This is a genomic window from Bradyrhizobium algeriense, assembly GCF_003062295.1.
GTDB classification, from domain to species: Bacteria; Pseudomonadota; Alphaproteobacteria; order Rhizobiales; family Xanthobacteraceae; genus Bradyrhizobium; species Bradyrhizobium algeriense.
This window is the reverse complement of the sequence record NZ_PYCN01000001.1, coordinates 20,001-133,760: the sequence shown is the minus strand read 5'-3', so window position 1 is coordinate 133,760 and position 113,760 is coordinate 20,001. Positions and strand designations below refer to the sequence as shown.

The following is a 113,760-nucleotide window of genomic DNA, read 5'->3' as shown; positions in this document are numbered from 1 at the left end:
ATTGCCTTTGCTCCGTCAGTCCTTCGTCACGAATCGCTGGAATGGCGTCATGTCCACGAACTTCGCGGCATACTCTCGTCCTACAGACTGCATCTCGCCGATGTATTTGATCTGATCCAGCGCCTGGACGTGATCCGGATCGATCTTCTTCAGCCCCAAAGCGTCGAGGCCGCTTCGGCTCACATCGGGGTTGTAGCGGGCATACAGGAATTGGCGGCCGCAATCTTCTTCGGGCGGAACGACGTCCCCCTTGAGCGGATCGCCCTGCCGCGGAATCATGTCGCCGACCTCGCGGTCGATCAGCTCGCCGAACACGCAGCGGCCGATAGCGCGGCAATTGATATCCTGGTCGATCGCAGCGCCGCCCATCAGCACGCCGGGAAGGTGCGCGACGTTGGCCGGGATCAATTGTCCGCGCGCGTTGAGGTCACGGCTGACCGCTGCCGCCGCTCCCGCGCCGACCGAAATCAGCATCATGCGGTCCTCCCCGGTAGGCCAGTTCAGCCGGTACTGCGGCAGCGTCGCCATCCGGAACAGCAGGAAGGCCGGGTTATTGTAAGGTGTGACGCCGCCATCGACGAAGAAGAAGGTTTTTGCCGGGTCATCTTTATCCCACTCGACTATTTCGGGCGGGAAATAGACGGGGGCGGCGGTGCTCGCCCGCACCAGCTGCCACAGCGGAATTTTCAGATTGCTGTCCGGGCGGTCGCGATCGTTGTACCGGGCGAGGGGATTGCTGGAGACGGGCCACGGCGAATCCGTCGTTGCATTTCGCGTGACGACCAACAGCAGCGAACGCAGGTCTTTGGCTCCAAGCGTGCGCTCCCCGAACACGTCGTTCAGTTTCTCGCGCAGCGGATCGGCCTGATAGAAGCTGCGCAGCCGGCCGATCAGGGATGTTTTTTCGAACATCAGCGGTCCCGCCTCGATGTAGAAATCGATCAGTTCCTGAACTGACTTTCCTATCGCGAGGCCGGCCGCGATGATGGCGCCGGTGCTGGTGCCGCCGATATAGTCGAAGAAATCTCCGAGACGGAATGACGCGCCTTTGTTGGTTGCCGTCGCCAGATCCTGCTCGATCTTGCGCAGGATTTCGAGAGACATCACGCCGCGGATTCCGCCGCCATCGAGCGCCAGCAGCCTGCGCGGTTTTGCGGTCGAAGATTCTGCTTGCCCGTTGAGATCAGCCATTTGTCGCCCCGATTTGCTGTCGTGTTTCGAACCTGTCAGGGCGGCAATAGCTCGCCGAGCGCGCTCAGTTGCTTGTTCAGCGAATCTTCCATCCATTTCACGGCGTTACCGTCGCGCCCGGCCTTTATCAGGCGCTGGCGTTCCTTCTCGATAGTCTCGATCTTGAGAGTTTGCGCCTCCTCTCTGCGGCCTAACCCGAACAAGGCCTCGACCTTTGACGCGTTAATCCAGAATGGTTCCTCGCTCCCTACTCCAGGATTAACGTTCAGAGGCTTAAGCTCATCCGTGCGCGTTCCTGCCTGCAGCAGCCGATCGCAAATAATCAGAACATCCGCCCGAACGCGCCGGGCGAGAAGCCGATCCACCAAAGCCTCATCGCCCTCGCTGCGGGACGCGCGAACGTCGAGCACGAATGCGTAGTTGATACCGTTATAATAATCGGTTCGGATGTAGTAGCCCCTGCCATAAGCCCGCACCGCTTCATCGAGATCTTCTGGATTTGCGATCTCATCCCACAGCCGTTTGTGGATGGCGCCCCACAGTCCCACCGTCTCGGCATCGCTCGACGTCTGTGGCGCAAGTGCGTTCAGAATATTCTTTGCATTGATCAGCGATGCCTTCCTATCCGGCTGCTGGAACTTGTAGGTCGCGAGCGCCAGTTGCTGGAGGATGTAGGGGTCGTCAGGCTGCATCGTCTTCAGGCGTTTCAAAAGGGCCAACGGCAGAGCCCAGTCTTCGGCCTCGGTAACCCCGTCCTTCGCGGCGCGAAAGCTTACGAGCAGTTCGGCGAAGCTCTTCTGCTCCCGGTCCACGGGTTCAGAGGAGGGCGCCGGCGGCCCCGCGGCTGCGATCGCCTTCGCCTTGGGAAGGCTGGCAGGCCGAAGCGAGGGGATGAACAGGAAGACCGGGCTGTCGGGCTCGGGACTGTCCATCAGCGTCGTGATCTTTTTTGTCAGTTCCTTCCTGACCCGCATCACCTCCTTGAACCCGATCTCCTTTCCGAGGTGTTCGTATTTCAGGATGCTGAGATGATTGAGGTCGAACGGGAAGCTGAAGTTCTTCTCCGCCAGCACGATCGTCCGTTGTGGGCGGAGCGCGTGACGAACGCCGAGCTCATACACCGCGTTGACATTGGCCGTGGACAGGTCCGCAATGACCAGATCCGCCGAAAGCAGATTGTCGTACATCGGCTTGTCGATGACGGTGGAATGGATGATCTCGTCCGCGCGAACGCAGGTGTGGCCGGCCTCTTCCACCACCGGCTTGATGATGTCTTCGTAGGTCCTGTTCAGGTTCAGAACACGCTGCGGGTTTGACTGAAAGTCGGTCTTCTCGCCAAAGCCCATAATGACAAAACAGCTACCCATAATATCCCCGGCCGGCTGGTAAGCGGCACCGCTGGAGTCGTCGGCAATCAATGGTTGCTTATGAAATGATGCACAAGTCTGAACCGGAACGAGTGTGATTGCAAGCTGGAAGCTGGAAGTTTCGCGGGTGGATGTGCTGCCGAAGTCAACGCGAACTTCGCGATGGTCGATTGTTCAGAAGAACTGCGTTCAGTTTCATGAATATTCGTTCAGCCGATCGTGGGCTTTATGTCGCACGCCGGAACGTCACGTGCGCCGGCCGGTTAGCCTTCACTCGTTCTACTGGAGTTCGACGATGAAGAAGCTAGCTATCGTGTTTGCCGTTGGTGCCGCCGCACTGATGGGAGGTTCCGCGGCCTACGCCGCCGACAATGCGGTGAAGTCGAGATCTTCGGCGGATGCCTCCCGGACTGCCACGCAGTCCTCGACCGACATCAGCGCGCAATATCGCTATCGCCACTGGCATGGCCATCACCATCACCACTGGCGCCACCGTCATTACCGGCCGTACTATGGGAGCTACAACTACTATGCCCCGCGCCGGTACGGCTATTACGGTCCCCGCTACTACGGCGGCGGCCCCGGCGTAACCTTCAGCTTCGGCACCGGCGGCTACCGCTGGTAGGAGAGGTTGCAAGAAACGAAAAGCCCGCGAGCGCCGCGGGCTTTTTGTATGCTCGATGGATGACGCCGCGCCATTGATCGATGGTGCCGGCGGCTGGATCGGTGTACGCATGAGATTGGCGCCATGGCGCCGATCCCCTCCGTTGAAAGCAACCAAAATGAGCGAGCGACTTGAAACGCTGAAGAAAGCCCGTGAGCGCATGATCGAGGACAGGGACATGCATGCGAAGGTGCTGGCCGCTCCCTTTGACCGCGACAAAGCCGAACGGGCCCGCAACAAGTTCATCGAGATTCAGGTGCTGATCGACGCCCTGGACCGCGCGATTGGCGGGGAGGGGCAGGCTCGTTAACATCAGGCTCGCCAACATAATGGCGGCGGTGACAGCGCACTTCATTCGCAGGCGAGCCCGCGAAGGCGTGACGTGTCAATTGTCAATTGAGTGCACGGCCATCGTAATTTCCATCAGCCGGCTGACGCCGCGTCACCTTGTCTCGGTTGGATTTGGCAAAAATCGACTTGGTCTGAAGGGATGGCCCGTATCCTGCTTTGACAGGTTCGCGCTGACCTGATCCATTTCCATCATCGAGAGTGACCAGGCATTTGCCACCAGTGAGAGAGCCGATCCCATGAAAGAGCGGGAACTTCGAGACCTGATTGCAGACGTCAAGACCGGCCGGTTGTCGCGGCGAGCCTTTGTCCAGCGAATGATTGCCGTGGGCCTTTCGGCGCCGATGGCCGGGATGATGCTGAGCCAGTCCGGAGTCGCGATGGCTGCGACCGCGCTTCCCTACAAGCCGACCAAGGCCGGCGGCGGCGGCGTGCTGAAACTGATGTACTGGCAGGCCATCACCCTGCTCAATCCCCATTTCGCCGTCGGCACCAAGGATCAGGAAGGCTGCCGGATATTTTACGAGCCGCTGGCGGGATGGGATGGCGACGGCAATCTGGTTCCGATCCTCGCCGCCGAGATCCCGAGCAAGGAGAATGACGGCTTGGCCGAGGACGGCCGCTCGGTGGTCTGGAAGCTGAAACGCGGCGTCAAATGGCATGACGGCATGCCGTTCACGGCCGACGATGTCGTCTTCAACTGGGAGTATGCCAAGACGCCGGAGACCGCGGCGGTCTCGATCGCCAGCTACAAGGACATCACGGTCGAGAAGGTCGACGACTTCACCGTCCGCCTCACTTTTTCCAGGCCGACGCCGTTCTGGGCCGATGCCTTTGTCGGCAACTACGGCGCGATCGTCCCAAAACATCTGTTCAAGGATTACGTCGGCGCCAAGTCGCGCGAGGCGCCGCACAATCTGAAGCCGGTCGGCACCGGCCCTTATCTGTTCGTTGATTTCAAGCCGGGCGACATGCTCCGCGCAAAAATCAATCCCACCTATCACGTCGCCAACCGGCCGCACTTCGATGAGGTGGAGGTCAAAGGCGGCGGCGACGCCGTGTCGGCGGCGCGCGCGGTGCTGCAGACCGGAGAGTACGACTATGCCTGGAACATGCTGGTCGAAGAGGAGATCCTGCAGAAGCTGGAAGCCGCCGGAAAGGGCAGGGTCAATATCACGACGTCAGGCAACGTCGAATTCATGTCGCTCAACTCGACCGATCCCTCAGTCGAGGTCGACGGCGAGCGCGCCAGCATAAAAACCAAACATCCGCTGTTCAGCGATCCGGCCGTGCGCCAGGCCATCAATCTCCTGATCGATCGCGCCTCGATCGAGAAGTTCATCTATGGCCGCACGGCGCGGGCCACTGCGAACTTCCTCAACAACCCGGAACGCTTCCGGTCGAAAAACACCAAGTTCGAATTCAACATCGAGAAGGCCAACCAGATCCTCGAGGCCGCCGGTTGGAAAAAGGGCGGCGACGGCATTCGCGCCAAGGACGGCAAGGCGCTGAAGTTCGTATTCCAGACCTCGATCAATGCGCCCAGGCAGAAGACCCAGGCCATCATCAAGCAGGCGTGCCAGAAGGCGGGCATCGACGTCGAGCTGAAGTCGGTGGTGGGATCGGTGTTCTTCTCCTCCGACACCGCCAATCCCGACACCTACCCGCATTTCTATTGCGACGCGCAGATGTACAACACGACAATGCCGCAGGCCGATCCGCAGCTCTTCATGAACCAGTATGTGTCGTGGCAGGTGGCGAACAAGGAAAACAAGTGGCAGGGGCGCAATGTCTCGCGCTGGCAAAGCAAGGAATACGACGAGATCTACAAGCAGGCCGAACAGGAGCTCGACGCCGTGAAGCGCGCGGCGCTGTTTATCAAGCTCAACGACCTCGTCGTGACAGACAACTACATCCAGCCCATCGTCTCGCGGACCCGGGTCGCGGCGCTCGGCAACAAGCTGACCGCGCATATCTCGGGTTGGGACAACGATCTGTGGCAGCTCGCGAGCTGGTACCGGGACGCGTGAGAGCGGGGTTTCCCGCGACAAGGAAGCCCGCGAGCGACGCGGGCTTCTTTCGTTTGGCGACGGATCGGTGGCAACGGTTACAATTCCCGCGCCCTCGATGACTTCGTGCGGCCGGCGGTGGAAGAAGCCGACGCGAGACGCACGGCGGCTTGTTTCCCGCGCTTGCGCGACGGTCCCTTTGCGGCCAGCAGGACAGCGCGCGCATTGGTCTTTCGGAAGGCCGAGACTGCATGCCGAGCCGCCGAAACCGCCGCAACGCGCAGTTTCCTGGTGGCCGCGTTCTTTTTGTCTTCGGCGTCGTCGGGCACCGCCTTGCGCAACAGCGCGCTGGCGGAAGGCGTCAGGTCGACATTCACGGCGGCGATCTGGTCCTGCCGCGACAGGCCGCCGACGCCCTCGCACGGCGCTTTCTGCGGCAGATCGGTCGGCATGTGGACGGTATTCTCTTCGTCGGTCCACGCTTCGGCCTTGTGGCCGGTGATGATCTTGACGTAAGCGCGCGTTTCCTTTGGGAGTGTGCTGCGGCGTGAGAGCCACTTCTCAATCCGGCCGCCGCCCGCATTGTAGGCAGCCGCCGCAAGCCCGAGATTTCCGAACTGGTTATGAAGCTTGCGAAGAAATCTTGCTGCCACAGGGATCGCCTGCAGCGGATCGAACGGGTCTCTCAATCCCATTTCGACGGCCGTTTGCGGCATGAATTGCGCAATGCCCCGCGCGCCTGCCGAGCTGACCTCCCCGGCGCGAAACCTGCTTTCCTGCCAGAGCAGGCGCGCGAAGAATCCGATCGGGATATCGTGTTCCTCCGCGGCGGCCTTGACCGCTTCGCAGATCGGATTCGGTGGCGCGGACTCGTCGTAGAACGATGCGGCTGCATGAGCGGCGGCATCCGCTGCTACAGCTTTCTCGTATGGCGCAGCGACGACGTTTGTTGAGTCCGACGCCTGCGAATACTCGACCGACGCGGCCGAAATTCCAGCGTGGGAATTCGGTGTCGTGGCCGGTTCCGATTGCGCTTCGGCGACGACGAAAGAGGGTTCCATCCAGACTGACCTGACGTCGGAACTTTCAAAATCCACTGCGATCACGAACACAGCAATCACGGCGGCGAAAAGATATCGCATCAAACTTCCATCCATGGGTGTGAAGGCCGGCCGGATAGAAGTCGGATGTGGACATTTCGCGGATGAACTGCGGCAGCGCTGTGTTTTCTGACCCGTAGTACTACCGAACAGGGTTCCCGCGTTCCGAGTTCAATGCAGAGTCAGTACGCGCGACAACGCGGCTTCGCGCTGCCGAATTTGAATTTGACGCTGACGGACGCGGTCAGGCGCCCAGTGTAAAAGCTTCGTGCACGGACGATTGCACTGAGCCGCCCGTCACGGCGCCTCCGCCCGCAACGTAGATCGCATCGCCAATGGTGGTGGCGCCCACCGCGTGCCTCGGCGTCGTCATCGGCGCATGAGACTGCCAGCTGTTCGTCTGGGGATCGTAACTCTCCATCTGCCCGAACACGGTGCCTTGCGAAATCTGACCTCTATCCTGCACGCCGTATTCGCCGCCCATTGCGAAGAAGCGGTCGCGGTAGACAACGAGGCCGTGGCCGGAACGCGCCGTGGGCAGCGGCGCGCGCTCTTTCCATGTGTCGAGCGAGGGCAGGTAAACATGGTGAAGATCGGTGTTGTATTCAAATGTGTTGAAGCGCCCGCCGATGATATGGATCATGCCGTTATGGGCGACGGCTCCGACATGGTCGCGCGCCGCAGGCAGCGCCTTTCGGATTTCCCACTTGTCGGTTTGCGGATCGTAGACCTCGTGCCAACCGACGCTGGCGCGCTCGTTGGTGGGAGCGCCGGCGCCGCCGATCAGATGTATCTTTCCGTCAAGCGCGACGGCTGCGGCGGCACCGCGCGAACGCGAGAGCGGCGCGATGGCCGTCCACTTGTCGGCAGCCACATCATAGGCAAACGCATTCGGATCCGGATTGCGATTCTGTTCGATGAAGCCGCCAAGCGCGTAGACCCGGCCGGCATCCGCCACGACAGCGACATGGTTGGCGCCGCGCGGCAATGGCGCGGCGTTGAACCATCGGTCGTCCCTCGGATCGTAGACATGATGATAGGCGCGGTCGACGCGTCCTTCGCCATAGCCGCCGACAATATGCATGCGTCCCGCCCAGGCGGTGGCCCAGGCCATTTCACTTCGCGGCAGCGGCAACGCCGCCTTGGGAGCCCAGTGTCCCTGCGGGCCCTTCGGCGCCGGGCTTTCGACTTTCCGCTGCGCCACCTGCTCGGTCGTGAGGTGATGCGGCGTGCCGCCCTGCAGCCGGGCGAACAGGTCGGACGCTGGCGTTGCTTCAGGCAGCGCTGCGCCCGGCTGCGTGCCATGGCCCGAATGCTGGGCTAGCGCCGGCGTGCAGCAGACGGCCGCGCCGGCAGCGGCGGCAACGAAGGCTCTCCTGTTCAGACGCGGCAGATTGGATGTTGGAGACATGAGAGCTCCCGGAGCTGGAGTGGCTGGATCATCAAAAGTCGTAACAAAGGTGAATGTGGTCAAGACGACAACGGGGAACTGCCGTGGCAATGCACTCAATTGCAGGTGATGGCAGTACGACCGTTAGCGGGGGAGGTGTATTCCATTTCGCCGAGCAGGTACGGCATGAATTCCCAATTTTGCCGCTAACCAGCGACAGTACTGTTGAGACGATTTTACACGAACGGGGCACGAAGATCGTGGAAGAACCAACCGCTTTGCGCGCGCGCCGCATGACGCGCGAAGAACTCCATCGTATCGTTTGGGAAAGGCCGATGAGTCGTCTTGCCGAGGAGTTTGGCATCAGTGGAAACGGTTTAGCTAAGGTATGCGACAGGCTAGATGTGCCTTATCCTCCTCGCGGTTACTGGGCCAAGAAGGAAGCTGGCAAACCCGTCGTTGCGTTTAAGCTTCCGCCTCGGAAAGTTGGAATTCCGGAGACGGCAGACATTCACCCTTCTTTGCCCAAGCTGGCGCCATTACCGAAGGCGGCACAAGCAGCCGCCGAAGCTGTACAGCAGGTCGCGGATATCGTCGTACCAAATGATCTCGGCGCGCTGCACCCACGCGTCCAGGCTTGGATTAATGATCATGCGAAGAAACAAAAGGAGCGAGATCAAGAAAACAAGCGCCGTCGCCACGACCGGTGGTGGACCCCTCCGGTAATCCGCGATTTGACGGAGCGTGATCTCTATCGTTTCAGAGTTACGAGCGCGATATTTTTTGGGGTTGAGCGGGCAGGCGGCAAGATTGAGAAGTCGCCTATTGTCGGCAAGATTACGTTTTCGATCGATGGGCACAACGTCGAGTGCTCTATCGTCGAGAAAATGGTTAAATCTCTGAAACAGCGAGACGAACAACGAAACTGGACTGCCTACCCAGACCATCACCAGTCGGGCCTCGAGTCTTCGGGCTGTTTGCGAGTAAGTATCACTACTTATTTGGCTGGACGGCAGCCACAATGGATCGAAACCGATAAGACCAAGATCGGTAAATTGCTGCCTGACATTGTAGGCGCGATTATCGCGGCCGGGCCCATTCTTGAGCAGGCTAAACGCGAGCGCGAAGAACAGCAGCAACGTTATCGCGAAGAAGAAGTGCGCCGTTACGAGGCGCGACGCCTCAGGGAAATCGAAGAAAAGCGGTGGAGTCGATTCCGCGAGTTTTCCTCGAACTGGGATGAGCGAGCAAAGCTTTTGCGGTTTCTCACCGAAATCGAAGCGCGCCTAGTTGCCGAAGGCGATGTTATTGTTGAAGGTCGTCTATTGAGTGATTGGGTCAGTTGGGCAACAGTTAGGGCGGAGGCGCTAGACCCTTTAAAGGCGGGAGCCGCATCTATGTTCGCGGCTATTTCTAAGGTCACTCAGTGGCCGTAAGCTATAAATCCGGTCACATGCGAATCCAACTGTTCGCGGATTTGGACCATTTGGTGCCCCTGGCCGGAATCGAACCAGCACTCCTTGCGGAACTCGATTTTGAGTCGAGCGCGTCTACCAGTTCCGCCACAGGGGCCTTCGGTCGCGGGCCGGAGGGCCGGTGCGGCGAAGCGGGCGGAATATAGCGGGCGGCCTGCGCGGGTCAACCCGCGCGGATGTGATTGTGGCGTCTCTCGACACCCGGGCGGCGAGGGGATACGACGCTGTTGCCTGTTTGAGCATGGATTGTGCTCCGGAGAACGTCCGTGACATCAGATGCAGCCGCCCATTCGTCGCCTGCGCGCCTGTCCGCCGATCCCGCGCTGGTCGCGGCGCTGGCGATTGCGTTCATTGCGGCGGATACGCTGGCGGGCGCGTGGTTCTTCCAACTGGTCCTGGACATCCGCCCCTGTCCGCTCTGCCTCGAACAGCGCTACGCCTATTATCTGGCGGTCCCGCTCGGCCTTGTGGTGGCGTTTGGGGCCTACCGGGGGGCGCCGAGGCCGGTGCTGCTGGCGGGCCTCGCCATTCTTGCGCTCGCCGCCCTCGCCAATGCCGGGCTCGGCGCCTACCACGCCGGCGTCGAGTGGCAATTCTGGCAGGGCCCGACCGATTGCTCCGGCCCCCTCGCCGATCTCGGCAGCGCCGGCACGCTGCTGCAGCGGCTGGACACCGTCAAAGTGATCCGCTGCGACGAGGTGCAGTGGCGCTTCCTCGGCCTCTCGCTCGCCGGCTACAACGTGCTGATCTCGCTGTTGATGGCGGCGATCGCCGCGTGGGGCATGGTGTCGGCGAAACGGGCAGGGTGGGCAAAGGCGCGTTAGCGCCGTGCCCACCATCCATCACCGATCGCGCCTCTTGATGGTGAGCACACTGTCGCTTTGCCCACCCTCTACGACTTCACTTGTCGGGCAAATCACCAAAAGTCTGTCCAGCCCTTCGCGTAAAAATATTCTGCTTTCGTTCTCGCGCAAATCAACGGCATAACTCCGCCCGTCTCACCCATAGAGGGGCGCTCGCGATCGTCACGGACGTGCGGTGAGATGCGATGGACGCAAAGCGCGCGCAGGCGAGCGGGCGCGAAGCGTACGGCGAAGTCGTGTGGTTCGGGCGCCGCGGTGCTGGCGTTAAGTCCGGGAGAGGCGACGCGTCTCTCGTGGCGACGGAGGCAAAAGAGCCGTTCTCCGGGAAGAGCACGAAGTAAGCCGTAAAGCCATTGCGCAGGGAAGGCCGGAGTGTTTCCGCTGCCCTGTATGCTCGTGTGCAGTTTTGTTTGCGCAAATCGCACGCGAGACCGCGGGTGCAGCAAGCATCCGGTCTTCCCTGCGCCCTCTGAACAAGAGGGCGGGAAGTTTTCCAGTAAACCTCGGGCGATCAGCGCCGCGAGAACGCGAAGTCGTATCCGTGTAGGATGGGTAGAGCGAAGCGAAACCCATCGCCTGTGAACGCCGGCATTGATGGGTTTCGCTTCGCTCTACCCATCCTACGAAATCCAATGATGGCTAGCTCAATCGTCCACATCCTCCTGCGGACGTCCGAACAGATGCACGATGCCGGGCGTCGTGATCGATACGAACACGAAGCGCGACAGATGATGGGCGCCGACGAAAATCGGATCGATATGCAGCGTGAGCGCCAGCGCCAGCATGGCGTCCATCGCGCCCGGCGCGAACGCCACCACGACGTCGGCGAAACGCACATGGGTGGAGAGCACGATCACCGTGACGAAGATCGCGGAGATGGCAATGGCGACCGCAAACGAGCCCAGCCCGGCATTGATGTGGCTGACGAGCGTCGACTTGCTGATCCGCGAAAACCGCGTGCCGATCACAGCGCCGATGCCGACCAGCGCCACGTTGCGCATCCATGGCGGCAGGCCGCCTTCGATCAAGTCAGTGCCGTGCAGCACGGCGGAGGCGATCATCGCGCCGAACATCCAGCTCGCCGGAAATTTGGCCAGCCGCAGCAGCAGCGCGACGGCTATGGCAGCGGCCGCCAGCACGGCGAGTTCGAGCGGCGAGGCGATCAGGCTGGCGACTTCCGCCGGCGCCGAGGCCGCAATCCCGGTAAACGCCAGCAGCAGCGGCAGCGCCGCGGTCAGGATGATCACGCGCATGGTCTGCACCACCGCGATCGCGGCGACATCGGCGCCCTTCTCGGCGGCGAGCATGGTGATCTGCGACAGCGCGCCGGGGCTTCCGGCCAGAAATGCCGAGGTCTGGTCCCAGCCGTGGATGCGCTGCAGATAGAAGCTCGAGCCGAAGGTCGAGCAGAATGTCGCCAGCGCCAGCAGGCCGATGGTCAAGGGATAGGCACTCATGTGCTGGATCAGTTGCCGCGACACCAGCGAGCCCAGCGTGATGCCGAGCAGCACCAGCACGGTCTGCGTCAGGATCGGCGGCATGGTAACCGGCCGCCCTGACAGCGCGGCGATGCCGACGGCGACCATCGCGCCGGAAATCAGCCCGCCCGGCAGGTTAAGCCACAGAAACAGCAGGCCGCCGCCGGCGCCGATGACGAGCGTTTCGAGCGTGCCGAGAATTTTGGCACGGTCGGCAACAGCGGAGGACATCGAGGCGGGGATCAGGCTCACGCCGCCTTATGGCAAATCCGCATGCGAGGGACAAATGCGCCACGCGATTGCAGCAATGCGCAGGCGGCGCCGGCGGTGGCCTGCCGGCGTCATAAAAATGCTGATGGTCCCGATACGGCCCTCGCGCAGGAGGGCGGGGCGGTTACTTCGCCTTTTCGGCGGCGGCCTTCTTGCACGCGGAGCGGAATTTCTTGCGTTCCTTGCCGTGAAGCCCCTTGGCGTCGGCTTCCTTCGAACATTCGAGCGAGGCGGCGGTGCGCGGTTTCTCGGCCTTCTTTTCCGCCGGCGCCTTGGTTTCGGTCTTGGTCGTTTCAGTCTTGGTGGTTTCAGTCTTGGCCGGCGCCGTGGTTTGCGCGAAGGCGGAGCCCATAAGCAGAAGGGACACGGCGGTTGCGGTGGCGAGGGAGGATATTTTCGTCATGGGGCACCTCGGATTGAAACAAGGACGCAACCGTTGCGTTGCCATGCTGAACCACAGGTGAATGGAGTTGAACTGGCTGACACAAAATTTTTTACCGGAGGGGCGCTCTGCGCGTTGTCGCAAGCTGTGGTTGCGCTAGGATGGCAGGCGCAGATGACTTCCCCAAGGAGACCAGGATGACTATTCAAGCAAAAATACTGGGCGCGATTGCGATGTCGGGTTTGGCTGCGTTTGCGATGACGTCGCAGGCGAACGCTCTGACCGCGCAGGAATGCAGCGCCAAATACCAGGCTGCCAAAACCGCCGGCACGCTCGGCGGCCAGAAGTGGAACGACTTCCGGAAAGCCCAATGCGGCGCCGACGCGGCGCCGGCTGCCGCCGCCGCTCCGGCGGCTGCACCCGCTGCGGCTCCGGCTGCCGCACCCAAGGAAGCCAAGAAGGAAGCCAAGGAGGCTGCGAAGGAAGCCGCGGCGCCTGCTGCTCCGTCAGGCCCCGCGGTCTATCCGAGCGCCGTCGATCCCAAATATTCCAAGGAGACCGCCGGCAAAGCCCGCATGCACACCTGCGTGGATCAGTACAACGCCAACAAGGCCACCAACGCCAATGGCGGTCTGAAGTGGATTCAGAAGGGCGGCGGCTACTACAGCGAATGCTCCAAGAAGCTGAAGGGCGCGGCCTAAGCAGCAACCCACAAGGGCGCGGCCGGATGTTTCGGCCGCGCCTACACCCCGCGGAGCAATGTTTCGGCCGACTTCGCCACCAGTTGCGCGCGCTTGCGCGGGCCCCGTTCGAGAAACAGCAGGCTCTGGCCGAACACGAAACAATAGAACAGGAACGCCTGCGCGTCGGCTTCCTCAGCCGCCAGGCCGGTGGCGCGATAGAGATACCCGACATTCTTCAGCCGCGCCGCATCGACGCTGGCCACCGCGTTGGCGGCAAGCTCGTCCGAGCGGGCCCATTGCCGGATCGCGAGCTCGACCGCCATGCCTTCGGTATTCATCCGCTCGGAGTAAAGCGCGATCAGCGCCTTCAGCCGCTCGCGTGCGGTGGCGCCGTCGAGGCTGGTCTGTTTTTCGATCGCGGCGATGCGGCCCTCGCGCCAGTTTTGCAGCATGGCCTCCAGCAGGGCGGCGCGGTCGCGGAAGCGGCGGTAGAAGCCGCCCTTGGTGACACCGAGGTGTTTTGCCAGCACCTCCACCCGCACCCCTCCGACGCCGGACCTGGCGATTTCCTCAAAGCCGGCCTCGACCCAGCTCTCGCTGCGCACCTCGCCGGTCCGCCCGTCTGCCTTGGGGTCGCTCTTGGTGTCGCTCATCGTCCGGCCTCACCGAGTATTGATACGGTGCCGTATTGCTAACCCGCCGACGCTATGATACGCTACCGTATCAGAATGAGAAAGGCGGGAGCGAACGATGGAGACGGACGCGACCTATCGCGGCACGGTCTATCCCTGGCAATGCGATCATGTCGGGCACATGAACATCATGTGGTATGTCGGCAAATTCGACGAGGCGAACTGGAATCTGTTCGCAAGGCTGGGGCTGACACCGTCATACTTGCGCGAATCCGGCCGCGGCATGGCCGCCGTCCAGCAAACCGTCACCTACAAGCGCGAGCTGCTGGCTGGCTATATCGTCGAGGACAGGAGCCGGTTGCTGGAAATCCGCGACAAGTCGGTTCGCTTCATGCACGAGATGCGCAACGCCGAAACCGGCGAGATCGCCGCGGTCTGCGAATTCGTCGGCGTCCACATGGACCGGCAGGCGCGGAAGTCGACGCCGTTCGCGCCCGCGATCCGCGACGCCGCGATGAGGCATCTCGAGCCGGCGATGGCGTGAACCGCATGTCGCGCTTCCAGCCGAAGAACCCGGATTATCGCGCAATCGCGATCCATACGTTCAACCAGCAGCGCGCGATGCAGACGCTCGGCATTTCGATCGCGCGGCTGGAGCCGGGCGAGGTCGACCTCGCGATGGACTATTCAGCCGACCTCACCCAGCAGCACGGCTTCGTCCACGCCGGGATCATCACCGCAGGTCTCGACAATGCCTGCGGCATCGCTGCCTTCACGCTGATGCCGGCGGCAACGGGAATTCTCACCGTGGAATTCAAGACCAACCTGCTGGCGCCCGCGCGCGGCGAACGCTTCGCCTTCCGTGCCACGGTGGTAAAACCCGGCCGCACGCTGACGGTGTGCGAGGCCCGCGCCTATGCAACGCATGAAGGGGTCGAGACCCTGATCGCGACCATGAGCGGCACGCTAATGGCGCTGGCGGCCCGCGAGGATGCCCCGCAGGAAAGGACGCACGCACCGGCCTGACCCTGCTGCAGTGCATACTTATGCTATCGGCATAGCAGGACGTGAAAAATCCTTCTATGGTCCGGCCGTGCAACTGAGTCTTTCAACTTGATCATCACTGCCGCGCAAGGCGTGCTGGGACTGGCGTCGGGGATGCTGGTCGGGTTCTCGCTCGGCCTGGTCGGCGGCGGCGGCTCGATCCTGGCGGTGCCGCTCATGGTCTATGTGGTCGGCGTGGCGGAGCCTCACGTCGCGATCGGCACCAGCGCGATCGCAGTGGCCGCGAACGCCGCGATCAACCTGTCCAACCATGCGCGCGGCGGCACCGTGATCTGGTCCTGCGCGCTGATCTTCGCCGCCGCAGGCATGGCCGGCGCCTTCGGCGGCTCGATCCTCGGCAAGATGGTCGACGGCCAGAAGCTGCTGGCGCTGTTTGCGCTGGTGATGATGGTGATCGCGCTGTTGATGCTGAAGACGCGTTCGCGGATCGGCCTGCCTGATGTCAAGGTCTCGATGTCGAACATGCCGGCCATCGTCGGTCTTGGTCTGGCGACCGGGACGATATCGGGATTCTTCGGTATCGGCGGCGGCTTCCTGATCGTGCCGGCCCTGATGCTGGCCACCGGCATGCCGATCATGAACGCGGTCTCCTCCTCGCTGGTCGCTGTCACTGCGTTCGGCCTGACCACGGCCGCCAGCTATGCCTGGTCGGGCCTGATTTCGTGGGCACTGGCGGGACTGTTCGTGGCGGGCGGCATCGCCGGTGGATTGGCCGGCACGCGTTCGGCACGGCACCTCGCCGAGCGCCGCGGCGCGCTCAATATCGTGTTCGCCGTGGTCATTATTGCGGTGGCGCTCTATATGCTGGCGCGTAACATATCCCCATCTCCGGCGTAGACAGGGGATGCAGCCCTTCGCGAGACTCACATGAAGCGATCGAACAATCCGGCCGGGACCAACCCGGGATGCACGCGGCGTAAGGCGCTCGGCCTGCTTGGCGGCGGCGCCGCGCTGCTCGGCGCCGGCGCGGCGTCGCGATCGGCGTTCGCGCAAGCCAGCGACGACGTCCTGACCGAGGCGCTGGTGCTGCGCGACCCTGATGTACCTTCCACCGGCAATCCCGACGGCGACATCAACATCGTCGAATGGTTCGACTACAACTGCCCGTATTGCCGCAAGATCGCGCCCGAGATCCAGCAGGTGATGCAGGACGACGGCAAGGTTCGCCTGGTGCTGAAAGACTGGCCGATCCTCGGCGAGGTCTCGAAATTCGGGGCGCGGATGGCGCTCGCGGCGAAGTATCAGGGCAAGTACATGGCCGCGCATGAGGCGATGATCGGCGTCAGCTCGAAACTGACCGAACCGCGCATCCGCGAATTGCTGGCCGGCGCCGGCGTCGACATGGATCGCCTCAACCAAGATGCGACGTCCAACGCCAAGGCGATCGACACCATCCTCGCCCGCAACCACGATCAGGCGGTGGCGTTCGGATTCAAGGGCACGCCATCTTTCATCGTCGGCAAGTTCCGCGTGCCGGGAATCCTGACCATGGCGCAATTCGAGATGGTGATCGCCGACGCGCGCAAGGCGAAGAAGAGCAACTAGAGCGCACCAAAACGCCGTCGTCTGAGACGACGGCGTTTGAATGTGGTGATGATCTCGCGGGAAATTATCGCGACGAGATCTTGACCCAATCCTCATGGGCACGCGCTTTCAGCGCCTTCCAGTCCTCTGCTGCGACATCCCAGTTGACGAGGGTGCGGTTGGCCTGCGCGACCTGGCCGCTGGCGACGCTCGATGTCCGCATGGAATCGTAGACATAGACGCCGAGAACCAGCAACAGCGCACCCAAAATCATCCCGACAAACGTCCGCATGGCAATTCCTCCGTTGCGGCTGATAACGCAGTGCCCGGAGGAAGGTTCCGCGGCCTACGGACCGTTCACCCATTGCAGGATTTCCGCGTTCATCTCGCGCGGATAGGCATGGCTGAGATCGTCGAGCTCGCGGTAGGTGACGTTGGCGCCGGCTGCCGACAGCGCCTGGCTGGTCTGCCGCGCCACCTGCACCGGAAACATCCAGTCGAGCCTGCCATGCACGATATGAATCGGCAGGCCGCGCAGCCTGTCGGCATCGGCCATTTCCGCCAGCTTCGGATGAAATGTCGCCGACACCGGCGCGAGGTGGGTGAAGGGCGAAGCACCGTCGAAGCCCGTCACATAGCAGAATGTGCCGCCGTCGCTCATGCCGGTCAGCAGCATCCTGCCCGGATCGACATTCCAGCGCGCGCGGACGGATTCCAGGATGCGCATGAGGTTCGGCGTATCGGTGTCGTCGCCCATCAATGCCCAGGTACTGCCGGTTGCGGTCGGTGCGACCAGGATCGCGCCGCGACTGCGGGCGTCGCGCAGCCAGCTCCACAGGAAGCCGCGGCCGTTGCCGCTGCCGCCGTGCAGCGCCATCACCAGCGGCCATGCGCGGTCGGGCGTGTAATATTCGGGCACGTAGAGCGAGAAGCCGCCGCGGCTGTCGGGCTCGTTATGATTGTGGAAGACGCCGGTGTTTGGGCTGGCCGGCGCCGCCAGCCGCGCTTCAAGCTCGGCGTCGTCGCGTAGCGCGGGATCGACAAAGAACTGGTTCACCGGCGGCAGTTTCGCCGACAGCGCATAGAGCGCCTCCTGCGCGCGCGGGGCGTAACGCAGCGCACGAAACAGGCTGACGAAATCGCCCTGGCCGTTTTGCACGACGCGCAAGGCCGCGAAAGCGGCCAGCGCCGCATCGCTGGCCGTCTCCAGCGGGGTCTTGATGTCTGCAAATTCCGCCGGCCATTGCGCGAGTCGCGGCCGAATGGCGCGCAGGGCTTCGTCCGGTTGCCCAACGCGCTCCATCACGCGGTCGAAATCCGGCGGATTGAGGTAGCGCGCGATGAACCCCAGGGCTTCAAGCGAGTGCAACAGCGGCGGCAGCACGGCCACGATGTCGTCCACCACGGCCTCACTCATCGGGCGTACTCTGCTTTCAATGGTGGCTTGGTTCTTGGTTCAATTCAATGAAGCCTTAGCCTAATGAAGCCTTAGCTTAATGCAGCCTTAGCTTAGTGAAGCCTTGGCGCCTTCAACAGCCTGGCGCGGTCGGTCGAGCTCAGCACCACGTCGAAGGTGACGCCCTCATGATAGACGGTGAGCGGCACGTCGACGCCGGCAGCGCCGAGCGACCAGAGCTTGCGGTAGAAGCCGGTCTGGCTGGTGATCTTGTCGCCGTTGACCGCGAGGATGACGTCGCCCGTCTTCAATTCGGCGCGCGCTGCCGGTCCCTTGCTGGCGATGCCGACCACCACGACGCGGTTGTCGATCTCTGTGGTGTACATGCCGAGCCACGGCCGCGACGGCTTGTTGACGCGGCCGAATTTCCTGATGTCGTCGAGCACGGGCTTCAAGAGGTCGATCGGGACGATCATGTTGACGTGCTCGGCCTTGCCCTCGCGCTCGCGTTCGAGCTGCAGCGAGCCGATGCCGATCAGTTCGCCGCGGTTCGAGATCAGCCCGGTGCCGCCCCAATTCGGATGCGCGGGATGGGTGAAGATCGCTTCATCCAGCAAATATTCCCAATAGCCGGCGAATTCCTGCTTGGCCGCGATCTGGCTTGCGACCGAGCGCGTGCGCCCGCCGGCACCGCCGACCACCACGCGGTCACCGACCTGGGTGGTGGCGGAAGAACCGAGCGGCAGCGGTTCGAGATCGAGGTCGCCGAGCGCCTGCACCAGGCCGAAGCCGGATTCGAAATCGAAGCCGAGCGCGTGGCCTTCCACGACGCGGCCGTCGCCGCGATGCAGCCACACTGCTTCAGCCTCGGTGATGAGATAGCCGATCGTCAGCACCAGCCCGTTATCGATCACGACGCCATTGCCGGCACGTTCGGTGCCGAGCGTCTCCGCGCTGTGGGCATCGGACGGGATGATCGAATGCAGCCCGACAACCGACGACAGGGCTTTGTCGAGGTCGAAAGCGTAGTCGCTCGCGCGCGGCTGGTTTGCGGGCGGCACTCTCCACTCGGTCAAAGTGGCCATGGGTGGTCTCCTGGCGAACCGGCGCGCTTTCGGCAGGACGAAAGCGCCGGGAATTCGTGACAATCTATGCTGCAAACGGCCGTCTTGAAAGTGTCCCCCAAAATGGGCCGCCATGCGACTCATAAGAGGCCATATTTATAAATGTTCCACGTCCATTGAAGGTTAGCCCGCCTTGGCCCGTTCGCGCGACGGGATGATCCGGAAATCGCGATTTTGCTTCAGCCAGCCCGCGCGTTCGTCGCGCAGCAGCGTCCGGCGAACCTTGCCGGAATCGTCGCGCAGGCCGACGGTAACGGCCTCAAAACTTTCCGGGTGCTTGTAGCGGCTGAGTCGGTCGGCCAGGAACGCGGCCATGCCGTCGGCAACCGCCTGCGCATCGGCGCTCGGGTCGAGTTCGAGGATGGCGTGCACGCGCTGCCCGAATTCCGGATCGGGGAGGCCTACAGCGACGCAGGAACGCACCTCGGGATGTTCCGTCACCGCGGCCTCGACTTCCGCCGGATAGATGTTCGCGCCGCCGCGCAAAATCATGTCGGCGAGGCGGTCGCCGAGATAGAGATAGCCTTCCGCATCCAGCCTTCCGATGTCGCCGAGCGATTCCCAGCCGTCGGCGCGGCGCTTCGGCTCGGCGCCGAGATAGTGATAGGTCGAGCCGGCGCCGTCATTGGGCAGGAAATAGATCTCGCCGGTTTCGCCGGTGGCGACCTCGTTGCCGTCTTCGCCGATGATGCGCAGGCGCGCGGTCTCGCCGATTTTGCCGACCGAGCCGCGGTGTTCGAGCCATTCGACACCCGATATGATCGTGGCGCCCTGTGCTTCGGTGCCGCCATAGAGTTCGTAGATGCGCTCGGGCCCCAACCACTCGATCCATTTTTCCTTCAGCCATGGCGGCATCGGCGCGGCCATGTGAAACACGATCTGCAGGCTGGACAAGTCGTAGCGGTTGCGCACCTCGTCGGGCAGTGCCCAGATCCGGTGCATCATGGTGGGCACGAAATTGACCCACTGTACCCGGCTGGCCTCGATCAGGCGCAAGCATTCCTCGGCGTCGAACTTGACGAGGCCGGTGACGCGTCCGCCGTTGAACAGCGCGGTGTGCGAAACGATGAAGGGGGCGTTGTGGTAGAGCGGGCCGGGGTTGAGCAGGGAAGCGCCGGGTGGCATGCCGAGCGCCGCCGGTCCGGCGGTTTCGACCACGGCGGGTTTGTGATCGAGGATCACTTTCGGCCGACCGGTCGAGCCGCCGCTGGTCATCGCCTTCCAGTAGCGCGCCACCGGATTGCTGATTGGCTCGTCGGAAAAGCCGTCCGGCACGAAATCGGCCGGCAGTGAATTGGGCGCGTTCCAGTCGGGCTGGCCGCCGACCACCAGCGATGGCTTGAGGATGTCGAGCACGGCTGCGGCCTCGCCGCGCGGCAATCGCCAAGTCAGCGACGTCGGCGTCGCGCCACATTTCCACACTGCAAAAGTGGTCTCGAAAAACACATTGCTGTTGGGCAACCCGATGGCGACGAAATCGCCGGGCTTGACACCTTTAGCGGCAAAAGCACGTGCGCGCCGGTTGGCGTTGCGCTCGAGCTGCTCCCAGGTGATGGCATCGTCAGCGTGGCTGACCGCGATGGTGTCCTTCGGTTTCCGTTCGGCATACCAGCGCGGCACGTCGGCGATGGGAATGAGCATGGGGGCGTTTCCGTTGGGGCGTTGTTGCCGCTCTTGTGGTTGTGACGAGGCGGGCGCCTCAAAAGTATCGTGACAGAATTAGGTGGCTGAGTGAAGGGAGACCGGAGCACGTGTGCCGGGTCGGAACGCATTTGCCCGGACACTGTTACCGGCTTGAATCAGCGCAGTGGCGCCATGTTCGACCGCAACGGATCGGCGCGCTGCGAGGCAGACCGCGAAAAAAAAAGGCCCCGCTTCGGCGGGGCCTTCCTACGCGGGCGTTGGGCGTCTACGCGTTCGGCTTACCAGTCGGAAACGACAATGTTGCCGTAGGGTGCGTAGTCGTAAGGTACCGGCGCGCCAAACGCGGGGGCCGGCACATAGGCCCGACGGCTCACCACGACGGTGCGTGGCCGCACAATCGGCGGTGCCGCGACAACCGGCCCCGGCGCGACGTAAACGCTGCCCGGAGCCACCGCCACGGGATACGGATCGGCTACGGGATAGGGGTCGGCATATGAATCGACATAGATTGCCTGTGCCGATGCACCGGTGACGCCGAAGGCCAACAAACCGGCGATCGCCAGGCCGGCCGTCGAGCAAATGCGCGATCTCGTTGTCATGTTCCGCAAACTCCTTCACTGCTTGTTACGGCTTGCAACCGAACTACCGAACCCGCACCGCGCGCGGTCGTTCCCGGCGCTCACGAGGTTTTTGACCGCAAGTTCCACCACCGCGGTAGCTCCGCAGTTTACGGACCGGCCAGGATATCGGTATCCAGCGGGCTGTCGCGAGAAGCAAACCATTCGGCGCGAAGCGCTGCATGGCGGCGAGCGCGATCGTTGATCGGCAGCTTCAACCCCTCGAGCAGGCCCTCAACCTCGCAGCACGCGGGGATGCGAGAGACCTCCCCATCGATGCCGGGCATCGTCTCGCATAGCGGGTCCAGCGCGGTGAGCCCCCGGGGAAAAAGGTCGCGATAAATCGGGCGGTCGTGAAGGCCGGGTACAATCCGGAAACCTGCGTTGAGGGCCAGCTCCTGCAAGCAACCGCAAAGAACCTGGGCGGTAGATGATCGTTGCGGCGAAATCCGGTTGCGCACGACCACCCAATCGATGAGGGCGCCATCGACCGGCCGGCGATGGCGACGCGTCTCGCGCACCAGGTCTCCGTAATGGCTGATCCCGGTGACCGTCAACGTCACCGGATCGAGCGTCGCCAGCACGTCGAGGTCGACAAAACTGTCGCTGAGCGGCGTCACCAGAGTGTCGGCGATCGAATGGGCGAGCCGCATCAGATAGCTGTCATGCGGAGGCGTATCGATCACGACGAAGTCATGGCGGTCCTGTGCTGCGGCGATGGCTCGCTGGAAATCGGAGCATTCGGCGGCCTCGTTTTCCGCCACGATGGCACCGTCAACGCGTGCGATGCAGAAATGCGTCGGCAACTCCAGATCGACGTGGTTCCGCCGCGCCCAGCCGTGCCGGCTCTCGACATAATGGGTGAGGGTCCGCTGCCGGCTGTCGAGGTCGACGGTTGCGACGCGCTGGCCGGCCTTCAGCAGCGCAACGGCGAGGTGCATCGCGATGGTGGTTTTGCCCGAGCCGCCCTTCTCATTACCGACCACGACGACATGCGGCGGAGGGCACAATTGATGTGCGGGCGCGGTAAGCACGGCTGCGCCATAACCGTCGGTTGTTCAAGCCTGCTCAGGAGGCACGCGATCCGCAAGGCGGCGGCAGTCCCTGCAGGCCAAGGGATTGAACAACTGCGCAAGCCGCCGGTTTGTTCCTGGAACGGCCAATCGCCCGAAGCTACCAGTCATTTTCCGCAAGCCCCTTGAAGCGCAACTCTGACCTACCTAGGTCGCATGCTGTAGGTTCCGATCGATCTTCAGGTGGACGATCGCGTGCTGTTCGGCAAATGGTCGGGCACCGAGGTCAAGATCGAGGGCACCGAATATTTGATCACAACGACATCATGGGCGTGCTGGGTGGGTCCCGGCGCTAGTCACAAGGCCGCTTGAAAGCACGCGCGATGTAAGAGCAACCGAGGAACAGTATCTTAGGAGCAAGACCATGGCTGCCAAGGAAGTCAAATTCTCGGTCGATGCCCGCGAGAAGATGCTGCGCGGCGTCGACATTCTCGCCAATACAGTGAAAGTCACGCTTGGTCCGAAAGGAAGAAACGTCGTTATCGAAAAGTCGTTCGGTGCGCCACGCATCACCAAGGATGGCGTGACCGTCGCGAAAGAGATCGAGCTCGACGACAAGTTCGAGAACATGGGCGCCCAGATGGTGCGCGAGGTGGCGTCGAAGACATCGGATCGAGTTGGCGACGGCACCACGACTGCCACCGTGCTTGCCCAGGCGATCGTGAAAGAGGGGGCGAAGGCGGTCGCCGCAGGCGTGAATCCGATGGACCTCAAGCGCGGTATCGACCGCGCTATCGATGCGTTGATCAGTGATATCGAGAAGAACTCCAAAAAGATCACCTCGAATGACGAGATTGCGCAGGTTGCAACCATTTCGGCTAACGGCGATGCCGAGATCGGCCGCTTCCTGGCCGATGCCATGAAGAAGGTCGGTAACGACGGCGTCATTACCGTGGAAGAGGCCAAGTCGCTGCAGACCGAGCTCGAAGTGGTCGAGGGAATGCAGTTCGACCGCGGCTATATCTCGCCCTACTTCGTTACCAACGCCGAGAAGATGCGGGTCGAGCTCGAGGATCCCTACATTCTGATTCACGAAAAGAAGCTGTCGGTACTGCAGCCGATGCTGCCGCTGCTTGAATCGATCGTTCAGTCAGGCAAGCCGCTGCTCGTCGTTGCTGAGGACGTGGAGGGCGAGGCGCTTGCCACCCTTGTCGTCAACAGGCTGAGGGGCGGGCTGAAAGTCGCGGCAGTGAAAGCGCCCGGCTTCGGTGATCGCCGCAAGGCGATGCTTCAGGATATCGCCATCCTTACCGGCGGAACCATGATCTCGGAGGATCTCGGCATCAAGCTGGAGAGCGTGACCACCAATATGCTGGGCCACGCCAGGAAGGTGAGGATCGAGAAGGAGAATACGACGATCGTCAACGGCGGCGGCAAGAAGGCCGATATCGAGGCTCGCATTGCCCAGATCAAGGCCGAGATCAAAGAGACCACCTCCGATTATGATCGTGAGAAACTCCAGGAGCGGCTCGCCAAGCTGGCGGACGGTGTCGCGGTGATCCGCGTCGGCGGGGCCACCGAGGTCGAGGTGAGGGAGCGCAAGGATCGCGTCGACGACGCGCTGCATGCCACCCGCGCTGCAGTAGAGGAAGGCATTTTGCCCGGCGGCGGCGTTCCCCTGCTTCGTGCCATCAAGGCGCTCGACAGGCTGAAAGTAACCAACGAGGATGAGCGCTACGGCGTCGAGATCGTGAAGAAGGCGCTGTCGTGGCCGACGCGCCAGATCGCCATCAACGCGGGCGAGGATGGCTCGCTCGTGGTCGGACAGATCCTGGACAAGGATACCTACGCCTTCGGATTTGATGCCCAGGCCGGCGAGTTCTGTAACCTGATCTCAAAGGGCATTATTGACCCCACCAAGGTCGTGCGCACCGCTCTCGAGGACGCGGCGTCGGTGGCGGGTCTTCTGGTCACCACGGAGGCCATGGTCGCTGAACTGCCGAAGAAGAAGGCGCCGCCGACGGCGCCGGGCGCGAGCATGGCCGACATGGACTATCAAATCTGAATAAGCCGCAAGGTGACTGGCGGGCCCGCAATGGCCCGCCAATCACCGGAGATTCAATTTCACGATGGCGCGTATGCCTTTCGGGGGCGGAACGCATTTGTGTTGATGTCGTTGCCGGCCTGAACCGAAGGCCAACCGTTGAATGGTGCTGGTAAATCCGTGGCGCGAACCTTACGGATCGAGCTCGGTATCCCAGTACAAATAATCCAGCCAGCTATCGTGCAGATAGTTCGGCGGAAACAGTCGCCCGTTGCGATGCAGTTGATGCACCGTCGGCGCAAACGGGTGTTGCCTTGGAAACATCCGCGCCTGCTGCGGCGTCAGATTGCCCTTGCGCAGATTGCACGGCGAACAGGCTGCGACGACATTTTCCCAGGTGGTCTGGCCGCCCTTGCTGCGCGGGATGATGTGATCGAAGGTGAGGTCGTCATGCGCGTGGCAGTACTGGCAGACAAAGCGGTCGCGCAGGAAGACGTTGAACCGGGTGAAGGCGGGGTGCGTCGTCGGCTTGACGAACGACTTCAGCGACACCACGCTCGGAAGCTGGATCTCGAAGGTCGGGCTGCGCACCGCGCGGTCGTAGTGCTCGACAATGTTGACGCGATCGAGAAACACCGCCTTGATCGCGTCCTGCCACGACCAGAGAGACAGCGGGTAATAACTCAGCGGCCGGAAGTCCGCGTTCAGCACCAATACCGGCCAACCGCCTTGCGAGACATGTGCGTTCAAGTAACGCTCCTGACCCCCATGTTAGCTGCGAAGCAGCATGCGCCTTGCATACTACAGGCAGCGTGACGGGATTGTGAAGAGCGTTCCGGGGCTTATCCGCCGCTGCCACCGTTCCGCCCGGATTTGCATGATGGCCGTGAAGACCGTTAAATCGGACGGATAGGCATCGTTCAGCCGCTGGCGGACCCCAGGAATGGCCACCCCTTCACGTTATCTTGAGGCTCCGCGCCGGTTACGGGCGTTCGTTCGCGCCCATGAAACGAGCCTGGTGGTGCTGGCGGCGATGATCGGAACCATCGGCGGCCTGGTGGTGCTGGCGATGAGTGTGGCGGTAGCGGCCCTGCACGCGCTGCTGTTCAACATCAGCATCGCGGAGCGGCTTTCCAGCCAGCCGAGTGTCGAGACGCTGCGGGCCGTGCTGGTTCCAAGTCTCGGCGGCTTGCTGCTCGGGGTGGCCCTGCTGCTGTTGCTGCGCTGGCGGCCTGCTCGTGAGATCGACCCGATCGAGGCCAACGCCCTTCATGGCGGGCGGATGTCGTTTCGCGGCAGCGTTATCGTGGCGCTACAAACCACCTGGTCCAGTGGGGTCGGAGCGTCGGTCGGCCTCGAAGCCGGATATACCCAGCTCGCGAGCGGCCTTGCCGCTTCGCTCGGCCGTGGATTTCACCTGCGCCGTGCCGACCAGCGCATCATGGTCGGCTGCGGAGCGGCGGCTGCGATCTCGGGCGCATTCGGCGCCCCGCTCGCCGGCGCCTTCTATGCTTTCGAACTCGTGATCGGAGGCTATACGTCGGCCGGCCTGACGCCGGTCGGCGTCGCCGCCGTGGCGGGTTACTTCGTGACCCATGGATTTGAGGAGCTGTCGCTCGGCATCAGCGTCGGCCCGGTCGGCGACGTGGTCGGGCGCGATCTTGCCATTGCTGCGCTGCTCGGAATTTTGGCGGCACTGTTCGGCATCCTCATCATGCGCGGCGTCGCGTTGTGCGAGACGGGGCTGGCGAAGACCCGTCTCTGGCCGCCGCTGCGCCCGACACTCGGCGGCCTCGCCGTCGGTCTGCTCGCGCTGCTGACGCCGCAGGTGATGTCATCAGGTCACGGCGCGTTGCATTTTTCCGGCCTCGTTTCGATGCCGTTGCAGATCATCGCCGGCGTCTTCGCGCTAAAGGCGCTGGCCTCGATCATCTCGCTCGGCTCCGGCTTCCGCGGCGGATTGTTCTTCGCCACGCTGTTCATGGGCGCGCTCGGCGGCCGCCTGTACGCCGCCGGCGTCGATCTGGTCTGGCCGGGCCTTGCGCTGGATCCCAATGTCTATGCCGTGATCGGGATGAGCGCGCTGTCGGCGTCGGTGATCGGCGGCCCGCTGACGATGTCGTTCATCGCGCTGGAATCGACCGGCAATCTCTGGCTCACCACGGTGGTGCTGGTCGCGGTCATGATCTCCACCCAGATCACCCGCGAATTGTTCGGCTACTCGTTCGCGACCTGGCGCCTGCATCTGCGCGGCGAAACCATCCGCAGCGCCGCCGATGTCGGCTGGATCCGCGATCTCACGGTCCGGCGCCTGATGCGGTCGGATGTCGCCACGGTCGATGCAGGTATCGGGATCGAGGACTTCCGGGTGAAATTTCCGCTGGGATCGAAGACGCAGGTCGTCGCGGTCGATGCCACGGGGCGCTATGTCGGGCTCGCGGTGGTCGCCGAAGCGCACGCACCTGACATCGATGCGGCGCGCGGCCTCATCGGCATCCTGCATCATCGGGACGTCGTGCTGCATCCGGCGATGAACATTCAGGAAGCCATCGCGGTCTTTGACGCCGCCGAAGCGGAATCGCTGGCGGTCGTCGAAGCCGGCGGCGAACACCGGCCGGTCGGAATTCTCACCGAGGCCCATGCCATGCGGCGCTACGCGGAAGAATCCGACAAACGCAGGCGGGAGGCGATCGGCGAGGTTTGAGCCCTCGCGGCTATGGTTTGGCAGCGCTCGTCACGAGCTTCAGGCCGAGACCGAACATGACCGCACCGGCCGCCCGATCAACCCAGGATTTGTACGATAGGTAAGCCCGTTGCGGGCCTGACGACGAGAAGAGCAAAGCCACCAACGCATACCAGGCGGTCTCGACGAGAAACACGGCTGCAAGCAGCGCGGCAGCAAACCCCAGCGAAAAGGACGCGGGGAGAAAAGCGGCGAACACGCTTGCATAGACGATGGCGGTCTTCGGGTTGCTTAGCTGTGTTGTGAGGCCCAGCCAGAACGCACCAACGGGCCGGCCGCCGCCTTTGCCGCTGTCGGCTGTGGCCGCGAGAGGCTGCGGCGCAGATCTGAATATGAGAAAGCCGAGGTAGCAAAGGTATAGACCGCCGAGGACCTTGAGGGCTGCATAGAGCGCCGGCACCGCCAGCAGGACGCTCTGCAGCCCGAGCAGCGCCGCGGCGCCGAAGATGGCGCCCCCTGCGCCCATGCCCAACGCGGTGGCAAGCGCGCGGACTCTGCTTGATGCGACAGCCACGCGGGCCACCATCACGAAGCTGGGCCCGGGGCTGATCACCCCGACGCTGAGCGCGGCGACGATGCTGGCGAGCGCTGCAAGTTCTTGCATTGTCTGATCCTCCGGATGGCTAGCACGGGCTTGAGTATAACAGGCACGGCTATTCGGTGTGCGGCGGAGCTTCGACCGCCCATTCCGGATCGGCGCCGAACGGGTGATCCATGAAAAACACCCAGCTGCCATCGGGTGACCGGCGGTGAACCTCCATACCGTGGTGATGCACCTCGGTTGGCTTGCCGTCCTTGTCGGTGCCCTTGATCAGCCACTGCGACCGCGTCATCGCAAAATCGCCGGAAACCGTCGTGTGATGGGTCACGACATCCATATGCGGCTTCAATCCGACATAGGCGGCCATCGTCTTGCGGATGCCGTCCGCGCCCCGCGCGATGCTGCTGCCGCCGTGGACTTCGTCGACCTGAACGATCGAGGCATCGGGGTGGTACATCGCGGCCGCGGCATCGACGTCCTGCGCATTGAACGCGCGCGCCAGCCAGAGATTGCAGAGTTCGGGGGACGGAGCTCCCATTGCTAAACTCCATGTGTGTGTTGTCAGTTGATCGATCATTGCGCTCAGGCAGCGGCCTCATGCTTCGCTGCAAAGCTGGAAGTAACGTCTGGCGGAGCGGAAAGCACGTTGGAGATACGCCAGCGCGGCTTGTGAAACTGCAAGGAACTCCTAGCTCTGCAGCCATGGAGGACTGGAACGAGCCCCAACTCGTATTGGCGGTGCATCGGGCAAGCAGCCTCACCGGCGCCGCCAAAGCGCTTGATATCGACCATTCGACCGCGTTCCGGCGTCTGAATGCCCTGGAAACGCGGCTCGGTGTTCGCCTGTTCGAACGGCTTCCCGGCGGCGCTTACCAGGCGACGCCGGCGGGCGAGCGGATGGCGGCAGCCGCCGAGCGGATGGAAGATGAAGCGCTCGCCATCGACCGCGACATTGCCGGCCGCGACCGCCGCCTCTCCGGCCGCTTGCGCGTCACCTCCTCGGAAACGCTGGCCTATCGAAAGCTGACCAGCCATCTCGCAACGTTCCGGCAGACCCATCCCGGCATCATCGTCGAGCTCGTGGTCGACAACCGCGTCCTCAACCTCTCGCGACGGGAGGCGGATATCGCCCTTCGCCCGATGCGGCCGAAGGAGGGCGATCTCTGGGGCCGCAAGCTCGCCGATGTCGCATGGACGATCTATGGCGCTGTGGCCTATCTCGAAGAGAGCGGCGGGGTCATTTCTTCCGCGGACGATCTCCGCCGTCACGCCCTGATCGGATGGGAAGAAACGGCTGTTGGCATCATGGCTGCCGATTGGCTGAATCGCATGGCGCCGGACGACGCCTTCGTCTACCGGACCAACAGCCTCGTCAATCAGTTCACCGCCGCGAAAGCCGGCATCGGTCTCGCGCTGCTTCCCTGCTATCTCGGCGACGAAGATTCCGACCTCGTCCGCGCGCTGCCTGGTCCGGTGCCGGATTTGGTTGGCGAACTATGGATCGTGACCCACGCCGACCTGAAGCGGACCGCGCGGGTGCGAGCGTTCTTCGATGTCGTTGGAGAGGGCCTTGCCCGTGAGCACAATCTGTTCGAGGGGCAGGGCCGATCCCGCCCTGCCGGCTAGATCTTCTCCAGCTTCTGCAGGCAGCGGCTCACCCGAACCTCCGGCGGCATCGGCGTGTCCGGAAAGCTGGTCTTCCAGTCGGTGACGCCGACTTCGCCGACATAGATGTCGCCCCTGGAATCCATCGCGATGCCGTGCGGCGCGAGGAATTTGCCGGCCTCCAGCCCCGGGCCGTTCTCGCCGCCGAGCCGGGCGATCCGCTTGCCCTGTGAATCCACGATGGATAGCCGCGGGCCGAGATTGGGCACCTTGCGGTTCACGGCCAGGCCGGGGCCGAGCTCGCCGATGATGAAATTCGGCTGCTTGCCGCCGCCGCAACGACACAGCGCGCAGGGCCGGTGCAAATTGTTCCACTGCGTCTCGTATTTGCCGTTGCCGTCGAACACCTGGACGCGATGGTTCTCGCGGTCGGCGACATAGACCCAGCCGTCGGCATCGGTCGCGATGTTATGGACGATGTTGAACTGGCCGGGATCGGTGCCGGGCTCGCCCCAGGTTTTCAGCAGCTTTCCATCCGGCGAATATTTATGGACGCAGGCATTGCCGTAGCCATCCGAGACATAGATCTCGCCCCTCGGCGACAGCGCCGTATGGGTGCAGCGGTGGAACGGCTCGCCGCTCATGAACGGCGCGGGCTTGTTTGGGATGCCGATCGTCAGCAGCACCTTGCCGTCGGTCGTGCACTTGCGCACGGTATGGTCGCCGTCATCGGTGCAATAGAGATTGTCCTCGGCGTCGATGTGCAGGCCGTGGGCGCGGTTGAACAGCCCTTCGCCCCAGCTCCTGAGGAAATTCCCTTCGCGGTCCAGCACCACCATCGGATGGTCGCCGCGGTTGAAGACGTAGATGCGGTCCTTGCTGTCGACCGCGACGGAGGCGGCGTCGGTCAGGCTCCAGCCGTCAGGCAGCTTGGCCCAGTTTTCCACCACGCGATAACGGTGCTCGCCCGAGCCGAGAATAGCCGGCATCTTCGCTCCTCCCCAATGTTGCATCGTTGATGCGAGTGTCGCAGACGCCGGTTCGGATCGCGAGGGGCTTTTGCGCATGGCCGCAGCCCGCCGATGGTGGCCTCTTGCGAGTATCGAGATGCATCGCGGATCGCGTTTCGGGTTTGCGTCGAAGCCTGTCCAGTCTAACTCCCCATATCCTCCGCCGCGATGATCCGCTGGCGAAGCGCCAGGCGTACCAGTTCGATGTCGGAGCCGACGCCGAGCTTGGCGCGGATCTGGTAGCGGGTGTTGGCCGCGGTCTTGACGCTGATATGCAGCGTGGTTGCGATCTCGTCCACGGATTTCTCCGCCAGCAGCATGCGCAGGATTTCGAATTCGCGCGGGCTCAGTGCGTCGATCGCCGAAGGCTCGCCGGCGAGGCTGTTGATGGCGAGTTCGTGGTCGATGTCGGGGCTGAGTGCGATGCGCCCGGCCATGACCTCGGTGATCGCGCGCAGCAGCGCCTCGGGCGGATTGCTTTTGGTGACAAAGCCGCGTGCGCCGGCCTTGATCGCCTGCACCGCATAGGCGGCGCTCTGGTGCATCGTGAAGACGAGGATGCGCGCGGACTTGTCCCATTGCCGGATGCGCCTGATGGCCTCGACCCCGCCAATTCCGGGCATCGACAGGTCCATGATGACGAGGTCGGGCCTGGCTTCCTTGTAGACGCGATAGGCGTCGGCCCCGTTGTCGGCTTCGGCGACGACTTGAAGGCGATCCTGCTTCTGCAACAGCGAGCGATAGCCCTCGCGCACGATTGCATGGTCATCCGCCAGCATCACGCGCGTGCGGCCTGCGGTGTCCGCCAAGTCTGAGGCTGCCAAGTCTGAGGCTGCCATGGCTAAGGCTCCGCCCGCATGGTGGGAATGCGCGCGACAAGCCGGGCGCCGCCCGCCTCGCGCCGCTCGAATTGCAACGTCCCTCCGAGCGAAACCACGCGCTCCTGCATACCGAGCAATCCCATGCCGGCTTTCGGCGCGAGGCTGGCGCCATCAGCTTCGCCGTCGTCCTCGACGGTCAGGACGATGTCGGCATCTCCGGCGTCGAGGCGCAATTGCACGTGCCTGGCGTGCGCGTGCTTTGCCGCATTGGTGATCGCCTCCTGCGCGATCCGGTAAAGACTGGCGCTGACACCGGGCGGCAAATTGTCGGCCTCGCCAATGACGGCAATCTCAAAGCGGGTGCGGCCCTTCTCAAAACCGTTCCAGCTCGCAACCAGGCTTTCGAGGCTGATTGTGAGGCCGAGTTCTTCGACATCGGGCGGACGCAGGCGCACCAGCGCCCCGCGCAGGGTTTCCATCATATGCGCGGTCGTGCGCGAGATGCCCCGGCATTCCTCGTGGAGCGGCGGGCATTCGCGCTCCGCTGTGTGGGCGGCGGCGGCGGCCTGCGCCGCGATGGCGGAAAGCGACTGGCCGAACTCGTCGTGCAGCTCGCGTGCAAGATGGCGCCGCTCCTCGTCCTGCACTTCGATCAGCTTTCGCGTCAGGGCGTTGCGTTCGGCGAGGGTGGTCTGCAGCCGTTCTGCAAGCGTATTGAATACGCCGGAGATGACTGACAATTCCGCGAGATCGAAGCGGGGCAGGCGCGCGGAAAGGTCGTTCGCCGCCAACTGGTTCAGCCCGGCGCCAATGGCCCGCGTCGGTCGCAGCGCGCGCGCCAGCGTGGCATAGACCGCAATGCAAAGCCCAGCCAGCGCGAAAGCCATGATGGAGAGCAGCCGGCTCGCCTCGCGCCAGCTCTGGCCGATCTGCGTGGCGGGGTCGAAGGTTGCGACGGCCGTGCCCCGGGCACTGCCCGCCACGACGACCGGCATCGAGACCGGTTCACCCGGACGAAAGATGGCGCGATAGAGCGACGCGAAGATTTCGGGTGCGGCCATTTCGTCGGCGGGCGCTCCGCTGCAGACGCCTTGCCGAAACGCGCCGGCGTTGTCGCGGTAGGCGATGCAGAGCCCCGGCTCCATCAACGCCGCGATTCCCTGCAAATCCGGCGTCGAGTTGATGGACACCGAGACCCATTGCGCCCGCGATTGCTGCAACGAGATATCCCGGGCCACGATCTCGGCGATACGGCTTGCTTTGGCCTTCGCGGCACGGTCGCTGTCAAACAAGGCGTAGGCCGCGACCGCGATGAAGCAAACCGCCGCGAGTGCTGCGACGCGCAATGCCAGCCGCAGCTTCAGATCGATGGCGGGCGGGCGGCTCGCCACGGAGTTGGATGCCTGTCGCAAGCTTCCTCCTCAAGCTTTTTCCCATCGGCTTCAATAGTGAGGCAAATCTCGCCGGGAAGAAAGTGGGGCAGGAGGGGCAGGACAAGATCGGGTATTTCACCCGGTCGATCCAGGGAGAGCTGCCGTTTCGGCAGGGCAGCAGATCGGGCGATATCGCAACGAGCAAGGCAGTTCCGGGTTAACAGTTCCGAGGTGATCCATGTGCTCCATCGCCCTTATCCTTGCTCCGGCCATCGTACTTGCAGCGCTATCGACGGCTGGAGCCGCTGAGGCGGTCGCGCCGTCTCCGATCAAAATTGCGGTGTTTCCGTTTGAACTGGAGGATTTCAGCGCCGGGGCCGCCTACGCCGCCCCTGATGACATCGACCGCGAGCAATTGCGGCTGTCGACGGAGGAAGCCCGTCGGCTGATCGCGGCATCCGGGCGCTACCAGCTGGTCGACGTCGGCACTGTGAACGACCAGGCGGCGAAGGCGGGCAAGTTGCGGGATTGCGACGGCTGCGACGCCAGGATCGCCGCCGGCCTCGACGCAGATCAATCAATGATCGGGATCGTCACGCGCATCACCCGAATGGAGTACGCGGTCACCTACAAGGTTCGCGACGCCAGATCCGGGGCGATCGTCGCCGTCGCGCAGACCGACCTGCGCATGGGCGCCAACGTGGCCTGGAGCCGCGGGGCGCGGTGGCTGATCGAGAACCGTCTGCTGGAGCAGGCGAAATAGTTTGCCAGAACGACACGCAAGTTATGCAATGCAAAGGAACCATTTGCGATGGAAAATCTGATGAAACTGCGGATGTTGAGCCTCGCTTTGACCGCCGCCGCAGTTGTCTGCGCCTGTTCTGTCCGGCAAGGTCTGGCGCAGGCGCCGACGCTCGTGTTCGCCGTCGCCGAAATCCACTATGTCGACACCTCGGGTGAGGTGATCGATCAAAGCGCCGACCATCGCCGGCGGCTGCGTGAATTCGAAGCCGCGTTGCGCAGCGATCTGGTAGCGAGCGGAAAGATAGCGAATGCAGCGCTTGAATGTCCGCCAAACGCCTGCTCGGTGGGCGACATCCATGACGCTCAGCTGCTGGGCAAGGCGAAGGAGGCCGGCGCCACCCATCTATTGATTGGCCGCTTTCACAAGATGAGCACGCTGATACAGCAGGCGAAATTCGACGTCATCGACGTGAAAGGGCGGAAAGTCGTGTTTTATCGCTATATCAGCTTCCGCGGCGACAACGACGAGGCCTGGCGCCGGGCGGAATCCTTCCTTGCCCGGCAAATCCTCGATCACGGCGAATGGTGAACGGCAGCGCTGGCGTCAGCGATGCAGCAGCCCCTCCTCGATCGCCTTGATCTGCAGCGCTAAATGTTTTGAGCCGATGCGGCATTGCGCCAGGCCGCCGGCGATCAGCCAGAGGCCGGGCTGGCCGGTGCGCGTATACATGTTGCGCAGCTCCTGTTCCTCGCCGAATCCCCAGATCGTGCCGACGCGTTTTTCGACCGCCTCGCCGAACAGCTTTCGCACCAGCTCTTCCTGCCGCTTGTAGCCGGTCGCCAGCACGACCAGGTCGGCGGCAACGGTCTCGCCGCCCTTCATTCTGGCACCGGCAGCCGTGAACGTGTCGAGATCGGCGAATTGCCTGAGCGCGATATCGCCCTTCACGATCAGGTCGGAGCAGCCGACGTTGAAATAATAGCCGCCGCCGCGCGTGAGATATTTGAACTGCCAGCCGGTATTGTCTTCGCCGAAATCGAGCTTGAAGCCGACGCGCTCCAGGCCTTCGAGCAATTCCTTGTCGAGCGCCTTGGATTTTTCTGCAGTCATCGCGTGACTCCTGCGCGCCAGCTTGAGCGGCATCGAGACGGTGATCAGGTCATTATCCTCGAGCGCACCTTCGTTGTAGGGCGCGTAGACCAGTTGCGCCGACGGCTCGATGCTGACGATCAGCGTGGAAGAGCGCTGGAACAGCGTGACTTTTGCGCCGCTCGAATGCAGGTCCTGCGCGATGTCGTGGCCGCTGTTGCCGGTGCCGATCACGATGGCGCGCTTGCCCTTCCAGTTCTCGCCGTCGTCATACTGGCTGGAATGCATCACCTTGCCGGCAAAATCCTTCAGCCCGGCAATCTCAGGCACGCTCGGAATGCCGCTGACGCCGGTCGCGAGCACGACATGGCGCGGATGCATGGTGCGCTTGGCGCCGTCGGCACGGCGCAGCGTCACCGTCCAGCGGCCTTGCTGCTCATCGTAGCTGCCGCCCTCGAACTCGGTCTCGGTCCAGAAGTTCAGCTCCATGGCCTCGACATAGGCCTCGAACCAGTTGGCGAGCTTGTCCTTGGGGATGTAAGTCGGCCAGTTCGGCGGGAAATGCAGGTAAGGCAGGTGGTTGACCTGCACTTGATTATGCAGCGTCAGCGCATGGTAGCGCTTGCGCCAGTTGTCGCCGATGCGTTTTTCGCGATCGACGATCAGCGTATCGACGTTCAACTGCTTCAGCCGCGCGGCAATGGAAAGACCGGATTGTCCGCCGCCGATCACGAGCACCGTCGGATCGTGGTCGGCATATTCGGCGGAGGCCTTGCGCAGGTCGAGCCAGTTAGGCCCGCGAAAGTCCCGTGAATAGGCGTTGCCGCGCGGGCGATTGCCGCCGAGCTGTTCCTCAAAGCCTTTGAGTTCGCCAAGCTCGGTCAAGAGCGTCCAGGCCTTCAAACGGTTGCCATCGTCCGCATCGGGGATCAGGCGGATGATGCCGCTGCCGCGCCCGACCCTGGTTTCGAATTTGAAGATGGCCTCGATCGCGTTGGTGCCGGCGCGCATCACCTTGCGCGGTGCGGCGCGACCGGGCGCAATGGCGAAGCCGCTCGGCTCAGCGCTGCGGGCCAGTGGCGGCAGCGCCTTCAGGATGGCCTCTCTGCCGTTCAGCGTCTGGATGTTCCAGCTCAGCGCCAGCACATCGCGCCAATAGCTGTCGGGATGGAACAGTGACTTCAGCAGCGCGTCGTCCGGCTTCGCCAGCGCTTCCTCGAACTGCGCAAGCCAATTGTCGGCGGCAACCGAACTGTCGTCCGTCCTGTCGAGCATGGGCGTTTCCCATCACCAGCCGTCTGTGCGGCGTTTCCCTGTCTGCGAAGCCTATACCTATTCGGGACAGCGCAGAAAGGGCGTGAGGAGATGCCGCCTATTCCGTTAGAGAGAGGATAAGCCCCTGATCCGGCGGCACGCGGCCGTTGAGGGTATCAAGATAGGCGCGTTGAACGGCTGCAGGCCCATGGCTCTCGCTCACTTTCACCCACTGATCCAGCCTCGGGACGAAGCCTGACCATGCGGCGCCAAACCGCATGTCGACGCCGCCCGGTCCCCATTCCTTGGCCCGCTTGCGGATCTGGTCCGGCGCGAAGAACCAACTCGGCTTCGCGCCCGGCAATTCCGGCTCGTCGGCCGCCGTGCTGCGATGGGTTAGCCCGACCCGGCCGGAGTATTTCATCTGCTCGCCGAAATGCCGGTGCAGTTGTTCGCGCAAGGAGCTGTTGCCCGCCATGTCGACATACGCCACGGGCAGGTCCGCCGCCATCGAGTTCACGCGGTCATAGGTCACAACGTCGTCGTAGCAGCCGAGCGATTTGACGAACTCGCTATTGCCGGCCGAAGTCAGGCCGATCACCTTGATGCCTCTCGCGTGCACAAGATGCGCAAGGCCATAGGCGGTCTTGCTGGAGGCCGAGGAGAGCATCACGCGCTTTGCGCCATAGAATTCATTCTCGGCGAGAAAGTCGTCGACCAGGAACGACAGCATGAATAAAGGCCGCAACAGCGCCTGATAGTCGCCCTGCTTGCCGGTAAACGCCGGATCGCCGCTAACGCGCGCATAGGCGTTGTAGACCGGCGCCACGCCTTGCCGGTGCGCGGCGCCATCGCGCAGGCCGCGCTTGGTGACGTCGGCAGCCTCGATCACGAGATGCGTCGACATCGGGAAATAGCCGAACAGGGTTTCGCCTGTGGCGACGCCGGGATGTTTTGACGCGATCACCTCGCCAAATCCCCATACCGGAACGTTGCCGAAACCTTCGGGGGCCGGAAACAGCTGCCAGTATTTCAACACATCGCCCATCACCGCATAGGTGATGTTGTTGGCGGTGAAGGCAAAGCGCGTGACCTTCACCAGCAGCGCCTCATCAGGCAGCGCGGCCGCGTCAGGCAGGTGCGTCTCGATTACCTTGCATTGCTGCAGATCGTTGCGGGCAACGATGAAGTCGGTGGCTTTCATTGTTTCGATCCCTGCATCTTCACATGCAGCGATCTTTGCGCCGTCCGATGACCCTTTTGCAACAGCAATTACGTTTAAAACGCTGTTCGGTTTTCATGCAGGAATGCCGCAATCGCCGGCTCCGTCATTGCCTGCGACAAACGCGAAGCGTTTGCGCAAGGGAGCGCAGCGACGAAGCAATCCATGCCTCCGCGTGTGACGCCATGGATTGCCTCGCTTCGCTCGCAATGACGCGGAGGTGCGGAACGTATCCCTTCACGCCATCGCGCGCAGTCGGCCCTCGGTATACAGATCACGCAGCTTGCGCTTGAAAATCTTGCCGGTGGCTTCGCGGGGCATCGCATCCATGAACTGGATGTCCTTCGGCACCTTGAAGTTCGCAAGACGTCCGCGCAAGAACTCCTGCACCGTGGCGGGCGACAATGCGGTATTCGCTTCCGGCTCGATGCAGGCGAACAGCCGCTCGCCGAATTCGTCGTCGGGCACGCCGAACACTGCGCAGTCGCGCACGCCGTCCATGCCGATCAGCGCGTTCTCGATCTCCGCCGGATAGATGTTGACGCCGCCCGAGATCACCATGTCGCGCTTGCGGTCGCACAGGAACAGATAGCCGTCCTCGTCGAGGTAGCCGACATCGCCGACGCTGACGAGGCCGTCGCGGCCAGCCTCAGTGCGCGCCTCGGCCTTGCCGTGGTAGTCGAAATCCGGAACGGACATTTGCCGCATGAAGATCTCGCCGGGCTCATTGACGCCGCACAATTCGCCGTCCGGGCGGAAGATTTTGACGACGCCGCCTTCGATGGCCCGTCCGACGGTGCCGGGTTTTACCAGCGCCTCCTCGGCCGAGTGCCACACCGGAATGCCGGTTTCGGTCGAGCCGAAATATTCGTTGATGACCGGACCCCACCATTCGATCATGGCGCGCTTGACCTGCGGCGGGCAGGGCGCCGCGCCGTGAACGATGAAGCGCAGCGACGACAGATCGTAACGCCGCTTGACGTCATCCGGCAGCCGCAACAGGCGCACGAACATCGTGGGCACCATGTGCATGTGGGTGACGCGATGACGTTCGATCAGCTGCAGCATGTCCTCGGGATCGAAGCGCGGTTCGAGCACGATTTTGCAAGCACTGCGGAACGCCAGCATGCCGTAGGAGTTCGGCGCCGAATGATACATCGGGCCGTTCATCAGAATGACCTGATCTTCGTTCGGCTTCACGCCATAGGCGATGCCGCCGACCCGTGCCGAGGCCGCAACCTGTTCTGGCTTCATCGGCTTGCGGCGCACGCCCTTGGGCAGGCCGGTCGTGCCCGACGTATAGAACATCGGCGCGCTGCCGATCGGAGCTTCCTGCAACGGTGTATGCGTGTCGCGCCAGCGGTCCCAGTCGGTTATGCCGTCGGGGACTTGCGTCAGCGAAGGCGCAACATTGAACGCGGCGGCGATTTCCGGCGGCGTGGTTACTACCAGCAGCTTGATATCGCCGGGCAGGCCGTCCCTGATCTGCGGCAGCAGGTCGGCGTGGCAGACCAGGATTTTGGCGCCGCTGTCGGCCAGGATGTAGGCGACTTCCTCGGCCTTCAGATGCCAGTTGATCGGCACCACCGGGCTGCCCAGCGCCGCCGCCCCGACCGAGACTTCGAAGAACGCGAAGTCATTACGCAGCATCATGCCGACGGGAACGCCGCCGCCGACGCCGAACGCCCTGAAGCCGGCGGCCGCCCGCGCGATGCGGGCGTGGATCTCGGGATAGCTGATTTGGCGTTCGCCGCTGATGATCGATGTCAAATTATCCTCCTTGGCCGATCGAGGCCCTCGGGCCTAGCCGTCATCCAGAATGTCGTCGAAGCCGATCCAGCTTTTGCCGTCGAAGCGACGCAGCCTCAATTGCTGGAATGGCAGATAGTCGTCGGCATCGGTCGATACTGTGATGCCGGGCAACAGCAGCGGCAGTTGCACCTCGCGCAGCGACGCCGCCTGCTTCATGATGTTCTCGCGGCTCAGATCGCCCTTGCAGGCCATCAGCACCTTCACCATGAGATTGGCATAATGGTAGCCGGCAGCGTAGTTCGAATTGGTCAAATCCGCATTCGGCAGATACTGCTTCATGAAGGCGAAATATTCCTTCACGCCGGGGTCATTGGCCCATTGCGCGTCCAGCGTGTCCTTTACGTTGCTGGACGAGATCAGGCCGACGGCGTTATCGAGGCCGGCGGGTTCCAGGAACGAAATCGATGACGCCGAGGTCGGCACGAAGAACAGGTCCGGCTTCCAGTTGATCTCGGCAACGCCCTTGATCATCTGCGAGGTGAACTTGCCGAGCACGACACCGAACATCACGTTGGCGCCGGAGGCCTTCAGCGTCGCAAGCTGCGAACTGATCGTCGGCGCGCTGGTCTCGTAGGTTGCTTCCGACACGATCATGGTCGCCGCCTTGTCGCCCAGGCCGCGCTTGAAGCCAGCGACGTAGTCGCGGCCGAAATCGTCGTTCTGCGAAAGGATGGCGATCTTGGCGTCAGGCTTGGTTCGCAGGATATGCTTGGCATAGACGACGCCCTCGGACTGGTAGGTCGCCATTCCCGGCATGGTCCAGCGGAAACTCTTCGGGTCGGCCCACTTGGTCGCGCCGCTCAGCACGAATAGTTGTGGCACCTTCTTGCCATTGAGGTAGCGATGCACCGCATTGTTGGTGGCGGTCCCGAGCGAACCGAACATCAGCAGTACTTCCTCCTGCTCGACGAGTTTTCGTGTCTGCTCGACCGTCTTGGGTGGCGAGTAGGCGTCGTCGAGGCTGATGAACTTGATCTTGCGGCCATTGATCCCGCCTTCGGCGTTGATCTTCTCGAAGTAGGCCTCCTGCGCCCGGCCGATGATGCCGAAGCCGGAGGCCGGGCCGCTGTAGGGCAGCGTCTGGCCGATGCGGATTTCGTCCTTGTCGCCCTCGGCGAGAGCGGCAGCATTTGCCAACAGCGCGAATGCGATCGTCAATAAAGGTCGCGACACTCTCATTGTTTCCGTCCCTCTGTTTTGTTTGTTTGGCTATTCGTTGTGCCGGCGTGTCTTACGCACGCGCTCGCTTGAGGAAGTCGCCACTAGCATCAGTGAATTCAGCCTTCAGTCGCTCCACCAGTTCGGCAACCGGCGGCGCATCCGCGATCTGGCCGATGCCCTGGCCGGAGCCCCAGATGTCGCGCCACGCCTTGGCCTTGGTGTTGCCGCCGGAACCGAAATTCATCTTCGACTTGTCGCCGAGCGGCAGATTGTCGGGATCAAGCCCCGCGGCCACGATCGAGGGCCCGAGATAATTGCCGTGCACGCCGGTGAACAGGTTGGAGTAGACGATGTCGTGTGCCGCGTGCTCGACCAGCGCGGCCTTGTAGGCCGGATCGGCGTTGGCTTCCGCGGTCGCGATGAAGCGCGTGCCCATGTAGGCCATGTCGGCGCCGAGCGCGAGCGCGGACGCAATACCCCAGCCGTCGGAGATCGCGCCCGACAGCAGGACGGTGCCCTTGAACCATTGCTTCACCTCGCGCAGCAGCGCGAACGGCGACAGCGTGCCGGCATGGCCGCCGGCGCCGGCGCAGACCAGAATGAGACCGTCGACGCCATGCTCGGCGGCTTTTCGCGCATGCTTGACGTTGATCACGTCATGGAAAACCACGCCGCCATAGGAATGCGCGGCGTGGACGATTTCGATCGGCGGCCGCAGCGAGGTGATGATGATCGGAACCTTGTGCTTTACGCAGGTCTCCATGTCCTTCATCAGCCGGTCGTTCGAGGCGTGGCAGATCTGGTTGACCGCGTAAGGCGCGACCTTCTTCTCCGGATGCAGCGCCTTGTACTCGCCGAGCTCGTTCTCGATTCGGCTCAGCCATTCGCCGAGTTTTTCGACGGGGCGGGCGTTCAGGGCGGGGAACGAGCCGACGATGCCGGCCTTGCACTGGGCGATCACGAGTTCCGGTCCGGACACGATGAACAGCGGCGAGCCGACCACCGGCAGTTCGAGCGAATTGGCAAGCGAAGCGGGCAGCGGCATTCGGTTCCTCCTTGATCGCGCAGGGCCGGTTACGTCCGGAGCGCATCCATTGATGTTGATTTGAGAGCTTCAGGCCGGGCGGAGCCGCTGACCTGCGCTTGTTGGCGGCATTATAGGGCTGGACGGCACGCTGCAGTCGTTCAATATTGAACAGGTGAGCAATCAGGAATGAACAGCGCGGCTGCGGCGTCGCGAGGGGGAGCCAATGGACTGGGAGCTGTGCAAGACCTTCGTCGCGGTGGCCGAGACCCGCAGCTTCGCCGCCGCCGCGCGCCGGTTGCGCTCAAGCCATCCGACGGTCGGCCGCAAGATTGCCGAACTGGAAGGCCAGCTCGGCATTCCCCTGTTCGCGCGCTCCAATGAAGGTCTTTCGCTGACCGCGCAGGGCCGCAAGTTTCGCGAGCACGTCGAGGCGATGGCGGCGGCGGCGCTGCGTGCGGAGGCTGCGGTGTCGGCGACGGGAGCGCAGGCGCGCGGCGTGGTCAAGCTGTCGATCGGTTCGACGCTCGCTTCGCACTGGCTGATGCCGAAGCTCGGTCCGTTCCTGCGCGCGCATGATCATATTCAGCTCGAGATCATCACCCATCCCTATCCGGCCAGCGTGCGCCGCCGCGAGGCCGATGTCGTGCTGCGCCCGGTGGACAGCGGCGAAGAGAATTTGATCGGGCGCAAGATCGGCCGCCTCGGCACCGGCTTCTACGCCTCGCGGGAGTACGCCGCGCGGCAGCGGCTCCCCGAACGGCGCGACGAATGGAAGGGACACAGCGTGATCGGCTTTGCCGACCGCTTGTCGAACGAGCGGCTGGCGCGCTGGAGCGACGCGATCACACGGCAGGGCTCGATGGTGATGCGTTGCTCGTCGCAAGGCGACATGCTTGCCGCGGCGCGCGCCGGTCTGGGGATATCAACGCTGTCCTGCTTTGTCGCGACCGCCTATCCAGATCTCGTCCGCGTCGCGCCACAGAAGCTCGCCAGCGTGGCGGACCTCTGGCTGCTGGCGCACCCCGATCTCGTCGAACTTCCAGCCGTGCGCGCGGTGATAGATTTCGTCACGGCTTCCGCGCGGGAGGATCGGGTACGGCTGCGGGGGTGATCTTGTCGGCCAGCACGCCCTCGCGCTTCTTCAGCACCCGGTAATAGCTCCACCACAGATGCGCCGCCGCGCCGCGCAGCGGGCGCCACGGCTCTGCCAGTGGCGCCATCTGCTTGGCGTTCGGGCGCGTCTGCAGGCCGAGGCCGATCTTGATCGCTTCCTGTATGGCGATATCGCCGGCCGGCCAGGCATCGCCATGGCCGAGGCAGAACAGCAGGTAGACGTCGGCGGTCCACGGGCCGATGCCGTGCAGCGCCGTCAGTGTGTGGTGCGCGGCGTCGGCGTCCTCTTCCGCCAGCACGTCGAGGTTCAGCCGTTCGGCCGCCAGTTCGCGCGCGATATTCTTCAGCGTCTTGATCTTGGCGGCGGAAAGCCCGAGCCGGCCGAGGCGGTCGGCGCGGGCTTTGCGGATGGAATCATGGTCGAACGGATCGAACGCGGCCGCCAGCCGCGCCCAGATCGCGCCGGCGCTGGCTGTGGATAATTGCTGGCCGCACACGATCGCGGCGAGGCCGGCGAATCCCGGTTCGCGCTGGCGTAGCGCCGGCATGCCCGTCAGCTCGAAAATCGGCTTCAGCCGCGCGTCCTGCTTGACCAGCGCGTGGACGGCGTCTTCGAGGTCGGACTGGCTGCTGAGGTGGATGGTCATTTACGGAATCTTCTTAGTCATGGCCGGGCATGGTAATCTGCCTTGTGCAGACTGCGAAAGTCGTCTGCGGTTTCCGGCTGTCGATATCTTTCTGCCTCGGCGGACAGGTCATAGCCCGCCCCTGAGTTGGAAAGATGAGCTTGAGAAGCATCCCACCCGAGATGGATGGCGAGAAGGTCGCGCTTATCGATGCACTGCTCGACCGCATCGCCGACGAGCATAGGGTATTCTTGCCACTGGCGATTGAGAGCGGAAGTCGTGCATGGGGCTTTTCCTCGCCCGATAGCGACTACGATTGTCGTTTCGTCTACGTGCGGCGTATTGCGGAGCATATCACCCCTTGGCCAGCGCGAGACGTCATCGAGTTTCCGCCCAAGGACGACCTGGACGCGAACGGATGGGATCTCGGCAAGGCGCTCCGGCTGCTGCTGAAGGGCAATGCGGTGATTGTCGAGTGGTTGTTGTCGCCGGTGATCTATCGCGGACAAGCCTGGTTCCGGGACGAATTTCTGGAATTCGCGCGGCATGCCGCGACCCGTGAGGCCATCGGTCGCCATTACCTTCATCTTGGAGAGCGCCAGCGACGGGTTTATTTTGGCGATGGGACTAGCGTGGCGCAGAAGAAAATCTTCTATGCGCTTCGTCCGGCCGCAGCCTTGCGCTGGATGCGGATGCATCCGCTGGAAACCATCGCGCCCATGCACTTCCCGACGCTGATGGCGGAATGCGATCCCCCGGCCGCGTTGAGCAGGGAGGTTTCCGATCTCATGCGCCGCAAGCTTGCAACGCGCGAACTTGGCGCTGCTCCACTGCCGCCTGTCGTCGCGCGCTTTCTCGATTCGGAATTCGAACTGGCGCGGGCGTCGTTTGAGAGCGGTCGCGCGCGGGCACCCGAAGAAGTCGTCGCGCAGGCCGGACGATTCTACCGGGCGGTTGTCGAGCGCCTGGAGCGGGAGGGCCATGGCAGCCCCGATATGCCGGGAGCTGCGTGATGCCGCCACCCGTTTTCCGATTTGCCCCGAGCCCGAACGGCTACCTCCATCTCGGTCACGCCTATTCGGCGCTGCTCAATTTCGACCTCGCGCGCCGCACGGGGGGACGGTTCCTGCTGCGGATCGAGGACATCGACGCCACAAGGTGCCGGCCGGAATTCGAGGCGGCGATCTACGAAGACCTCGCATGGCTCGGGATATCCTGGGAAACGCCGGTGCGGCGGCAATCGGAGCATTTTGCGCGCTATCGGGAGGCAGTCGAAAGATTGGCAGGCCTGGGTCTGATCTATCCGAGCTTCGAGAGCCGCGCGGAAATCGCCCGTCTGGTTGCGCAACGCGACGCAGACGCGCCGTGGCCGCGCGATCCGGACGGGGCGCCGCTCTATCCGGGCGCCGCCAAATCGCTGCCGCCGGAGCGCCGCCGACAGTTGATCGCGCAGGGCACGCCTTACGCGCTTCGGCTCGACATGCAGGCCGCGCTCGCGCGCACGAAAGAACTGGCTTGGCATGAGGATGGTGCAGGTCCCGGCGGCGAGGCCGGCGTCGTGCGCGCTGAGCCCGAAGCCTGGGGCGATGTCATCCTGGCGCGCAAGGAGACGCCAACGAGCTATCATCTGTCCGTCGTGATCGACGACGCCTTGCAGGGCGTTACCGATGTGGTGCGGGGCAGGGACCTGTTCTGGTCGACGAGTGTGCACCTGCTGTTGCAGCAGCTGCTCGGTATCCCGCAACCGGCCTATCGGCATCACCGGCTCATCGAAGATGCGTCGGGACACAAGCTCTCGAAATCGACGCAAGCCACGGCGTTGCGCGAATTGCGCGGGCGAGGCGCCACGCCTGCGGACATTCGCAGGCTCGTCGGTTTGTCCGGCCACTTCCGTGATACTACTGGGGGTTGTTGAAAACGTCTCCGTGACATCGGCTGCTATCGCGTGCCATGCTGGTCGCGGCAGAGGAAGGGGGACCATGGCGGCAAAGCGGCGCTCACAACGCATCACACGGCCAGCAAAGAAGCGGCCAGCGAAGAAGCGCGCATCCAGCGCCGCGGCAAAAATGCGCGGTGCCCGCAAATCCGCCGCCACCGGCGCTGGCATGGTCGAGACCGCGCTGGCGGCTTTCGCGCATGAGGTCCGCACGCCGCTCACAGGCATTCTGGCAATCAGCAATCTCCTGGCGACGTCCGAACTCAACGAGCGCGAGCGGCGCTGGGTCGACACCATCAAGGCGGGCGCGGAACATCTGGCGAGCCTTGCGACCCTGTTCGTCGATGCGGCGCGCAGCGGCGGTCCCGGGCTCGAGGTGCGGCAGGACTTCTTCGACCTGCGCACGCTCGCCCGCAATGCCGGTGATTCGCTGACCGGCCGCGCGGCGGCCAAGGGCCTGCAATCGTCGGTCGTCATTTCCGAAAAGCTGCCGGCATTTGCGATCGGCGATCCCGTGCGCCTGCGCGCGGCGGTGGAGAACCTGATCGACAATGCCGTGAAATTCACCGACCAGGGCAGTGTCGCCCTCCAGGTTACGCCTCTGCGCAGCCCGAAAGGCAAGGTCGCCGTTCAATTCGAGGTCTCCGACAGCGGGATCGGCATGACGCTGAGCGAGGTCAAACGCCTGTTCCGGCCGTTTTCGCAGGCCAATGTCTCCATTGCATCGCGCTTCGGCGGCGCCGGTCTCGGATTGTCGTCGGTCAAGCAACTGGCGTGCGCCATGGGCGGCGATGTCACCGTGACGCAACGCCGTGGCGGCGGCACCACCTTTACCTTCAATGTCGTGATGTCACCGGCAAAGGATGCGGTGACGGCGGCGTCGGGCGCCGATGGCGAGGCGTCGATCGGTTCGCCGCGGCCGTTGCGCCTGCTCAGCGTCGAGGACAATCCGTTCGGCCGCGTCGTGCTCAACGCGATCCTGACCGAGCTCGGTCACCAGACCGAGTTCATCGGCCAGGGCGAGGCCGCGCCGGAGCGGATCGCGCGGGGCGCATTCGATGCGGTGCTGATGGACATGGTCCTGCCGGGGATCAACGGCATCGAAGCGATCACGCGCATTCGCGCGCTTCAGCCGCCGCTCGGGCGCATTCCGATCATCGGCATATCCGGCCGCAGCGAGGACGAGGCGGCATCGCGCGCCGCCGGCGCCGACATCTTTCTAGTCAAGCCTGTGTCTCCGCGCGCTCTCGCGACTGCGCTGCATGAAGCGACATCCCCTTCGGCAACCGCGACTTCATGATCGCCGCATTCAGTTCGCCGCCGAAGACGAAAATCGCGGAAATGAAATACAGAAACACCAGCGCGATGATGACCGAAGCAAGCCCTGCATACATGGTCACGTAGTTGCTGGCGAAGCGCGCCAGATACTGGCCGAAAACGATGCCCGAAATCAGTGACGCCACCATTGTAAAGACGATGCCTGGCAGGATCTGCAGAAAACTTCGGCGGCCGCAGGGCAGCCAGGCATGCAGGACGAACAACGCCGCCGTCATCGCCGTGATCGTGATGCCGTAGCGGGCGAAATTGAGCAGGCTTTCGTTGGACTCGACGAAGAACGGAATGTGGCGGCGCGCCGTCTCCAGGATCAGCGGACCGAGCACGATCAGGAACGCCATCAAGAGCGACGTGACGGCGGCGACCAGCGTGTAGCCGATCGATTCCAGCCGCAGCCAGTACCACGCCCGCGGCTCGACCACCGAATAGGCGCGGTTCAGCGCGACCCGCAGCGCCTCGACGCCGTTGGAGGCGAAATAGACCGCCAGCACCGCGCCGACGGTCAGGATGTCGCCGCGCGTCGTGGTCAGCACGTCGTGGATTTCGCCCGACAGCGCGTCCGCGACCTGTTGCGGCCAGGTCTGCAGCAGCAGCCCCACCGCGCCGTCGGCCAGCTCCTTGGACCCGAAAAAGCCGGCCAGCGACGTCAGCACGATCAGGAACGGGAACAGCGCCATCAACGTCGACAGCGCGATATGGCTCGCGATCGCCCAGCCGTCATCGGCAAGGAACGTATAAAACGCCTCCATCACGACGAGGTAGACGAAGCGAATGAACCTCACATCTTACCCCGATCTGGCTACGAAGGTCCGGTCGTAAATTTGTGCTAGCATCTGATATTATTGGCTTAAAAGCCAGATCGTCGAGCGGCTGCACGAGGGGTTGTGCGAGGGATTGTGAACGTGTGGCAGTCGGCGCTTGCCGGTGTTATGTAGCGCCGATGGCATCCTTTCTGAGTTCGATCGTCCTCCCGATCGCGGTTGCGGCCGTGGCTATCGTGCTGCTGCTCGGCCTCATCAACATGATGCGCGGCGGCTCGCCGAGCCGCTCGCAGAACCTGATGCGGCTTCGGGTGTTGCTGCAGTTCATCGCCATCGTCATCACCATGGTCGTGGTCTGGGCGATGGCCAAATAGGGCAGGAAAAAGGGAAGCGCCAATGGTCGTACTTAACCGCATCTATACCAGGACCGGCGATGACGGCACCACGGCGCTCGGCAGCGGAGAACGCCGCCCCAAATACGATCTGCGCATCGCAGCCTATGGCACCGTGGACGAGACCAATGCGGCGATCGGCGTGGTGCGGCTGCACCTCGGCGAGGCGCGCGAACTGGATGCGATGCTGGGCCGGATCCAGAACGACTTGTTCGATCTCGGCGCCGATCTCGCCGTGCCCCAGCGCGACGGCAAGGCGGAGCGCCTGCGGATGCTGGCAAGCCAGGTCGAACGGCTCGAGCGCGACATCGACAGCCTGAACGAGCATCTCGCGCCGCTGACCTCGTTTGTCCTGCCGGGCGGCACCCCCGCTGCGGCATACCTGCATCTCGCCCGCACCATATGCCGCAGGGCGGAACGGATCATGGTGGAACTCGCCGCCAACCCTCAGGAGCCGGTCAGCGAGGCTGCCATTCAGTATATGAACCGCCTGTCGGATTTCCTGTTCGTCGCCAGCCGTCACATGAACGATAATGGGGCCGGAGACGTGTTGTGGGTGCCCGGCCAAAACCGGTAAGATAGCCTCTATCCAAGGGCTGATTTTTGGCTTTCGCGCGTTGACCGCCGATAGCGGGGCCATTAGGTTCCGCGCCCAAGCCAATAAAACCCCAGAATTCAAGCGAAAGAGGATCGATGAAGGTTCTTGTGCCGGTAAAGCGGGTGGTCGATTTCAACGTCAAGGTCCGCGTCAAGAGCGACGGAACGGGCGTGGAACTGGCCAACGTGAAGATGTCGATGAATCCGTTCGACGAAATCGCCGTCGAGGAAGCGCTGCGGCTGAAGGAAGCCGGCAAGGCGACCGAAGTGGTGGTGGTGTCGATCGGCCCGGCGCAGGCCTCGGAGACGATCCGGACCGGTCTGGCCATGGGTGCCGACCGCGGCATCCTCGTCAAGGCCGAAGGCAATGTGGAGCCGCTGGCGGTTGCCAAGATTCTTAAGGCCATCGCCGAGCAGGAGAAGCCCGGCCTCATCATTCTCGGCAAGCAGGCGATCGACGACGACTCGAACCAGACCGGCCAGATGCTGGCGGCGCTGCTCGGCTGGTCGCAGGCGACCTTCGCCTCCAAGCTCGAAGTCGACGGAAGCGATTTCAAGGTCACGCGCGAGGTCGACGGCGGTCTGCAGACTGTGCAGCTGAAGGGGCCGGCGATCGTCACCACCGATCTGCGGCTGAACGAGCCGCGCTATGCCTCACTGCCCAACATCATGAAGGCGAAGAAGAAGCCGATCGACGACAAGAGCGCGTCCGATTACGGCGTCGATCTCACGCCGCATCTCGAAGTGCTCAAGACCGCGGAACCGCCCGGCCGCAAGGGCGGCGTCAAGGTCAAGGACGTCGCTGAGCTGGTAACGAAACTCAAGACCGAAGCCGGGGTTCTCTGATGACGACGCTACTGATCGCTGAACACGACAACGCGTCGATCAAGGACGCCACCAACAAGGCGCTGACGGCAGCCAGCGCGCTCGGTGCAGACGTCCACGTGCTGGTCGCCGGCGAGAACGCCAAGGCGGCGGCCGATGCCGCGGCCAAGCTTGCCGGCGTCAAGAAGGTGCTGCTCGCCGATAACGCCGCCTATGCCCACGATCTCGCCGAGCCGCTGGCCGCGCTGATCGTGTCGCTGGCGCCCTCCTACGACGCCTTCGTCGCGCCCGCCACCTCGCGCTTCAAGAACGTGATGCCGCGCGTCGCGGCGCTGCTCGACGTGATGCAGGTGTCGGAGATCATCAAGGTGGTTTCGCCTGACACGTTCGAGCGGCCGATCTATGCCGGCAACGCGATCCAGACAGTGAAATCCAAGGACGCCAAGAAGGTCATCACGGTGCGGACCTCGACTTTCGCCGCGGCCGGTGACGGCGGCAGCGCGACGGTGGAGAACGCCGCTGCTGCGGCCGATCCGGGCCTATCCAGCTTCGTCGGCGAGGAGGTTGCGAAGAGCGACCGTCCGGAACTGACGTCCGCGAAGATCATCGTCTCCGGTGGCCGCGCCATGCAGAGCCGCGAGAACTTTGCCAAATATATCGAGCCGCTCGCCGACAAGCTCGGCGCCGGCGTCGGCGCCTCGCGCGCCGCGGTTGATGCCGGCTATGCTCCCAACGACTGGCAGGTCGGCCAGACCGGCAAGGTGGTCGCTCCGGAACTATATGTCGCGATCGGTATCTCCGGCGCGATCCAGCATCTCGCCGGCATGAAGGATTCCAAGGTGATCGTTGCGATCAACAAGGATGAAGACGCGCCGATCTTCCAGGTTGCCGATTACGGCCTGGTCGCTGACCTCTATCAGGCGGTTCCTGAACTGACCGAAGCGCTCGGTAAGCTCGGAAAGTAACGACGGACGGAGCGTGATCCGGAAAAGGGGAAGCCGGTTTTTCCGAAAAGATCATGTTCAAACAAAAAGATAGAGCGGAATGACGATTCGAGGCAGCGTTCATTCCGCTCCAGCCGGACGCGCAACGTCCGGAAGATATTTACCTTAAGCGGTTGCGAGCGAAGTGGATTAAGCTTCGCGTGAAGAAAACGTGCCAAAGATGGGGACTGAAACCTCGATACTGATTATATCGTATCTGAGGTTCAGAGATGAACAGGCGCGATGTGCGTGCCGTTCCGGTGGATGAAAAGATGGCGGTGACAATCAAGAAGGTCGGCGTGATCGGCTCGGGCCAGATGGGCAACGGGATTGCGCATGTGGCGGCGCTCGCCGGCTTCGACGTGGTGCTTAACGACGTCTCCGACGAACGGCTGAAATCGGCGATGGCGACCATCAATGGCCATTTGTCGCGCCAGGTCGCCAAGCAGACTATCACCGAGGACGCGCGTAAAAAGGCGCTCAGCCGGATTACCTCCACCGAGACGCTGGACGGTTTGGCGGACTGCGACCTCGTGATCGAGACCGCAGTCGAAAAGGAAGAGGTCAAGCGCAAGATCTTTCACGAGCTCTGCGCGGTGTTGAAACCGGAAGCGATCGTCGCCACCAACTCCTCGTCGATCTCGATCACGCGGCTCGCCGCCTCGACCGACCGTCCCGAGCGCTTCATCGGCATTCATTTCATGAATCCGGTGCCGGCGATGGAGCTGGTCGAGCTGATCCGCGGCATCGCCACCGACGATTTGACGTTCGACACCGCGAAGGAATTTGTCACCCGGATGGGTAAGCAGATTGCCGTATCCGAGGATTTCCCCGCCTTCATCGTCAACCGCATCCTGCTGCCGATGATCAACGAGGCGATCTACACGCTCTATGAGGGCGTCGGGAACGTCGAGGCGATCGACGCCGCCATGAAGCTCGGCGCGCATCACCCGATGGGGCCCTTGGAACTCGCCGACTTCATCGGTCTCGACACCTGCCTGTCGATCATGCAGGTGCTGCATGAGGGGCTGGCGGATTCGAAATACCGGCCGTGCCCGCTGCTCGTGAAATACGTCGAGGCCGGCTGGCTCGGCCGCAAGACGCAGCGCGGCTTCTACGACTACCGCGGCGACAAGCCGGTCCCGACGCGCTAGGCGTCATCGCGAATCCGTAGGGGTGGGCAAAGCCACCGGGTCGCGCGAATGCGCGCCCGATGACAGGCTCCGCGTGCCCACCATGTTTCCGCAAATTCAAACGCCGACGTGCTCTGCAGGCGCCATCGCCGGTTGTGAAAAATCGGTGGGCACGCTTCCGCCTTCGCTCTTTGAGCTACGGCGGACAAGTCGCTTTGCCCACGCACTTCTTTTTCACGCCGCTCGGACAGGTTCCACCGCGGTCACCGCACAATCTCCAGAATTCGTTAACCGGTGCCGGGGTAGGGTGCCCTCAGGTTTGAGGAGTGCTGCGTATGGATATGATGGCTATGGTTTCGAGCATGATGGCGATGAAAGCGGCGGGCACGCAGCAGCAGATCCAGACCTCGATCATCAAACAGAATGCGGACGCGGAGAAAGCCGCGGTCCAGACGCTGCTGGGTACGGCCAATCTCGCCCCCGGCGTTGGCGGCAACCTCAATATTGCGGCCTGAAATTACCGTCCTGTAGGGCGGGCAAAGGCGCGCCTGCGCCGTGCCCACCATCTAATGCTGCGCTGGTGATGGTGGGCACACGGAGCCTGTCATCGGGCGCATTCACGCGATCCGGTGGCTTTGCCCACCCGGCGATTCTAGCGCTGAACTGCTCACAGCTAGGACCCCGCCTTCACTGGCTCCATCGCGGCCTTGATCAGCTTGATGGCGTCGTCGCTGGCCCATTCAGCGGGACCAGCCAGGTTGGCGATCTCGCAGCCCTGGCCGTCCACGAGTATCGAGGTCGGCATGCCCAGCGCCTTGCCTATGCCCTTAAGATCCTGAAAAACCTTGGCTTTTGAGTCAGTAAAATAGCCAAGCCTGGTTAGATTGGCCTCTTTGAGGAAGGTTTTCGGCTTCTCGGGATCGCGGGTGTCGATATTGACGGCGACCACCTCAAAATCCTTGCCCCCGAGCTTGGCCTGCAGGCTGTCGAGCGCCGGCATCTCCTTGCGACAAGGCACGCACCAGGTGGCCCACAGGTTCACCAGCACGGTCTTGCCGCGCCATTCCGAGAGCTTTCGGGGCTTGCCCTCGGCGTCCTCGAAGGCGAGGTCGGGGAGCCGCAGCGGGGTCGTCGCCATGGTCAGCGCGGCCACCTCGCCATGCGCCAGCGGTGCGATCTTGCGGGCCAGTTCGACGGCGCCCGTACAGAAGGGATCGCCGCCTGTGCCGCGCTTGAAGCCGCCAAGCCCGTAAAACGCGCCCAATCCGATCACGCCCACAGCCGCCACCGCACCGATGGCGAGCGGGATCCGGCGTTTCGTGGCCGGGCGGGGCGGGGACATTTCGGGCATATCGTTTGTCATCCTGTATCAGATACGGCTATGCAGGGCGCAAGATTACGGTCGAGTTACGGCCGAAACCGGCACCGCGTTTCGCAGCCGGTTCGACGATTTAGATGGCAAGGCTTAAGAAGTAAGGCCAGGGAAGTCATGAGCAACAAGATGTGGGGCGGCCGGTTCACCGAGCGTCCCGATGCGATCATGGAGGAAATCAACGTCTCGATCGACGTCGACCGTCACCTCTATGCCCAGGACATCGCCGCGTCCAAGGCCCACGCCGCAATGCTGGCCGCGCAAGGCATTATCACCGCTGTTGATGCGAAAAATATCGGCAAGGGTCTAGACACGATTTTGTCAGAAATCGGCAAGGGCTCCTTCGATTTCAAGCGCGCGCTCGAAGACATCCATATGAACGTCGAAAGCCGGCTTTCCGAATTGATCGGGCCGGCAGCGGGACGGCTGCACACCGCACGCTCCCGCAACGACCAGGTGGCGACCGATTTCCGGCTCTTTGTCCGCGACACGATCGACGTAACAGATGCGGCGCTGGCCGCCTTCCAGCATGCGCTGGCCAGCCGCGCGCTGGAACATGCCGCGACCGTGATGCCGGGCTTCACCCATCTGCAGACCGCCCAGCCCGTCACGTTCGGGCATCATCTGCTGGCCTATGTCGAGATGGCCGCGCGCGACCGCGGTCGTTTTGCCGATGCCCGCAAGCGGCTGAACGAATCGCCGCTTGGGGCCGCGGCGTTGGCCGGAACCTCGTTTCCGATCGATCGCACCGCCACAGCCAAGGCGCTCGGCTTCGACCGGCCGATGGCCAATTCGCTGGACGCGGTATCGGATCGCGACTTCGTGCTCGAAACGCTCTCGGCCGCCTCGATCGCGGCCGTGCACATGTCGCGCTTTGCCGAGGAAATCGTGATCTGGACCTCGCCGCTGGTGGGCCTCGTGCGCCTCAGTGACAAGTTCACCACCGGCTCCTCGATCATGCCGCAGAAGCGCAATCCCGACGCGGCCGAACTGGTGCGCGCCAAGACCGGCCGGGTGATCGGCGCGCTCAACGGTCTCCTGATCGTGATGAAGGGGCTGCCGCTCGCCTATCAAAAGGACATGCAGGAGGACAAGCAGGGCGCCATGGAGGCGTTTTCCGCGCTCTCGCTCGCGATTCGGGCCATGACCGGCATGGTCATCGACCTGGTGCCGGACGAGGCACGGATGAAGGCCGCCGCCGGCGAGGGCTATGCCACCGCCACCGACCTCGCCGACTGGCTGGTGCGGACGCTGAAAATGCCGTTCCGCGATGCCCACCATGTCACCGGGCGAATCGTCGGCCTTGCGTCCAAGCAGGGTGTGGCGCTGCACGAATTGCCGCTGCAGGCGATGCAGGAGGTCGAGCCGAAGATTTCGGCCGATGCCCTGCGCGTGCTGTCTGTGGAAGCGTCCGTCAAGAGCCGGACCAGTTATGGCGGCACCGCGCCGAAGAACGTGCTGTCGCAGGCCAAAGCCTGGCTGAAACGGCTGGAAAAAGAGCGAAAATTGGGCTGAGGAAAAAAATCGCTGCAATTGCTTAGGTTTTTCTTGGGTTTCCGTGGCCGATCGGCACTCGCCAGACCAAGGCAATCTTTGTATGGTGCGGCGCGCATTGGGGATTTCGTCGTGATCAGTAACTACCGCCCGTCATCGTCGGGATGGGCCATCATCCTGCTGAGCGTGACCGCGCTCGCGCTCGGGGGCTGCGGACGCAAGGCCGGGCTCGATTTGCCGCCGACCGCGGCGGCGCCGGCGGCCCAGGCCACGTCGGACACCGAGGCCGAGCGCGCGGCGCAGCCCGGCGTCTTCAATTCGACCTACGGATCCGAGGCAGGCCCCAGCGCTCCCAAGGGCGGCAAGAAGAAATTCGTTCTCGATCCGCTGCTGGACTAGAGTCTTGTTTTGACGCGTTTTCTTGACGCGAATCGGTACCCACTTCGCTCGAAAACGCTATGAGCGCGCCATGAATCACTTCGACTATCGCAACGGCGTGCTCCACGCTGAGGCCGTCAACCTGTCCGAACTTGCGGATGCGGTCGGCACGCCGTTTTATTGCTATTCGACGGCGACGCTGGAGCGCCATTACCGCATCTTCACCGAGGCCTTTGCCGGCGAGAAGACGCTGGTCTGCTACGCCATGAAGGCCAATTCCAACCAGTCGGTGCTGCGCACGCTGGCGAAACTCGGCGCCGGGGCCGACGTGGTGTCGGGCGGCGAACTCAAGCGCGCGCTGGCCGCGGGGATTCCGCCGAGCAAGATTCTTTTCTCAGGCGTCGGCAAGACCGAACCCGAACTGCGCGCCGCGCTGGCGGCGGACATTCTCTGCATCAACGTCGAATCCGAGCCCGAACTGGAATTGCTGTCGAAGCTCGCGGTCGAGACCGGCAAGACCGCGCGGATTTCGTTGCGGGTCAATCCGGACGTCGATGCCGGCACCCACGCCAAGATCGCCACCGGCAAGTCCGAGAACAAGTTCGGCATCCCGATTCTGCGGGCGCGCGAGGTCTATGCCCTCGCGGCGAAGCTGCCGGGTATCGAGGTGACCGGCACCGACATGCATATCGGCAGCCAGATCACTGATCTCTCCAAGATGGAGACCGCGTTCCGGATTCTTTCCGATTTCGTGCAGACGCTGCGCGCCGACGGCCACAAGATCGAGCATATCGATTTCGGCGGTGGGCTCGGCATCCCCTATCACGCCGACCGCGAAGCGCCGCCATTGCCGTCGGCCTATGCCGCGATGGTCAAGCGGGTGACGCATAATCTCGGCTGCACGCTGATGTTCGAACCCGGGCGGATGATCGTCGGCAACGCCGGCATCCTCGTTTCCCGCGTCATCTATGTGAAGCCCGGCGAGGCCAAGAATTTCGTCATCATCGACGCCGCGATGAACGATTTGATCCGTCCCACGCTGTACGAAGCCCATCACGACATCCTTCCCGTTCGCGAGCCCGTCAAGGGCGTGCGAACCATCACGGCCGACGTCGTCGGTCCGGTCTGCGAGACCGGCGACTATCTCGCCCTCGACCGCAACCTTCCCGAACCCAAGGCCGGCGATCTCATCGCGATCATGACCGCCGGCGCCTACGGCGCGGTGCAGTCCGGCTTCTACAATACGCGCGCGCTGGTGCCCGAAGTCCTCGTCAAGGACGACCAGTATGCCGTGGTCCGCCCGCGCATCGAGGTCGAGGATTTAATTGCGATGGATCGGCCGGCACCGTGGTTTTGAGCGTTGTCGCTTCGATGGTTTCCTGAAGCGCCCGTCAGACCGATTCGGATGTTTTGGCCGCTATCACCGCAGTTGTTCTTTGCGCTGCGTCATAGACTTTGACCTGAAGCATCGGGAATTTGGTCTTGAGTTCCCGCGCTTTCTTTTCGGCGGCTTCCTTTGTGTCGAACACCGCCTTCATCTGACCGTCGACCTCCATGCCGAAACCCTCGGTGATCGTGACATCGGCGCGCATGATGTTCCTAGGTATTGGCTCCTCGGCCATCGTCGTTATGGGTTTTCTTATCATGGATCTTTGCTCCTACGTTCTGGCTGCTGCCGCGTTATGGGCGCGCACGACGAGGATGGACGTTTCGCTAAAACTTCTTCTGTTCAGCCAGCAACTTGAAATCGGTTTCTGCGCTCTTATCTAAAACGCAGTCGATATGGATTTGTTCGGCGGGCCCTCACTGCTAATCGGGCGCCAGGAACACCGTACCCTCGCGCTTTTGAGCGCCGCCCTCAGTGGCCCATCGACCAGATTGCAGCACGACAATTCCTCCAATGAACGTCGCACGGCTCTGCCGGAGCGGCATACAACATGAAAACCAACATGAAGCACATTTCGGAAGTTAAGCCGGTAACGGTACAACCACGTTCAAATACGAAAGCTATGGCCGGCATAGCGCGCCGAGGATCCCGGCCCGCCCGGAGAAATGAATCCTCCGGGTTCCCTCACCCTCACGCGAAGAACGCTCAGAGCGCCGAGAAAAACTATGAACGCTACCTGGCCTTGGCCCGCGCTGAAGCTCTGAAGGGAGACCGGATCGCAGCGGAGAATTATTTCCAGCATGCCGAGCACTATTTCCGGTCGATGGCGAAGAATGCAAATTAGTGTGCCGCAGGATGGGGGGCGATTGCCGGACTTCCCCTGGATTGCTCAGGCCCCATCGCACCTGGAACCATGCCAAACCGTCGGGTTCCATACAGACATTGATTCGAATCAGATTTTTATTCCGGCGCATGCTGGACACCATGTGGATGGGCATGCCCGGCATGGGACAACGGATGGCCCCAACGGTTGATGCCTAGCTCGAAGCTGGGGGCCGTCCTTCCAATATGCCGCACGGCGGTGCCGGGCACACGGAATAAACGCGCTCAACTGCGGCGCGTTCGTATGGCAGAATCCCAACAGAAGGGAGTTGATTCGATGATGCTCGAAACAATTCTGGCATTGTTGGGCCTCGCGACTTGCGCGCTGGTCCTCATTTCATTCTGGGGCTCCGACCTCTTTGGAAGCCGCACGCGGAAACGGGGTTAATTAACTAGCGCGTTCGGTAACCGCCCCACGGCGTGGGCTGCGAAGATTGCCAGGCGGAATAGTGCGAGAGTCGCTGTAGAGGCGGCGATCATGGCTGCGCTTCTGCTCGCCGATTTCGGCGAGGGTAGTTGCTGCGCGACTGCATCCAAATCGGATCGAAGATGATTGCATTTTTTGCCATCCCACAGGGCTCACCAGTTGAAAAAGGGATTTCCGAAAGGCGAGCGCCCGAAAGGCTGGCTGCGTGGGTATGCGTAGCGGAATTTGTTCATTCGGCCCGTGCTGGAGTACGCACGGTGCCCTCCCGTCTCGGGACATCCGACGTCCGCTGGTCGCGGCGCATCAGATTCAACTTGCGGCCCCAACTGATGATCGGCGCCTCAATGATGACGTGCAAGGCAGAGGCGAGGCCGATGGAGAGCAGGATGCTGGCGATAATTGTCCCTGCCGTAGATAGCAGCCACAACCCGGTAAAGGTGACGATCCATTTTATCACCAGGTAATGGACGATATACAGCGAGTACGAAATCTTGCCGAACCATTGCAGGATCGGCGAGAAGGACAGCCCTTCGATCTCGGCAGAGACCACAGCATGGATGAGCAATCCCGCAGCAAGGCCATAGGTCAGCACGCGTGCGAATTGCGGATCAGCCGATCCGTGCATGAATATCCAGTACCAACCGGCCGCGAACAGGCCTGCGGAAATTGCTAGTATGCAGCGCGAAAAGCGCAATCTGCCGTTTCTCAAGAGATAGGCGATGCCGACGCCCGCACCGAATTCCAGGACCAGCGGATGGGAATAGATGCCAAGCTGCAGGCCGAAGACGACAGCGACAAGGACCAAGCCGAGCCCCGCGAACAGCAGCTGGAACAGCCGGTTCGGCGCGATCGCGAGGATGGCCGCAACTGCAGCATAGAAGTGCACCTCGAAAGCAATCGACCACGCCGGCGCGAGGTACCAGTTCGGATATGTCCATGCAAAGATGAGGCCGAAGTCGAGCGCGGGACGCTCCTCCGGTGACAGCGCGATCCAGGATGAGCTGACAAACGCCGCCAGCAACACGAGCCAGTAGACCGGATAAATTCGAACAGCTCGCCTGAAGGCGAAATTCAACGGGTCGCGTTGCGCCGCCGCCGTGCTTGCGATGATGAAGCCAGAGATAACGAAGAAGATGTCGACGCCGCTTGCAAGAATGGTGAGCGCGCCTTCGGCAAGGACCGGCCCGACCATATCGGGTCGCGCGCTGACTGCGTGTCCGCAGACGACCGACAGCGCAGCAACGCCGCGCATTGCCTGTACACCCGCGAAGATCCGCAAAACGCCCTCAGTACGCCCATTCCAAATTGCATTCTATCTAAGCGCGAAAACATTAATAGACGGTTGTACTGCCGTGAAGGAGTTTACCTTTGGATGCATTGAGCGAACTCGGACGGAGCCGAACTTTGCCATGACTGCTTCGGGGTCATTCCCGGACCTCTGGTGGAGTCCGAGCTATGTCCGCTCACCCTCCGAGCGAAGGCTCACCAGTTGAAAAAGGGATTTCCGAAAGGCGAGCCCCCGAAAGGCTGGCTGCGTGGGTATGCGTAGCGGAAGTCGCTCCCCGGACTGCGCCGCCGCCGCTTGATGCCGCCTTGCGGCTCGCCGCTCAACAGCACCACGAATTCCGTTCCCTTGCCGGTTTCTGAACTCATCGGCTCGTCGGTGACGATCAGAGAGGATCGCGGCGCAATGCCGGCGATGCGATCCAATGCGTCCTGCGGAATGACGATGCGGTCGAGCGCGGCCTTTGCGCTGTCCGGGTCCATCGGCACCGGCTCAACGCCGCGACCGCTATTCCCGCGCGGCCGGTCCTCGGGCTCAACCGCGCCGCTCGGCGGACTTCCGCTGCGCAATGAGACGACGCTCCATCGCAAACTGGCGTCGTCGGCCGTGCGCCCGATGGCGGTGAAGACATGCGTGCCGATCGGACGATCGGGGTCTGCGATCGTGACCGGACCTTCAAAGAGCGGCTCAAATGCCTGCCGCACATAAAGCCGCTGGGTCTTGCGGCTGATCAACACCGATACCGGCTGGAGTTCGCGCGCGAGCTGGCGGGCCGCCTCGGCTGCCGCGGCCCGCACAGTCTCCGCCGCGGCGGCGGCTTCACGCGCAGACGTGACGGCATCGAGCCTCAGTTGCAGATCCACGTTGGCGACGTCCCATTGCAGCTGCAGCTCCGCGATTTTGGCGACGGCCTGCGCCTTGGCGTCCTCAGCCTGCTCCTTTGCCTCCGCGGAGATGCCGGCGCCAAGTTTAGTCTCGGCGGCAGCCAACTGTGCCTCGGCTCTGCGCTTCAGATTTTCCGCCGCGCGAACCGGCGTCCTGGCCTGCGTGGCCTCCCGCAAGGCCGTCCCGGCGGCTATTCGCGCCTCGGCTGCTTTCCTCGCCGCCTCTTGCGCCTCCGTGGTTCGGGCGGCGGCCAGGGCGGCCGCACCGGGCTTCGGTTGGAACAGAAGCGGATGGGCGAACTCAACAGGCGCCACATCGCCTGGCGCCACGATCACCCGCATGCCCATCGCGGTCGCGCCGAACAGCTGTTCGGCAAAGTCGAATGGCAGCCGGATACAGCCATGGGACGCCGGACGTCCCGGCAGCACGCCGCCATGGAGCGCGATGCCCGACCAGGTGATGCGTTGCATGTGCGGCATGAAGGCGTCGTCATACAGGTTCGAGTAATGCTCCTCGACTTTCTGGATGACGCTGAAGATCCCTGCGGGTGTCTCGCGTCCCTTCGTGCCGCTCGACACCGGCGCCCGCAGGATCCACCCCTTGGCGTCGTAGACGGTGATCCGCTGGCTGCGAAGCGAAACGATGGCCATGGTCGGCTCGCCTGCGCTGCGCGACTGAATGGACTCGATCGGGCGTTGGCTCTGGCCGCTTTTGGCGGGCGCATCGTTCCCCGCCGCGATCAGCAAGGCCAGACCCGCAACGACAAGAGCAACGACAAGACATGCGGGCCGCAGCCGCTTCTGCCTGCACACTGGATTTACGCAACGAAACGTCATCCGCGTCCCAACTGATCGATCGGGTCAACGCCGGCTTGCACGCAAATACATTCAACGCCATTCGGTCGGACTTGCCAACCTGGAACTGCGTCAGCGCTACTTCGCCGCGTGGCCGCCCTTCGCCCCGCCGACCACGACGCCTGCTGCCTTTTCGATCGGCTTGATGGCAGCGGTAAAATCCGACTCGGCGCCCTCGTCGCGGATGACGACTTCCCACAAGCGTCCGACCGCTTCGGCGACTTCCATCGACAGCCCCAGCGATTTCATCTCCTCCAGCGCCAGCCGCACGTCCTTCACCATCAACCCGGTGGCGAAGCCGAAATCGAAGCTGCGCGGCAGCACGGCACGGGGAAACTTGTCGCGGCTTGCGGTGTTGAGGCCGGAACCGGCGTTGATGACGTCGATCATCACGGCCGGATCGAGCCCCGCCTTGACGCCCATCACCACGGCTTCCGACGTCGCCACCATGGCGGTGGCCGACAGGAAGTTGTTGGCGAGTTTCATGGTCTGCGCCGAGCCGGGCTTTTCGCCGATGAAGAACACTTTTCCGATCACGTCGAGCGCGGGTTTTGTCACTTCGAAATCGGCACGCGGGCCGGACACCATCACCGCCAGCGTTCCCTTCTCGGCGCCGCCGACGCCGCCGCTGACGGGGCTGTCGATCTGCACGATGTTGTTCTTCGCCAGCAGGCCGTGAATTCTGGCCGCCATCTGCGAGCCGACGGTGGAGAGATCGACGAAGCGCTTTACCCGCTTGCCCTCGATCACGCCGCCCGAGCTGGTCGCAACGTCGAGCGAGGCCTGCAGCGACGGCAGGCTTGCCAGCACGGTCTCGCAGCGATCGGCAATTTCCTTCGGTGACGATGCGGCCTGCGCGCCGAGCGCTGTGAGTTTGTCGACGGCTTCCTTGCGCGTATCGAATACCGTGAGCTGATGCTTGGCCTCAATCAGGCGGCGCGCCATCGGGAAGCCCATCTTCCCGAGGCCGATAAATCCGATTTCCATGGTGATGTTTCCTCTTGCTCCGTCATTTGCGAGCGAAGCGAAGCAATCCATTCTTTCTTTGTGCGGCGAGATGGATTGCTTCGCTTCGCTCGCAATGACGGATGAAACGTCGACTGGTCTCTACGCCTTGTCCAATTCCGCAAACACTTCGCGCGCGATGCGAAAGCTGTCGACGCCGGCGGGCACGCCGGCATAGATCGCGACCTGCATGAAGATCTCGCGGATCTCGTCGCGGCTGACGCCGTTGGTCAGCGCGCCCTTGATGTGCGCCTTCAATTCGTGCGGCCGGTTGAGGATCGAGATCATGGCGAGGTTGAGCATGCTGCGGGTCTTGTGCGGCAATTCCTCGCGGCCCCACACCGCGCCCCAGCAATATTCGGTGACCAGTTCCTGGAACGGCTTGTTGAAGCTGTCGGCGTTCTTCAGGGCGTTGTTGACATAGGCCTCGCCGAGCACGGCTTTGCGAATTTCCAGGCCCTTGTCGTGTGTCTTCTGGTCCATGAACGCTTTCCTTACGTATTTTTACGGGTTCGAAACCGACGTTACGGGGCTAAAGCCCGGCAGTCACGCCTTCGTGTTATGCGTAATTCCAGGTGTGGAACCCTCTGGACGCGGGGTGCCTTCAATGCCGCCGCCGTGCTAGGGTGATTTGTCGGCAACCCGGAGAATTTTGTTGAACGAAGCCTCCCCCGACTCCACGAAAACCCCGCGCGAGCCGGATGCTGTCGCGCGGCTTCAACTGACGCAGGCCCTGCAACGGGCTCAGTATGCGATTGCGTGGGAGCGCGCCTGGCCGGGCTTCGCCCGGATTTTAAGCGTGGTTGGGCTGTTTCTGGTGGTGTCCTGGGCCGGATTGTGGCTGGCACTGCCATTTCTAGCACGCGCAATCGGCATCGGTCTGTTTATCGTGCTGGCGCTGGCGGCGTTGTACCCGCTTGCGCGGTTTCGCTGGCCGACCCGCGAAGAGGCGTTGAGCAGGCTCGACCGTGGCACCGGCATTCGCCACCGCCCGGCGACCGCGCTGACCGACACGCTCTCAAACAAGGACCCGATCGCGCAGGCGCTGTGGCGGGAACAACGCGAGCGCACGCTGGCCTCGATCAAGCGGATTCGCGCCGGGCTGCCGTCGCCGCGGCTTCCGATCCACGATCCCTGGGCGCTGCGCGCGCTGGTCATGGTGATGCTGGCGGCCGCCTATGTCGCCGCCGGCGACGAGCGCCGGCTTCGAATTGCCGCGGCGTTCGACTGGAACGGCGTGCTGGCGCCGGCCAACGTCCGGGTCGATGCCTGGGTGACGCCGCCGGTCTATACCGGCAAGCCGCCGGTGATTCTGTCCGCCGCCAGGGATGCGGCTTCGCCCGATAGCGGCGCACCGTTGCCGGTGCCGTCAGGCAGTACGCTGCTGGTGCGCTCCAGCGGCGGCACCATCGACGTCGTGGTCGGCGGCGGCGTGACCGAGATCGCGCCGGGCGAGCAGGCGCCGAAGGGCACCAACGAACGGCACTTCAAGATCACGGGCGACGGCAGCGCGCATGTCCGCGCGCCGTCCGGCCAGCCGCTGTGGCGCTTCGCGGCCACGCCCGACCGCGCGCCGACCATTTCATTGGTCAAGGATCCGGAACGCCAGGCCCGCGGTTCGCTGCAGATGTCCTACAAGCTCGAGGACGATTACGGCGTCACCGAAGCCCGCGCGCAATTCGCTGCCCGCAACGCGGATGCGGCCAAGACCTCCGAGGCCAAGACTCCCGACGCCAAGACTCCCGATGTGAAGGACGGCAAGAACAACAAGGAGGCCGACAAGGCCGAGCGGCGGCCGCTGTTCGAGCCGCCGCAGTTTCCGCTGGTGCTGCCGAATGCGCGCACCCGCAACGGCGTCGGCCAGACGGCGAAGGATCTCAGCGAAGATCCCTACGCCGGCGCCGACGTGACGCTGACGCTGACTGCCAAGGACGAGGCCGGCAACGAGGGCAAGAGCGAGCCCTTCAACATGCGGCTGCCGGAGCGGCTGTTCACAAAGCCGCTGGCGCGCGCCCTGATCGAGCAGCGCCGCATCCTGGCGCTGGACGCCAACCAGAATGCGCAGGTCTATACCGCGCTCGATGCGCTGATGATTGCGCCGGAATTGTTCACGCCGGAGGCGGGACACTATCTCGGCCTCTACAGCGTGTCGCGGCAGCTGGAGGCGGCGCGCACCGACGATTCGCTGCGCGAGGTCGTCGCCAGCCTATGGGCGCTCGCCGTCACCATCGAGGACGGCAACATCTCTGATGTCGACAAGGCGCTGCGCGCGGCGCAGGAGGCGCTCAAGCAGGCGCTGGAACGCGGTGCCACCGACGAGGAGATCAAGAAGCTCACGGACAATCTGCGCGCCGCGCTGGACAATTTCCTGCGCCAGCTCGTCGAGCAGCAGCGAAACAACCCGCAGCAGCTGGCGCGCCCGCTCGATCCCAACACCAAGATGCTGAGCCAGCAGGATCTCAAGAGCATGCTCGACCGGCTGGAGCGGATGTCGAAGTCCGGCGACAAGGATGCCGCCAAGCAGCTGTTGGAACAGCTGCAGCAGATGCTGGAAAACCTGCAGATGGCGCAGCCCGGCCAGGGCGGCGACGACATGGAGCAGGCGCTGAACGAACTCGGCGACATGATCCGCAAGCAGCAGCAATTGCGCGACAAGACCTACAAGCAGGGCCAGGATTCCAGGCGCGACCGCATGCGCGGCAAGCAGGGAGACAAGCAGGGCGACCAGAGCATGGGCGACCTGCAGCAGGACCAGCAGGGCCTGCGCGATCGGCTCAAGAAATTGCAGGAAGAACTCGCCAAGCGCGGCATGGGGCCGGGCCAGCGCGGCCAGCAAGGCCAACAGGGCCAACAGGGTCAGCGCGGCGAACGGGGACAGGGTCAGCAGGGCCAGGGCCAGCAGGGTCAAGGCGGCGACCAGGGCGACGGCGAGGACGGGCTCGATCAGGCCGATTCGGCGATGGGCGACGCCACCGGCCGGCTCGGCGAGGGCAATGCCGACGGTGCGGTGGACTCGCAAGGCCGCGCGCTGGACGCGTTGCGCAAGGGTGCCCAGAGCCTGGCGGAAGCCATGCAGCAGGGTGACGGCGACCAGCCGGGCGACGGCCCCGGCAATCCCAGAGGCCGCCAGCAGGGCGCGGCCAACTCGACCGATCCGCTGGGGCGGCCGATGCGCCACAACGAATTCAGCGATGATTATACTGTGAAGATCCCCGGCGAGATCGACGTGCAGCGGGTGCGCCGGATCCTCGAAGAGCTGCGCCGCCGCCTCGGCGATCCGTCCCGCCCGCAGATCGAACTCGATTACATCGAGCGGCTGTTGAAGGATTATTGAGGGGTTTGCACGATCGCTGCCGCAACCACGATTGTCATACGCGGGCTTGACCCGCGTATCCATCGCTCCTTCGCAAGAGTCGTTTTGGGAGATGGATGGCCGGGTCAAGCCCCGCCATGACGAGGAGGCTTACCCGTTCTTCCTCGCCGCCAGCGCATCCGCGACCGCGGTACGGATGTCGTGCACCGAGAACGGCTTCGTCACCACGTCGTGCACGATGGCGTTGAGGCCGGAGGCGCGCTCGCGCTGATCGGCAAAGCCTGTCATCAGCAAAATCTTCAGGTCCGGAAAATCGCGCGCTGCCGTTAGCGCCAGTGCGATGCCGTCCATCACCGGCATCTGGATGTCGGTCAGCAGCAGGTCGAACGTGCCGCGTTCGCGGGTCAGGATATCGAGCGCTTCGGCGCCGTCCTCGGCGGTGACGGTCTCGTGGCCGTCCATGGCGATCGCGCGCGCCACCAGCGAGCGCATGGAATCCTCGTCATCGGCAATCAGCACGCGTGGCATTAAGTCGTCTCTCTCGCCCCAGCGGGATGGGCGGCCTGGTTCAGGCCTGACCGGCCAGATCCCGCTTGTTGAAAAAGCGTACGTCAATATTGCGGCCTTCGGGCGGCGGCGAAGCCAGCCGCGACTTGAAGTAGGCGCGCTCGCCGGGCTTGAGCGCCGGCTGCTCGAGCACCGCGTTCCAGGCGTAGATCTCGGTGCCTTGCGCGTCGCGGACGGAAAAGCGCAGCCGCGGCAATTCGACCGGGTTTTTCGTCTCGCCTATGATCGTGCCTTCGATGATCAGGACCGGCTTACCGTCCACGGTCTCGTTGCTGACCTTGATGTCCTTGAACGCCAGCCCGCGCAGGTTCACTTCCAGCCCGACCATCTTGTAGAATGTCGCGGTTTGCGGCAGCAGCCGCACGACATCGGCGCGCCAGATCATCAGCGCCAGGATCAGCGCGCCCATAGCGGCGCAGGCGGTCGGCAGGCCAACAGACGGCATAAAGGGGATGTGGGGCAGGGACGGCAGCCGGAACAGGCGGGCCAGCCGCTGGCGGTGCGTGGTGATCGGGACCTCCTCATGGTCCTCCGCATCCAGCCGGGCGGCCGACGGCCAGTCGCTGTCGCCGCCTGGCTGCGAACCTTCGCCCTCGGCCGGCCAGCCGGCCGAAATCGAGGGGCTGTCGACCACCGGGGCGTCCAGCCCCTCTTCCTCGCGCGCCAGCGCCTCCCATTCGGCCGCGGCATCGTTTTCGGCCGGCGGGGCCGATTGCGCCGAAGCTGGCATGGCGGCCGGCATGGCGTCCGCCATTTCGATCGCGTCTTCGGGCCGCGCCAGCCAGGTTTCCTTGCAGCGCGAGCAGCGGACGGTACGTCCTGCGGGTCCCAAGGTGGTCGGATTGATGGCGTAAGATGTTGTACAATGAGGGCAAACGATATGCATGGAGCCCATCTCTACCGTGTCTTTGTCCGGATGCTACATAGCGACCGTTAACGAATCGGAAACCATAACGGTCGCAAAACCGTTTTGTCCGGTTGGTTCCCAAACCAGCGGGCCACGGGCCCAAAGTTCGGGTTCGGGTCCAGGTTCAGGTTCAAGTCCGGGGTTTACGGCCGCGGCCCACACCGAGCAGAGCTCGGCCACTGTCCACGCCGAGCGGAGCTCGGCAACTGCCCACGCCGAGCGGAGCTCGGCAACTGCCCATGCCGAGCGGAGCTCGGCCACGGCTCATGTCGAGCGGAGCTGAGCTTGGTTCGGTTCGAAAATGTCGGTTTGCGGTACGGGCTCGGCCCGGAGATTCTGCGCGACCTTACCTTCCTGATTCCGGCGCATTCCTTCCAGTTTCTCACCGGTCCCTCGGGCGCCGGCAAGACCTCGCTGCTGCGGCTGTTGTTTCTGTCGATTCGGCCGACGCGCGGCCTCGTCAACCTGTTCGGCCAGGACGTCTCGCTGCTCGGCAAGGATCAGGTCGCGAACATGCGCCAGAAGATCGGCATCGTGCTGCAGGATTTTCGCCTGCTCGACCACATGACGACCTATGAGAACGTGGCGCTGCCGTTCCGCGTGATGGGCCGCGAAGAATCCAGCTATCGCCGGGAGGTGATCGACCTGCTGCGGTGGGTCGGCCTCGGCGAGCGGATGGATGCGCTGCCGCCGATCCTGTCGGGCGGCGAGAAGCAGCGCGCCGCGATCGCGCGCGCGGTGATCTCGCGGCCGCAATTGCTATTGGCGGACGAACCGACCGGCAGCGTCGACCCGACGCTCGGCCGCCGCCTGCTGCGGCTGTTCATCGAATTGAACAGGCTGGGCACCGCGGTGATCATCGCGACCCACGACATCACGCTGATGGACCAGTACGAGGCGCGGCGAATGGTGCTGCACCAGGGACGGTTGCACATCTATGAGTAGGATGGGTGACGAGCATGGGCCGCTGGTGGATCTCGGGACGGAGCGCCCGCAGGTGCCGGCGCGTGCGCGCAACATGTCGCCGATCGTGCCGCGAGCGTCGATCTCCGGCCGCGCGCTGGTCGCCGTCGTCGCCATCATGACGTTCCTCGCTTCCATCACCACCGGCACCGTGCTGCTCGTCAGCGCATCGGCTGCGGAATGGCAGTCCGAAGTCGCCAGCGAAATCACCATGCAGGTGCGCCCGCAGGCAGGGCGCGATCTCGAGCGCGACGTGACCGCGGCGGCGGAGGCGATGCGGACGCAGCCCGGTATCGTCCAGGTCAAGCCGTTCAGCAAGGACGAGTCGGCCAGGTTGCTGGAGCCGTGGCTCGGCAGCGGGTTGTCGATCGAGCAGCTGCCGGTGCCGCGCGTCATCGTCGCGCGCGTCCAGCCCGGCACCACGCTCGACCTCGCAGGCCTGCGCTCCAGGGTGACCCAGGTGGCGCCGTCGGCGAGCGTCGACGATCACCGCGCCTGGATCGAGCGCATGCGCTCGATGACCGGCGCGACCGTATTTGCCGGCATCGGCATTCTGGTGCTGGTGATCGCGGCGACGATCATTTCGGTTTCGTTCGCGACCCGCGGCGCGATGGCGGCGAACCGCCCGATCGTCGAGGTGCTGCATTTCGTCGGCGCCGGCGACCGCTATATCGCCAACCATTTCCTGCGGCATTTTCTGAGATTAGGGCTGGAGGGCGGGGTGATCGGCGGCGGCGCTGCAATGCTGGGTTTCGGCTTCTCCGAATCGATCGCCGCCTGGTTCTCGGGCACCCCCGTCGGCGATCAATTCGCCGCGCTGCTGGGGACGTTTTCGCTGCCGCCCTCGGGCTATCTGGCGCTCGCGGTACAGGCCGTGGCGATCGCCGCCATTACCGCCTGGGCCTCGCGGCGAACGCTGTTCGCCACGCTGGATGACATCGATTGACGCGGGGGCCGGGACTCCACTTCGTCTGAAAACGTTCTAGAATTAGGCTAAAGCTTTTCAAGTAAAGTGGGGACCGGTTCGCGTCAGGAAAACGCGTCAAATCGGGAATCTGGAGCCTGGTTTCGATTCCATCGAAACGCGGCTCAAGGGGAGAGGATCGCCGGACCAGATGGGTTTGCAGTACGACGACAGCACGCCGAGAGCGCCGGCCGCGCGGCCGCGCGGATGGCTGCGCGCCGTCGTCGTCGGCGCCATGGCGATCCTGTTCGTCGGCGCGGCCGTGGGCTTCATCGCCTTTCTTTCGCAATTGCGCGGCGTCGAAATCAGGCCGGCGCGCAACGCCGACGGGATCGTGGTGCTGACCGGCGGCTCGTCGCGGGTGTCGGACGCGATGGAATTGCTGGCCGGCGGTTACGGCAAGCGGCTGTTGATCTCGGGCGTGCATCCGACCAATGCCCTGAGCGACATTTCGCGCTCGCTGCCCGACAACCAGTCACTGCTGTTGCGTTGTTGCGTCGATCTCGACCGTTCGGCCGTCAATACCAGGAGCAACGCCGCGGAGACGCGGCGCTGGCTCCGCGAGCGCGGCTTCAAGTCGCTGATCGTGGTGACGTCGAACTATCACATGCCGCGCGCCATCCTGGAGTTGTCGCATGCGATGCCCGACGTCACGCTGATTCCGTTCGCGGTGGTCGGCGACCGCTGGCGCGACGAGCCGTGGTGGACCAGCGGTGCGACGCTGCGTCTGTTGCTGTCGGAGTACGCGAAATATGTCGCCGCCGAAGTGCGCGTGCGGCTGGCGGATGCAGGTGTCGACCTGGCGCCCGAACTTTCTGATCAGCCCGCGCCGGCGCCGCGCCGGCCGGCGACGGCGCAAGCCAACTGAGCAGGCTTTTGATTGTCGACACATCGCGCCGGCACGCGGCGTCTCTGCAACCTGCCGCGCAGTGAATCATTCCGGCGTGATCATGAACGCGTCCGTCGGTGCAAACTGAACGGCGTTAGTGAAATGCCGGCAACCTGCACAAGTCGCGAACTGGCGTCGTCCACGCATCAAGCAAGCGGCGTGGAGGAATCTGGAACCAGCACGGGTACCCGGGATGACCGCGGTTCCATGTTGTGTTGACCCGGACTCGCCTGTAGGTTGTTTACCTATGGGTTGGCGACTTAAAGCGATGGCGTTCCGGGTGCTCGAAATGCCGGGCGGGAAGCACGCGCACTATTTTCTGCAACGGCATGTGACGCGGACCTGGCCCCGGCCCGCTGCTACACTTGTTTCACTTCAGAATATTGCGCGCCGTGTCGTCGAGGACTATGCGCGACATGTCGGTGGAACCCCGTCGTCGGTGCTCGAAATCGGCGCCGGCCGGGATCTCGCTGTCCCTTTGGCGCTGCGGCGGCTCGGGGTCGCGAAGGTCATAGCCTCGGACGTCAACCGTCTGGCGCGGCTCGACCTGATCCAGCATGCGGCGCGGCGAATCCTCACCGGTGATGTCACGCTGGAAAGCTGGGACCATCTGGAACGTTTTGGCGTCTGCTACCGGGCGCCGCATGACGTCACTGATACTGATCAGAAGGTCGACTGCTCCTGCTCGAACGAGGTGCTGGAGCACATCCCGCCGGACCAGCTTGTGCGGTTGCTCGCGGGACTGCGGGCGGTGACCGTCGGAATCACGACGCATTCGATCGACTACAGCGACCATTATGCCCGTTCGGACAGTAGTCTCTCGCGGTTCAATTTCCTGAAATACGACGACGCGCAGTGGCGCCCTTTCAACAGTGGCTTGCAATACGTCAACCGGCTTCGGCACAGCGACTATGTCAGGCTGTTCCGCGAGGCCGGGTTCGCGATTCTTGAAGAAAGCTCGGTACCGGGCGAGCCATCGGCCGAGATCGTGGACAATGTCGCGCCGCGATTCCGGCAATATGAGCCGGCCGATTTGTTCGCGCTAAGGGGACGGATCGTTGCACAATAGCCTGCCGCCGGTGCTGATCGTAATCTTTGCCCTTTCCGTGGGCCTCCGGCTTTGGGTGGACTTCTATCTCACGCCCTGACGGCGCGTTGAGGTCGAGCGACGGATCCAGGAGTCACAGCGCACCACATACAGGCGCAGCATGCCGCGGGTGAACAAGCCAATCTATGACGCGTCTTGTGCATCCCCTTTGGCAGGATGAAGCGGATGCGCGTCGTGCAGCATCGCCGCGAGCCGGTGCAATTGGGAATCGCGAAAACCTTCCGCCTCGATCGCCTTCACGGTGGCGAGAACATAGTCGCGGTTGACGCCGGACTGGCCGTGCCCTTGCAGCACATGGCGCAACTGTTCTGCCGGCGACAGCCGTCCGGCATATTGCACGTGGCCGCGGTCGACCACGTAGACGAGGGCGCTGACGCGCTGGCGCGCCTCGTTTTCCAGCCACACCGAGCGCTTCACCTCGCGGTAGACCGAGGTGACCTGCTCGCGCTCGCGCAAATAGGCGATGGTGGCGGTGCGGTTCTTCTCCGCGATCCGGAACGCTACGCCGCGGCAGGCGCCGCCGCGGTCGAGCCCGAGCACGAGGCCCGGCTTCTCCGGCGTGCCGCGATGGACGAAGGAATAGACGCAGAGCGCGCGGTGTTCGCCGATCAGCCGCGCCGGAACGCGTTCGATGAATTCGAAGCCCGGGCGCCACATCAGGGAGCCGTAACCGAACACCCAGAGGTCGCCTGTCGAGAATTCCGTATCGTTGAGACCAGTCGCGGACATGCCCGCGCACCGCTACCAGAACCGAACGACAAAGCGAAGTAAAATCAATGCCTTTTGTTGTGATCGGTGGATGCTTACATTTGACAAAATCGCTAGCCAAAGGACGCCGCATGCCTGACACGACCCCCGCGCCGCGCCGGCGCCCGCTGTGGCGCCTCTTCATCATGCCCGCTTTGCTCGTCGTCGCCGCCGCGGCATGGAGCGCATTCTGGTTCTATGCCGCGTCCGAAGTGGGCGTCCGCGCCGACGCGTGGGCCGCGCAGGAGGCCAAATCCGGCCGGATCTATGCGTGCGCCAAGCGCGAGGTCGCGGGCTTTCCATTCCGTTTCGAAGTCCGCTGCGACGACGCCAGCGTTGCGCTGGTCTCGCAGACGGCCGATGCGAAGGCGCTGTTCACCGCGCGGCTCGGCGAGATCATGGTGATCGCGCAGATCTACCAGCCGAAACTGCTGATCGCCGAATTCAAGGCGCCGGCCACGCTGGCCGATCGCGGCCAGCCGCCGTCGATGAAGGTGAATTGGACCAGCGGCCGCAGCAGCGTCAGCGGACTGCCCGACATTCCGCAGCGCGCCTCCATCGTGTTCGAGAATCCCTCGATCGATCGTGTCAACGGACCGGTACAGACGCCGCTCGCGCGCGCCGGCCAGGCCCAGCTGCACGGCCGGTTCGCCGAAGGCTCGGCGCAGGACAATCCCGTGATCGAGACCGTGTTGCAGATATCGGGCGGCAGCGTGCAGGAAGTGCACCCGCTGCTGGCTGCGCCGTTCGATGTCGACGTGCAAACCAGGCTGAGCGGCTTGAAGGATTTCACGCCAAAGCCCTGGCCGGAGCGGTTCAGGGAGTTGCAGGCGGCAGGCGGCCGTGTCGAAGTCGTGCGCTCGCGGGTTCAGCAGGGCGATCTGGTCTCGGTCGCCGCAGGTACGTTGAGCCTCAACGCCCAGGGCCGGATCGACGGCGAATTGCAGATGACGGTGGCGGGCATCGAGAAAGTGATTCCGGCGCTGGGAATCGAAAAGATGCTGGAGGAGGGCGTGCCGCAGGCAACGCTCGATCGCGTAGCACCTGGCGTGAAATCGCAAGACCTCAACAATTTGTTCGGCGCGCTCGACCGGGCGATCCCGGGGCTCGGCAAGGTCGTCAAGCAGAACGCCAATACCGGCGTCGCCGCGGGCATCAATGCGCTCGGCAAGGAGGCGGAGCTCGAAGGCAAGAAGGCCCGCGCCTTCCCGCTGCGCTTCGTCGACGGCGCGGTGTTTTTAGGCCCGCTGAAGGTGGGGCAGATACCGCCGCTGTTTTGAGACCGTAGGATGGGTAGAGCGAAGCGAAACCCATCAATCGCGATTGCAGCGATGGGTTTCGCTGCGCTCTACCCATCCTACGCGCCGAATTACAGCACCTGGCCGGAACGTTTTTCGGGCCTGGATGCTTGAGTCCGGTTGTATCGTGCGGGGCAGCGACAAATAGAGAGGCGAGAATGTTCCTGATGGGACTTGGCGCGCTCCTCGTTATCGGCGGATTCCTGTACCTGGCACGCACCGCTATTTGGCGGGGACCGCTTAGTGGCCGGGATTCCTCCCGGCCCGCTCGCGATACTTTGGAGCCGCCACGGCGCAGCTTGCGATTCCTGGGGCTCGGAACGAATTGGCCGGGCCTTTTCCTTATGGCACTCGGTGCAGTTCTGTTGCTATCGGGGGCCGGTTTCTAGCTAGCCTCGAACAGCCAAGCCGATGTGCAGACGGCAGCAGCCAGTCCGGGAGGAGGGCATCGGCTATGAGCCGCACTGCGCGGTCCGAGTTGCCGGGGCCACGAGCACGTAACTGATTCACCCATTGCCGATGCGAGGCGTCCGTCGCTGATCCGGCAGCGCGGCCGATACGAATCGGCGGCGCTGCTCCGGGATCCATTCAATCATTACGAGCTAGCGCTCGTGGCTCCACGGGAAGAGATTGGCCGGGAAATCCGCCGCGTAGCGGTGTCCTTTCCGCAGATGGGGTTCCTCCTGTGGAGGATTGGGATTCGGCTCCACCACTTTCCGGTACAGATGCCAGGTGGCATGACCGAGCACCGGCAGAACGACGGCGAGACCGACGAAGAGCGGTATCGAACCGATCACCAGCAGCGCCGCGACGATCAGCCCCCACCCGGCCATCGGAATCGGATTCATCATCACGGCCCGCAGCGACGTCCGGATGGCGTCGATCGCCGTGGCATGCCGATCGAGCATCAACGGAAACGACACGACGCTGACGCACAGCGAAATGACCGCGAACAGAAAACCAACGCCGCAACCGACGATGATGAGCGACCATCCTTCCGGAGTCGTCAGCACGCGCGTTGCAAAATCGGGGATGCTCGCAGCCGGTGCGTGGCCGAAGATTGAGACGTAGATCGCATTCGCTACGCCGATCCAGGCTCCGAACAGAACGAGCAGGAGCACGCCGAGTTCGATCATGGCGCCGAAAGCCGGAGCGCGCAGCACGTGAAGCGCATCCCAGACGCCGACCTCCTCGCCGCGCTCGCGGCGGCGGCTGAGCTCGTAGAGACCAATCGCGGCAAAGGGTCCAAGCAAGGCAAACCCGGCCGCCAGCGGAAACAGCAGCGGCAGTATCGAGTAGCCAAGGACCATCCTGAACAGCGCAATACCGAGAACGGGATAAATCACGCACACCACAACCGCGTGACTTGGCATTGCCTTGAAATCTTCCCAGCCCAGGCGCAGCGCCTCGCCCAGGTCGGATAGTTCGATCTTGCGAATGGGATATGTGGCGGCGTCACCGAAAACGTGCCGTCCAAACTTTGCGATGCTGTCAGAATACGTGGTGGCCATAGGCGCAACCTCCCGTGCTCGCAGTAGCGGCGGTCAAACGACGCCGCAACCCGCGTGTCTCCGCATTGATGTGCGAGAGTCGCGGCCGAGCCGAGTACGGCAAACCCTGGTCCAACGAAAGGAGCTTAGCCGGACGAAACTTGTCGCGACCTGCCCAGCGAGCTTAGCGCCATGCGACCCCGACAGCGCTCACGGTTTGGTGAACTGTGCACGTTCGCGGTCATTTGGTGCGTTGCGTCATCGTCGAACGATTGTGCTGGCTCGCCAGCTTGCTGCATCTGCGCAGCGTGTCGACGCTCAAGTGATCTATTGACGCCAGCGCCGACGCGTACCATCCTTAATTTCTGACGCCCTGGATTCCGATGAAAGCGGTCGTAACGTGTGCTCGGTGCCACGTTTGGATGTCGCGACCGGTCAAAGTGGGCGAGGCAAGACGCACTGCGATGGCGCATGTGAAGTCGGCCATCGAGACAGATGCGGGCTCCGCCCTCTGATTCGACTCCGTTGCCTTTACTGGCAAGAAGGAGCGAGGGATGGTTGTTGCGCTCATATTGCTTCTGGTCGCCGTCGGCTCGGTGCTGTTTCACATCTACAGCCCGTGGTGGTGGACGCCGATCGCCACCAACTGGCGCTACATTGACGACACCATCAACATAACTTTCTGGATCACCGGAGCGGTTTTCTTCGCGGTCATCGCGTTCATGGCCTATTGCGTCTTCCGCTTCCATCACAAGGAAGGAAGGCAGGCAGCCTACAATCCCGAAAACAAGAAGCTCGAATGGTGGCTCACCATCGGGACCGCGATCGGCGTTGGCGCCATGTTGGCGCCCGGCCTGGTGGTCTGGCACCAGTTCGTCACGGTTCCGGCCGACGCCACCGAGATCGAAGTCATGGGCCAGCAATGGAACTGGAGCTTCCGCCTCCCCGGCAAGGACGGCCGGATGGGCACAACCGATGTTCGGTACGTCAGCTCCGACAACCCTATGGGCTTGAACCCCGACGATAAGCATGGGCAGGACGACGTTGTCATCGCAAGCGACGACTTGCATCTCCCCGTCGGCAAGCCGGTCAAGGTTTTGCTTCGTTCCCTCGATGTCTTGCACGATTTCTATGTGCCCGAGTTCCGCGCCAAGATGGACATGGTCCCGGGCATGGTCACCTATTTCTGGATGACCCCGATCCGAACCGGAACGTTTGATGTTCTCTGCGCCGAGCTGTGCGGCGCTGCGCACGCGCAGATGCGCGCCAAGGTTTTCGTCGACGACGAGAGCGACTATCTGACCTGGCTGGAGAAGCAGAAGACGTTTGCGGAATTGTCAGGCCAAAGCGCCATTAAGAGGGCGACGTACGAATCCGGCGGCAAATAAGAAATGCTGCTGCTGCGAAGATAAATTGGGCGCGCAAGACGCTCTCATCGCGCCGTGATGGAGAAACGACCGGGAGGTAAGTCGATGGTCGATGTCCCGTATGACAGAATCGCAGACGTTCCGCCTGCCGAAGTGCCGGAGGTTGAGCTCTATCACCCCAAAAGCTGGTGGACGCAGTACGTCTTTTCGCAGGACGCCAAAGTCATCGCCATCCAGTACTCGCTGACGGCGACGGCAATCGGGCTGGTCGCGCTGGTGCTGTCGTGGCTGATGCGGCTGCAATTGGGATTTCCTGGCACATTCTCCTTCATTGATGCGAACCAATACCTTCAATTCATCACCATGCACGGCATGATCATGGTGATCTACCTACTCACGGCGTTGTTCCTTGGAGGCTTCGGCAACTACCTGATCCCGCTGATGGTCGGCGCCCGGGACATGGTCTTCCCCTATGTGAACATGCTGAGCTACTGGGTCTACCTGCTCGCGGTCATCGTGCTGGCTGCGGCCTTCTTCGTGCCCGGCGGGCCAACCGGCGCCGGCTGGACGCTGTACCCGCCGCAGGCGATTCTCTCCGGCACCCCCGGGCAGGATTGGGGCATCATTCTGATGCTGGCCTCGCTGATCCTGTTCATCATCGGCTTCACCATGGGCGGGCTGAACTACGTGGTGACCGTGCTGCAGGCGCGCACGCGCGGCATGACGTTGATGCGTTTGCCCCTGACGGTGTGGGGCATTTTCACAGCCACCGTGATGGCGCTGCTGGCTTTCCCGGCGCTGTTCGTCGCCTCTGTCATGATGCTGTTCGACCGTGTTCTGGGAACCAGCTTCTTCATGCCGGCCCTCGTCGAGATGGGTCAGCAGATGAAGTATGGCGGCGGCAGTCCGATCCTGTTCCAGCACCTGTTCTGGTTCTTCGGTCATCCTGAGGTCTATATCGTCGCCCTGCCTGCCTTCGGCATCGTTTCCGATCTGATCAGCACTCACGCGCGAAAGAACATCTTCGGCTATCGCATGATGGTCTGGGCTATCGTGGGAATCGGCGCGCTCAGTTTCATCGTATGGGCGCACCACATGTATGTGAGCGGCATGCACCCGCATTTCGGGTTCTTCTTCGCCACGACGACGCTCATCATCGCCATCCCAACCGCCATCAAGGTCTACAACTGGGTACTGACCCTGTGGCGCGGCGACATTCATCTCACGGTCCCGATGTTGTTCGCGCTCGGCTTCATCATCACATTCGTGAACGGCGGACTCACCGGCCTCTTCCTCGGCAATGTCGTCGTGGACGTCCCGCTGTCGGATACCATGTTCGTCGTCGCGCATTTCCACATGGTGATGGGCGTGGCGCCGATCATGGTCGTGCTGGGCGCGATCTATCATTGGTACCCCAAGGTAACGGGGCGGATGCTGGATGACTGGATGGGCAAGTTTCATTTCTGGGTCACGTTCCTTGGCGCCTATCTGATCTTCTTTCCCATGCATTATCTCGGGCTGCAGGGAATTCCGCGGCGGTATCACGACATCGGCGAAGCGGCGTTCATCACGCCGAACGTCCATACGCTCAATGCCTTCATTACCGTGGTGGCCTTGACCGTGGGCCTCGCCCAGATGGTGTTCCTGTTCAATCTTGTCTGGAGCTATTTCAAGGGCAGGCCTTCGGGTGGCAATCCATGGCGGGCGACAACACTGGAGTGGCAGACGCCGGAAACCCCGCCCGGGCACGGCAACTGGGGCAAGGAGCTCCCGGTGGTCTATCGATGGGCGTATGACTACAGCGTGCCCGGTGCTGCCCAGGACTTCATTCCGCAGAACCAGCCACGCGCGACGCCGGCCCTCCAGGGAGCTGCTCCGTGAGCGCCATCATCCTGTTCATGGCTGTAATAGCGGTCATCGTCGGATGGTGGCTCTCACAGCAACGGCTGACAGCCAAGCCCTGGCTGGAAGAAGGTTCGATCGACGACTTCCCGGGCACGGGAGCAATGACCCTGCCGGCAGCGAAGATCGGACTGGGAGTGTTTCTCGCCGTCGCCACCTCGTTGTTCGCACTCTTCATCAGCGCTTACTCCATGCGCATGAACATGGTGGACTGGCGGGCACTGCCCGTGCCGGGGCTGCTGTGGCTCAACACCGGCGTGCTGGTCGTGAGCAGTGTCGCGTTGCAATGGGCATACGTGGCCGCGCGCCGGGACAACATGGACGGTGTCATCGTCGGCCTGTGCGCAGGGGGGGCGTCCGCAGTTACGTTCCTGATTGGGCAATTGCTGGTGTGGCAACAGCTGAGGGCCGCGGGCTATTTCGTGGCGTCCAATCCAGCCAATTCCTTCTTCTATATGATCACCGCTGCGCATGGGCTGCACCTGATGGGTGGCCTGGTGGCACTCGGCAGAACGACGGCCAAGGTGTGGCGTGGCGCCGAGATGCCCCAGGTGCGCCTGAGCGTGGAGCTCTGCACGATCTACTGGCATTTCCTGCTGTTGGTCTGGCTGGTCTTGCTTGGTCTGCTGACGGGCTGGACGGACGATTTCGTCGACATCTGTCGGCGGTTGCTCAGCTAGGAGAGACCAGATGGCAGAGACTGCGCTGACAAACCCGGGAGAACCGGCCGCGCGAGCTACCGGCTGGCAGGGCATTGCTGACGACTGGTCCTCGGACCAGCGCGCATTCAAGAATGTCTCCTGGGGGAAGGCCATGATGTGGATCTTCCTCCTGAGCGACACCTTTATCTTCAGTTGTTTTCTGCTGTCCTACATGACCGCGCGAATGTCCACGACCGTGCCGTGGCCGAATCCGAGCGAGGTATTCGCTCTCACCATTGGCGGGCATCATATCCCCCTGATCCTGATCGCCATCATGACCTTCGTCCTGATCAGCAGCAGCGGGACCATGGCGATGGCCGTCAACTTCGGTTACCGCCGTGATCGCACCAAGACCGCGGTATTGATGCTGGTCACAGCGGCACTTGGCGCAACCTTCGTCGGAATGCAGGCGTTCGAATGGACCAAGCTGATCATGGAGGGCGTCCGGCCTTGGGAAAACCCGTGGGGCGCGGCGCAGTTTGGTTCAAGCTTTTTCATGATCACGGGGTTCCACGGCACCCACGTGACGTTCGGCGTAATCTTCCTGGTCGCTATCGCGCGAAAGGTTTGGCGCGGAGATTTCGATCACGGGCGCCGCGGCTTCTTCACGAGCAGGAAGGGGAATTACGAGATCGTCGAAATAATGGGCCTGTACTGGCACTTCGTCGATCTTGTGTGGGTTTTCATCTTTGCCTTCTTTTATCTGTGGTGAGGTCAGCGCATGGTAGACGCAGCGGTACATCTAGAACGACAACAGCCTTCGTTACACATGCCCGTGCATGAAGCACACGTATCAGGAGCCGTGCACGCAGAGGGGCAGCAGCATCCGATCAAGCTCTATCTCGTGGTCTGGGGATGGCTGTTCGTCCTCAGCACCTTCTCTTATCTCGTCGACTATTTTGGCTTCCAGGGCTATCTCAGATGGTCGCTGATCCTGCTGTTCATGGTGTTGAAGGCCGGCTTGATCGTCGCCGTATTCATGCACATGGCCTGGGAGCGGCTGGCGCTCGCCTATGCCATCCTGCTGCCGCCGGTGCTGGTGCTGGTCTTCGTCGCCATCATGGTGTTCGAATCCGAGTACACGCATCTCATCCGGGTCCTGTTCTTCGCGTCGCCGACTTAAATACTGCCGCCTCGCATCAGAAGGGGGAGGATCAACTCGCTGGGCTAGTCGGCACGAGGCTATGCTTGCCAATTGGCAAGATAGTCGCTGCGGTTTGCGCGACCATATTCCTTGTCGGCCATGGAGACAGTCGGATGCGCCGTTTCATTCTCGTGCTCGGAGCCGGAATCTTCGCAATCGTTCCTGGCTATGCCCAGGATGCGGCTTCCGGCGAGAAGGTTTTCGTCCAATGCAAGGCGTGTCACCAGATCGGGGAGAACGCAAAGAACGCCGTTGGCCCGTTGCTCAACGGGCTCTTCGGGCGAAAGTCCGGGACCATTGAAGGCTACAGCTATTCACCCGCGAACAAGAATTCCGGAATCACCTGGGATGAAGCAACCTTCCGGGAATACATCAAGGATCCGAAAGCCAAGATACCCGGCACCAAAATGATTTTTCCAGGCTTGAAAGATCCAAAGCAGATTGACGACATCGTCGCCTACCTCAAGCAGTTCGATGCGACGGGAAAGAAGGCGGGAATTGTCCCGGCGGAAAGCAAGCTCGCAAAGCTGCGGTAGCGGCCGCAGTCGGTGAAACCGGCCTGCGCATTTCGGAGACTGCCTGACAAGAGCGTTCTACAACCGATGGCTTTCTTGAGTACCGGACTGAAAGATGCCGCCATGTCGGCGGCAAGGGGAGGCATTAATCTCATGCAAATCAATCGTTCAATTCTCGTTCGCGGGAGCTATGCCAACATCGGGGACTATGTCGCGCTGACGAAACCGCGCGTTATGTCGCTGGTCGTCTTTACCGCACTGGTCGGTCTCATGGTCGCACCAGGCGGCATCGATCCCTTCGCCGGTGTCGTGGCTCTTCTTTGTATAGCCGCCGGAGCCGGCGCTGCAGGTGCGCTCAATATGTGGTACGACGCCGACATCGATGCGTTGATGGCGCGCACCGCCATGCGTCCAATTCCCAGCGGCCGTGTATCGCGCTCGGAAGCGTTGGTTTTCGGACTGATGCTCGGCATGTGCGCCGTTCTAGGCCTCGGCGCTTTCCTGAACATGGCCGCGGCTGCGCTGCTTGCTTTCACAATTTTCTTCTATGTCGTCATCTACACGATGTGGCTCAAGCGCCGAACGCCGCAAAATATCGTCATTGGCGGTGCGGCTGGCGCGCTCCCTCCGGTGATCGGCTGGGTCGCGGCCGCCGGAAATGTTGGGCTCGAACCGCTCGTCCTGTTCCTGATCATCTTCCTTTGGACGCCACCCCATTTCTGGGCACTGTCGCTCAATCTTGCCGGTGAGTATGCTCGCGCTGGGGTGCCGATGTTGCCGGTCGTAGCCGGCCGGGCCGAAACAAAGCGCCAGATTCTTCTTTACAGCGTTGTTCTGGCTCCTGTCTCACTGCTGCCCTGGGTATTGGGGTTCGCGGGGGCGATCTATGGCGCGGCCGCGGCGATGCTTGGAGCGATCATGATTTTTCTCTCATGGCAGGTACGTCGGAGCGATGACAGGGAAAGGCAGCCTGCGCGTCGCCTGTTCGTGTTTTCCATGCTCTATCTGGTTCTTCTTTTTGGCGCGCTGTTGATGAATGCTGTACCCTATGTTCAGCCTCTCTAATGCGCTCGCGCGCGCCTACAAACCGTAGGATGGGTGGAGCGTAGCGATACCCATCAATCGCGGTCAATGGCAGCGATGGGTATCGCGGAGCCTGTCATCGGGCGCGCGTTCGCGCGACCCGTTGGCTCCACCCATCCTACGCGTGACCGCGCATCGATGCGGTGCGTTCAGCGTGGCGGCCTGACGTTCTCGGTCAAGCGCGAGATCGGTTCCGACCTGAGCGGATCGGCAATGATTTTCGTCTCTACCAGGTCGCACTTCGGGCATTCAAACACGCGCTTCTCGGAGCCGTCCGGCAGCGGCTGTATCCGCCCAAGCCTCATTCGTGCCTGACATCTCGAACACCGAGGGCGCTCAATCGGCAGCAGGATCGGATCAGGTCTTTCGAACATAGCCCGCCTCCAGCCTGGAAGGGCCGATCAGCGCAGCGGCGCACAGCTTGCCGGGATCGCGTTCGCCCTTCTCCGCTTGCCGGAAAATGCGGTCCGCCATGTCGGATTTTCGGATCAGGGCCTTGCGCTCGTCGGGTAGACGCGACCAGGCGTCGTCCAGCGCCTTGCGCAGGATCGTCAGGGTTTCCGGATCGTAGTACGCGCCCATTGTAGCCTCCAGCAGGACAATTCAGCGCCCAGTTCCCCGACCGCGTCTGTTGGGTAGCGGACATAAGTCGCAAATAAAGGCTGGCGATGCTGCACCTCAAGCGTAGTGTGGACCCACTGGCGGCCGGTGAGCATCAGGCGCCGCCGACTGAGAGTTATCGCGCTCTCGCCTGTCCAACGGAGCGCGGCCGTAGCGATCAATCGACAAGGCGCGGCGATGGCAGTGTTTCCCTCACTCCGCCTTCTTCGACGGCGGATGCACTGTCGTTCCTCCGGCCAACACGCACAGTATTGCCAAAGACACGCCGGAATTGCGTCTCGCTGATGAGTTGGTTTGGGGCTCGCGCCGCTACACTGCTCGAAACAATGACGAAGGGATGGTCGTCACAATGCGTACCGAACCCATACGTTGGGTTCGACGTAAACCGCACAATCCTGTTCGAGTGAAATCATGACCGGCACAAGCGCGCCCGCAATCGCGATCTCGCCAGACCGATCGAACGACGTTCCGGTCCAACGTGACCAGTCGGCAATACTGCCAACAATCGTCATGGAATAGGGCGCAATCTTCACGAGTCTTGCCCCGGCGCGAAGGTGAGTACGCAGCCAGGGGTCGGTCGGGAAGCCGTCGGCACCCACCGTGTTAACGTAATCGCGCATCGGCACGAACGGACGAAGATGCTTCTGGTTTGGTCGCACCGGAGCGAACATTTCCGCAAACCCGTGGGCTTTCGCGCAGGCTTTCATGGCGTCCAGCAACGCCAGCGAATTGCCGCCGCCTCGCGCTTCGGGAAGCAAACTGATTTCCAGGGCGCTCAGCGCATTCGGAGCGCGCCCTGCCATCTGATCATCGTGGGCCCAACGGATGACCTCGTCCCAGCCGCCATCGGGGAGTTCGGCGCGGCCGTCGATGTTGAAAGCGAACGGTACGCTGAATGCCCGGGCGACGACCTTGCCTTCGGCGACGCCGACGAACGCATAGTCAAGGTACCGATCGAATCTCGATGGCGCAAAGTAGAGCTGCGCCGCCGGGTCATGCCGCATGAATTCCGGCCAGACCGAATCCAGTTCAGCAGAGAAGATCAATGGCCGAAGATCGGGTCGTTCCCGCAATGTAAAGATTTCCAGAGCCATGATGCCTGCCCAACCCTGTCGTTGAATATCAACCTTCACGCCGCCGAACCGGCGCGCGTGAGGGGAGCTTCGTAGCCCGGATTGCGCTGCGCTCCATCCAGGCTACAAGGTTGACGATCTCTCCACGTCATTGCGAGCGAAGCGAAGCAATCTAGGCCTCCACACGGGGAAAGATGGATTGCTTCGCTTCGCTCGCAATGACGTGTGGAGAGCGGCGCGCAAGTGCCGAAGCGGTGTCCCTCACTCCGCCTTCTTCCCCAGCGGCGGATGCGGGCGGCCGAAATCCGGCGCGGCTGAATCCTGGCCGATCTCGACGATGCCACGGCGGATCGCGCGGGTGCGGGTGAAATGCTCGAACAGCGCTTCGCCGTCATTGCGGCGGATCGCGCGGGTGAGCTTTGAGAGATCCTCGTTGAAGGTGCCGAGCATTTCCAGCACGGCTTCCTTGTTGTTGAGGAACACGTCGCGCCACATCGTCGGGTCCGACGCCGCGATGCGGGTGAAATCGCGAAAGCCGCCGGCGGAGAATTTGATCACCTCCGACGACGTCACCTGCGCCAGCTCGTCCGCCGTGCCGACGATGGTGTAGGCGATCAGATGCGGCAGGTGGCTCGTGATCGCCAGCACCAGATCATGATGATCGGGCGTCATGATCTCGACTTTGGCGCCCATGCCGGCCCAGAACGCACGCAGCGTTTCGACGGCCATCGGATCGGCGCCATCGGGCGGCGTGAGGATGCACCAGCGGTTGATGAAGAGTTCGGCGAAGCCGGAATCGGGCCCGGAATGCTCGGTGCCCGCGACCGGGTGGGCCGGAACGAAATGAACATTCGCCGGCAGATGCGGCGCCATCTCGCGGACGATCGCGCCCTTGACCGAGCCGGCGTCGGACACGATCGCGCCGGCTTTCAGGAACGGCGCAATCTCCTGCGCGACCGGGCCACAGGCGCCGACCGGGATGCAGAGGATCACGAGGTCGGCGTCTTTGACAGCTTCCGCGTTGGTCTCCAGCACCTCGTCGACGACGGAAAGTTCAATCACCCGCGCGCGGGTCTTCTCCGAGCGCGCGGTGGTGACGATTTCGCTGGCGAGCCCCTGGGCCCGCGCGGCGCGCGCGATCGAGCCGCCGATCAGGCCGAAGCCGATCAGCGCGACGCGTCGGAAGATCGGCGTTGCGTTCATTTGGCCGCCATGAAGTCGCGCAAGGCCTCGACGACGAGGCGATTGGCCTCCTCGGTGCCGATGGTCATGCGCAGGGCGTGGGGGAGGCCGTAATTGTTGAGCGCCCGCAGCACCAGGCCTCGTTTAGTTAGAAATACGTCTGCGTCCGCCGACGTCTTGCCTTTCTCCTGCGGGAAGTGGATCAGCACGAAATTCGCCACGCTCGGCGTCACCTTGAGCCCCAGCTTGCCGATTTCTTCGGTCAGCCAGTTGCGCCACTGCTCGGTGAACGCCTTGGACATCTGGACATGCGCAGTGTCCTCGATCGCGGCGACCGCCGCCAGCATCGCCGGCGTCGAGACGTTGAACGGCCCGCGAATCCGGTTGACGGCGTCGATGATATTGGCAGGGCCGAACATCCAGCCGATCCGCAGCGCAGCCAGCCCGTGGATCTTGGAAAACGTGTGCGTCATCACGGTGTTTTCGGTGGTCGCCACCAACTCCAGGCCGAGCTCGTAATCGTTGCGCGACACGTAGTCGGAATAGGCGGCGTCCAGCACCAGCAGCACATTCTGCGGCAGGCTGGCGCGCAGCCGCTTGACCTCGTCGAACGGCACATAGGTGCCGGTCGGATTGTTCGGGTTGGCCAGCCACACCAGTTTCGTGCGCGGCGTCACGCGCGCGAGAATGGCGTCGACCTCGGCGGTAAAGTCGGTCTCGGGCGCGACGACGTTTTTCGCGCCGTTCGCCATCGTGGCGATCGGGTACACCAGAAAGCCGTGGGCGGTGGAGATCGCTTCATCGCCGTGGCTGAGATAGGTGTGCGCCAGCAGGTTGAGGATTTCGTCCGAGCCGGCGCCGCAGATGATGCGGTTGGGATCGAGCCCATAGGCGCGGCCGATCGCCTCGCGCAGCACCCGCGAGGTGCCTTCCGGATAGTCCTCCAGATGCGCCGCCGCGGCCTTATAGACTTCGATCGCCTTCGGCGACGGCCCGAACGGGGTCTCGTTGGCGGACAGCTTGAACACCTTGCGGCCCGGCTCCGGCACCGGCGTCTTGCCGGGCGTGTAGGGCGCAATATCGAGAATGCCGGGATTCGGCACGGGGCGGTTCATCTTCTGGCTCCGGATATTCAAGGCGCGGCTTAGGACTTGGCCGACCCGTTAGGGGGCACCGTATAGCGCGTTGCGTGGCTGCCGACGAGGGCCGACGAGCGCACCGAGGCGCCGGCCTTGATCAGCGCGGTCTTGATCTTCTCGAAGCCGGCACCGGCATCCGACACCAGGAGCGCCGCGCCGTCGAAGGCGGTGTCGGGCACGGCGACGATTTCGGCGAGCGGCGCCACGGCGCGCGCGATATCGGCGTTCCAGCCGGAGACGCGGACGCTCCACATCTGGACCTCGGTCACCATGGCATCGTCGGCGACCCGCGAGATCAGGAAGACGGGGAGCGCCGCCGGATGGTCGGCGCGTTCGAGGAACGGCAGCCGCGCGATGATTTTTGGCGCGCCGTCAGCTTCCAGCGCGATCCACCACGGCGTGCGGCCCGAGATTGCCGAGACCAGCGCCAGATCGCCCTTCGATTTCGCCACCGCTTCCACCGCGGCCTGCGCGCTGAAATGGCCGACATAAGGCACGACGAAGCCGAAATGAAAGCGCGCCGAATCCCGCATCGCGGGTTCGCCGACCGAGACATCCGCATGCACCGCGAATGGCGCCTGTACGTAAGTGAAGGTCGAGATGATGACGCGCCAGATGCTCTCGATGGTGTCGAGCGGCAGGATGCCGCGATGGCGCTGCGCCAGTTGCCGCATCATGCTGGCCTCGCGCGCCGGGCGGAACGCCGAGCCGACTTCCTGGGTCTGCTTCACCTGAATCAGCCGGTCGATGATGTCGCCGCGGGCCATCAGGAGGCGATGGACCTGCTCGTCGATCGCGTCGATCTCCTTGCGCAATTCCTGCAGCGAGGGCGGGGCCGGGGGTGCCTTGGACGGGACCTTGGACATCTTCGAAAAACCTTGGTGCCGAACCGCCCGATGCGCCCGGCAGACAGTTGCATTGATTAGGAAAGACGGGCGCTGAAAGCAAAGAGAAACGTCACGGGCCAGCCCTGCACGATCGGGTTAACCATGCCGTCCGGCCCCCGCCTGCCTTGACGAAATGCCTGGGCGGGACTAGCTTTGTTCCATTCCGTGGTCATTTGAGCCGGCCGGCTTGCAGCCACGTTAAACAACTCGCTAAACAGGCCGGGGACAGAGTTGATCCCGGTCGAACCTTTTGTTCAGGCCGGGTTTTTTATGGCCTGATTCTGTCCGTAGAGCCTCCGCGAGGAGGAAGGTCGCCGCGATGACAAACGTGCATTCGATTACCAGCCCGTCGATCCAGGGCGAGGATCGCGCCCATGAGGCCGACCACCCGACGTCGCTGGTCGCGACCTTCGGCATGGATCAGCCGCTGACGCTCGATTGCGGCGTCGACCTGGCGCCGTTCCAGATCGCCTATCAGACCTATGGCGAACTGAACGCCGACCGCTCCAACGCCATCCTTATCTGCCACGCGCTGACCCTCGATCAGCATGTCGCCAATTTGCATCCGCTGACCGGCAAGCCCGGCTGGTGGGAAATCATGGTCGGTCCCGGCCGTCCGCTCGACACCGACAGGTATTTCATCATCTGCTCGAATGTGATCGGCGGCTGCATGGGGTCAACCGGTCCGGCCTCGACCAATCCGGCTACCGGCAAGGCGTGGGGGCTGGATTTTCCAATCGTCACGATCCCCGACATGGTCCGCGCGCAGGCTATGCTGCTCGATCGGCTGGGCATCGAAACATTGTTCTGCGTGATCGGCGGATCGATGGGCGGCATGCAGGTGCTGCAATGGACCGCCGCCTATCCGGAGCGCGTGTACTCGGCGCTGCCGGTCGCCTGCTCGACGCGCCACTCCGCACAGAACATCGCGTTTCATGAACTCGGCCGACAGGCCGTGATGGCTGATCCGGACTGGCATCATGGGCGCTATTTCGAACGCAGCACCCATCCGCATCGTGGATTGGCCGTGGCTCGGATGGCCGGGCACATCACCTATCTCTCCGATGCCGCGCTGCATCGCAAGTTCGGACGGCGGATGCAGGACCGCGAGTTGCCGACCTTCTCGTTCGACGCGGATTTCCAGGTCGAAAGCTATCTGCGCTATCAAGGCTCGTCCTTTGTCGAGCGTTTTGACGCCAACAGCTATCTCTATCTGACGCGGGCGATGGACTATTTCGATATCGCCGCCGACCACAGCGGCGTGCTGGCGCAGGCGTTTCGCGGCATCAAGACCCGCTTCTGCGTGGTGTCGTTCACCTCGGACTGGCTGTTCCCGACCTCGGAATCGCGGGCGCTGGTGCATGCGCTGAACGCTTCCAGCGCGAGGGTGTCGTTCGCCGAGATCGAGACTGATCGCGGCCACGACGCCTTCCTGCTCGACGTGCCGGAGTTCTTCGACATTGCCCGCGCCTTCCTGGAATCGGCCGGCAAGGCGCGTGGGCTCTCCAATGGTGCGGGTGGTTGATATGGCGGTTCAGGAACCGGCCCTGCCGCTCGGCGGCATAGCGCCCGACCGCACGGGCAAGTATCGCACCGATCATCTCATGGTCGCCGAAATGATTCCGGCCGGCTCAAAAGTGCTCGACGTCGGCTGCGGCGATGGCGAGTTGCTGCAACTCCTGGAGAGCCGCGGCATCGACGGCCGCGGCATCGAGCTGTCGCGCGAGGGCGTCAACCGCTGCGTCGCCAAGGGGCTCGCGGTGGTGCAGGGCGATGCCGACACCGACCTTGTCAATTATCCGGACGATGCCTTCGATTACGTGATCCTGTCGCAGACGCTGCAGGCGACGCGGCAGCCGAAGCCGGTGCTGGAGAATCTCCTGCGGATCGGCCGGCGCGCCATCGTCTCGTTCCCGAATTTCGGCTTCTGGAAGATGCGGCTGCAACTGCTCGTCGGCGGACACATGCCGCGCACCGAAAATCTCCCCGCCACCTGGTACGACACGCCGAACATCCATTTCTGCACCATCAAGGATTTCGTGCAGCTCTGCGACGAGATCAACGTCAAGATGGAGCGCGCGGTGGCGCTCGACCTCTACGGCCGCCCGGTGCCGCTGAACCTGCCCTGGTGGGTCTGGAACATGTTCGGCGAGCAGGGCGTGTTTTTGCTGAGTAGGGGTGGGGCGGGGAAGTGACGCCACTGCCGTCATTCCGGGATGGTCCGAAGGACCAGACCTCAGATGCGCAATTGCGCATCGGGGAATCTCGAGATTCTCAGGTGCGCAATTGCGCACCATAGTTCGATGCTTCGCATCGCCCCGGAATGACGGGGCTATACCGGCGCCGCCACCATCGACCGCGGATCCCGCACCGGCCATCTCCCGGCCTCGACCAGCGCGATGAACCGCTCCACCATCTCGTTGAACAGCGCCGGCTCTTCCAGATTGAGTACGTGGCCCGACTTCGGAAAGAACGAAAGCCCCGCCGCCGGCAGGTGCTGCTTCAGGAACAGGCTCGGCCCGATGCAATTGTCGTCCTCGTCGCCGCACAGGATCAGCGCCGGCGTCGGCACGCGCCGGATCGCATCGGTCATGGTGTAGATCGAGGGACGTGCGCCCTGAAAGCTGCGCATGGTGTTGGCCGAACCTTTGGCGTCATGCCGCGCCAGCGCGGCGTAGAAATCGGCATGGCCGCGCGGGTCTTTCAGCAAAAATGGAATCCGGCTCGGCGCCTCGCGCGTCACCTTGGCGACTTCCACCGAGCCGATCGCCTCATACTGCTCGGCATTGGCCCGGCACTGCGCGCGGAAGGCGTCGAGATGCTCGATGGCAGAGCCTGAGCCGACGGCGGCGAGCGTCATCGACAGTGCCCGGTCGGCTGCATTGAGGCCGACCTGCAGCGAGGAATAGGAGCCCATCGACAGGCCGATGAAATGGGCCTTCGCGATGCCGAGATGATCGAGCACGGCGAGCGCGTCGGTGTAGAAATGCTTGTAGGTGTAGACGGCGGCGTCAGGCGGCACGTCGGAGGGCGTATAGCCGCGCGCCGAATAGGCGATGCAGCGGTGGCCGCGCGAGAAGTAGCGCATCTGCGGCTCCCAGTTGGTGTGGTCGGCCGCGAACTCGTGCAGGAAGATGATCGGCGTCCCGCTTCCCGTCTCTTCGTAGTGCAGACGAACGCTGTCTTTGGCGACGGCATAGGGCATTTCGGATTCTTCTCCATTTTCTTGTTTTCACGCAACATCCTTGCGTGGCCGGGCAGCAAAATTGCAATTAATTCTCGCGGCCGCAATACGGCAGTTTAGTTTCATTTTCGCCATCGAATGAGCGCGGAATCACCCCGGAATTGTTTCCGCAGCGCCACATGAAATCTTCGTCTCGTCACATCGCGACGCAAAACGCCGCCCGCGGTCGTTCGTGGACGAACGCAAAGGGGAAGTTGGGGGTGTTACAGAGGGCTTAGTATGCGTCAGTTGTTTGCGTTTCGCCGGTCGCTTCGTTTCATCGCGCTGGCACTGTGTTCGGTTTCCATCGTTGCATTCGTCACTCCAGCTTCGGCACGGCCTCACCACGGCGCAGGGCGACACGCTCGCGCTTATCACGCCGGCCATCATGCCAAGCATCATTACGCCCATCGCCACCATCGCCATGCGGCCCGGAAGTCGCGCTGGGAGCGCGGGGCTGCGCAAATCCAGGCCGGCGGCTTTGCCGGCGCCAACCCGAGCTTCATGGAAAGCAGCCCGATGGTTGCGCCCGGCGGCTTCGGCTCGCCCAGCGCCGTCACGGAGGCGCGCGCCGATCGCGGCCGTCGTGGCGCCCGGCTGCGGCAGGTCGAGCGCACATCACGCTGGGAGCGTGGGGTCGCGCAGATGCAGGCGCGCGGCCTTGCCAACGTCAACGCAAGCGTCGCAACGGATGCAAGCGTCGCGACAAATGCAAGCGTCGCGACAAACGTAAGCGCCGGAGCGAATTCAACCGTGACGCCGGCCGGCGGCGCGATGGCGTCCAGCTTCAGCTCGTCGAACGTCGTCGCCACGGCGCGGCGCTATCTTGGCGGCAACCCGACGGGACGCGGCAGCCTGTGGTGCGCGCGGTTCATGAACATGGTGCTGCAGCACTCCGGCTATCGCGGCACCGGCTCGGACATGGCGAACTCGTTCGCAAGTTACGGCCAGCGCGTTTCCGGCCCGCAGGTCGGCGCGATTGCAGTGATGACGCGCGGACGCCGCGGCGGCCATGTCGGCGTCATCACCGGCATCGATGCCAAGGGCAACCCGATCATGATCTCCGGCAATAACGGCAACCGCGTCCGCGAAGCCCCGGTCTCGCGCGGCCGGATCTACGCCTACGTCATGCCGTCGAACTGAGGCGGATCGCGTTGCGTCCTCTTCCCGTTGTTGACGGGAAGGGGACGCTTTCATCGCGGGACGGGTATGGAATATACGGCAGCGCCTATCCGTTCGGATGATTGAAGTCGGCTTTGGATTGGCCGTTCGGCACCGCTTCGTCTCCGACGACGTGCAGCACGAACGGTTTGGGAGCGCGCTCATGTCCGCTACCGGCCGGAGCCAACGCCTTTCGGCTTGCACGCTTTGGCCGTGGGGCAGTCTGGTTTTCGGAAGAACGAAATAGCGTGTAGTCGCGGGCAAACAGCCAGCACGAAATCTGAAAGACGCCGTGGGTGATGAACAGGGCGGCAAGTACGTCGATCGAATAGTGATAGTGGCCGAGCAGCACGACCGAGCCGAAGAAGGCAGTCAGCGCGAGATAAAACATTCGCCATTGCGGGATGTGCCAGAAGGCAAGCGCGGCGAGAAACGGCAGGCCTGTGTGGCCGGAGAAGAATAGATCGCTGCCGTAGAAAATCGAGTTGAAGAACGGCGCCGGCTTCTGCGGATCGATAGGCGATGGCGCCATGTGGGTGAGCGCCACGAACACGGCGCGAACCAGCAGGAACAGCGCCACGGCCTTGAGCGCGAATGGCACCCGGTTCGGTCGCCAGGCCAGCAGGCTCGCCGTAATCACGAACGCTGCGAACGTCCCGTAAATGAAGAGAAAGCGCACGTTGAAGGGGCCAACGCGGCTCAGCACAAAATCGGTGACGTAATTGCTGGCGTGGACCGTGGCATAGGTGACCGCGGCGAATATCGCGATGGTGCTGGCGGCGAGGAAAGCTGCGCCCTCGGCGAGCGAGCGCAGATACGCGCGATTGCCCAGCAGCGTCCGGTAGAGCCGTAGGGTATCTTCCATGAGCAATGCTCCGCGCAAATTTCCGCTGGGGGCCAAGCCAATTGTCAACCGGGAGCGCGCAACTGTAATCTTGCGCGCGTAAGCCGCGTGTGAAGCATGCCACATCCCGGAAATCCGTCTCGCTGAGCGGTACGATGAGGCCTATCCCGATGCCACCGGGCTCTCACGGCCGTGATGATGCTTCGTGGGACGTCCGGCACGTAACAGTAGAACCATCAGATGAAGTCATTTTCTGAGTGCGACGAAAACATCCTGAAATGAATTGATGGTTCGATGATCTTTGCCTGATTGAGGCATAGGTGTCGTCATGCGCGAAGATATTACTTCTTCCAGTTTCCTTGCGGTTATCATTGTCGGCTTGATTGTGGTTTGTACCGGCTTTCTCGCGCTTGGAATGTGAAGTCCAGTCCCGGGTCGACCTTGTCGCGGCGCAGGCAAATGCGCGCCAGCTGAAGCCTGCTCGACCGCACGGCTGGATGTACCCGGCGGCGAGGCCTGCCGGTCAGCCGATCGAGGCATGAGGCGGCCAGGCGTGGCGCTGTCGCGGATATCCGACGAGGCCTGCTTCCAGCCAATTCATTCACGGGAGCGGTTCGACCTTCGCCGCCATGTCGGGCGCGCGCGTGACGCGGTAAGTCGCGTTGCTGCATTTGAGGACCCAGACGGCGCGGTCCGGCTGCGAGCGCTTTTTGTCCCTCGTGGCGCCGAGCGCCTTGTCACAGGCAAACCCCTGCGTGCGAATCTGAGCCGCCAGCATGGTCTGCGGCGTTTCCGCCGCAACCTGTTGCGCCCGCACCTGCGGGCTGAGAAGAACAGCAGCGATAGTCAGGGGTAATGATCGGAGCAATGATCCAGGTGCTTTGTACATGACCTCAACCCTCAAGGCAGGCATCCCGCTCATCTGAATGCCGAACTATACCGCAAAAACACCGGCGTCGTCCGCTTTGGCTCGGAAGGCCCGGTTGTGACGTCCGTGCTTCTCCCGATAGCGGAAATCGCCGGCCGCGAGCGTTAGATCCGCTTCGTGCCAGGACCCGGAACTTGGTCGCCGGATGGCCTCAATGAAGCTCGCCGAGCAGCGCCTTGGCCGTTCGAAGGTCGCTTGTGTCAAAACCTTCGGTGAACCAATCGTAGACGGGGGCGAGAAGGTCACGTGCCGCTTGCCGTTTTCCCTGATCGCTCAAGAGCCGCGCCAGGCTCATGGCCGCGCGCAATTCCCACGACTTTGCCTGCTGTGCTCGCGCAACGGTCAGGGAATGCTCGAAATGCGCTTGCGCTTTCGCCATGTCTCGCTGCGGCGACTTGAGCGCGATTTCACCGGCAACGCGATGCGCCTCAGCCTCGCACCATCTTTCCTTGGTTGCGTGCATCGCCGTCATTGCTTTGTCGATGCAGCGCCAGGCATCGTCGAATTGGCCCGAATTGGCATGGGCGATTGCCAACATGAACTCGTGCTCCGGCGTAAATATTGTCGATCCGGCCGACCGCCATAAATCAATGCCCGCCGTGACGATCTCGGCTGCTTTCGCGGCTCCCGTGAGTGTCAGGATATAGCCCCGCCGTAACACGCCTTCCGCTTTTCGGAACGGGGCACCTTTCTCCTCGGCCAACACGACAAGCTCTTTGAGACGCTCGTTTGCCGCGTGGTAATTCCCGCAGTAGGTATTGATAAGAATCGGAAAATTCAGCGTAAACATCAAAGTGGCGGCGTGCTCGATCTGGCGCGCTTCCGCTAGCGCGCATTCTGCATCCTTGAGCGCAGCCTCGGGGTAACCGAGCAGCCACGAAGCCATCGAACGAAAGGCCAGGCACGTTACCCGGAGGTCCTGGCCAAATCGCGTCATCAATCGCCGGTGCTCGGCGGGGCGGTAAAGGGCGAGGGCTTCATTGTAGTGCGCCTTGGCATCAACGAGGTCTCCCATAAGCGCGAGCGTGCTCGCCATGGTACGGTGTCCAATCATGCGCGGTGCCGCCGTTCCCTCCTTCTCGCCAAGGGCCAGAAATCGCGCTGCAAGCTCTCGCGCAACGTCACCATTGAAGTTTATGAAGTTGACGATCCACTGGCCAAACAGAGCCGAGAGCAGCAACGAAGGGTCATCGGGAGGTTCGCCGATCCGCTCCGCTTGCTCGATCAGCGCTCTCACCTGAGCTACGGCAGCCTTCGTTTCGGGCGCGCCATATCCCTTGACATGCATGAGCGTGTTCAAGAGCGCGACGTGTAAGACGATCTGCTCGCGCCGCAGGTCGGGCGTGCTGGGCAAGGTTGCGATTTGTTCCAGAGCGTGGCTGAGTTGCTCTGCGGCTTCGACCAGCGCCGAACGCTCCTGTGAGCGCTGTCCCGCCTTGCCCCACAGGCGCGCTGACTTCTCGATCAGGTCGGCCTTTGCGTAGTGACGCGCCAGCAGTTCGGGCTGGCTCTCGGCGATTTCTGCGAATTGACTTTCGAGGATTTCGGCGATGCGCGCATGCAGCACGCGCCTTGGCCCGCGCAGCAGCGTACTGTAGGCTGCGTCCTGCACCAGCGCATGCTTGAACAGGTAGCTCGCATACGGCGGGGTGCCGTGCCGAAACAACAAACCCGCCGCAATGAGCCGGTCGAGGTCGGCGTCCAGTTCTTCCTTTGGTTTTCGCACGAGCGCGGCCAGCAACATGTGGGGAAATGCCCGGCCGATCGCTGCGCCGACCTGCGCCACGCTCTTCGCCGGGCCGAGCCGGTCGAGCCGCGACATCAGCGAAGCCTGCAGGCTTGCCGGAACCGCCACAACAGGCGTTGGTCCGCCTGCGAAGGCCCGCTGAGCATCACTCTCACCCTCCGCGTCCAGCACCGCCTTGGTCATCTCCTCGGCGAACAGCGGAATGCCGTCGGTGCGCTCGATGATGTCCTGGCGGATGCCCGCCGGCAACGATCGGTTGCCGACGATGCGCTCGATCAGGAAATTGATGTCGCGCGGCGCCAGCCGATGGAGGGTCAGCTCAGTCACGTGCGGCCGTCCGATCCCGGGCGGACTGAATTCCGGCCTGAAAGTGACAAGTAACAGGAGCCGGTGGCTCACGGCCCAGTCCACCGCCCGGGCGAACAATTCGAGGCTGGTTGGATCGGCCCAATGCGCATCTTCGAAAATCATCAGCACGGGATTGATCCGCACCAGCACCTCGATTTGCGAACCAAGCGCTTTCAGCGTTTTCTGACGACGGAGCTGCGGCTCGACTTCAACCGGAGGGTAGCGTCCATCGTTGGGCAGCGACAGCATTTCGGCAAACAGCGCCGCATCCTCTGAAGGCGTCGAGCTTTGCGCCAGCAGCGCGTCAAGCTTGTCCATTTTCGCTTGCTGGCTGTCATCGTGAGCAAAGCCGGCGGCGCGCAACATCTCGCCGATCACCGGATAGAGCGGGCTGTCGGTATGCTGCGGCGAGCAGAAGAACCGCAGGCGTATGTGTGGCTCGCGAGCAAGCTGTTCCAGCAGCGCGATGGTGAGCCGTGATTTGCCGATTCCCGCTTCACCGGAGAGCAGCACCACCTGACCTTCGCCACTCTTGGCCCGCTCCCATCGGCGCAGAAGTAGCTCGATTTCTTCATCACGACCGATCAGCGGCAGCAAATCGCTACTTTGGAGAGCATGCGATCGGCTGGTCACTGCTGTCTTGCCTGCGACTTGCCAGGCCGCGACTGGCTTTACGAATCCCTTGAACTCGACTTTACCGAGATCGAGATACTCGAATTGCGGTCCAGCGATCGTCTTTGTGCGATCCGAGATAATGACGGCGCCGGGTTGCGCGAGCGATTGCAGCCGGGCGGCAAGATTCGGGGTATCGCCGAGGATGCCATGCTCCTCGGAAATCGCGCTTTCCGACATATCGCCGACCAACGCGACGCCCGTTGCGACACCGACGCGCGCGCTCAACTTTTCCTTCGCGGGCAGGGTGGCGACCGCCTGCACCAATGCGAGGCTGGCGTGAACGGCGCGCTCCGCGTCGTCTTCGTGTGCGTGAGGATAGCCAAAATATGCCACCGCACCGTCGCCATGATGTCGCGCGACAAAGCCGTCGAAGCTGGCAACGGTTTCAGTAATACAGCGCCGGTAGTCGGCGATGATGGCGCCGAAGTCTTCAGGATCGAGCCGCGCGGAGAGCGCAGTCGATCCGACCAGGTCGCAAAACAGTACCGTAAGCTGCCGGCGCTCGATCGGGCGCGCGTCCCGGGCCGTCGGTGCCGCTGCGGGAGAATCCACGCGCAATCTGGTTCCGCAGTCGCCGCAAAACTTGTTCAGGGCAGGGTTTGCCGCGCCGCAGGTCAGACAGCGCCGCACCACCGCCGCTCCGCACTGTCCGCAAAATTTTCTTTGCTCCGGGACTTCGGCTGCGCAATTCGTGCAGTGCATCCGGACCTCAACGGATATCAATAACGCCATTACAATGCGCCAGAAGTCGAGCGATCCATGTGATCGTGGTCACAACTCCGGTTGATCCGTATCGAGGTTCCGTTCGCGCTCAAAAGTGGCGGTCGGCTCGCTGAGGCGGACCGCCCGTTTCTGTCCAGAAGGAAGACATCGTCGAGCTGCCCGCTCAGGTCTGCAGGGGCCAATTCCAGACTCGTGCTCCCGGAGAGCACTGTAGTCCGGACTTGGCCGGGACTTGGCAATGGCTCCTGAACGGATCATGGCTTCCGTTCATTGAGCACGGGCGTTGCCGTGCGCAGAGCCTGTTCGTACCGCTTCAGTTGGTCCAGCGGAAACTTCTGCATGGCCAGAAGTTCGTCAACCGTCTTGTTCTTCAAATGAATGATGCCGGACGATGTCAAGATATCATCATCCACCGGTGCCGCGCTGCGTCGAAGCGCAAGCATTCGCTCGATACGTTGCAGGACGAGACGATTGCGTTGCTCTCCCTTCTTCGCGTGCTCCACATAATACGACAGCCGCTCGGTGGACATGGCCCGAGCGCTCTCCTGATCGCCTTCGATAAGCCGGAGTAGTTGCTCGTCGATGATGTCGCTGCACACATCGATGCATTCGTCGCAGATAAGCACGGTCGGGCCGGCAACCAGCGCTCTCACTTCATGCTGGCTCTTGCCGCAGAAGGAACAATAGAGCACCGCTGGTGGCGTCGGGCCCTGGTGGCCGGCAGTCGACCCGGGGCGTGGCTGTACCGTATCGATCTTGGCGGACAGGATGTTCCAGTTGTCGTAGCCGAACGTCTTCGCGATCAGCTCCAGGGATTCGCTATGGGTGATCTCCATAGCCCTGGTCTTCAAGGCATCGCGCAGGGAATGCGCCATGACTTTCGCATCGCGGAAATCGCGCATGAGAGCACCTCTCTATCGACGAACGGAGGAGATCGGTGCCTGCCTTGCCGACCCGTTCGCCAATGGCGAGGGCGCGGAGATAGATTGATACGTTCACCATCCCCGAAGGGCGCAGGCGGCGGGTGTATCGACCCGGTCATGATGATGGCGCGGCAACGCGCGTTGTCAACTCAAAATGATCGGGGAGGCGACGCCGAGGACCTACGAGCTTTTAATCCCAATAATGAGTCGCCCGTCGGGCAAGTCGGCTGCATTCCGCTTCGCTCCTGCATGCGATCGCCCAAAAACCCGCTGCGCGCAAAATCTAATTTACTGAACAGTTTCAATCTGATTTGGGTCGTCCAGTTTCCTTGGCAAAAATAATTCGCTTCCCCGTCGCCCCAAATCAGTGGCTATTTCCGCCCGTCTCGTCCCGGCAAGAGGGGCGTATCGCGATCGTCACGAACGCGGGATGGGATGCGGTGGACGCGATGGCGCCGGCGCGCAGATGGAGTCGCAGGGCAAGTTATCTTGTGAGCGAAATCCGGCGTGCAGGACGTACGGCGCTGACGCGTACGGCAAAACCGTGTGGTCCCGACACCCGTGGCTGGTGCCAAGCTGCCGGTGGCGAATTTGATCCAACCGGATCGATTGAGCCATCAAGCCGGCAGCGATGGAGGCAAGACGAATTCGTCTCCAGGGAGAGCGCGGCATAAGCCGTCAAACCATTGCGCAGGGGATGCCGGAGTGCTCCGGCTGTACCTGTATGCTCGTGTGCGCCTCTATCTCCATCTTGCACACGAGACCGCGGGTGCAGCAAGCACCCGGCATTCCCTGCTCCCTCGTTAAGGAGGGAAAGGTTCATGCAAGCCTCGGGTTCATTGAGCCGCGAGAATACGAACGTGCATCTCAGTGACGGCGGAGCGAGGAGCCTTGTAGCCCGGATGGAGCGGAGCGAAATCCGGGGGCAGTCGTATGCGGTCAGGGAATCCCGGATTGCGCTGCGCTCCATCCGGGCTACGTGGCCGGATCCAGAAATCATGGAGCCGCCCGAATTACCTCAGAACAATTCCGGCTGTTCCGCCGCGATCACCTCGCCGTCGCTGATCGTGCCGCCCGTGATCACCTCGGCATAGATCCCGCAATCGGCGTGAGAGAGCCTGCGCTGCAGCGCCTGGGGGATGGCGAGGTCGCGCTGGGCCGTATCCGGATCGACATTGACGGCGGCGCAGCGGACGATGCGCTTCACCACCTTGAGTCTCACGTCGCCGATCGAAAGCGTCCGGTCGAGGAGGTCGAATTCGTGCCAGGCCGGCCAGCCCTCGACATAGAGATTGGCGCGGAAGCGAAGCGGATGGACCGGCGCGCCCACCATGTTCTCGATGGCGCGGACGCTGGCGAGGTTGATGATGGAGACGACCTTGCGGGCGAGGTCCGAAAAGCTGTGCCCCGGGCTTTCGAGCACCTTTGGCGGACCCTTGATCTGGCCGGCATAGGCGGTGGCGAAGAAGTTCTCGATTGTCCGCCGGCCCTCGGGCGTTGCGAGATTGCCCTGGGCTACGATCCGGCCGTTGTGGTTAATCGAGAGGACGTTGCTCGCATCGTCGAACCGGGTGCGCAGGCGGGCCAGCCATTCGTCCCGCATCAGCATCAGGAAGTGCGGCTTCGGCAACCATTTCGGCTCGGCCGGATCGAAGCCGGAGGGGCCGTTTTCGATCGCGTAGCGGCGGTCGGCCAGGAGCGTCTGACCGGGGCTAAGCTCGGCGCGGCTAAGCTGTTCGGGGGTCAGGCCCTTGACGGGGTAGCGATAGATTCCGGTGATCCGGGCAGGCGGGGCTGTGGCAGGCATGCGGCTTATTAAGGGATTCCGTTGTCGTGCGCCACCGCTCCCGAATTTGTGACCGGGCCTCTTCCGTTTTGCGCCGTGATGCCCACATTTGCGTCAAGCCTGAAAAGCGGGCGACGAACCGCGGCCGGTTGAGAAATGTCAATGCGGTTCGCGGATACCCAATGAAGATGCCGTAATCATGCCTACGCGCGTGACCCGCGAAAGTGTGTGCGGTTTCGCGTCAAAGTCACGCGCCAAACATAATTTTGGGGCGCGATCGGACGCAAAACCGGTACCCACTTTTGCTGATCGCGCCCGGGTGGGGACGGCAGGCCGAGGGAAGTAAACGACATGAATATTGAAAAATACACCGAGCGGGCGCGCGGCTTCGTCCAGTCTGCGCAATCGCTGGCGGTGCGCGACGGACATCAGCAGTTCTCGTCGCTGCATATGCTCAAAGTACTGCTTGATGATAGTGAGGGGCTGGCTGGCGGTCTGATCGACCGCGCCGGCGGTAACTCTCGCGCGATCCTCAAGGCGACCGAGGATGCGCTGAAGAAGCTGCCGAAAGTCTCGGGAAGCGGCGCCGGGCAGATCTATCTTGCGCCCGATATGGCGCGCGCCTTCGGTGCGGCGGAAAAGGCCGCCGAGAAGGCCGGTGACGGCTTTGTTACGGTCGAGCGGCTGCTGCTGGGCCTGACGCTCGAGAAGGGCAGCGAGGCCGGTGTGATTCTCGGCAAGGGCGGCGTCACACCCCAAAACCTCAATTCGGCGATCGAAGCGCTGCGCAAGGGCCGGACCGCCGATAGCGCGACGGCCGAAAATGCCTATGACGCGCTCAAGAAATATGCCCGCGACCTGACGCAGGCCGCGCGCGACGGCAAGCTCGATCCCGTGATCGGCCGCGACGAGGAAATCCGCCGCACCATCCAGGTGCTCTCCCGCCGCACCAAGAACAATCCCGTGCTGATCGGCGAGCCCGGCGTCGGCAAGACCGCCATCGTCGAGGGCCTGGCGCTGCGCATCCTCAACGGCGACGTGCCGGAAAGCCTGAAGGACAAGAAGCTGCTCTCGCTCGACATGGGTGCCTTGATCGCGGGCGCCAAATACCGCGGCGAGTTCGAGGAGCGGCTGAAGGCCGTGCTGCAGGAAGTCACCACGGCCGAAGGCTCGATCGTCCTGTTCATCGACGAGATGCATACGCTGGTCGGCGCCGGCAAGGCTGACGGCGCGATGGACGCGTCCAACCTGTTGAAGCCCGCATTGGCGCGCGGCGAACTGCATTGCATCGGCGCCACCACGCTCGACGAATACCGCAAGCATGTCGAAAAGGACGCCGCGCTGGCACGACGTTTTCAGCCGGTGTTCGTTTCCGAGCCGACGGTCGAGGATACCATCTCGATCCTGCGCGGGCTGAAGGACAAGTATGAGCAGCACCACGGCGTTCGCATCGCCGATTCCGCACTGGTCGCCGCGACCACGCTGTCGAACCGCTACATCACCGACCGCTTTCTGCCCGACAAGGCGATCGACCTGATGGATGAGGCCGCGGCGCGGCTGAAGATGCAGGTCGATTCCAAGCCCGAAGAACTCGATTTGATGGATCGGGAAATCATCCGGCTGAAGATCGAGCAGGAAGCGCTGAGGAAGGAAACTGATATCGGCTCCAAGAGCCGCCTGCAGGCGCTGGAAAAGGAACTGGCCGATCTCGAGGAGAAATCGGCGGCGCTGACGGCGCGCTGGAGCGCGGAGAAGAACAAGCTCTCCGACGCGCAGAAGCTGAAAAGCGAGCTCGACGCCTTGCGCATCGAACTGGCGAACGCGCAACGCCGCGGTGAATTCCAGCGCGCGGGCGAGCTCGCCTATGGCAAGATTCCGGAACTGGAAAAGAAGCTGGCAGACATCGAAGAAGAAGATGCCGGCGAGATGATGGAAGAGGCGGTGACCGCCAACCACATCGCGCAGGTGGTGTCGCGCTGGACCGGCGTTCCCGTCGACAAGATGCTGGAAGGCGAAAAGGACAAGCTCCTGAAGATGGAGGGCCAGCTCGGCAAGCGCGTGGTCGGCCAGGCCGAAGCCGTGCGTGCGGTGGCAACCGCCGTGCGCCGTTCGCGCGCCGGCCTGCAGGATCCGAACCGCCCGATGGGCTCGTTCATGTTCTTAGGTCCCACCGGCGTCGGCAAGACCGAGCTGACAAAGGCGCTGGCCGAGTACCTGTTCAACGACGAGACCGCGATGGTCCGCCTCGACATGTCGGAATACATGGAGAAGCACTCGGTCTCGCGGCTGATCGGCGCGCCTCCCGGCTATGTCGGCTATGACGAGGGCGGCGCGCTCACCGAAGCGGTGCGGCGCAGGCCCTATCAGGTCGTCTTGTTCGACGAGATCGAAAAGGCGCATCCGGATGTCTTCAACGTGCTGCTGCAGGTGCTGGACGATGGTCGCCTGACCGATGGCCAGGGCCGCACCGTCGACTTCCGCAACACGCTGATCATCATGACCTCGAACCTCGGTTCGGAATTCCTGGTGAACCAGCCGGAGGGCGAGGATACGATGGCTGTGCGCGAGCAGGTGATGGGCATGGTGCGTGTGCATTTCCGGCCCGAATTCCTCAATCGCGTCGACGAGATCATCCTGTTCCACCGCCTGCAGAAGAGCGAGATGGGCCGGATCGTCGAGATCCAGTTCGCCCGCCTGCAGAAGCTGCTGGAGGATCGCAAGATCACGCTGACGCTCGATGCCGCGGCGCGCGACTGGCTGGCGGCCAAGGGCTGGGACCCCGCCTATGGCGCAAGGCCGCTAAAGCGGGTGATCCAGCGCAATCTGCAGGATCCGATGGCCGAGATGATCCTCGCCGGCGAGATTGCCGACGGCGACCGCGTCGTGATCTCGAGCGAAGGCAACGTGCTGACCTTCAACGGCCAGGCGCCGCAGACCGCCGAGATCGCGCAGTTCGAAGCGCCGGTGTCGAAGCGTAAGCTGAACTGACGCTAGAAGCGTAAGTCGGCCTGACCTAAATGAGATGCTCCGACACGCGACGCGCCGGGGCATCTCAGCCTTGCGTGATGGAAGGTCCGGTGAAAGACCCGGGGTCGTCATCATCGTCAGGCTCAAGCTCGGAGAGAATATCGACGAGCTCGCGAACCCGCCCCGTCGCCAGCGGCCGGCCTGCATTCATCATCGGCTCGTCATTCGCGAGCCATGCTTGGGCCTCAGCCAGCTCCTCAACCGTCGCACCGGTCGCGATCATTTGGGCGATGGTCACGTCGTCGGCGGAGCCGATCGCCTTGATGACGTCGTCCCGGGTAATGCGCTCTGATCCCGACAGGCTTGCCATGACATTCCTCCATCAAGGGCTCGCCGATCAAAATCAAACAGTCCACTCCCATTCAGTTCCCCGGCCGCCGATGAAAAATTGGGGCCGTGGGAAGGAAAAACGAACGCGCTCGCGCCCGCACGAAGCACCTCCTGATACCGCAACGCCACGGTGTGTCGGGCCCTTGCACGAAAAGAGGGTGTTGTTGAAAAGACGCACGTATCGCGTCATCTCGTAAGGGCTGTGAGATTCTCCTTGAACAACTTCATGCCGGTTCCCCACAATCCCTGACGGAGAGTAAGGGGGCGTGCGATGCGTGGCGTGAGTATCTAGGAGCCGGCGTTGGTTTGGACTGTTGGGGAAGCCTTGACTTCGCGCGCTTTTTGAGAATCGACAATTTTAAATTGAGGCTGCGATTTTGAACTGGAATGGCTGAAAGCCAGGACGACATTTTTAGGTGTGCTCTTTAGTCGTGTTCGCGCGCGGAGGGACGGCCGTGTTGAGCGTTAGTTTGTTCGGCGCCAGTCGAGTTACCCGTAGTAACGAACAGATTTGGTCGGATCTCGGTCCAGCCGGGCGGCGATTGGCTGGATTCCTCTTCACGTTTCCGGATCGTCCGCATCGCCGCGAGCGGCTTATCGACTTGTTTTGGCCGGAGCTGGATACCGAGAGGGGGCGCCGAGCCATGAACTCTGCGGTCTGGCGGCTGCGGAAGCTGCTTGCGTCGTCTCCCGAATACCAGGACGGCCATGGTTTGAGGACCGTTGGCCCCGAGACCATTCTTGAGAAGACACCGTGGCTGGACGTTGACACTTGGGCGTTGCTTCACGCCGCACGGAGCACGCTCAGCGGGCTCGAGGCCCAGCCGGAACCATCGAGAATGAAGGAGGTTCTCGCGGTTCTGTATCGGTACGAGGGGCCATTTCTGGACGGCGAAGATGCCGAATGGATCCTGGAAGAACGCGAGCGGCTTCACTCCCTTTTCATCCAGTCGGCCATGATCATGGTTCGTCATCTCGGGCTTTGTGGTTACTACCACGACGCGATCCAGCTCGCCCGTCATTCGCTGCGCTTCGATCCCTATCGTGAAGAGCTGGTTCGGCATCTCCTGACCCTGCTCGCGCTCGATGAAAGACGAATCGATGCCATCAGGTACTACGATCATTGGATCGGCCTGATCCGGAAGGAGCTCGGCATTTCGCCGCTTCCGGCGACAGGTGCGATCATCGAAGAGATCAGGAACCTGCATAATGCCGAAAACGCTCAGCGCCTGCGCGCGCGCCTGATCGGTCGGGACGAGAAGCAGATTTTTGCAATTTAAGCGCTAACTAGCCGCCCGGCCCCGGACGGCAGCTTTACCCAGCAAACTCCACACTCACCGTCGACCAAATCCGGGCAGGGCGAAACCCGCGGCTTTCCCAGGGCGCGCCGTGACCTTGCCGTGATCCGCAGCCAATCCGCCGGGCATCGGATCGTGGACCGGCCGTGAGCCGACGACGACAATTCCCGAACGATCGCAGGATTGTCCCGAGTTCAGGCCATGCAACCGTCGGCGCATGGACTCACAGCGACCACTGCCCGATCAGGTTTTCATTCTGCGCTTCTGGCGTGAAAGCGCCGATGCCAGCGAACACGCGCGTTGGCGGGTCCTGGTGCGCAACATCAACACCCGCCGGCGCGACGTGGTCGACGATGTGCAGCGCGCCTTTGCGATTGTCGCCTCCAATTTGAATGCAGCCGCCGGCGAGCATGACGGGCAGAAGCATTTGGACATTGAACCATCAAAACCAGAGCATTGAGAGATATTGCGTGCGCGTAGCCGATCACCCAACCAGTAAGAGCCAACCGCCGCGAGCGAAAGCCCCGCGGGGCCGCGACTTCGCTCGTGCTTGTCACGATGGGCCGATCGCCATCATGCGCCACACGGCAGTTTCTATCGCTTTTGCCGCCACGCTCTCGCTCGCGAATTGCAAGGGATTTGTGCGGGAGATGTGGGAGCGTGCGATGCGTGCGGGTATCGTTGCGGGCTGCGTTGCATTGGCGGTGTTGTTGAGCGGGTGCGATCCGAACGATCGAAATTATTTCCGCGGCGGTATCGGGACTCAACTCTATACGGCGGAGACTGCTTCAGCCACCGAGTTTCAGAACATCTATCTGGATTATCTCTGCCGCCAATCAATTTCTTCTATCGGTGCCGACGCGCCTGGCTGCGCGCAGGTCGTCCCAGCGAACGCCTGGCCGGTGATAGTCCAGGCTGGTCTGAATGATATCGACGCGCGCTGCGATTCATACTTGGCGTGGCTTGATCAGAAAAGGCGTGAGAACGCGGCGATCCTCGCGGAGATAAGCGCGGTGCGTTTCGCGGTAGACGCGCTCACCAATCCGAACATAGCGGGCGTCAGTGGGGTCGGGTTGGCCGCGATTTCGGCAGCCTTTGGGTTGGCCACCAGTACGGTCAACAATTTCAATTCGCTGCTGCTGCAGGTCGATCACACGACAGTGCAGACTGTAGTGATAGGCAATCGCCACGCTTTTCGCCAGGACCTGCTTAGGTTTTCGTCGTCGATCGACAACAAGCCGTTGGCCATCCACACGATGCGAACCTACCTGTCGATTTGCATGCCGATGACGATTGCGGCGAACATCAATTCGACGGTGACCGTATTTAAACAGACCGGGATTGCACCCGGTGCTGGTCCCGTGCTCCCCACGGTTGGCGTGCCGTTCACACCGCGCGAGAGGTTTGTTGAAAGAAAGCCACCGGATGTTGACAGGGTCAAAACCGTGCCCGGAGCCGAGACCATTATTGACGGATATCCGGCTAACCGGCTGACCTACACACCCGAAGTCATCGACAACATTCTGGTCGGTCTCTGCGCGCCGCAGAGCGAGCTGACCCAGATCACCGGAATTACGAAGGCTCTCCTGAACATTTGGGAGCAAACCGACACTCAGAATTCGAAGCTCGACGGCAAGATCGGCAGTGACAGGGAACGGAGGGCAATTATAGCTTTGACTCCGTGCCCAACCGGAACCTTGAATGCCTTCGAGCGCAGGACCTTTGTGACGGGTCCAGATGTTGCACTCCTGGTAACTCTGCTGAACAAAGTGCCACTGAGTGGTGAACTTCCGGCGGCCGCGACACTCAGCGATTCGCGAAACAGAATTGCGCTGGTGCGACGGAGTTGCTTTGCCGGCAAGCTGAGCAAGTTGCCGGACAGCATGAATTCGCAGGTAACGCCAGACCTGATGAGGGAGCTGGGGCTTTATGCGCGTCGACGGGCGGCGGAGACGCCGGCGGCTCCGGGCGGCGGACAGCCGGCTCCAACCACCATACCGGCCTGCTAGATCCAGGGGCATCAAATGACTTTCTTCGTAAAACATGGGGTGATGACCGACTTGCGGTCGGAGCCTACCGCTGACTCGGTATCCAAGGATCTGTTGTTCTCGAACCGGGAACTTGGCGATCCCATTCGAGCTTCGGACGCGTTTCTATTCTTCGCGCTCGGAGCTCCGAACGACGATGCGCTGAAGGGATGGGTCCTCAAGTCAGACTGTGAGGACCGGACCGATGATGCGAGCCGACCGCCGCTCAATGTTGCCGCCTTCGTTCAGGAGTGCGTCAACGTCCAACTCCTCTTCAACGATGAGACGAAGCCCGTGGAGGGAGCGCCGCCCGCGGTGTCGATCCGGCCCTGGGTGGTTTCGGCCGATTTTCTGATCGCGCGGGCGCTCTACGAAACGGACATCAGGAATTTGGGAAAGAATATTCCTGGCTCCGACGGCGTCGGAGCACTCCAGGTCACCGTCGCCGAATGGAAGGATTTTACTGATAACGGCGGTGCGCTTGCCAGCGATGCCCGCGCGAGCGATCGCGACCATTCGGTGCTTCAGATCCCTGCCGCGGCCTGGCGCCAGCACGTCCACGGAAAGGCGATGAGCAAAATTCGCCTCGACGCCGGAAAGGCCACGGCGGAGGACCCATTCGTTGCAAGCTTCCTCGACATGTTCTTTGCGCATGTGACGAACAGCCCGGCCGCGGCGATCGCCATTCTCGACGCGCAAGACGCAGGTACCCCGCCGGACACCTCGATCAAGGAAGTGCTCAAGGCCGTCATGACGGCCGAAGAACTGTCAGCGTTGTTCAAGGCGCGGGAGAAACTTTCCGGCCTTCCTACGGTCTTCTTCGGCACAGAGGCGAATCCGAGCACGCTAAAATCGGTTGTCGACGTCGCGGAAGATACGCTCAAGAAGCTGCTTGTCGCCGCATTGGCCAGAATTGAAAAGCACCGGCCGGACATGATTCCGGAAGTGACCGCCGGCGGCGCGCCTTGGATGGCCATCGCAGAGCAGGCCCAAGCGGAGGGCGTCAGGGAAGGTACGCACAATGCTGTAATCAGCAAGTATTTTGCGGACACGGATTTTGGTGGCAACCCCAACACCAATCCACCCCCGGCATGGTGCGGCGCGTTCGCGGCGCATTGCATGAAGAGGTGTGACAACCCGATCGTCCAGGCGAGCGTGCCGAAAGAGGCGGCAGCGGCGATTAGCTGGAAAAAATGGGGAGCCGACTTTCCATTGCGGTCGGCCACCATCCCGCGTGGAGCCGTCGTCGTTCTTTCGCCCATGCCGGGGACGACCGGAGGCACCGGACATGTCGGCTTCTTTCTCGAGTTCTCTCCAGACAAGAAGAAAGTCTTTTTGCTCGGCGGCAACCAGAGCAAGAAGGTGGGCAAGACGCCGTTCCCGGCGAGCCAGATCGCAGGGGTACGATGGCTTGACCAGCCTGGCGCAGTTGGAGCCGTCGCGATCGATGGAATCACGTTGCCGCCAAGCGTCGCTCCCGCTAACCGGCAGTTTGCCGGTCTGATTTTGAAAGCTTTCGCCGCCGCCGGCTATGGCCGAGACCAGCAGATTGCGGCGCTTGCGAATGCGATCGGTGAGTCCAACCTCAATCCCAGGGCACACAATACACACGGCGAAGATAGCGTGGGGCTATTCCAGCTTAACCGCATCGTGGGCGTTGGAGGCCATCACAGTGTGGAACGGCTGATGGACCCGGCTTTCAACACCCAACTGATCATCGCGGAAGCCGGCAGGTTTTCCGCCTTTAAAAACGCGGCGGATCTCCACACGGCTGTGGATGTGTTCGTACGCTCTGTGGAGAGGCCTGCGGACAAACCGGGTCAGGTCGCTAAGCGCTTCAAGATCGCGCAGGCACTGATCGCCTGATGTGGGGCATGACGGTGAAATGATGGCCAACTGATCGGAGGACGCCTTGACGATCATGCCGGCGATGTCCTCCCGTCCATGGGGTAGTGCCGCAGTATTGAGATCAACGGGTTCGAAAGCGCTTGGGGATTGGTCATCGCTTACGCGTCCCGCGAACCCTGCGGTACAGATTGCCCACTGTCTGAAGATTGCCGAGCAAATCGGGTCCGTGGGCGGATTGCGGTATCACTTGGATTGATGACGCTTGCATAGCGTCGTCAATCCTGAGGCCGTTGTTTTCGGATTCACGGCGACGCCTGCTCCAGACGTCTCGCCTACTTCTTCACAACCTTGTAAATCGCGTTCTCGATATCCGACGAGAAGTAGATCACCCCGTTGCCCCGACGCCGGTCGGGATGTTGCTCGGCAGTCCGCTAGGTGCGGCCGGCAATCCGATCGGCAGGTTGGCGGCGATTTCGGTGATGGCGCCATTCGCCGGGTCGATCGATACGATGCGTTTTTTCGCCGACTTCGGCGACGATCAGCTTGCCGTCGGGCGCCAGGTCGCTGGCGCGGACCAGCGATTTGCTACCAAGTTCGTTGACGAGAATGCTGCCGTTGCCGAGCTTGACCGCGTCGTGCGGGGCCTTGAAGCCGTGCAGCATCTCCTCCGTCTTGCCGCTCAGTTGCACCATACCGATGAACCAGTTCGAGCGCAGGCCGTCATCGCCTCCACGGTCGGACCGGGATCGGTAGCAACAAGTGCAATATTGAATTCCGGAGCGGTGACGCACAAACCACTGTCGCCGCACCGTTCGAGTCCGTTCACCGGCCCGGCGCGGGGCAGACTTGTCCAGCGCCGGTCCGGCTTATCCAAAAGTTTGGCCTCAGCGGCCTGTCGTCAGCCGAGGCGGGATCTGGGACATCATCCAGAGTTCGATCGCCGCCAGGATCGCCACGGCCGCGCCGATCACCACATGCACGGTCATCGCGGTGGTTCCCTGGAAGCCCAGGACCCAGGGCGAAACCAGAGCCCAAAGTCCGACGACCAGGTTCAACCATTCTTCCCAGACCGCGAATGCCGCCAGTGCCGCGACCGCAAGGACCGCGATAACGAGACCGGTGATATTAGCATTCGCAGAGACCATTCCGGCGTCGAACCCAAATATCCAGGGCGATAACAAAAGAACCGCACCAAGGACCAAGTTCGCGACGTCACAGAATTTTGCGTTCGTCCAGTTCTCCATGGCAACCCTCCATTGAAGGTTTTCCTATGCAAATCAACCGGATAACCGCGTGCCGGTTCCGCGGTCGGGCGGAAAATTTGATGAAACCGGGGTGGCCACGCTCGGTTGGTGCCTGAGCAGGGGCGTGCTCCGGTAGAAATTTTCCCGATCCCGAGGCAGGAGGCGCTTTCATGACCAGGGAACTCGTTACCCGCGACGCACCCGTGTTCGATCAGTTTCCCCCGGGCATTTACCGCGCCGCGGTCGGTCTTGTCGTTTGGTTCGCCGCCGCGGCCTGGATCTTGTTCGACCGCCAAAGTGACATCGGGCTTCCGCTCGCGATGGTGAGTGTCCTGCTGCTGGTCGCCGTGATGCTGCCCTGGTCGCTGTCCCTGGTCTGGAGCAGGCACCGGATGCCCAACGAGCGGCATCCGAACAGCATTTCACTGCGCGATTGGAGGAGGGGCGACTTCGTGGTCTGGGGCGGCCGGCTTCGTGGCACGCAGGCCGCCATCGACATGCTGCTGCCGCTTGCGGCCGTGGCATTCGGTCTTACGGCGCTGGGAATCGTCTTTCTAATCTGCGCCAACAGCGCTCGCTAGAGGCTGCGGCCCGTTAGCGCGGCTACTTCCTCACCGCCTTGTAAATCGCGTTCTCGATATCCGACGAGAAGTAGATCACCCCCGTTGCCCCAACGCCCACGCCGGTCGGAATATTGCTCGGCAGTCCTCCAGGTGCGGCCGGCAATCCGATCGGCAGGTTGGCGGCGATTTCGGTGACGGCTCCGCTGGCCGGGTCGATCTGAATGATCCGCTTGGCGCCGACTTCGGCGACGATCAGCTTGCCGTCGGGCGCCAGCGCGATGCCTTCAGGTCCCTTCAGATCCTTGGCGATCACGGCTTTCTCGCCGTTGGCTTCCACCTTCGACACCTGGCCGGCAAAGGCTTCGGTCATATAGACCGCGCCGCCCGATCCGGCGGCGAGCCCGACCGGCCCTTCGAGGTTGCCAAGCACCACGGTGCGGTCCTTGCCGTGCTCGCCGCTGGCGCGGACCAGCGATTTGCTGCCAAGTTCGTTGACGAGAATGCTGCCGTCGCCAAGCCTGACCGCGTCGTGCGGCGCCTTGAAGTCGTGCAGCATCTCCTTGGTTTTGCCGGTCTTGCGGTCGATCAGTTGCACCGTGCCGGTGAACCAGCTTGACAGCAGCACGTCGTCGCCTTTGGCGGTCGCGCTCATCGGATATTCCAGCGTCACGCCGTCGGCATGCATGCGGGCGGGTTCGGAGACTTCGCCGGTCGCGCCATCCACGGTGCGGTAGGCGAAGACGTCGGCGACGTAGATCGTGTCCTTGCCCCCATCGGAGACCACACCGATGCCGCCGGGCAGCGCCAGCTTGCCAATGATCACCTGTTTGGCAGCGCCGGTTTCCGGATCGACCTCCTGAATGCCGTTATCGGCCATGTTGGAGACGAAGATGCGATCCTTGTCGTCGATCGCGAGATTGTCGAGCGAGGGCTTGAGCTGGGCTACCATTTTCTTGGCGCCGGTCTTCGGATCAACCCGCACCAACTGGCCGAGCGCGGTGTCGACCACAAAGAGATTGCCCTTGGAGTCGAAATTAACCGCAGCCGGAATCTTGAAGCCGTCGGCGACCACGCTTAGTTCGGCCTTGTCGACGTCGACCTTGGCGACCTGGCCCTTGAACCAGAGCGGGCCGTACAGCATGTCGTCGGGTCCGAATTCGAAGCCGTTGAGGCCGCCCATCTTCTCCATGATCTTGCGCGGCGGTTTTACGCCCTCGACGTCGATCTCATAGAGCGCGTCGCCGAGGAAAACCTGGGTCGCGTACAGCCGTCCATCCTTGCGGAAGGCGAGCGAGTTGATGCCGGGCAGGCTGGAGGCGAGTTTCTTGACCGGGCCGTCGCCCTTGCGCGAATAGAGATCGCCGGTGAGGAAGGCCGTCCACGCCATGGTGCCGTCGGGCGCAAACGCGATGTCGTCGGACATGCCTTCCGGGGAGGGCACCGCAATCTTCGCCGTGCCGTTATTGCGATCGACCTCATAGAGCGCGGCGCCCGCGACGCTGCCGGCGAACAGGCGGCCGGACTTGTCGATCCCGAGCCCGTGCACGCCATGAAACGCCGAGCCGGGAACGAGCTTGGTGACCTCATAGGTCTGCGCCGAGGCGCCGGCCGTGGTGCCTGCAACGATCGCCGCAACAGTCGCCCAAAGCGCAAGCCTGCTCGTCATGACGCGTCCTCCCAGTGTTTTTATGGGAGGCAGTATTTGTCGCGGCTGGCCGTTTGGCAAACGAAACTGTCGCAAAAAGCGCTGTGCCGCTGCCATAAATCCGACACGGGGCGTGAAAAGCCCCATCCGATTTTCAAGATTTTATCGAAGGCTCAGCGGCTGATCTGACGCGTCTGCTGCGCGGCACCGGCTGCTTCGGAAACGCGGGCCGCGCTGCCGCGGTTGTTCATCTGCACATCGAGGCGGTCGCGCTCTTTTTCGAAGTTCGCCATCATCGCGCCTTCGAGCGAGCGGCCTCGGGGCAGCTTGACGCGCATCGGATCGACGAAGCGGCCGTTGACCAGGATTTCGTAGTGGACATGGGCGCCGGTTGACATGCCCGTCGATCCGACGAAGCCGATCACCTGGCCCTGGCGCACGCGCTTGCCGGGCTCCATGCCCTTGGCGAACGCCGACATGTGGCCATAGGCGGTCTCGTAGCCGTTGTTGTGTTTCAGGCGGACATATTTGCCGTAGCCGCCTTCCCAGCCGACCTTTTCGACCACGCCGTTGCCGGAGGCGAAAATCGGCGTGCCGTAGGGGGTCGCCCAGTCCACGCCGGTGTGCATCTTGGTATAGCCGAGGATCGGATGGCGGCGGCCGCCGAAGCCCGAACGCATGATCGCGTTGTTGACGGGTTTGCGCACCAGGAACTTCTTCGCGCTCTTGCCGGTCTCATCGTAAAAGTCGACGACGGAATCGTCAGGCGTCTGGAACCGATAGTATTTCTTGGTCTCGCCGCCGACGGTGAGCGAAGCGAACAGCACCTCTGTCTTTTCGGTGCTGGGTGTGCCTTCGTCATCGCCGGCGAAGAATACGTCGAAGGAATCGCCGGGCTGCACCTTGCGCTGGAAGTCGACGTCGTAGGAATAGATCCGGACCATGTCCTCGATCACGGCAGCCGGCACCTTGTTGCGCATGGCGGTCTCATAGATGCTCTGGTAGAGCCGGACGCCGCTGCCATCATCTTCATCGTCATCGTCGTCGTCCTTGCTGGCAGCGGCCTCGGCGACAGTATTCATGCTCTGCACGTCGACGGCGACGTATTTGCCGACGTCCGACAGTGCGGCGACGGCTTCGACGGTGGTGTCGTTGGCGACGACCACGCGATAGGGCTGCAGCCGGGCGCCGGGTCCAAGGCCGGAGGGCGCCATCAGGATGCGGACCTTCTGGCCTTCCTTCAGCCCGCCGTCACGGCCGCGGGGGCCAAGGGTCAACGCAACCGCCCTGGCTTCGTCGGGTGTCGCGCCCAGATCGCGCAGGATCGAAGCGATCGTGTCGCCCTTCTTCACAACGTGAACGCGTTCGCCGGACGGATTGCCGCCGGTGATCTGGTCCTTGGTCTTCGGCAGCAACGTGACGTTTTCCGGCACCACGCGGGTTTCAAAGCCGGCATAAGGATCGGAGACGTTGCCTTCGGTGGCGTAGGCGAGCTTGAGATCGGACTGCACGCCGCCGGCGTCGGCTGCGGCATTGGCAAGCGACGTGTAGCGGACGCCGCCCGAGCCGCGCCAGTTCGCGGCATCCCGTACCCGCATCAGGACTTCGTCGAGCGCGACCACGGCGGCGAGTTTCGCCTTCGGCAGCACCGTTGCGAGATCCTTGGTAACGAAGGAAACCTCGGCGTCGGGTTCGACGGCCTCGGGATTGTTCGGATCCTCGGAAGCGGCCTGTGTCGTGGTGCCGACATCGGTCAGCATGCGCTGGGCGTTGAACGGCGGGATTTTTGAGCTGAGATCGCTCGTCGTCATCGACAGATTGCCGGAGATGCGGACGAACGGCCGCACCCGCATCACGTCGCGGTTGCCGACGCGGGTGACGGTCGATACCCGCATCACATTGCGCGAGGCGCTGGATTCGCCGGGAGGCGGCAGGCGGTCGCTCTTGTGCAGGGTGGCGGTGCGATCGTTGGCGCCGAACGCCCCGCGCAGCGCGCCCTCAACCCGCTCGGGAACCTTGGCAAAGGTCATTTCGCCATCGAGGGACGCAAAAACGGCGCCGCCGATGAGAGCCGCGCCGCACAGACCGGTCAGGATAGTCCCGCTAAACCATTGTACGGAGACACGGCGGCGATCGATCACCGCGGCCTCGGAGCCATCGACGGAAAGCGGCGGCTCGTGACCGAGATCGATGATCCCGGTCTCGCGTCCATAGCCGCTCCCGCGTGGCGCCTTCTGGCTCAACCCTGTATCCCCCCCAAATTCCAACCACATCCGACAAGACCCTCGCCCGATCCGACCCCACGTTTCCGCCCTTTAAAGGGCGCTAGTCCGGAGCATGGCGTGCCGCACGCATATTGATTCGTGAATCAGAGGCCAGAAGAAGACCGGCCAGAGTCTCGAACGTCAATGGTTGTGCAGATCTCTCGAAGTTGCTCGGCCGCATGGGAAAGGCAACGGGTTCATCGAGATTGCCTGTCCCGGGTAGATGACCACCGGCAGCCCCCACTGACATCCGGTGATTCAATGCATACCTTATAGTCAGAACGTCGCAGGATTGTGGCTCTAGTGCGGCCAAAGCCCCCAAATATAGGGACTTCTTGGCGTCGCAAATTTCTTCGACGTGATGCGACAATTTGTTGACGATGGCCGTTGACAACCCCGATCGGGCGGGCCTATAACCCGGCCACTGAGCGCGGCGATGCATTGGCCCCCGAGGCCAACGCATCTATTCGCGCCCCGTAAGCTCCTCATTACGATGAGTGACTCAACAGCCGATAACAGTCGGTTGTTATTTGTCGTCGGATGAGGTCTGCGGGAACCTTCCAGAAGTGGAAGGGTGGGATCCCAGCGATCCCGGGCTGTTTGACAAGTGAAGATGAAGAAAGAGAAACGTGGACGGCGGAGTCCTTGCGTAGTCTCGAATACTTGAAAACTTCGGTTTTCATCTTTCGAGGCTGGACGAAAGACTTCGGCGGTACACGTTTACATAGGTTACACCATCGTCGTCCGCGATGTGAATCGCAGGCGATAAATATGGTGGGACCTCGTCAAACGTTGTGATCAGCCGGTTTAAAGTTTCAAGTCCAACTTGAGAGTTTGATCCTGGCTCAGAGCGAACGCTGGCGGCAGGCTTAACACATGCAAGTCGAGCGGGCGTAGCAATACGTCAGCGGCAGACGGGTGAGTAACGCGTGGGAACGTACCTTTTGGTTCGGAACAACACAGGGAAACTTGTGCTAATACCGGATAAGCCCTTACGGGGAAAGATTTATCGCCGAAAGATCGGCCCGCGTCTGATTAGCTAGTTGGTGAGGTAATGGCTCACCAAGGCGACGATCAGTAGCTGGTCTGAGAGGATGATCAGCCACATTGGGACTGAGACACGGCCCAAACTCCTACGGGAGGCAGCAGTGGGGAATATTGGACAATGGGCGCAAGCCTGATCCAGCCATGCCGCGTGAGTGATGAAGGCCCTAGGGTTGTAAAGCTCTTTTGTGCGGGAAGATAATGACGGTACCGCAAGAATAAGCCCCGGCTAACTTCGTGCCAGCAGCCGCGGTAATACGAAGGGGGCTAGCGTTGCTCGGAATCACTGGGCGTAAAGGGTGCGTAGGCGGGTCTTTAAGTCAGGGGTGAAATCCTGGAGCTCAACTCCAGAACTGCCTTTGATACTGAAGATCTTGAGTTCGGGAGAGGTGAGTGGAACTGCGAGTGTAGAGGTGAAATTCGTAGATATTCGCAAGAACACCAGTGGCGAAGGCGGCTCACTGGCCCGATACTGACGCTGAGGCACGAAAGCGTGGGGAGCAAACAGGATTAGATACCCTGGTAGTCCACGCCGTAAACGATGAATGCCAGCCGTTAGTGGGTTTACTCACTAGTGGCGCAGCTAACGCTTTAAGCATTCCGCCTGGGGAGTACGGTCGCAAGATTAAAACTCAAAGGAATTGACGGGGGCCCGCACAAGCGGTGGAGCATGTGGTTTAATTCGACGCAACGCGCAGAACCTTACCAGCCCTTGACATCCCGGTCGCGGACTCCAGAGATGGAGTTCTTCAGTTCGGCTGGACCGGAGACAGGTGCTGCATGGCTGTCGTCAGCTCGTGTCGTGAGATGTTGGGTTAAGTCCCGCAACGAGCGCAACCCCCGTCCTTAGTTGCTACCATTTAGTTGAGCACTCTAAGGAGACTGCCGGTGATAAGCCGCGAGGAAGGTGGGGATGACGTCAAGTCCTCATGGCCCTTACGGGCTGGGCTACACACGTGCTACAATGGCGGTGACAATGGGATGCTAAGGGGCGACCCTTCGCAAATCTCAAAAAGCCGTCTCAGTTCGGATTGGGCTCTGCAACTCGAGCCCATGAAGTTGGAATCGCTAGTAATCGTGGATCAGCACGCCACGGTGAATACGTTCCCGGGCCTTGTACACACCGCCCGTCACACCATGGGAGTTGGTTTTACCTGAAGACGGTGCGCTAACCCGCAAGGGAGGCAGCCGGCCACGGTAGGGTCAGCGACTGGGGTGAAGTCGTAACAAGGTAGCCGTAGGGGAACCTGCGGCTGGATCACCTCCTTTCTAAGGATGGTTCTTCAGAAGCTTGCTTCTATCGAACCGTTTTAGAAACATCAGTGGCCAACGATCGTCAGGATTGTTGAGCTGCATTGGCGGGATTTCGCCGTCTACGTTTCTCTTTCTTCGCGGACGAACACGCGCCAGGGGCTTAGCGCTTGTGCGATGCATCTGGCGTGAGCCGGCTGCGCGCCATTGCGGCCCCTCGTGTTAGGGGCTTGTAGCTCAGTTGGTTAGAGCGCGCGCTTGATAAGCGTGAGGTCGGAAGTTCAAGTCTTCCCAGGCCCACCACTTTGATCGAGCGCACTACGTCTCAATAATCGACGTAAAGCATTCGTCTTCTGGTACGGGGCCATAGCTCAGCTGGGAGAGCGCGTGCTTTGCAAGCATGAGGTCGTCGGTTCGATCCCGTCTGGCTCCACCAGATGGAATTGAAGATCGACAAAGTGCCCTGCTAACAAAGCGCTTTTCATATCGTCCGCGAAACATCACTTCGCACGCATTGTCCGGATGGACAGTGACGTGCGTGATATCTGACATCGTAAAGAGGAGATCGATCCGAGTTTGGGATCTGCAAAGCAATTTGCGGGCTCTCATTCCTAATCTCCAGATCATTTCGGCGCTCGCTCATCGCAAG

General features: G+C 62.6%; 102 protein-coding genes, 3 tRNA genes, 1 rRNA gene, 5 pseudogenes and 1 riboswitch. Of the genes and pseudogenes, 55 read left to right on the top strand and 56 right to left on the bottom strand.

The features are described from left to right. Nucleotides 1-15: 15 nt before the first annotated feature. Nucleotides 16-1,191: a patatin-like phospholipase family protein gene (locus C7G61_RS00660; RefSeq protein ID WP_108512153.1), complete on the bottom strand. Its 1,176-nt coding sequence runs from the start codon at nt 1,189-1,191 to the stop codon at nt 16-18. Between the two features lie 35 nt (nt 1,192-1,226). Continuing rightward, nucleotides 1,227-2,609, bottom strand: coding sequence for a TRAFs-binding domain-containing protein (locus C7G61_RS00655; RefSeq protein ID WP_145963531.1), 1,383 nt, complete (start codon nt 2,607-2,609; stop codon nt 1,227-1,229). Between the two features lie 244 nt (nt 2,610-2,853). Between C7G61_RS00655 and C7G61_RS00650 the strand changes: the two genes are divergently transcribed. The 3 genes from C7G61_RS00650 to C7G61_RS00640 all read left to right on the top strand — a co-directional run bounded on the left by C7G61_RS00650 (nt 2,854) and on the right by C7G61_RS00640 (nt 5,600). Then, the gene (locus C7G61_RS00650; protein ID WP_108512151.1) at nt 2,854-3,183 is read left to right on the top strand and encodes a hypothetical protein; all 330 of its coding nucleotides are present in this window, start codon (nt 2,854-2,856) and stop codon (nt 3,181-3,183) included. Between the two features lie 157 nt (nt 3,184-3,340). Then, entirely contained in the window at nt 3,341-3,532 is a 192-nt protein-coding gene (locus tag C7G61_RS00645) for a hypothetical protein (RefSeq protein WP_108512766.1), read from the top strand. Nucleotides 3,533-3,809: 277 nt separating this feature from the next. Then, the gene (locus tag C7G61_RS00640) at nt 3,810-5,600 is read left to right on the top strand and encodes a peptide ABC transporter substrate-binding protein (RefSeq protein ID WP_108512150.1); all 1,791 of its coding nucleotides are present in this window, start codon (nt 3,810-3,812) and stop codon (nt 5,598-5,600) included. A gap of 77 nt (nt 5,601-5,677) precedes the next feature. Here the strand turns inward: C7G61_RS00640 and C7G61_RS00635 are convergent, their stop codons facing one another. Together C7G61_RS00635 and C7G61_RS00630 are read right to left on the bottom strand one after the other, a co-directional pair. Then, nucleotides 5,678-6,721: a lytic transglycosylase domain-containing protein gene (locus C7G61_RS00635; RefSeq protein ID WP_244608082.1), complete on the bottom strand. Its 1,044-nt coding sequence runs from the start codon at nt 6,719-6,721 to the stop codon at nt 5,678-5,680. A 202-nt stretch (nt 6,722-6,923) separates the two neighbouring features. Continuing rightward, on the bottom strand, nt 6,924-8,090 hold the full coding sequence (locus C7G61_RS00630; RefSeq protein ID WP_244608081.1) for a Kelch repeat-containing protein: 1,167 nt from the start codon (nt 8,088-8,090) through the stop codon (nt 6,924-6,926). An 89-nt stretch (nt 8,091-8,179) separates the two neighbouring features. On the opposite strand from C7G61_RS00630, the gene C7G61_RS00625 reads away from it, so the two are divergent. Continuing rightward, a complete protein-coding gene (locus C7G61_RS00625) occupies nt 8,180-9,505 on the top strand; it encodes a hypothetical protein (RefSeq protein WP_244608117.1) in 1,326 nt (441 codons plus the stop codon). Nucleotides 9,506-9,556: 51 nt separating this feature from the next. Here the strand turns inward: C7G61_RS00625 and C7G61_RS00620 are convergent. Continuing rightward, nucleotides 9,557-9,641 (bottom strand) — tRNA-Leu (locus C7G61_RS00620). A 169-nt stretch (nt 9,642-9,810) separates the two neighbouring features. On the opposite strand from C7G61_RS00620, the gene C7G61_RS00615 reads away from it, so the two are divergent. After that, nucleotides 9,811-10,368, top strand: coding sequence for a disulfide bond formation protein B (locus tag C7G61_RS00615; protein ID WP_108512149.1), 558 nt, complete (start codon nt 9,811-9,813; stop codon nt 10,366-10,368). A gap of 683 nt (nt 10,369-11,051) precedes the next feature. On the opposite strand, the gene C7G61_RS00610 is transcribed toward C7G61_RS00615, so the two are convergent. Both C7G61_RS00610 and C7G61_RS00605 read right to left on the bottom strand, forming a co-directional pair. After that, the gene (locus C7G61_RS00610; RefSeq protein ID WP_420836723.1) at nt 11,052-12,137 is read right to left on the bottom strand and encodes an AbrB family transcriptional regulator; all 1,086 of its coding nucleotides are present in this window, start codon (nt 12,135-12,137) and stop codon (nt 11,052-11,054) included. Between the two features lie 142 nt (nt 12,138-12,279). Further along, nucleotides 12,280-12,558 carry a PsiF family protein gene (locus tag C7G61_RS00605; RefSeq protein ID WP_108512148.1) on the bottom strand — a complete coding sequence of 93 codons (279 nt, stop codon included), beginning with the start codon at nt 12,556-12,558 and terminating at the stop codon, nt 12,280-12,282. Between the two features lie 176 nt (nt 12,559-12,734). Here C7G61_RS00605 and C7G61_RS00600 point away from each other — a divergent pair, with 176 nt between their 5' ends. Continuing rightward, the gene (locus C7G61_RS00600; protein WP_108512147.1) at nt 12,735-13,238 is read left to right on the top strand and encodes a hypothetical protein; all 504 of its coding nucleotides are present in this window, start codon (nt 12,735-12,737) and stop codon (nt 13,236-13,238) included. A gap of 41 nt (nt 13,239-13,279) precedes the next feature. On the opposite strand, the gene C7G61_RS00595 is transcribed toward C7G61_RS00600, so the two are convergent. Beyond that, on the bottom strand, nt 13,280-13,873 hold the full coding sequence (locus C7G61_RS00595) for a TetR/AcrR family transcriptional regulator (RefSeq protein ID WP_108512146.1): 594 nt from the start codon (nt 13,871-13,873) through the stop codon (nt 13,280-13,282). A 97-nt stretch (nt 13,874-13,970) separates the two neighbouring features. Here C7G61_RS00595 and C7G61_RS00590 point away from each other — a divergent pair, with 97 nt between their 5' ends. From C7G61_RS00590 to C7G61_RS00575, 4 genes are all read left to right on the top strand, one after another. Next, on the top strand, nt 13,971-14,396 hold the full coding sequence (locus tag C7G61_RS00590; RefSeq protein WP_108512145.1) for an acyl-CoA thioesterase: 426 nt from the start codon (nt 13,971-13,973) through the stop codon (nt 14,394-14,396). A 5-nt stretch (nt 14,397-14,401) separates the two neighbouring features. Continuing rightward, nucleotides 14,402-14,878, top strand: a complete 477-nt coding sequence (locus tag C7G61_RS00585) for a PaaI family thioesterase (RefSeq protein ID WP_108512761.1) — start codon at nt 14,402-14,404, stop codon at nt 14,876-14,878. Between the two features lie 90 nt (nt 14,879-14,968). After that, nucleotides 14,969-15,754, top strand: a complete 786-nt coding sequence (locus C7G61_RS00580) for a sulfite exporter TauE/SafE family protein (RefSeq protein ID WP_108512760.1) — start codon at nt 14,969-14,971, stop codon at nt 15,752-15,754. Nucleotides 15,755-15,784: 30 nt separating this feature from the next. Continuing rightward, nucleotides 15,785-16,462 (top strand): DsbA family protein, encoded by a 678-nt coding sequence (locus C7G61_RS00575; protein ID WP_108512144.1) that lies wholly within the window; start codon nt 15,785-15,787, stop codon nt 16,460-16,462. A 64-nt stretch (nt 16,463-16,526) separates the two neighbouring features. Here the strand turns inward: C7G61_RS00575 and C7G61_RS00570 are convergent, their stop codons facing one another. From C7G61_RS00570 to C7G61_RS00545, 6 genes are all read right to left on the bottom strand, one after another. Continuing rightward, a complete protein-coding gene (locus C7G61_RS00570) occupies nt 16,527-16,733 on the bottom strand; it encodes a hypothetical protein (protein WP_108512143.1) in 207 nt (68 codons plus the stop codon). A 54-nt stretch (nt 16,734-16,787) separates the two neighbouring features. Beyond that, nucleotides 16,788-17,858 carry a carboxylesterase family protein gene (locus C7G61_RS00565; protein WP_108512142.1) on the bottom strand — a complete coding sequence of 357 codons (1,071 nt, stop codon included), beginning with the start codon at nt 17,856-17,858 and terminating at the stop codon, nt 16,788-16,790. Nucleotides 17,859-17,950: 92 nt separating this feature from the next. Continuing rightward, a complete protein-coding gene (locus C7G61_RS00560) occupies nt 17,951-18,922 on the bottom strand; it encodes a S1C family serine protease (RefSeq protein ID WP_108512141.1) in 972 nt (323 codons plus the stop codon). Nucleotides 18,923-19,084: 162 nt separating this feature from the next. Continuing rightward, nucleotides 19,085-20,602 (bottom strand): AMP-binding protein, encoded by a 1,518-nt coding sequence (locus C7G61_RS00555; protein ID WP_108512140.1) that lies wholly within the window; start codon nt 20,600-20,602, stop codon nt 19,085-19,087. A gap of 281 nt (nt 20,603-20,883) precedes the next feature. Next, nucleotides 20,884-21,204 (bottom strand): hypothetical protein, encoded by a 321-nt coding sequence (locus C7G61_RS00550; RefSeq protein WP_108512139.1) that lies wholly within the window; start codon nt 21,202-21,204, stop codon nt 20,884-20,886. 128 nt (nt 21,205-21,332) lie between these two features. Beyond that, nucleotides 21,333-22,256, bottom strand: a complete 924-nt coding sequence (locus C7G61_RS00545) for a division plane positioning ATPase MipZ (protein WP_108512138.1) — start codon at nt 22,254-22,256, stop codon at nt 21,333-21,335. 204 nt (nt 22,257-22,460) lie between these two features. On the opposite strand from C7G61_RS00545, the pseudogene C7G61_RS00540 reads away from it, so the two are divergent. Together C7G61_RS00540 and groL are read left to right on the top strand one after the other, a co-directional pair. Then, nucleotides 22,461-22,607, top strand: a pseudogene (locus C7G61_RS00540) (co-chaperone GroES); the annotation flags it as partial. Nucleotides 22,608-22,659: 52 nt separating this feature from the next. Beyond that, a complete protein-coding gene (groL, locus tag C7G61_RS00535; RefSeq protein WP_108512136.1) occupies nt 22,660-24,300 on the top strand; it encodes a chaperonin GroEL in 1,641 nt (546 codons plus the stop codon). Between the two features lie 171 nt (nt 24,301-24,471). Here the strand turns inward: groL and C7G61_RS00530 are convergent, their stop codons facing one another. Then, nucleotides 24,472-25,029, bottom strand: a complete 558-nt coding sequence (locus C7G61_RS00530; RefSeq protein ID WP_027539519.1) for an HNH endonuclease — start codon at nt 25,027-25,029, stop codon at nt 24,472-24,474. Between the two features lie 193 nt (nt 25,030-25,222). On the opposite strand from C7G61_RS00530, the gene C7G61_RS00525 reads away from it, so the two are divergent. Further along, the gene (locus C7G61_RS00525) at nt 25,223-26,983 is read left to right on the top strand and encodes a chloride channel protein (RefSeq protein ID WP_108512135.1); all 1,761 of its coding nucleotides are present in this window, start codon (nt 25,223-25,225) and stop codon (nt 26,981-26,983) included. A 10-nt stretch (nt 26,984-26,993) separates the two neighbouring features. Here C7G61_RS00525 and C7G61_RS00520 read toward each other — a convergent pair whose 3' ends face one another. Both C7G61_RS00520 and C7G61_RS00515 read right to left on the bottom strand, forming a co-directional pair. Further along, the gene (locus C7G61_RS00520; protein WP_108512134.1) at nt 26,994-27,626 is read right to left on the bottom strand and encodes a LysE family translocator; all 633 of its coding nucleotides are present in this window, start codon (nt 27,624-27,626) and stop codon (nt 26,994-26,996) included. Nucleotides 27,627-27,675: 49 nt separating this feature from the next. Beyond that, nucleotides 27,676-28,101: a YybH family protein gene (locus C7G61_RS00515; protein WP_190241607.1), complete on the bottom strand. Its 426-nt coding sequence runs from the start codon at nt 28,099-28,101 to the stop codon at nt 27,676-27,678. A gap of 164 nt (nt 28,102-28,265) precedes the next feature. Between C7G61_RS00515 and C7G61_RS00510 the strand changes: the two genes are divergently transcribed. Then, entirely contained in the window at nt 28,266-29,189 is a 924-nt protein-coding gene (locus tag C7G61_RS00510) for a LysR family transcriptional regulator (protein WP_108512132.1), read from the top strand. Here the strand turns inward: C7G61_RS00510 and C7G61_RS00505 are convergent. The 3 genes from C7G61_RS00505 to C7G61_RS00495 form a co-directional block, all read right to left on the bottom strand. Next, on the bottom strand, nt 29,186-30,157 hold the full coding sequence (locus tag C7G61_RS00505) for a peptidyl-alpha-hydroxyglycine alpha-amidating lyase family protein (RefSeq protein ID WP_108512131.1): 972 nt from the start codon (nt 30,155-30,157) through the stop codon (nt 29,186-29,188). The genes C7G61_RS00510 and C7G61_RS00505 overlap by 4 nt on opposite strands. 164 nt (nt 30,158-30,321) lie before the next feature. After that, nucleotides 30,322-30,957, bottom strand: a complete 636-nt coding sequence (locus C7G61_RS00500) for a response regulator (protein ID WP_108512759.1) — start codon at nt 30,955-30,957, stop codon at nt 30,322-30,324. A 62-nt stretch (nt 30,958-31,019) separates the two neighbouring features. Next, nucleotides 31,020-32,411, bottom strand: a complete 1,392-nt coding sequence (locus C7G61_RS00495; protein ID WP_244608079.1) for a sensor histidine kinase — start codon at nt 32,409-32,411, stop codon at nt 31,020-31,022. Between the two features lie 301 nt (nt 32,412-32,712). On the opposite strand from C7G61_RS00495, the gene C7G61_RS00485 reads away from it, so the two are divergent. Both C7G61_RS00485 and C7G61_RS00480 read left to right on the top strand, forming a co-directional pair. After that, nucleotides 32,713-33,135: a DUF3280 domain-containing protein gene (locus tag C7G61_RS00485; protein WP_190241606.1), complete on the top strand. Its 423-nt coding sequence runs from the start codon at nt 32,713-32,715 to the stop codon at nt 33,133-33,135. Between the two features lie 153 nt (nt 33,136-33,288). Then, nucleotides 33,289-33,705, top strand: a complete 417-nt coding sequence (locus C7G61_RS00480) for a DUF2380 domain-containing protein (protein ID WP_190241605.1) — start codon at nt 33,289-33,291, stop codon at nt 33,703-33,705. A 15-nt stretch (nt 33,706-33,720) separates the two neighbouring features. Here C7G61_RS00480 and C7G61_RS00475 read toward each other — a convergent pair whose 3' ends face one another. From C7G61_RS00475 to C7G61_RS00455, 5 genes are all read right to left on the bottom strand, one after another. After that, complete coding sequence (locus C7G61_RS00475) at nt 33,721-35,481, bottom strand: flavin-containing monooxygenase (protein ID WP_108512127.1); 1,761 nt, start codon at nt 35,479-35,481, stop codon at nt 33,721-33,723. 97 nt (nt 35,482-35,578) lie between these two features. Further along, on the bottom strand, nt 35,579-36,664 hold the full coding sequence (locus C7G61_RS00470) for a DUF2855 family protein (RefSeq protein ID WP_108512126.1): 1,086 nt from the start codon (nt 36,662-36,664) through the stop codon (nt 35,579-35,581). 255 nt (nt 36,665-36,919) lie between these two features. Beyond that, entirely contained in the window at nt 36,920-38,452 is a 1,533-nt protein-coding gene (locus tag C7G61_RS00465) for an acyl-CoA synthetase (RefSeq protein ID WP_108512125.1), read from the bottom strand. Between the two features lie 33 nt (nt 38,453-38,485). Beyond that, complete coding sequence (locus C7G61_RS00460) at nt 38,486-39,673, bottom strand: ABC transporter substrate-binding protein (RefSeq protein ID WP_108512124.1); 1,188 nt, start codon at nt 39,671-39,673, stop codon at nt 38,486-38,488. 52 nt (nt 39,674-39,725) lie between these two features. After that, nucleotides 39,726-40,700: an NAD(P)H-dependent flavin oxidoreductase gene (locus C7G61_RS00455; protein WP_108512123.1), complete on the bottom strand. Its 975-nt coding sequence runs from the start codon at nt 40,698-40,700 to the stop codon at nt 39,726-39,728. A 205-nt stretch (nt 40,701-40,905) separates the two neighbouring features. Between C7G61_RS00455 and C7G61_RS00450 the strand changes: the two genes are divergently transcribed. Then, the gene (locus tag C7G61_RS00450) at nt 40,906-41,793 is read left to right on the top strand and encodes a LysR family transcriptional regulator (RefSeq protein ID WP_108512122.1); all 888 of its coding nucleotides are present in this window, start codon (nt 40,906-40,908) and stop codon (nt 41,791-41,793) included. Here the strand turns inward: C7G61_RS00450 and C7G61_RS00445 are convergent. Further along, entirely contained in the window at nt 41,750-42,442 is a 693-nt protein-coding gene (locus C7G61_RS00445) for a DNA-3-methyladenine glycosylase family protein (protein WP_108512121.1), read from the bottom strand. The two genes, C7G61_RS00450 and C7G61_RS00445, sit on opposite strands and share 44 nt — an antisense overlap. A gap of 134 nt (nt 42,443-42,576) precedes the next feature. Here C7G61_RS00445 and C7G61_RS00440 point away from each other — a divergent pair, with 134 nt between their 5' ends. The 3 genes from C7G61_RS00440 (at nt 42,577) to C7G61_RS00430 (ending at nt 45,657) form a co-directional block, all read left to right on the top strand. Beyond that, on the top strand, nt 42,577-43,434 hold the full coding sequence (locus tag C7G61_RS00440) for a nucleotidyltransferase domain-containing protein (RefSeq protein WP_108512120.1): 858 nt from the start codon (nt 42,577-42,579) through the stop codon (nt 43,432-43,434). After that, entirely contained in the window at nt 43,434-44,336 is a 903-nt protein-coding gene (gene gluQRS / locus C7G61_RS00435) for a tRNA glutamyl-Q(34) synthetase GluQRS (RefSeq protein WP_108512119.1), read from the top strand. Before C7G61_RS00440 ends, gluQRS begins: the two co-directional genes overlap by 1 nt. 64 nt (nt 44,337-44,400) lie before the next feature. Further along, nucleotides 44,401-45,657 carry an ATP-binding protein gene (locus C7G61_RS00430; RefSeq protein WP_108512118.1) on the top strand — a complete coding sequence of 419 codons (1,257 nt, stop codon included), beginning with the start codon at nt 44,401-44,403 and terminating at the stop codon, nt 45,655-45,657. On the opposite strand, the gene C7G61_RS00425 is transcribed toward C7G61_RS00430, so the two are convergent. Then, nucleotides 45,581-46,441 (bottom strand): YihY/virulence factor BrkB family protein, encoded by an 861-nt coding sequence (locus C7G61_RS00425; protein ID WP_420836731.1) that lies wholly within the window; start codon nt 46,439-46,441, stop codon nt 45,581-45,583. The genes C7G61_RS00430 and C7G61_RS00425 overlap by 77 nt on opposite strands. Nucleotides 46,442-46,632: 191 nt before the next feature. Between C7G61_RS00425 and C7G61_RS00420 the strand changes: the two genes are divergently transcribed. The 6 genes from C7G61_RS00420 to C7G61_RS00395 all read left to right on the top strand — a co-directional run bounded on the left by C7G61_RS00420 (nt 46,633) and on the right by C7G61_RS00395 (nt 50,898). Beyond that, complete coding sequence (locus C7G61_RS00420) at nt 46,633-46,827, top strand: twin transmembrane helix small protein (protein ID WP_108512116.1); 195 nt, start codon at nt 46,633-46,635, stop codon at nt 46,825-46,827. 22 nt (nt 46,828-46,849) lie between these two features. Continuing rightward, nucleotides 46,850-47,422: a cob(I)yrinic acid a,c-diamide adenosyltransferase gene (locus tag C7G61_RS00415; protein ID WP_108512115.1), complete on the top strand. Its 573-nt coding sequence runs from the start codon at nt 46,850-46,852 to the stop codon at nt 47,420-47,422. 116 nt (nt 47,423-47,538) lie between these two features. Then, nucleotides 47,539-48,288 (top strand): electron transfer flavoprotein subunit beta/FixA family protein, encoded by a 750-nt coding sequence (locus tag C7G61_RS00410; protein WP_108512114.1) that lies wholly within the window; start codon nt 47,539-47,541, stop codon nt 48,286-48,288. Further along, a complete protein-coding gene (locus C7G61_RS00405; RefSeq protein WP_108512113.1) occupies nt 48,288-49,232 on the top strand; it encodes an electron transfer flavoprotein subunit alpha/FixB family protein in 945 nt (314 codons plus the stop codon). The genes C7G61_RS00410 and C7G61_RS00405 overlap by 1 nt, the downstream gene beginning before the upstream one ends. A gap of 290 nt (nt 49,233-49,522) precedes the next feature. After that, entirely contained in the window at nt 49,523-50,404 is an 882-nt protein-coding gene (locus tag C7G61_RS00400; protein ID WP_108512757.1) for a 3-hydroxybutyryl-CoA dehydrogenase, read from the top strand. A 314-nt stretch (nt 50,405-50,718) separates the two neighbouring features. Next, a complete protein-coding gene (locus tag C7G61_RS00395) occupies nt 50,719-50,898 on the top strand; it encodes a putative motility protein (RefSeq protein WP_108512112.1) in 180 nt (59 codons plus the stop codon). 158 nt (nt 50,899-51,056) lie between these two features. Here C7G61_RS00395 and tlpA read toward each other — a convergent pair whose 3' ends face one another. Next, on the bottom strand, nt 51,057-51,734 hold the full coding sequence (tlpA, locus tag C7G61_RS00390) for a thiol:disulfide interchange protein TlpA (protein WP_420836722.1): 678 nt from the start codon (nt 51,732-51,734) through the stop codon (nt 51,057-51,059). 138 nt (nt 51,735-51,872) lie between these two features. Here tlpA and argH point away from each other — a divergent pair, with 138 nt between their 5' ends. From argH to lysA, 3 genes are all read left to right on the top strand, one after another. Beyond that, nucleotides 51,873-53,270, top strand: a complete 1,398-nt coding sequence (argH, locus tag C7G61_RS00385; RefSeq protein ID WP_108512111.1) for an argininosuccinate lyase — start codon at nt 51,873-51,875, stop codon at nt 53,268-53,270. A 111-nt stretch (nt 53,271-53,381) separates the two neighbouring features. Continuing rightward, nucleotides 53,382-53,648, top strand: coding sequence for an LPS translocon maturation chaperone LptM (lptM, locus tag C7G61_RS00380; protein ID WP_108512755.1), 267 nt, complete (start codon nt 53,382-53,384; stop codon nt 53,646-53,648). Nucleotides 53,649-53,718: 70 nt separating this feature from the next. Next, nucleotides 53,719-54,984, top strand: coding sequence for a diaminopimelate decarboxylase (lysA, locus tag C7G61_RS00375; RefSeq protein ID WP_108512110.1), 1,266 nt, complete (start codon nt 53,719-53,721; stop codon nt 54,982-54,984). Between the two features lie 34 nt (nt 54,985-55,018). On the opposite strand, the gene C7G61_RS00370 is transcribed toward lysA, so the two are convergent. Continuing rightward, the gene (locus C7G61_RS00370) at nt 55,019-55,219 is read right to left on the bottom strand and encodes a hypothetical protein (RefSeq protein ID WP_244608078.1); all 201 of its coding nucleotides are present in this window, start codon (nt 55,217-55,219) and stop codon (nt 55,019-55,021) included. 345 nt (nt 55,220-55,564) lie between these two features. Here C7G61_RS00370 and C7G61_RS46945 point away from each other — a divergent pair, with 345 nt between their 5' ends. Continuing rightward, nucleotides 55,565-55,858, top strand: a complete 294-nt coding sequence (locus C7G61_RS46945) for a DUF4167 domain-containing protein (RefSeq protein WP_338026026.1) — start codon at nt 55,565-55,567, stop codon at nt 55,856-55,858. A gap of 694 nt (nt 55,859-56,552) precedes the next feature. Here C7G61_RS46945 and C7G61_RS00360 read toward each other — a convergent pair. The 4 genes from C7G61_RS00360 to C7G61_RS00345 form a co-directional block, all read right to left on the bottom strand. Next, nucleotides 56,553-57,602, bottom strand: a complete 1,050-nt coding sequence (locus C7G61_RS00360; protein ID WP_338026025.1) for an acyltransferase family protein — start codon at nt 57,600-57,602, stop codon at nt 56,553-56,555. A gap of 203 nt (nt 57,603-57,805) precedes the next feature. Continuing rightward, nucleotides 57,806-59,329, bottom strand: a complete 1,524-nt coding sequence (locus C7G61_RS00355) for a L,D-transpeptidase family protein (RefSeq protein WP_108512107.1) — start codon at nt 59,327-59,329, stop codon at nt 57,806-57,808. Nucleotides 59,330-59,425: 96 nt separating this feature from the next. Beyond that, nucleotides 59,426-60,334 carry an NAD(P)-dependent oxidoreductase gene (locus tag C7G61_RS00350; RefSeq protein WP_190241604.1) on the bottom strand — a complete coding sequence of 303 codons (909 nt, stop codon included), beginning with the start codon at nt 60,332-60,334 and terminating at the stop codon, nt 59,426-59,428. 120 nt (nt 60,335-60,454) lie between these two features. Next, nucleotides 60,455-60,835, bottom strand: a complete 381-nt coding sequence (locus tag C7G61_RS00345; RefSeq protein ID WP_108512105.1) for a carboxymuconolactone decarboxylase family protein — start codon at nt 60,833-60,835, stop codon at nt 60,455-60,457. Nucleotides 60,836-61,007: 172 nt separating this feature from the next. On the opposite strand from C7G61_RS00345, the gene C7G61_RS00340 reads away from it, so the two are divergent. Further along, nucleotides 61,008-63,686, top strand: coding sequence for a TIGR02302 family protein (locus C7G61_RS00340; protein ID WP_108512104.1), 2,679 nt, complete (start codon nt 61,008-61,010; stop codon nt 63,684-63,686). 129 nt (nt 63,687-63,815) lie between these two features. Here the strand turns inward: C7G61_RS00340 and C7G61_RS00335 are convergent, their stop codons facing one another. Together C7G61_RS00335 and C7G61_RS00330 are read right to left on the bottom strand one after the other, a co-directional pair. After that, entirely contained in the window at nt 63,816-64,193 is a 378-nt protein-coding gene (locus C7G61_RS00335; protein ID WP_108512103.1) for a response regulator, read from the bottom strand. A 40-nt stretch (nt 64,194-64,233) separates the two neighbouring features. Beyond that, nucleotides 64,234-65,118, bottom strand: coding sequence for an MJ0042-type zinc finger domain-containing protein (locus C7G61_RS00330; RefSeq protein WP_108512753.1), 885 nt, complete (start codon nt 65,116-65,118; stop codon nt 64,234-64,236). A 306-nt stretch (nt 65,119-65,424) separates the two neighbouring features. On the opposite strand from C7G61_RS00330, the gene ftsE reads away from it, so the two are divergent. The 4 genes from ftsE to C7G61_RS00310 all read left to right on the top strand — a co-directional run bounded on the left by ftsE (nt 65,425) and on the right by C7G61_RS00310 (nt 69,024). Then, a complete protein-coding gene (gene ftsE / locus C7G61_RS00325; protein WP_108512102.1) occupies nt 65,425-66,084 on the top strand; it encodes a cell division ATP-binding protein FtsE in 660 nt (219 codons plus the stop codon). Next, nucleotides 66,077-67,048 (top strand): cell division protein FtsX, encoded by a 972-nt coding sequence (locus C7G61_RS00320; RefSeq protein ID WP_108512101.1) that lies wholly within the window; start codon nt 66,077-66,079, stop codon nt 67,046-67,048. Before ftsE ends, C7G61_RS00320 begins: the two co-directional genes overlap by 8 nt. A gap of 169 nt (nt 67,049-67,217) precedes the next feature. Continuing rightward, the gene (locus C7G61_RS00315) at nt 67,218-67,934 is read left to right on the top strand and encodes a YdcF family protein (protein ID WP_108512100.1); all 717 of its coding nucleotides are present in this window, start codon (nt 67,218-67,220) and stop codon (nt 67,932-67,934) included. A gap of 214 nt (nt 67,935-68,148) precedes the next feature. Beyond that, on the top strand, nt 68,149-69,024 hold the full coding sequence (locus C7G61_RS00310; protein WP_145963530.1) for a class I SAM-dependent methyltransferase: 876 nt from the start codon (nt 68,149-68,151) through the stop codon (nt 69,022-69,024). Between the two features lie 162 nt (nt 69,025-69,186). Here the strand turns inward: C7G61_RS00310 and C7G61_RS00305 are convergent, their stop codons facing one another. Continuing rightward, a complete protein-coding gene (locus C7G61_RS00305) occupies nt 69,187-69,792 on the bottom strand; it encodes a gamma-glutamylcyclotransferase (RefSeq protein WP_108512098.1) in 606 nt (201 codons plus the stop codon). Nucleotides 69,793-69,902: 110 nt separating this feature from the next. On the opposite strand from C7G61_RS00305, the gene C7G61_RS00300 reads away from it, so the two are divergent. Beyond that, nucleotides 69,903-71,090 (top strand): DUF2125 domain-containing protein, encoded by a 1,188-nt coding sequence (locus C7G61_RS00300; protein WP_108512097.1) that lies wholly within the window; start codon nt 69,903-69,905, stop codon nt 71,088-71,090. Nucleotides 71,091-71,710: 620 nt separating this feature from the next. Here the strand turns inward: C7G61_RS00300 and C7G61_RS00290 are convergent. Then, on the bottom strand, nt 71,711-72,619 hold the full coding sequence (locus C7G61_RS00290; protein ID WP_108512095.1) for a DUF2189 domain-containing protein: 909 nt from the start codon (nt 72,617-72,619) through the stop codon (nt 71,711-71,713). A 533-nt stretch (nt 72,620-73,152) separates the two neighbouring features. Between C7G61_RS00290 and C7G61_RS00285 the strand changes: the two genes are divergently transcribed. The 7 genes from C7G61_RS00285 (at nt 73,153) to C7G61_RS00255 (ending at nt 79,292) form a co-directional block, all read left to right on the top strand. Beyond that, nucleotides 73,153-73,986, top strand: a complete 834-nt coding sequence (locus C7G61_RS00285) for a cytochrome c oxidase subunit II (protein ID WP_108512094.1) — start codon at nt 73,153-73,155, stop codon at nt 73,984-73,986. A gap of 84 nt (nt 73,987-74,070) precedes the next feature. Continuing rightward, complete coding sequence (locus tag C7G61_RS00280; protein ID WP_108512093.1) at nt 74,071-75,846, top strand: cbb3-type cytochrome c oxidase subunit I; 1,776 nt, start codon at nt 74,071-74,073, stop codon at nt 75,844-75,846. After that, nucleotides 75,843-76,547 carry a cytochrome c oxidase subunit 3 gene (locus C7G61_RS00275; RefSeq protein ID WP_108512092.1) on the top strand — a complete coding sequence of 235 codons (705 nt, stop codon included), beginning with the start codon at nt 75,843-75,845 and terminating at the stop codon, nt 76,545-76,547. The genes C7G61_RS00280 and C7G61_RS00275 overlap by 4 nt, the downstream gene beginning before the upstream one ends. A 10-nt stretch (nt 76,548-76,557) precedes the next feature. Then, a complete protein-coding gene (locus C7G61_RS00270) occupies nt 76,558-77,280 on the top strand; it encodes a heme-copper oxidase subunit III family protein (RefSeq protein ID WP_108512091.1) in 723 nt (240 codons plus the stop codon). Nucleotides 77,281-77,289: 9 nt separating this feature from the next. Continuing rightward, nucleotides 77,290-77,691, top strand: coding sequence for a cytochrome C oxidase subunit IV family protein (locus C7G61_RS00265; RefSeq protein ID WP_190241603.1), 402 nt, complete (start codon nt 77,290-77,292; stop codon nt 77,689-77,691). Between the two features lie 134 nt (nt 77,692-77,825). Continuing rightward, nucleotides 77,826-78,248, top strand: a complete 423-nt coding sequence (locus tag C7G61_RS00260; protein ID WP_108512089.1) for a c-type cytochrome — start codon at nt 77,826-77,828, stop codon at nt 78,246-78,248. Nucleotides 78,249-78,380: 132 nt separating this feature from the next. After that, nucleotides 78,381-79,292, top strand: a complete 912-nt coding sequence (locus tag C7G61_RS00255) for a heme o synthase (RefSeq protein ID WP_108512088.1) — start codon at nt 78,381-78,383, stop codon at nt 79,290-79,292. A gap of 375 nt (nt 79,293-79,667) precedes the next feature. Here the strand turns inward: C7G61_RS00255 and C7G61_RS00250 are convergent, their stop codons facing one another. From C7G61_RS00250 to C7G61_RS00230, 5 genes are all read right to left on the bottom strand, one after another. After that, nucleotides 79,668-79,892 (bottom strand): hypothetical protein, encoded by a 225-nt coding sequence (locus C7G61_RS00250; RefSeq protein ID WP_108512087.1) that lies wholly within the window; start codon nt 79,890-79,892, stop codon nt 79,668-79,670. A gap of 383 nt (nt 79,893-80,275) precedes the next feature. Then, nucleotides 80,276-81,025 (bottom strand): hypothetical protein, encoded by a 750-nt coding sequence (locus C7G61_RS00245; RefSeq protein ID WP_244608077.1) that lies wholly within the window; start codon nt 81,023-81,025, stop codon nt 80,276-80,278. 240 nt (nt 81,026-81,265) lie between these two features. After that, nucleotides 81,266-82,207: a prephenate/arogenate dehydrogenase family protein gene (locus tag C7G61_RS00240; RefSeq protein ID WP_108512086.1), complete on the bottom strand. Its 942-nt coding sequence runs from the start codon at nt 82,205-82,207 to the stop codon at nt 81,266-81,268. After that, nucleotides 82,204-83,301: a histidinol-phosphate transaminase gene (hisC, locus tag C7G61_RS00235; protein ID WP_108512085.1), complete on the bottom strand. Its 1,098-nt coding sequence runs from the start codon at nt 83,299-83,301 to the stop codon at nt 82,204-82,206. The genes C7G61_RS00240 and hisC overlap by 4 nt, the downstream gene beginning before the upstream one ends. A 29-nt stretch (nt 83,302-83,330) precedes the next feature. Beyond that, entirely contained in the window at nt 83,331-84,191 is an 861-nt protein-coding gene (locus tag C7G61_RS00230; RefSeq protein WP_108512084.1) for a chorismate mutase, read from the bottom strand. A gap of 176 nt (nt 84,192-84,367) precedes the next feature. Beyond that, a riboswitch (SAM riboswitch) is annotated at nt 84,368-84,447 on the top strand. An 84-nt stretch (nt 84,448-84,531) separates the two neighbouring features. Here C7G61_RS00230 and metX point away from each other — a divergent pair. Continuing rightward, on the top strand, nt 84,532-85,737 hold the full coding sequence (gene metX / locus C7G61_RS00225; RefSeq protein ID WP_108512083.1) for a homoserine O-acetyltransferase MetX: 1,206 nt from the start codon (nt 84,532-84,534) through the stop codon (nt 85,735-85,737). Nucleotide 85,738: 1 nt separating this feature from the next. Beyond that, nucleotides 85,739-86,407 carry a methionine biosynthesis protein MetW gene (gene metW, locus C7G61_RS00220; RefSeq protein ID WP_190241602.1) on the top strand — a complete coding sequence of 223 codons (669 nt, stop codon included), beginning with the start codon at nt 85,739-85,741 and terminating at the stop codon, nt 86,405-86,407. Nucleotides 86,408-86,544: 137 nt separating this feature from the next. Here metW and C7G61_RS00210 read toward each other — a convergent pair whose 3' ends face one another. After that, entirely contained in the window at nt 86,545-87,417 is an 873-nt protein-coding gene (locus C7G61_RS00210; protein ID WP_108512082.1) for an alpha/beta fold hydrolase, read from the bottom strand. A 522-nt stretch (nt 87,418-87,939) separates the two neighbouring features. Here C7G61_RS00210 and C7G61_RS00205 point away from each other — a divergent pair. Beyond that, entirely contained in the window at nt 87,940-88,578 is a 639-nt protein-coding gene (locus C7G61_RS00205) for a TIGR02594 family protein (RefSeq protein ID WP_420836730.1), read from the top strand. 85 nt (nt 88,579-88,663) lie between these two features. Here the strand turns inward: C7G61_RS00205 and C7G61_RS00200 are convergent, their stop codons facing one another. The 7 genes and pseudogenes from C7G61_RS00200 to C7G61_RS00180 all read right to left on the bottom strand — a co-directional run bounded on the left by C7G61_RS00200 (nt 88,664) and on the right by C7G61_RS00180 (nt 96,591). Continuing rightward, nucleotides 88,664-89,461 (bottom strand): phosphatase PAP2-related protein, encoded by a 798-nt coding sequence (locus C7G61_RS00200; protein WP_190241601.1) that lies wholly within the window; start codon nt 89,459-89,461, stop codon nt 88,664-88,666. A gap of 580 nt (nt 89,462-90,041) precedes the next feature. Continuing rightward, the gene (locus tag C7G61_RS00195) at nt 90,042-90,218 is read right to left on the bottom strand and encodes a hypothetical protein (RefSeq protein ID WP_244608076.1); all 177 of its coding nucleotides are present in this window, start codon (nt 90,216-90,218) and stop codon (nt 90,042-90,044) included. A 301-nt stretch (nt 90,219-90,519) separates the two neighbouring features. Continuing rightward, entirely contained in the window at nt 90,520-93,060 is a 2,541-nt protein-coding gene (locus tag C7G61_RS00190; RefSeq protein ID WP_244608075.1) for an AAA family ATPase, read from the bottom strand. A 126-nt stretch (nt 93,061-93,186) separates the two neighbouring features. Then, nucleotides 93,187-93,840 (bottom strand): annotated as a pseudogene (locus tag C7G61_RS47335) (adenylate/guanylate cyclase domain-containing protein); the annotation flags it as partial. A 593-nt stretch (nt 93,841-94,433) separates the two neighbouring features. Next, nucleotides 94,434-94,553: pseudogene (locus tag C7G61_RS47330) on the bottom strand (ClpX C4-type zinc finger protein); the annotation flags it as partial. 57 nt (nt 94,554-94,610) lie between these two features. Continuing rightward, nucleotides 94,611-94,763 (bottom strand): annotated as a pseudogene (locus C7G61_RS47325) (glyoxalase superfamily protein); the annotation flags it as partial. A gap of 1,039 nt (nt 94,764-95,802) precedes the next feature. Beyond that, nucleotides 95,803-96,591: an MOSC domain-containing protein gene (locus C7G61_RS00180; RefSeq protein ID WP_108512078.1), complete on the bottom strand. Its 789-nt coding sequence runs from the start codon at nt 96,589-96,591 to the stop codon at nt 95,803-95,805. Nucleotides 96,592-96,921: 330 nt separating this feature from the next. Between C7G61_RS00180 and clpB the strand changes: the two genes are divergently transcribed. Continuing rightward, on the top strand, nt 96,922-99,558 hold the full coding sequence (clpB, locus tag C7G61_RS00175) for an ATP-dependent chaperone ClpB (RefSeq protein ID WP_108512077.1): 2,637 nt from the start codon (nt 96,922-96,924) through the stop codon (nt 99,556-99,558). A 64-nt stretch (nt 99,559-99,622) separates the two neighbouring features. Here clpB and C7G61_RS00170 read toward each other — a convergent pair whose 3' ends face one another. Next, nucleotides 99,623-99,907 carry a hypothetical protein gene (locus C7G61_RS00170; protein WP_108512076.1) on the bottom strand — a complete coding sequence of 95 codons (285 nt, stop codon included), beginning with the start codon at nt 99,905-99,907 and terminating at the stop codon, nt 99,623-99,625. 490 nt (nt 99,908-100,397) lie between these two features. On the opposite strand from C7G61_RS00170, the gene C7G61_RS00165 reads away from it, so the two are divergent. Continuing rightward, nucleotides 100,398-101,207: an AfsR/SARP family transcriptional regulator gene (locus C7G61_RS00165; protein WP_145963529.1), complete on the top strand. Its 810-nt coding sequence runs from the start codon at nt 100,398-100,400 to the stop codon at nt 101,205-101,207. 241 nt (nt 101,208-101,448) lie between these two features. Here C7G61_RS00165 and C7G61_RS43735 read toward each other — a convergent pair whose 3' ends face one another. Then, entirely contained in the window at nt 101,449-101,652 is a 204-nt protein-coding gene (locus C7G61_RS43735; RefSeq protein WP_145963528.1) for a hypothetical protein, read from the bottom strand. A gap of 148 nt (nt 101,653-101,800) precedes the next feature. Between C7G61_RS43735 and C7G61_RS00155 the strand changes: the two genes are divergently transcribed. Then, the gene (locus tag C7G61_RS00155) at nt 101,801-103,234 is read left to right on the top strand and encodes a hypothetical protein (RefSeq protein WP_108512073.1); all 1,434 of its coding nucleotides are present in this window, start codon (nt 101,801-101,803) and stop codon (nt 103,232-103,234) included. Between the two features lie 15 nt (nt 103,235-103,249). Then, nucleotides 103,250-105,118, top strand: coding sequence for a phage tail tip lysozyme (locus C7G61_RS00150; RefSeq protein WP_145963527.1), 1,869 nt, complete (start codon nt 103,250-103,252; stop codon nt 105,116-105,118). Nucleotides 105,119-105,432: 314 nt separating this feature from the next. Here C7G61_RS00150 and C7G61_RS00145 read toward each other — a convergent pair. After that, a pseudogene (locus tag C7G61_RS00145) lies at nt 105,433-105,828 on the bottom strand (hypothetical protein); the annotation flags it as partial. Between the two features lie 156 nt (nt 105,829-105,984). Beyond that, nucleotides 105,985-106,344, bottom strand: a complete 360-nt coding sequence (locus C7G61_RS00140; RefSeq protein ID WP_108512071.1) for an SPW repeat protein — start codon at nt 106,342-106,344, stop codon at nt 105,985-105,987. Between the two features lie 170 nt (nt 106,345-106,514). Between C7G61_RS00140 and C7G61_RS00135 the strand changes: the two genes are divergently transcribed. Then, nucleotides 106,515-106,925 carry a hypothetical protein gene (locus tag C7G61_RS00135; RefSeq protein WP_108512070.1) on the top strand — a complete coding sequence of 137 codons (411 nt, stop codon included), beginning with the start codon at nt 106,515-106,517 and terminating at the stop codon, nt 106,923-106,925. 22 nt (nt 106,926-106,947) lie between these two features. Here C7G61_RS00135 and C7G61_RS00130 read toward each other — a convergent pair whose 3' ends face one another. Next, nucleotides 106,948-108,573 (bottom strand): Vgb family protein, encoded by a 1,626-nt coding sequence (locus tag C7G61_RS00130; RefSeq protein ID WP_190241599.1) that lies wholly within the window; start codon nt 108,571-108,573, stop codon nt 106,948-106,950. 36 nt (nt 108,574-108,609) lie between these two features. On the opposite strand from C7G61_RS00130, the gene C7G61_RS46935 reads away from it, so the two are divergent. Further along, nucleotides 108,610-108,741: a hypothetical protein gene (locus tag C7G61_RS46935; protein ID WP_274542251.1), complete on the top strand. Its 132-nt coding sequence runs from the start codon at nt 108,610-108,612 to the stop codon at nt 108,739-108,741. Here C7G61_RS46935 and C7G61_RS00125 read toward each other — a convergent pair. Then, entirely contained in the window at nt 108,726-110,825 is a 2,100-nt protein-coding gene (locus tag C7G61_RS00125) for a peptidoglycan DD-metalloendopeptidase family protein (protein WP_108512069.1), read from the bottom strand. The genes C7G61_RS46935 and C7G61_RS00125 overlap by 16 nt on opposite strands. Before the next feature lie 813 nt (nt 110,826-111,638). Here C7G61_RS00125 and C7G61_RS00120 point away from each other — a divergent pair. The 3 genes from C7G61_RS00120 (at nt 111,639) to C7G61_RS00110 (ending at nt 113,547) form a co-directional block, all read left to right on the top strand. Beyond that, nucleotides 111,639-113,129 (top strand): 16S ribosomal RNA (locus C7G61_RS00120). Between the two features lie 208 nt (nt 113,130-113,337). Continuing rightward, nucleotides 113,338-113,414: transfer RNA gene (locus C7G61_RS00115), tRNA-Ile, on the top strand. Between the two features lie 57 nt (nt 113,415-113,471). Beyond that, a tRNA-Ala gene (locus C7G61_RS00110) sits at nt 113,472-113,547 on the top strand. Nucleotides 113,548-113,760 lie beyond the last annotated feature (213 nt).

Bases quoted from the DNA above. Each gene is read 5' to 3' on its own strand.
- lysA (WP_108512110.1), top strand. From the start codon at position 53,719: ATGAATCACTTCGACTATCGCAACGGCGTGCTCCACGCTGAGGCCGTC.
- C7G61_RS00590 (WP_108512145.1), top strand. From the start codon at position 13,971: ATGGAGACGGACGCGACCTATCGCGGCACGGTCTATCCCTGGCAATGC.
- C7G61_RS00280 (WP_108512093.1), top strand. From the start codon at position 74,071: ATGGTCGATGTCCCGTATGACAGAATCGCAGACGTTCCGCCTGCCGAA.
- C7G61_RS00195 (WP_244608076.1), bottom strand. From the start codon at position 90,218: ATGCTGGCGGCTCAGATTCGCACGCAGGGGTTTGCCTGTGACAAGGCG.
- C7G61_RS00585 (WP_108512761.1), top strand. From the start codon at position 14,402: ATGTCGCGCTTCCAGCCGAAGAACCCGGATTATCGCGCAATCGCGATC.
- C7G61_RS00650 (WP_108512151.1), top strand. From the start codon at position 2,854: ATGAAGAAGCTAGCTATCGTGTTTGCCGTTGGTGCCGCCGCACTGATG.
- C7G61_RS00470 (WP_108512126.1), bottom strand. From the start codon at position 36,664: ATGAAAGCCACCGACTTCATCGTTGCCCGCAACGATCTGCAGCAATGC.
- C7G61_RS00285 (WP_108512094.1), top strand. From the start codon at position 73,153: ATGGTTGTTGCGCTCATATTGCTTCTGGTCGCCGTCGGCTCGGTGCTG.
- C7G61_RS00635 (WP_244608082.1), bottom strand. From the start codon at position 6,721: ATGCGATATCTTTTCGCCGCCGTGATTGCTGTGTTCGTGATCGCAGTG.
- C7G61_RS00335 (WP_108512103.1), bottom strand. From the start codon at position 64,193: ATGCCACGCGTGCTGATTGCCGATGACGAGGATTCCATGCGCTCGCTG.
- C7G61_RS00550 (WP_108512139.1), bottom strand. From the start codon at position 21,204: ATGACAACGAGATCGCGCATTTGCTCGACGGCCGGCCTGGCGATCGCC.
- C7G61_RS00455 (WP_108512123.1), bottom strand. From the start codon at position 40,700: ATGCCGCTGCCCGCTTCGCTTGCCAATTCGCTCGAACTGCCGGTGGTC.
- C7G61_RS00405 (WP_108512113.1), top strand. From the start codon at position 48,288: ATGACGACGCTACTGATCGCTGAACACGACAACGCGTCGATCAAGGAC.
- C7G61_RS00640 (WP_108512150.1), top strand. From the start codon at position 3,810: ATGAAAGAGCGGGAACTTCGAGACCTGATTGCAGACGTCAAGACCGGC.
- C7G61_RS43735 (WP_145963528.1), bottom strand. From the start codon at position 101,652: ATGCTTCTGCCCGTCATGCTCGCCGGCGGCTGCATTCAAATTGGAGGC.
- C7G61_RS00600 (WP_108512147.1), top strand. From the start codon at position 12,735: ATGACTATTCAAGCAAAAATACTGGGCGCGATTGCGATGTCGGGTTTG.
- C7G61_RS00180 (WP_108512078.1), bottom strand. From the start codon at position 96,591: ATGCCTGCCACAGCCCCGCCTGCCCGGATCACCGGAATCTATCGCTAC.
- C7G61_RS00205 (WP_420836730.1), top strand. From the start codon at position 87,940: ATGGAAAGCAGCCCGATGGTTGCGCCCGGCGGCTTCGGCTCGCCCAGC.
- C7G61_RS00595 (WP_108512146.1), bottom strand. From the start codon at position 13,873: ATGAGCGACACCAAGAGCGACCCCAAGGCAGACGGGCGGACCGGCGAG.
- C7G61_RS00425 (WP_420836731.1), bottom strand. From the start codon at position 46,441: ATGGAGGCGTTTTATACGTTCCTTGCCGATGACGGCTGGGCGATCGCG.
- C7G61_RS00660 (WP_108512153.1), bottom strand. From the start codon at position 1,191: ATGGCTGATCTCAACGGGCAAGCAGAATCTTCGACCGCAAAACCGCGC.
- C7G61_RS00170 (WP_108512076.1), bottom strand. From the start codon at position 99,907: ATGGCAAGCCTGTCGGGATCAGAGCGCATTACCCGGGACGACGTCATC.
- metX (WP_108512083.1), top strand. From the start codon at position 84,532: ATGACAAACGTGCATTCGATTACCAGCCCGTCGATCCAGGGCGAGGAT.
- C7G61_RS00575 (WP_108512144.1), top strand. From the start codon at position 15,785: ATGAAGCGATCGAACAATCCGGCCGGGACCAACCCGGGATGCACGCGG.
- C7G61_RS00625 (WP_244608117.1), top strand. From the start codon at position 8,180: ATGCACTCAATTGCAGGTGATGGCAGTACGACCGTTAGCGGGGGAGGT.
- tlpA (WP_420836722.1), bottom strand. From the start codon at position 51,734: ATGCCCGAAATGTCCCCGCCCCGCCCGGCCACGAAACGCCGGATCCCG.
- C7G61_RS00125 (WP_108512069.1), bottom strand. From the start codon at position 110,825: ATGTGGTTGGAATTTGGGGGGGATACAGGGTTGAGCCAGAAGGCGCCA.
- C7G61_RS00520 (WP_108512134.1), bottom strand. From the start codon at position 27,626: ATGCAAGAACTTGCAGCGCTCGCCAGCATCGTCGCCGCGCTCAGCGTC.
- C7G61_RS00500 (WP_108512759.1), bottom strand. From the start codon at position 30,957: ATGCTGGCGGATGACCATGCAATCGTGCGCGAGGGCTATCGCTCGCTG.
- C7G61_RS00310 (WP_145963530.1), top strand. From the start codon at position 68,149: ATGACCGCGGTTCCATGTTGTGTTGACCCGGACTCGCCTGTAGGTTGT.
- C7G61_RS00505 (WP_108512131.1), bottom strand. From the start codon at position 30,157: ATGCCGGCTATTCTCGGCTCGGGCGAGCACCGTTATCGCGTGGTGGAA.
- C7G61_RS46945 (WP_338026026.1), top strand. From the start codon at position 55,565: ATGAAAACCAACATGAAGCACATTTCGGAAGTTAAGCCGGTAACGGTA.
- hisC (WP_108512085.1), bottom strand. From the start codon at position 83,301: ATGAACCGCCCCGTGCCGAATCCCGGCATTCTCGATATTGCGCCCTAC.
- C7G61_RS00250 (WP_108512087.1), bottom strand. From the start codon at position 79,892: ATGGGCGCGTACTACGATCCGGAAACCCTGACGATCCTGCGCAAGGCG.
- C7G61_RS00370 (WP_244608078.1), bottom strand. From the start codon at position 55,219: ATGCGCGCCGATGTCACGATCACCGAGGGTTTCGGCATGGAGGTCGAC.
- metW (WP_190241602.1), top strand. From the start codon at position 85,739: ATGGCGGTTCAGGAACCGGCCCTGCCGCTCGGCGGCATAGCGCCCGAC.
- C7G61_RS00570 (WP_108512143.1), bottom strand. From the start codon at position 16,733: ATGCGGACGTTTGTCGGGATGATTTTGGGTGCGCTGTTGCTGGTTCTC.
- C7G61_RS00645 (WP_108512766.1), top strand. From the start codon at position 3,341: ATGAGCGAGCGACTTGAAACGCTGAAGAAAGCCCGTGAGCGCATGATC.
- groL (WP_108512136.1), top strand. From the start codon at position 22,660: ATGGCTGCCAAGGAAGTCAAATTCTCGGTCGATGCCCGCGAGAAGATG.
- C7G61_RS00350 (WP_190241604.1), bottom strand. From the start codon at position 60,334: ATGGAAATCGGATTTATCGGCCTCGGGAAGATGGGCTTCCCGATGGCG.
- C7G61_RS00270 (WP_108512091.1), top strand. From the start codon at position 76,558: ATGGCAGAGACTGCGCTGACAAACCCGGGAGAACCGGCCGCGCGAGCT.
- C7G61_RS00430 (WP_108512118.1), top strand. From the start codon at position 44,401: ATGGCGGCAAAGCGGCGCTCACAACGCATCACACGGCCAGCAAAGAAG.
- C7G61_RS00345 (WP_108512105.1), bottom strand. From the start codon at position 60,835: ATGGACCAGAAGACACACGACAAGGGCCTGGAAATTCGCAAAGCCGTG.
- C7G61_RS00155 (WP_108512073.1), top strand. From the start codon at position 101,801: ATGCGCCACACGGCAGTTTCTATCGCTTTTGCCGCCACGCTCTCGCTC.
- C7G61_RS00320 (WP_108512101.1), top strand. From the start codon at position 66,077: ATGAGTAGGATGGGTGACGAGCATGGGCCGCTGGTGGATCTCGGGACG.
- clpB (WP_108512077.1), top strand. From the start codon at position 96,922: ATGAATATTGAAAAATACACCGAGCGGGCGCGCGGCTTCGTCCAGTCT.
- C7G61_RS00330 (WP_108512753.1), bottom strand. From the start codon at position 65,118: ATGCATATCGTTTGCCCTCATTGTACAACATCTTACGCCATCAATCCG.
- C7G61_RS00525 (WP_108512135.1), top strand. From the start codon at position 25,223: ATGGCCACCCCTTCACGTTATCTTGAGGCTCCGCGCCGGTTACGGGCG.
- C7G61_RS00210 (WP_108512082.1), bottom strand. From the start codon at position 87,417: ATGCCCTATGCCGTCGCCAAAGACAGCGTTCGTCTGCACTACGAAGAG.
- C7G61_RS00400 (WP_108512757.1), top strand. From the start codon at position 49,523: ATGGCGGTGACAATCAAGAAGGTCGGCGTGATCGGCTCGGGCCAGATG.
- C7G61_RS00135 (WP_108512070.1), top strand. From the start codon at position 106,515: ATGACCAGGGAACTCGTTACCCGCGACGCACCCGTGTTCGATCAGTTT.
- C7G61_RS00260 (WP_108512089.1), top strand. From the start codon at position 77,826: ATGCGCCGTTTCATTCTCGTGCTCGGAGCCGGAATCTTCGCAATCGTT.
- C7G61_RS00240 (WP_108512086.1), bottom strand. From the start codon at position 82,207: ATGAACGCAACGCCGATCTTCCGACGCGTCGCGCTGATCGGCTTCGGC.
- C7G61_RS00420 (WP_108512116.1), top strand. From the start codon at position 46,633: ATGGCATCCTTTCTGAGTTCGATCGTCCTCCCGATCGCGGTTGCGGCC.
- C7G61_RS00510 (WP_108512132.1), top strand. From the start codon at position 28,266: ATGGAGGACTGGAACGAGCCCCAACTCGTATTGGCGGTGCATCGGGCA.
- C7G61_RS00560 (WP_108512141.1), bottom strand. From the start codon at position 18,922: ATGGCCACTTTGACCGAGTGGAGAGTGCCGCCCGCAAACCAGCCGCGC.
- C7G61_RS00460 (WP_108512124.1), bottom strand. From the start codon at position 39,673: ATGAGAGTGTCGCGACCTTTATTGACGATCGCATTCGCGCTGTTGGCA.
- C7G61_RS00395 (WP_108512112.1), top strand. From the start codon at position 50,719: ATGGATATGATGGCTATGGTTTCGAGCATGATGGCGATGAAAGCGGCG.
- gluQRS (WP_108512119.1), top strand. From the start codon at position 43,434: ATGCCGCCACCCGTTTTCCGATTTGCCCCGAGCCCGAACGGCTACCTC.
- C7G61_RS00305 (WP_108512098.1), bottom strand. From the start codon at position 69,792: ATGTCCGCGACTGGTCTCAACGATACGGAATTCTCGACAGGCGACCTC.
- C7G61_RS00415 (WP_108512115.1), top strand. From the start codon at position 46,850: ATGGTCGTACTTAACCGCATCTATACCAGGACCGGCGATGACGGCACC.
- C7G61_RS00200 (WP_190241601.1), bottom strand. From the start codon at position 89,461: ATGGAAGATACCCTACGGCTCTACCGGACGCTGCTGGGCAATCGCGCG.
- C7G61_RS00315 (WP_108512100.1), top strand. From the start codon at position 67,218: ATGGGTTTGCAGTACGACGACAGCACGCCGAGAGCGCCGGCCGCGCGG.
- argH (WP_108512111.1), top strand. From the start codon at position 51,873: ATGAGCAACAAGATGTGGGGCGGCCGGTTCACCGAGCGTCCCGATGCG.
- C7G61_RS00410 (WP_108512114.1), top strand. From the start codon at position 47,539: ATGAAGGTTCTTGTGCCGGTAAAGCGGGTGGTCGATTTCAACGTCAAG.
- C7G61_RS00140 (WP_108512071.1), bottom strand. From the start codon at position 106,344: ATGGAGAACTGGACGAACGCAAAATTCTGTGACGTCGCGAACTTGGTC.
- C7G61_RS00265 (WP_190241603.1), top strand. From the start codon at position 77,290: ATGGTAGACGCAGCGGTACATCTAGAACGACAACAGCCTTCGTTACAC.
- C7G61_RS00565 (WP_108512142.1), bottom strand. From the start codon at position 17,858: ATGAGTGAGGCCGTGGTGGACGACATCGTGGCCGTGCTGCCGCCGCTG.
- C7G61_RS00150 (WP_145963527.1), top strand. From the start codon at position 103,250: ATGACTTTCTTCGTAAAACATGGGGTGATGACCGACTTGCGGTCGGAG.
- C7G61_RS00245 (WP_244608077.1), bottom strand. From the start codon at position 81,025: ATGGCTCTGGAAATCTTTACATTGCGGGAACGACCCGATCTTCGGCCA.
- C7G61_RS00130 (WP_190241599.1), bottom strand. From the start codon at position 108,573: ATGACGAGCAGGCTTGCGCTTTGGGCGACTGTTGCGGCGATCGTTGCA.
- C7G61_RS00230 (WP_108512084.1), bottom strand. From the start codon at position 84,191: ATGTCCAAGGTCCCGTCCAAGGCACCCCCGGCCCCGCCCTCGCTGCAG.
- C7G61_RS00445 (WP_108512121.1), bottom strand. From the start codon at position 42,442: ATGACCATCCACCTCAGCAGCCAGTCCGACCTCGAAGACGCCGTCCAC.
- C7G61_RS00355 (WP_108512107.1), bottom strand. From the start codon at position 59,329: ATGACGTTTCGTTGCGTAAATCCAGTGTGCAGGCAGAAGCGGCTGCGG.
- C7G61_RS00300 (WP_108512097.1), top strand. From the start codon at position 69,903: ATGCCTGACACGACCCCCGCGCCGCGCCGGCGCCCGCTGTGGCGCCTC.
- C7G61_RS00440 (WP_108512120.1), top strand. From the start codon at position 42,577: ATGAGCTTGAGAAGCATCCCACCCGAGATGGATGGCGAGAAGGTCGCG.
- C7G61_RS00515 (WP_190241607.1), bottom strand. From the start codon at position 28,101: ATGGGAGCTCCGTCCCCCGAACTCTGCAATCTCTGGCTGGCGCGCGCG.
- C7G61_RS00450 (WP_108512122.1), top strand. From the start codon at position 40,906: ATGGACTGGGAGCTGTGCAAGACCTTCGTCGCGGTGGCCGAGACCCGC.
- C7G61_RS00475 (WP_108512127.1), bottom strand. From the start codon at position 35,481: ATGCTCGACAGGACGGACGACAGTTCGGTTGCCGCCGACAATTGGCTT.
- C7G61_RS00255 (WP_108512088.1), top strand. From the start codon at position 78,381: ATGCAAATCAATCGTTCAATTCTCGTTCGCGGGAGCTATGCCAACATC.
- C7G61_RS00630 (WP_244608081.1), bottom strand. From the start codon at position 8,090: ATGTCTCCAACATCCAATCTGCCGCGTCTGAACAGGAGAGCCTTCGTT.
- C7G61_RS00605 (WP_108512148.1), bottom strand. From the start codon at position 12,558: ATGACGAAAATATCCTCCCTCGCCACCGCAACCGCCGTGTCCCTTCTG.
- C7G61_RS00290 (WP_108512095.1), bottom strand. From the start codon at position 72,619: ATGGCCACCACGTATTCTGACAGCATCGCAAAGTTTGGACGGCACGTT.
- C7G61_RS00555 (WP_108512140.1), bottom strand. From the start codon at position 20,602: ATGCTCATTCCCATCGCCGACGTGCCGCGCTGGTATGCCGAACGGAAA.